The organism is Nostoc sp. PCC 9305, from assembly GCF_963920915.1.
GTDB lineage: Bacteria > Cyanobacteriota > Cyanobacteriia > Cyanobacteriales > Nostocaceae > Nostoc.
On record NZ_CAWUDN010000012.1, the window covers coordinates 1 to 110,742 of the forward strand.

The following is a 110,742-nucleotide window of genomic DNA, read 5'->3' on the forward strand; positions in this document are numbered from 1 at the left end:
CAATACACTTGCTGTATAATCGCTTTCAAACTATAATATTTTCAAGGTTCGGTGTCCTTCAAGCGTCGCTCTTTCGCGCTCCGCTTCAAGCACTTATTCAATATAGCGAACCTAACTCTTTGTGTCAACTATTTTTCCAAAAATAACTTTGGATCGCTTTTCTGTCTCCTGAAACTAACTACAGTGTTGGGTTGTAAGCAACAATGGTTTACGGACTGTGTTGACTAAGGATGGAACAAGCGTGAATTTTCAGTCGATAATAAGTTTACTGCATCATTTCTGGGGCGATCGCGGTTGTCTTATTGCCCAGCCCTACGATATTGAAAAGGGGGCTGGTACTAAGAATCCCCAGACTTTTTTAAGAGCATTGGGACCGGAACCTTGGGCTGTTGCTTATGTTGAACCCTGTCGTCGACCTACTGATGGACGCTACGGTGAAAACCCTAACCGCTTCCAACATTATTATCAGTACCAAGTTTTAATCAAGCCGTCACCAGATAATATCCAGGAAATTTATCTTGACTCGTTAAGGGCTTTAGGTATCCGTCCTGAAGACCACGATATTCGGTTTGTAGAAGATAACTGGGAAGATGCAACAGTGGGAGCTTGGGGTACTGGGTGGGAAGTATGGTTAGATGGGATGGAAGTTACTCAATTTACCTACTTTCAACAGTGTGGAGGAATTGATTGCCGTCCGGTGTCGATTGAGATTACATACGGGTTAGAGCGGTTGACAATGTATCTTCAGCAAGTAGAAGCATTTACTAAGATCCAGTGGACAGACAACATTACTTATGGCGATGTTTTCCTGCAAAGTGAGATTGAGCAGTGCATATACAACTTTGAAGCGTCAAATCCTGAGTTGCTACTGACATTATTTAATTTGTATGAGCAGGAAGCTACTCAATTGACGGAGCGAGGGTTGGTATTGCCTAGCTTAGATTATGTAATGAAGTGTTCGCACACATTCAATCTGCTGGATGCTAGAGGTGTGATTTCGGTCACGGAGAGAACTCGCTATATTGCCAGAATTCGGCATTTGGCTAGGAAAGTAGCTCATTTATATGTTGAGCAAAGGGAGAAGTTGGGTTTTCCGTTGCTCAAAGATACTGTAAGTTCAACAGGAAGCCCTATATCCTAAAGGGTGCGGCTACACGAACTAAGTACAGTTTTGTGTAAAATAAGAGCGTTTTTGAAGGCAGAGGAACGCAAAGTAAAGGCAAAGGCACACAGAATCGTACCAAATTTAATTCACTACGATTTTGTGTTCTGTTTATCCTTGTGGCGCTGAGGTTTAAGCTAGGTATATTTTTTTGATCTGGTTTTTGCTAAAGGATAGAAATACGGTTAAATATTGTATCTAGAACATTAAAGCTACAAGAAGGATAAGGCCCGCCTGTGCGGGCTTTGTTTATATAAACTTGATGGATTATACTCACCACAAGCATAAAAACTTTTCGCTGTTGCTAATTAGAGAGATAAAAAGCTCACGCAGAGGTGCTCCAAGCACAGATAATAAGAGTTTGGAATATTTTATTTTTGAATTTCATAACCAAATTCAGCAACGCCGATTTTTCTTTATTGCTGCCCTATCTATATTTAAACCATCTGCAAATTCGGGTTGCCAGGTGCTTTTACAAAAATCTTATGATTCAAACTAGTGGTGTAATTATTTGTCTTGGCTATATTTTTGGGTTGCTGCTTACAGCAGTTCCTTGGGGTGGTGTGGGGATTTTGGTTGTGGGGATTGTGGGAGCAATTGTTTTTAGAAGACGCACCACACTACAGCAATTTGCTCAGAAACCGGAAAATGCTGGAAGCAAAAATAAGGCAGTGCCTAATATTTGGCACAGTACTGCCCATCCTCGAATATGGCTAGCTGCTGGCTTGGTGGGATTATTGGCAACTCTATACTTTCAATGGCGAATGCCACAACCAGGAGCTAAAGATATTAGTCAGTTTGTCCCGCCTGGAAATAGCAGCAATCAAGAACAACTTGTGATTGTACGCGGCGAAGTGGTGAGTAATCCTCGCTTAACTCGCAGTCAGCGTGGACAATTTTGGCTGGAAACGACTCAGTTAGATGAAGTCAAAAATGATAAAGGTTCAGCAGGTGTCCCACAAGGGGTTACAGGGAAATTGTATGTGACAGTCCCTATACTTCAGGCTACTGGGTTATACCCTAGTCAACAAATTGCCGTGACTGGGATTTTGTACAAACCAAAGGCGGCTTCCAACCCTGGTGGTTTCGATTTTCAGAAGTTTCTCAAGCAGGAAGGAACGTTTGCTGGTTTGATTGGACGACAAATAAATGTTTTGGATCGGGAACGGAAATGGGGATGGTGGCAAATTCGGGAACGAATTGTGCGATCGCAAGTTCGTTGGTTGGGTGTTCCTGAAGGGCCTCTTGTAAGCGCAATGGTTTTAGGTAGTAAAGCTGTTGATTTACCCTACGATATCCGAGACTTATTTGTACAAGCCGGATTAGCTCATGCTTTAGCAGCTTCTGGGTTCCAAACTTCTTTGATTCTGAGTGTGATCTTACAGTTAACGAGACGGGCAAGAAAAGGAACACAATTTACCCTTGGGTTTTTGGGTTTAATCATTTTTCTGAGTTTAACAGGGTTTCAACCTGCGGTTCTCAGAGCCGTAATTATGGGTTTTGCGGCATTAGTTGGTCTGCTATTAAAAAGAAAGGTAAAACAGTTTGGCTCGTTACTATTAGCAGCAACTCTGCTATTAGTGTTTAATCCTTTATGGATTTGGGATTTAGGTTTTCAATTGAGTTTTTTAGCAACATTAGGATTGGTTGTAACAGTACCCGCATTAGTCAATCGCTTAGCATGGCTACCGCCTGCGATCGCTGCTTTGATTGCTGTTCCTCTAGCTGCAACTATTTGGACTTTACCTGTGCAACTTTTTGTCTTTGGGGTTGTACCATCTTATAGTCTGTTGCTGAATGTGGTTAGTACTCCATTAATTTCAATCATTAGTATAGGTGGAATTATCAGTGCGTTAGTAGGTTTAGTTTGGACTGAAGCAGGAAGCTTCCTAGCCGGGGTGTTACATTATCCTACTGATTGGCTAATTAAACTAGTGGAATTTTTTAGCAAGTTACCTGGAAATTCTGTTGCTGTAGGCAGCATATCTACTTGGCAGCTTTTGGCGATTTATATACTAATTATATTGGTCTGGTTAGTGCGTTGGTGGCAAAGACGGTGGTGGTTTGCTAATATGATTGCGATTGGTTTAGTATTCATCCCACTTTGGCATTCTAAAAATACATTGTTTAGGATAACAGTCTTAGAATCGGGGACAGAACCAATTGTAGTCGTTCAAGATCGAGGTACTGTAACTGTCATTAACAGTGGTGATGAAGGTACAGGACGTTTTACGATTCTACCGTTTTTACAACAGCAAGGTGTAAATCAAATAAATTGGGCGATCGCAACTGATTTTCAAGGTGATCAAAGTAATGCTTGGTTTGAATTAATGCAACGTTTACCAATCAATAATTTTTATGAATATTCACCCCAGACAGATAATTCTATTACAACTCAGGCAATTCAACAGGAACTACAAAAACATCAAGGAATTTATCAATCATTGGCAGTTGGTCAATCTGTGAAAGCTGGTTCGATAGTAGCACAATTAATCAACGACCAATTACCTATTTTACAATTGCAAATTTTAGGTCAAAATTGGTTATTAGTAGGTAATGTTAAGTCTAAAGAGGTGCAAAAACTAGTTAAAAATGGAAGTTTGTCTCGCCCGCAAGTGCTTTGGTGTGCCCCTGAGTCATTGAAAGATTTAGTTATTGCTCTGCAACCACAAGTAGCGATCGCTTCTTCTGCAAACTTTGATCCAAAAATTTTATTTGAACTGAATCAAAGCCAAACTAAACTATTCTTTACAGGAAGAGATGGGGCTATTCAATGGACTCCTAATGGTCAGTTTGAGGCGTTTATTGAATCAACAGAAAATAAATCATCTGTTTTGTAAAAAACTCACAATTTTAGTAAATTCAAGTTTTATTAAATCTATGACAATCTACTTTTATAGCACTCGTGAAGAATATGGTTGTTTCTCTAACTTTTCATCCCATGGCTTTGAATTAGATGGATTATATTGGTCAACTAGCGAACACTACTTTCAAGCGCAAAAGTTTGTGGGTACATTTCATGTAGAACAAATCCGCCTGGTTAAAACACCTAAAGATGCGGCAAGAATGGGGCGTGAGAGAACCCGTCCTCTACGTCAAGATTGGGAACAAGTTAAAGACGATATTATGCGGCAAGCTGTACTATGTAAATTTCAAACTCATAGAGATATTAGAGATATTTTACTTTCCACAGAAAATGCAGAAATTGTTGAAAATTCGCCTATCGATTTTTACTGGGGTTGCGGAGCCGATGGCAGTGGCAAAAACATGCTAGGAAATATTTTAATGGAGGTACGAAATATCCTGCACGATAGACACAGTACAGATATTGATAATAAAACTCCTAAATCATCTTGTTGCTATAAATGCTTGCCCTAGTATTGACTTCTAAAAAATTTTAAAATTCTTAACTTTAAATTTATATTTTTGATCTTTAGCTAGAGTCAATAAAAAAATCTTAATAATTTATTTTAAATTCACCGCAGAACTTGAATAGTATTATGTTTCGTTAAAATGGAATTGCTGCTATAAATAGAACAATGTATCTACATAAAGTCTAATAAATTACTGTAAAAATCCAGCAGCATTTACTTACTGGTAATTTTAGAACCGTGCAAATTCATCCTCACTCCAAATTTAACCAAAACCGCGATCGCCGCGAGCAGGGTTTGCAAAAATTGCTCGATCGCCTTGTCATATCAATAGAGCAAAATGAGTTAGTTCGGCAAACAACCAATCAACTCAGAGAATCGCTTCAGGTTGATCGTGTGGTGTTGTATTATTTTTACGGGCAGTGGGAAGGACAGGTGACTTTTGAATCTTTAAGTTCTAAAGAATTCTCAATACTAGGTTCCACTGGCCCAGATGATTGTTTTAACAACGAGTATGCTGCTTTATACTTAGCAGGAAGGGTAAAGGTGATCGCTGATATTGAATTAGAGCCAATCGAGGTTTGTCACCGAGACTTTCTCCGCAGTATGCAGGTTCGCGCCAACTTGGTTGCACCAATTGTCATCCCTAGAGGATTATGGGGATTACTAGTAGCACACCACTGTCAAGGGCCTCATGATTGGTTGCCATCAGATATAGAAATGATGCAAACAGGGGCACAAACCCTAGCAACAGATCGAAATATTCTGGAGAGTTAAAATAATTCGTAATTCGTAATTCGTAGTTAAAAGGGCGGTTAGAAACCGCGTCTACACAAGGCTTTACCCCACCTGTGTGGGTTTCAAACCCTCAATTTTTTCTTAGTCTGCGGAGACGGACTTTGCTTGTATAGCCGCGAATTTTATTCGCCCTGGCTCTTACCGGCACTAATTTTTCTAAATAGGGAGAAAGAATTATGAAATTTGGTTACACGGTCATCTGGGTAGACGATGTAGTTAAAACAGTTGAGTTTTACGAAAAAGCCTTTGGTCTAGTTCGTCGTACTCTCCAGGATAAAGGGCAATCTATCTGGGCAGAAATCGAAACCGGAAATACCACACTAGCTTTCTCTTCTAGTAGCGAAGCACAGAAATTATTTCCTAGTGGCTTTCATGCCAACGATCCCACACAACCACCGCCATTAATTCAGATATCATTTATCACCCCTGATGTTGGCAGCGCTTACATGAGAGCGATCGGGGCTGGTGCAAAAACACTAGATGCTCCTAAATCTCAGCCTGGGGGAAAAACTATTGCTCGTGTCCGCGATCCCAATGGTGTGCTGGTGTCCTTGGTGAGTGGCTAGTACTGCTTCTCTGCAAGACGCTACCCTTAATTCATAATTCGTAATTGTAATTACCAGTAGCCTAAGAGTTTTACTAATTCGGTCTTCAAACAAGCAAAGCTATAATTAGCATAGCCTCTAGCGGTGTTCCATGCTGCTATGACTCTCCTTTTAACACTGGAACTGAACGATCGCATTTTCGCCGCGATTCAGCAACAGGCTGAGGCAATTGGCGTTCCTTGTGAACGACTAGCTGCAACGTTGCTAGAACAACAGTTTGGGTAAGTTTTTAAATTGTTGTGAGGTTGATACCTACCTTCTAGAGCTTCAAAGACTTGCCACGAAAGTTCAGCAGGAAGTTGAAAAGCGTTTTAACCCGTATTGGAGTGCGCGATCGCCTTTTAGCAAGACGAAACCCACAAAGGTAAATTACGAGAGAGCATTCCGTTTTGGCAGATTGCCCTACGCTAAGGCGCACGCTACGCGAAGAGAAGTTAAGTCTGGGGCTATACAAATCTTTCGTCCGCACAACGACCGGCTCAGTGATCACCTGCGCGGACTCTATAAAACCCGCGCAGGCTGGTTTAGTGTGTATAGCCACGATTTCCAATCGCCCGGTGTTTCTGACGTTGGCGTAGCCTGTCGTCGTTGGTAAGCATTTGTTTTTTGTGTTTTTTGTAGTCCCCAATCTAAAATCTGAAATTTTATGGATTCCAATGCTTTGCTGTGTGCAGCGATCGCAAATCATATTACCACCAGTCCTCAGCAACGAATTACTTTCGCCCAATTCATGGATCTAGCGCTGTACCACCCTGAATACGGCTACTATTCTAGCGATGCAATCAAAATTGGCTTTAAAGGTGGTGATTTTTTCACCTCTCCTAACCTCTGTGCTGACTTTGGTGAGTTATTGGCAGAACAATTTTTTCAGATGTGGGAGATTTTAGGAAAACCTGTACCCTTTTCTTTGGTAGAAATGGGAGCAGGTGAAGGATTGCTAGCTTTGCATATCCTTAAATATCATCAACAGCACTACCCAGATTTTTTTACGGCGCTAGAGTACATCATTGTTGAAAAATCTCCAAGTTTAAGACAAAAACAGCAGCAACGCTTGCAAGATTTCCCTGTGCGTTGGTGTAATTTAGAAGAGATACCACCAAATGCGATCGCTGGTTGCTTTTTCTCTAACGAGTTAGTAGATGCGTTCCCCGTGCATCAATTCATCCTAGAAACGGCAGAACTCCGAGAAATTTATGTAACCACAGATAGTAATGAGAAAGAAACCTGCTCATCATTTGTGGAAGTCACAGGGGAACCTTCAACGCCCCAACTAGCTGAATATTTAGACTTAGTGGAAATGAACTTTAACCAAAGTGCATATCCCGATGGCTACCGTAGTGAAATTAATTTAGCTGCTCTAGACTGGTTGAGTATAGTAGCAGACTGCTTGCAGCGCGGCTATGTGTTAACAATTGATTATGGCTACCCCGCCAGCCGTTACTACAATCCCAGGCGATCGCAAGGAACGTTACAGTGCTATTATCACCACCGCTTCCATGACAATCCTTATATTAATATTGGGCGACAAGATATAACTGCCCATGTTGACTTTACAGCTTTGGAACGCTGGGGCCAGAAGTGTAACTTAAAGAATGTTGGTTTTATCCAGCAGGGATTATTTTTGATGGCATTGGGATTAGGCGATCGTATTGCAGCCCTTTCCCAGCAAAAGCAACCTCTCTCGCAGTTACTACAGCATCGGGATGCACTACACCAACTTCTAGATCCCACAGGACTCGGCGGCTTTGGAATCTTAATTCAGAGCAAAGGTCTGGACAAGACAGAAATCTCTCAAGCATTAAAAGGATTGATCCTGCCAGAGTAAGCGTAAAGTTGAAAAGTTAAAACTCTATTTAAGAATGCAGTATCAGTCTTATTTGGACTAGCATAACAGTGATTACAGTAAAGTTAAACACACTACCAAAGTAATAATTATGTCCACTCATGACCTGTTAATGCTAGTAACACTACTTACCCCTGGTATATTACTTTCAGTGATAATTATGTTAACTTTTGCTGCCGGTGGTTGATTGCCAGAGTTAGGAAGTAAGAAAACTGGGATTTAGGACTGTATTTTAAATTTCAAATAACTACTTCCCAACTAAATTTGAATCAAACAATGCGCTGTTTGCGATAGGTTATAACGCTCAATGACTCGCTCTAAGCGTTGGCGTAACCTTTCGTAGAGAAGCTATGTAAAAAGCTTTACGCAACGCTTACGGTGACGCTGTACTAAAGGAACGTAAAAAATGAAGGTGGCATTTCTGGGAATTGGACTGATGGGACTACCAATGGCTCAAAGGTTATTAGCCGCAGATATACAGCTAGTTGTCTACAATCGTACCCCAGAAAAATTAGCACCACTACAAGCAGCTGGGGCTGAAATTGCTACACATCCCCGCCATGCCATTCGTGCTGCTGAGTGTGTAATTCTCATGCTGACTAATGCCCCAGCCATTTATAATGTGTTGCTTTCAGATACTGCTTGGCAAACTTTGAAAGGGCGCACAATCATCCAAATGGGAACAATTACACCGACAGAAAGCCAGGAAATTAGAGATGCAGTTGTTGGGGGTGGTGGTGAGTATTTAGAAGCGCCCGTATTAGGGGGTATCCCAGAAGCAAAAGCTGGCAAATTGAGTGTTATGGTAGGGGCCGAGCCAGAACAATACGAACATCACTTGAAGTTACTCCAAAATTTTGGGACAGAACCTTTACTTATCGGGCCAGTGGGATCTGCGGCGGCGCTTAAATTGGCACTAAATCAACTAATAGCTTCTCTAACAACTAGCTTTGCTCTGAGTCTAGCTTTTGTCCAGCGTCAAGGTGTAGATGTGGATGTGTTTATGCAAATCTTGCGCGACAGTCCTTTCTACGCACCTATCTTTGACAAAAAGCTACAACTGATGTTAGATGGCAATTATGCCGATCCCAATTTCCCTACAAAATATTTACTTAAAGATACGGAATTATTTATCTCGGAAGCAAAATCTCAAAGTTTGGATCTCAGCAGTATTAAAGGAGTGCGGCAAATCTTGCAAACAGCCGTAAAAATGTCATTTGCTGATGATGATTACTCATCACTATTTTCAGTCATTAAGGAATGGGGAGAAGCGATCGGGGAATAAAGGGTTTAAGCTCATCTCACGCCTGAAGTCAGTGGATTGTGGGGTGCATGTTAAAGGTATGAAATTTTCCCTTACCCGTTAACATGCACCCTAACATCTTGCAAAAGCTACTGTTGCAAGATGTCTAAGCAAGCTACGCCCACCGTCTTCCTTTCAAAGAAGCAAGTGTTGTTAGTTTCGTCAACTTATTCGCGTAGCGCATCTCTGACAGCAGTTTATTATCACGTCAAGTGGCGTTTGACGAGTAAAGGCCAACAAATACCTTGGTCATATTGGTCTTTGCTAATATGACAGTAAGTGCAATTTTTCTTAATCTAAGCGAATCGCCTTGTACGCTCCTCCAAAATTATAAATTAAAACTTTTTAAAATTAAAATGTGGACTATTTAGTTTAGATGGGATTCATCCATCTGCCATTGCTCAAGGGTTAATTGCTTACGAATTTCTCAAAAAGATGAAAGATGTTGGAGTTGTTAATAACACCCAACTAGATTGGAAGTCGATCTTTTCCAGCGATCAACTTTATTCGCAACCTATTACTTTGATGCATGAATTTTACGACAATAAAGAATTTGCCGAAACCATCATCAAGCTATTTGGCAGCAATCCACTTGCCAGAAACCCAGTTAAGAATTGAATACTTTAATTCTAGATTGTCTCTAGTCATAGCTCCGGGCTTATTTCAGTAAGAAAATTTAACGTCTGAAAGGATGTTTGAAAAGTATTTTTGTAACATCTAAGCCTCGAAAACCTAACCCTTCCTCGCGCCATTTTCTTTTAGGGAATGGAGTTTCAAACCCTATCGGTCTTTCGGGGAGAGGCTGGGAGAGAAGTTTTGAGTACATAGACTTTACAACTTTTCAAACAACCTCTTACTGAGGATAAAGATTAGTAATACTGCTCACTATCGGCGATCTTGAGATGGTTAGTGAGTAGCCACCCTATGGTCTATTGACTTGAAAATTGCTCTAATAAACGATCGCTGACCATTAATAGTAGTTTAGCGGGGAAATGGTAGAGATTCAGGCACAGATGAAGGCTGAGGTTGAGGTTCAGGTTGAGGATTGAGAAAATCCTGCCAAGCCTTAATTTGCTCTTGCGCTGCACTGTAAGCAGCACTACCGCGTGGAATCGATTTGGCAATGTCAATACCTCTAGCAATATCAGATTGACCTTGAGTCCGTGCAATTTCTAACAATTGCTGACTCCATTGGTCAATAGCCTGATTTGCATCCATACGTAAGATGCTATTGTTTGAAACTCGATCCGCCAGTCGTATTGCCTCAACCAATGCTTCTGGAGTGCCAGCCGCACCCACTTGCTGGGCTTTTTTCCAGTCTTCTCTAGTGCGGATTTGCCCTTCCCAGTCATCGATCGCAGTTTGTGCTTCTTGTGAAAGCGCCCTTCCCGATGAAGCAATTTGTTGAGCTGTGCTGATGGCGGCGGTGAGATTTCCACTCTGGGCCAGTTCTTGTGCTCGATCTAAGTAAGGTTGGTCTTGAATTCGCTCAATCTTTCCTACCCAAGTACGAATTTTTTTCCGTGCTTCTGGATATAATGCACGACCTCTACGAATTTCGCTGGCCTGGGCGATCGCAGCTTGCAAGGAGTTAATATCCTCGAATATTGCTATCTGTTCGGCACGGTCTAAGTAAGGTTGGTCTTCAATTGTCTCCACTTGGGCATTCCAGCGACCTATCTCTTGCCTAGCTTCTGCACCTCTAGGATTACTAGCAGGAATCAGCTGTACTTGGGCGATCGCTGCTGTTAAATTTGGGACTGTCCCTTGGCTAGCCAATATTCTCGCTTTTTCCAGATGGGCAACATCTTCAATTTCCAACTGCCAACGAGCAATTAATTGCTGTGCTTCGTTATACACTGGTCTGGAGGGATCGATTTGTTGTGCTTGAGCGATCGCTGCCTCTAAACCAGAAACATTACCGATCCAAGCACTTCTTTTGGCGTCAGCGATGGCAATAAAGTCATCTGTTTCACCTTGTAGTTTCGTACTTTCCGGTATTTGCCTAGCAATATTCAGCGCTTCATCCGCATCCTGCTTGTCTAGTTTCGCCTGTGCTAATTCCAGCATTTTGCGTCCAAATGCCGGAACCGCTTCCTGAGCTTTTTGGTAAAGGTAACTTTCCTGCCCAATGGACTCGGCTAAGTTGATCGCTTCTAGGATATTATCGACTACTTTGCTATTTGCTAAACTTTCGGCTTTTCCTAACTTATCGCCATCTTCCCGTGCTGTGGCAATTAGACGATTCAATTGGTCGTATTTAGTACCCGCCCAGTATTGATTGTCTACGCGCAGCATTTTAGCGGATAACATGAACGCTGATTGCCAGCGCCGTTCCTTTACTTCGGCGATTGCACCGTTGTATGTGGCTTCAGCCTTTGACCAAATTGACTGCCATTTGTCAACTTGTTCATTGACTAATTTATAAGCTGCTACATCTTCGGGTATCTTACGAGCAGTCGCGATCGCTTCCTCTAAATTACCAGTTTGGAAACTTTGATCGGCTAGCTTCAAAATATCCCGCGACCATTCTTCGATGAAACGATCGATTTCTCCATGCAACGGGTGATTTTGTGGTAGTTGCTTCACCAGAGCGATCGCTTGCAATAGGTCGTTCACTGTTTGCTTAGAAGCCGCTAACTGAGCGCAATGTAGCCGAACAGAAGCACTAGCCAGCGGCCAGAAAATCGATGGACAATTAGGGGCAGCTGGCAATTTTAGCAGCATTGCCATTGCCAAGAATCCGACACTGCTGGGAATCAACATTAGTAGTACTAGCCACAATGTCCAGCTTTTCAGCCAGCGTGGCCATTTCCCAGAAGTACTACTGAGTTGGGCAGTTTCTTCTGAATTACTATTCGTATGGTTTTTTTTTCGCCGCTTCACTGACTTGGAGGTAGAACCAGTAGCTGGGACATCAAATGGCTGAGTTTCACCGAATTGTTCTGTTCGGGATAATCTTTTATTTTGATCTGGCTCTCTTCCACTGGCTGAAGACCAACTGTCTGGAATATCCCGCTCTGTCATCTCTCACACCAAAATAATTGAATAGCGCTCTGTTTTAGATTGATAATTCCATTGTTGACATAGTAACTTTCTCATCATTAAAAAGCTACTTTTTTGATTATCTCTCTCCACAGAGTACCATTATCAATCTCAAAAATCAGTGCTATTTTATACTTTATCCTCAAACAGCAGATTCGGCTTGCAAATCGGAAATTAGTTGAGCTAACTGATCGCTACTTGCCTGGTAGACGTTGCCGCAAAAGTCGCAAGTTGCTTCAGCACCATCATCTTTAAGAATCATATCTTGCAGTTCAGCTTCTCCCAAAATCTTTAGTGCCCCCAAAACGCGATCGAAAGAGCAACCACAGTGGAAGCGCAACATTTGGCGTTCGGAAAAGATTTCTAACCCCATATCTCCCAATAAGTCATCAAAGATTTCAGGTAAGGTCTTCCCAGCTTGTAATAACGGCGTAAATCCTGCTAGACCAGCAACCCTTGATTCCAACGTTTCTACTAAGGCTTCGTCTCTGGCGGCTTTGGGTAATATTTGTATCAGTAATCCTCCCGCAGCAGTTACTCCGGCTGCTCCCACGAACACACCTAAAACTAAAGCCGAAGGTGTTTGCTCGGAATTCACGAGATAATGAGCGACATCATCACCAATTTCGCCAGAAACTAGTTCTACGGTACTAGAGTAAGGATAACCATAACCGATATCCCGCACAACGTAGAGGTAGCCGCCACCCACAGCACCACCAACATCTAATTTACCTTTGGCGTTGGGAGGCAATTCTACAGATGGATTTCCGACATATCCACGTACCGTACCATCTAAGCCTGCATCTACCAATATGCCACCCAAAGGCCCATCGCCCTTAACGCGGACATTCACCCTCGATCCAGTTCGCTTCATACTAGAAACCATTAACAAACCCGCCACCATAGTCCGACCCAGTGCTGCCGTTGCCACATAAGAAAGCTTGTGACGCTGCCGTGCTTCTTCTGTTAAACGTGTGGCGATCGCACCTACGGCACGAATTCCACCTTCGGCTGCTGTTGCACGAATTAACTGATCCGCCATGAATAACCTTACATTTCTTAACAAGTTCACTTTTTCTATTCTAAGTTCTCTGCTGCGAGAAAAGTCACCTAGTCATAATCAGTGATTGTATTTGCAATATTAGAAATAGCGATGTCTTATCTTTAGGTAATCCGAGAAAAATGCTGGGTAATTTTCAACAAAGCCAACTGCGGATCGAAATCGAAGCATCAACAGATGTAATTCGTGACAGTCTGCTGCATCCCGTGCAACTAAAAAAATGGCTTTTAGGGCAACGTTTTGCCCCAGGAATGCCAGAAGAACTGCTTCCCGGATTCCAGTTTACAACCTGGACTGGGCCAGTCGCGATTCATCATCAAGTAAACGTTGTCAAATCCAATTGCCTCCGCTTAGTACTCAGTGGAGGCATTGATGGGTTCCACGAATGGTACTGGGGAGAAGGTTGGGTACAGTCCCGCTTGGAAGGAGTTTCAATTTTGCCTTTGAATTTGGGTCAAACACTCAGCTTGTTGAGCTTGCGTCAGTTTTTAGCAACTCAAGAACGTTGAATGGACTGAACGTAGAAAGGGGATTTTCCTTGTCTCTATGGTTAGCCCTTACAAGGTAACTCGAAAAATCTCTTTTTTCTCTGTGCCACGGACACTTTGCTCAAGTAGGGAAACCTGCTCATGCAAGTGTCCTCCTCTGTGACTCTGCGGTTTAAAAGTAATTTATCTAACGACTCTAGACGCAGAGAACACAGAATTGCATAGGTTAAAATTGTTAAACCCACATTCTGCACTATGTTGACCACTTTCTAGACTCATGGGAATTAATTCTCCCTTGACCAATTTATAGCGGATATCAGTGCGATCATATTTTAGGTATTCATCAAAGGTTAGTTTTGGGGTGGTTATAGCCATTGCTTCCCCTTGCAAATCTTTACCTTGGTTTTACGACTAACACTGAACAATTAGCCTCTTCTACAACTTGACTGCTAACAGAACCCTGGACAATTCGTTTCATCCCCATCAACCCCCGACTGCCAATTATAATTAAGTCAGTTTTATAAATATTGGCAAGACGAATAATCTCTTCAGCGGGATCGCCAGTTACTAACTCTAACTCACTTCTGACTGATAACTTTTCCTGATATAATTGCAGTTGCTTTTCAATATGAAAATAAGAAAATGTTGGGGACTCTGGCTGAGGGCGATCGGCAGGTAGTTCCATTTCTGACTCTGGTGTGAGAAACACATGACAGAGAATAACCTTGGCGTCTTTTGAAAACACCAAATTATCTAAAGCTTGAATTACTCGTTGTGAAATATCCGAACCGTCCAGAGCCACCAAAACACTATTTAGCACTGCTCTCGTCTCCTAAAGAGTAGACCCCTTACATACATAAGTATCTAGCAAAATTAGTCGGCAGTGACACGAAATTAATTTTTTATCTGACAACTTACAGCTATTTGCAGGTAAATAGCTGTAAGTTTATATATTTAAGGCTACGCCATAGGTCAGTGAGTTTTATGCCACTTTCATGTGAAGGGATTATAGCAAATTTTCTGGATAATGAAGCTTTTCACGAGTTTCTGGGAGAGGGTTTTCCTCTCCCAAAAACTACTGTCTGTTGGCAATACCCGACTTGTGGACGCTTAAAGGGTGACTCAAGGCAGTCCCGATGAAACGAGTTTCACAACCAACCATGCATGAAAATGTTCTAGGGACTGGGATTTTTACTCAGCACTGGCTTATCAAAAAAAAATTAAGCATTCCAAATCACTCTTCTTGCTGAATTCGGCGTCGGACTGAATCAGCATGGGAAGGTAAACCTTCTGCTGTTGCTAGCACATCAATAGCACCAGCCACATTTTGCAGTGCAGTTTGGGAGTATTGAATAATACTGGAGTGTTTAAGGAAAGTTTCAACACCCAATGCCGAAGCATAGCGGGCAGCACCAGAAGTGGGCAAGGTATGATTAGGACCTGCCAAATAGTCTCCTACAGCTTCTGGTGTTGAGTAACCCAAAAAGATTGCCCCAGCGTGACGAATCTGTGGTAATAGTGCCCAAGGGTCTTTGACTTCTAATTCTAGGTGTTCAGGGGCAAATTCATTTGAGAGTTCTGCTGCTGCTTGGAGCGATTCCACAACGATAATTAAGCCGTAGTGAGCGATCGCTTTTTCTGTGTCTATTCGCCGTGGATGATCCACTAGCTGTCTTTCCAAGGCTAATTGTACGTTTTTCGCCAAAGCAACATCTGTGGTCAGCAAAATCGCTGCCGCCATCGGATCGTGTTCGGCTTGGGCTAGCAAGTCAGCAGCTACATGCACTGGATTTGCGCTTTCATCGGCAATCACCAGCACTTCGCTGGGGCCTGCCAAGGAATCAATGCCAACAGTGCCATAGACAAGTTTTTTCGCTAGGGTGACATAAATGTTACCAGGGCCAGTAATCACATCCACTTTCGGAATTGTTTCTGTGCCATAGGCTAAAGCAGCGATCGCTTGTGCGCCCCCAATACGATAAATTTCTTGCACCCCTGCTTCTTGGGCAGCTACCAAGACTGCTGGGTTAATAGCACCCCCTGGGCCTGGTGGTGTTACCATCACCACGTGCGGTACAGCTGCAACATGAGCCGGAATTGCATTCATTAGCACTGTACTGGGATAGGCGGCACGGCCACCAGGCACATACAACCCAGCTCGGTCTACAGGGGTGTAGCGTTTGCCCAGTACTACTTCATCGTCACCAAAGTGTACCCAGCTTTTTGGTACTCGCTGACGATGAAACGCTTCAATTTGACGGCAAGCTAGCCGAACTGCACTCAACAACTCTTTTGATACCTGTTGATAGGCTGCATCCAGTTCCGAGCCTGTAACTCGGAGTTCTTCTGCTTTCAGGGTTTGCTTGTCAAATTCGTCCGTGTAATGCAATACAGCTTTGTCGCCTTGGCGCTTCACTGCTTGCAAAATTTCCCGCACCGTTGCTTCTTTATGAAGTACCTGTTCGTCATGGGTGCGATCGCAGATCCGTTGTAGTTCTGCTCTAACGTCTGCCTGCTGAGTAATAATTCGCAGCATGGAGTAAGGACAATGCCAAAATTATAATATTGCCACCTGAGATTTAGTATTGCTCTTGACCCACTGGGGTGTGCAAGCTGACTCTAATTCTCTTCTCTAGCTTAACCTGGATTTTTTTGATACTCTCAAGGCTACCAGCGTATAGTTTGCTTGAGAAGGCGACTTAATTGCTCAATCCGATAAGCCTTGACTGGCTAGCGGCAGGAAGCAGGTGTGCCATTTCCCGCTACCCTTACACCCTTTCCCTCAATTCTTATGGGGTGCAGATGGTGTGTTTACACATGCAATTCCCTGAATTTACATGGGCTAGGATCTGAGTATAATTTTTACTTATTTCCCTAACTTTTAGTAGTTAATGTCTGTACAGGCACGATATATCGGTTCTATACTTGAGAATCCCTGAAATTTAGCTCTTTACAGTTCCTGCCTCTAAATATACATCTGGTTTACGCACAAATTTTATTTATCGGCAATCACATTGCTTAATCAGGGTGTGATGAGTTAGGGTGACATTTCATTTATTTAGATGCATTTTATTTTAACGCATTTCCTCAATTGACGAAATACTGAATTTGCGAGTAGAGACTATGGAAATAATAATATTGATGATCTTCATTCATGCCCAATACCTAATCCCATAATTTTTTTAGGAAATTCTAACATTGGCAATTTGGATGCTATATTAGTAAGTCTAGTAGTGTGTGTACATAATTAATAATCGTATTTTTGGAATTGACTGTGGCGAATACAAAGTCTGCTCTTAAGCGTGCCCAAATCGCAGAACGTAACCGACTGCGTAATAAATCTTACAAATCAGCAGTCAAGACGCTGATGAAGAAATACCTCAATGCTGTAGCTGCTTATACAGCTAATCCTACCCCAGAATTAAAACAAGAAGCACAAGCTCGGTTATCCGAAGCTTACGGCAAAATTGATAAGGCGATCAAACGAGGTGTTCTTCACCCAAACAATGGGGCAAGGAAAAAATCAAGATTGGCTCACAGACTAAAACCCCTCACACAAACAGCTGAGTAGTCATTGCTAATTTGTCCTTAGTCATTAGTCATTGGTAACAAAACAAACGACAAATGACGAAGGACAAACAACAAAGGACAAAAGATGCAACTGATAGACACGCACGTACATCTCAACTTTGATAGTTTTCAGCCGGATTTAGCAATAGTGCGATCGCGGTGGCAAGAAGCAGGTGTAGTGCATTTAGTGCATTCCTGTGTTCACCCGGAGGAGTTTTCCAGTATTCAATCCATAGCCCAAGATTTTCCTGAAATTAGTTTTGCTGTAGGATTACATCCTTTAGATGCTGATAAATGGAATAGCGAAACAGCCGAGAAAATCAAAACTTTAGCGAGTTCTGACTCGAATGTGGTAGCAATTGGGGAAATGGGGCTGGATTTTTACAAAGCTGATAACTACGAGCAACAGTATATGGTGTTCGAGTCCCAGTTGGAGATCGCATCTGAACTAAACTTACCAGTGATTATCCACTGCCGTGATGCTGCGGTGGCAACCAAAGAAGTGTTGGAAAAGTGGCGGCAACTCAAAGGAGAAAGAGTGCGGGGTGTGATGCATTGCTGGGGAGGAACACCTGAAGAAACTCAATGGTTTCTCGATTTAGGCTTTTATATCAGCTTTAGCGGTACGGTAACGTTTAAAAATGCTAAAGCAATCCAATCCTCCGCTGCTATGGTAAGTGGCGATCGCCTCCTGATTGAAACAGATTGCCCATTTCTCGCTCCAGTTCCGAAACGGGGCGAGAGGCGCAATGAGCCTGCCTACGTACTTTATGTAGCCGAGCAAGTAGCTAAACTGCGTCAAGAAACGGTAGAGGCGATCGCCCATCAAACCACCCAAAATGCCTGTGAATTATTCGGGTTGTCAATATCAGATGCGTTCTAGTATCTTTTGTTAAGTTGTGTAAAAAAAATAAATCTATAGGGGGACAAAAATATGCTAATATTATTCCCTCAAAAACATTTTGCTTGCGCCATAATGATAAAAGAAGGAGCATAAAACTTCTGATCTTAAATCTTCCATGCTGTTATGGCTTGTCCATCCTCAAAATCTCTACAAGCGGATGCTCTTCACACATGACTAACTGTGCCAACCTGAATTGAGCTAGACTTTTGCACAACGTCGGTTTACTTTGTATTGAACCTATTCAAAATTGTTAAACAAAAATTGCCTTGTGAGTACAATCCAGCAAAATGAAGTGATTCTGATTCAAAACCGACAAGGTGCGGATCATTCCCTCAGTCTTAGGATATCTAAAATATCACTGAGAGTATAAACAGCGGGGTGGATTTAAAACACACTGTGTGGAGCTGCGTCAGCAAATTAACGCGCTTTTTGGAGGGGAAGTGAAGAAAGTAAATCAAATTCAGGAATATTTTAACTGGATATTCTATTTGAAATGGGCATTGGGGAGCCAAGGCTTTGGGCGACTCTGCCGACTTTTCTTACTGCTCTTAAGCAAGGTACGCACAGCATCTGCTGTCGGAGAAGTTAATGGCTCCATTGGGCATGAGATGCAAAGGGAAAGGACTTTCAGTAACTTTTCCCATACTTTCATAGTACCCATTACCCATTACTTAGTCCCTTATTAAGGGCAACTTCTTCCTTGTGAAAATTGCTCGTTCCAGCCAAACTTAATGGCTGCTTTTGCCCACAGATGTAAATCACAAGTGTGTAAAAAACAGTTCCCAAACAGCCAAGGGCACTGGCTAGCAGTGGGAAGCGTCAAACAGCAGTGTCCAAGGGAAAATTTAACCAGGTTGACAAAGGTAGAGGCATGACTAAAGAAACATATATGGAACCCGCCTTTCTGTTACCCGACTTGATTGAAATCCAGCGATCGAGCTTTCGCTGGTTTTTAGAAGAAGGGCTGATAGAAGAACTTAACTCCTTTAGTCCTATTACAGATTATACGGGTAAATTAGAACTGCACTTTTTGGGTCATAATTACAAACTCAAGGAGCCAAAGTACAGCGTCGAAGAAGCGAAGCGGCGGGATAGTACTTATGCTGTCCAAATGTATGTTCCTACACGTCTAATTAATAAAGAAACCGGGGAAATCAAAGAGCAAGAGGTATTCATTGGGGATTTGCCTTTGATGACCGATCGCGGCACGTTTATTATTAACGGAGCCGAGCGGGTAATTGTCAACCAAATAGTGCGATCGCCAGGGGTTTATTACAAATCAGAAATCGACAAAAACGGGCGACGTACTTATTCAGCTAGCTTAATTCCCAACCGGGGAGCATGGCTGAAATTTGAAACAGACCGTAACGATTTGGTGTGGGTACGCATCGACAAAACCCGCAAACTTTCAGCGCAGGTACTTCTAAAAGCTTTAGGGTTATCAGACAACGAAATCTTTGACGCTTTACGCCACCCCGAATATTTCCAAAAAACCATCGAAAAAGAAGGGCAATTCTCTGAAGAAGAAGCCCTGATGGAGTTATATCGGAAACTGCGTCCTGGTGAACCACCCACGGTCTTAGGTGGGCAACAACTGCTAGACTCTCGTTTCTTTGACCCGAAACGTTATGACCTTGGTCGCGTTGGACGGTACAAACTCAACAAGAAATTGCGCCTTTCAGTCCCAGACACCATGCGGGTGTTGACGGCTGGCGATATTTTGGCAGCCGTAGATTACCTAATTAATCTAGAATATGACATCGGTAACATCGATGACATTGACCACTTAGGCAACCGCCGAGTGAGAAGCGTTGGTGAATTGCTGCAAAACCAAGTAAGAGTAGGCTTAAACCGCCTAGAGAGAATCATTCGGGAACGGATGACCGTATCCGATGCTGAAGTGCTAACCCCCGCTTCCTTAGTGAACCCCAAACCACTGGTAGCAGCAATTAAAGAATTCTTTGGTTCTAGCCAATTAAGTCAGTTCATGGATCAAACCAATCCTCTCGCAGAACTGACCCACAAACGCCGTCTGAGCGCCCTTGGTCCTGGTGGTTTAACCCGCGAACGCGCTGGGTTTGCTGTGCGAGATATTCATCCTAGTCACTATGGACGCATTTGCCCCATTGAGACACCAGAAGGCCCCAACGCTGGATTGATTGGCTCTTTAGCAACCCATGCGCGGGTTAACCTGTACGGCTTCCTCGAAACACCATTTAGACCTGTAGAAAATGGGCGAGTTAGATTTGATCTACCTCCAGCCTACATGACAGCTGATGAAGAAGACGACCTACGGGTTGCTCCTGGAGATATTCCTGTAGATGAAACTGGGCACATTATTGGACCGCAAGTGCCAGTCCGGTATCGCCAAGAATTTTCCACCACAACACCAGAACAGGTGGATTACGTAGCAGTATCTCCTGTACAGATTGTATCGGTAGCTACTAGCATGATTCCATTCTTGGAGCATGATGACGCTAACCGAGCATTGATGGGATCGAACATGCAACGGCAAGCAGTCCCCCTGCTCAAACCAGAGCGTCCTTTAGTGGGTACTGGTTTGGAAGCGCAAGGAGCAAGAGACTCCGGGATGGTGATTGTATCGCGTACCGATGGTGATGTCACTTATGTGGACGCTACAGAAATTCGCGTTCGTCCTAAACCTAATACCCCAGAAATTAAGTACACCCTTTCCAAGTACCAACGCTCAAACCAAGACACTTGTTTAAATCAGAAACCTCTCGTCCGTATTGGTGAACGAGTTGTTGCTGGTCAGGTGCTGGCTGATGGCTCCTCCACCGAAGGCGGTGAATTGGCGCTAGGACAAAATATCGTTGTTGCCTACATGCCTTGGGAAGGCTACAACTACGAAGATGCGATTTTAATCTCTGAAAGATTAGTACAGGATGATGTCTACACCTCAATTCACATCGAAAAATATGAAATTGAAGCTAGACAAACAAAACTGGGGCCAGAAGAAATTACCAGAGAAATTCCCAACGTCGGGGAAGATGCCTTGCGTCAGTTGGATGAACAGGGAATCATTCGCATTGGGGCGTGGGTAGAAGCTGGTGACATCTTGGTAGGAAAAGTCACACCCAAAGGTGAATCTGACCAACCGCCAGAAGAAAAACTGTTGCGAGCTATATTCGGTGAAAAAGCGCGCGATGTGCGGGACAATTCCCTGCGAGTGCCAAATGGTGAAAAAGGTCGCGTAGTTGATGTACGCTTGTTTACTCGCGAACAAGGCGATGAACTGCCACCAGGAGCCAATATGGTAGTTCGGGTGTATGTTGCGCAAAAACGCAAAATCCAAGTTGGGGACAAAATGGCAGGACGCCACGGTAATAAAGGGATTATTTCTCGGATATTACCGGCGGAAGATATGCCTTATTTGCCCGATGGTTCACCAGTGGACATTGTGCTTAACCCCTTGGGTGTACCTAGTCGGATGAACGTCGGACAAGTATTTGAATGCCTCTTGGGTTGGGCTGGTCAGACCTTGGGAGTACGATTTAAGATTACTCCCTTTGATGAAATGTACGGTGAAGAGTCATCTCGCCGAATCGTGCATGGCAAATTGCAAGAAGCACGAGACGAAACAGGGAAAGATTGGGTATATAACCCCGATAATCCAGGCAAAATCATGGTATATGACGGTCGTACAGGCGAACCCTTTGACCGAGCAATTACCATCGGTGTAGCTTATATGCTGAAACTGGTGCATTTGGTGGATGATAAGATTCACGCCCGTTCTACAGGCCCATACTCACTGGTGACTCAGCAACCCTTGGGTGGTAAAGCGCAACAAGGTGGTCAGCGGTTTGGAGAAATGGAAGTGTGGGCATTGGAAGCCTTTGGTGCTGCTTACACTTTACAGGAATTGCTCACAGTTAAATCTGACGATATGCAAGGACGGAATGAAGCGTTAAATGCGATCGTTAAAGGTAAGGCAATTCCTAGACCTGGAACTCCAGAATCCTTTAAAGTGCTAATGCGCGAGTTGCAATCATTGGGATTAGATATTGCCGTACACAAGGTAGAAACCCAAGCAGACGGCAGTTCCCTAGATGTGGAAGTCGATTTGATGGCTGACCAATCAGCCCGTCGCACACCTCCTCGACCTACATACGAATCTCTCTCCCGCGAATCGCTGGATGATGACGAATAAGGAGTGCTGAGTGCTAAATGCTAAACACTGAGTCTTAAAAACTCAGTAATTGGCATTTAGCACTTATAAATCTCTTTATTCAAACCTTAAAACTAAAATATACTCAAAACTCGGAACTCAGCACTTAAGTATGAGACCTGCCCAAACTAATCAGTTTGACTACGTAAAAATCGGCTTGGCTTCTCCTGAACGCATTCGTCAGTGGGGCGAGAGAACATTGCCCAATGGTCAAGTAGTCGGTGAAGTTACCAAGCCAGAGACGATTAACTACCGAACTCTTAAGCCAGAGATGGATGGCTTATTTTGTGAGCGGATCTTTGGTCCCGCAAAAGATTGGGAATGCCATTGTGGCAAGTATAAAAGAGTCCGTCATAGAGGTATTGTCTGTGAGCGCTGTGGTGTAGAAGTCACCGAGTCACGGGTGCGTCGCCACCGTATGGGCTATATTAAACTCGCCGCACCAGTAGCTCACGTCTGGTATCTCAAAGGCATTCCTAGCTATATTTCCATCCTGTTGGATATGCCCTTACGGGATGTCGAGCAGATTGTCTATTTCAACTCTTATGTTGTCCTGAGTGCAGGTAATGCTGAAACTTTAACTTATAAACAGCTACTGAGTGAAGACCAGTGGTTGGAAATAGAAGACCAAATTTATAGCGAAGATTCTGTGCTGCAAGGCGTAGAGGTAGGGATTGGGGCTGAAGCGCTGTTGCGTTTGCTTGCCGATATCAATTTGGAACAAGAAGCCGAAAGCCTACGCGAAGAAATTGGCAACGCCAAGGGACAAAAGAGAGCCAAGCTGATTAAGCGACTACGGGTGATTGACAACTTCATCGCCACTGGTTCCAAACCAGAGTGGATGGTAATGGCAGTCATTCCCGTGATTCCGCCCGACTTGCGCCCAATGGTGCAACTAGATGGCGGACGGTTTGCCACTAGCGATTTAAATGATTTGTATCGGCGGGTAATTAACCGCAACAATCGTTTAGCACGCTTGCAAGAAATTTTGGCACCAGAGATTATTGTGCGGAACGAAAAGCGGATGCTGCAAGAAGCAGTGGATGCTTTGATTGACAATGGTCGTCGGGGACGCACTGTGGTAGGGGCAAATAACCGACCCCTAAAATCTTTGTCCGACATTATTGAAGGTAAGCAAGGACGTTTCCGACAAAACTTGTTAGGTAAACGGGTTGATTACTCTGGACGTTCGGTTATTGTGGTGGGGCCAAAGCTGAAAATTCACCAGTGTGGTTTGCCTAGAGAAATGGCAATTGAGCTATTTCAACCATTTGTAATTAACCGCCTGATTCGTAGCGGTATGGTAAATAACATCAAAGCTGCGAAAAAGCTGATATCCCGCAATGATCCCAGCGTTTGGGATGTGCTGGAAGAGGTGATTGAAGGACACCCTGTAATGCTAAATCGGGCACCAACGTTGCACCGCTTGGGTATTCAGTCTTTTGAACCGATTTTAGTAGAAGGTAGAGCGATTCAACTGCATCCTCTGGTGTGCCCAGCGTTTAACGCCGACTTTGATGGCGACCAAATGGCGGTACACGTCCCTCTGTCGTTAGAAAGTCAGGCTGAAGCGCGGTTGTTGATGTTGGCTTCTAACAATATTTTGTCACCAGCCACAGGTAAACCGATCATCACACCTAGCCAAGATATGGTTTTGGGAGCCTATTACTTAACAGCAGAAAATCCCGGTGCGACAAAAGGCGCAGGAAAGTACTTTTCTTCGCTAGAGGATGTAATTATGGCTTTCCAGCAAGAGCAAATTGACTTGCACGCCTATATTTACGTGCGATTTGACGGTGAAATAGAATCAGACCAACCGGATACGGAACCCGTGAAAGTGACGGAAAACGAGGATGGTACCCGCACATTACTCTATAAGTTCCGTCGAGTCAGACAAGACGCTAAAGGCAATGTACTTTCCCAGTATATATACACAACTCCTGGTCGCGTTATTTACAACAATGCTATTCAGGAAGCACTAGCAAGTTAATTCGTAATTTCTAATGACGCTCGCGGACTCGCTCTAAGCGAAGCCATGCCGTTGGCGCAGCCTATCGTAGAGAAGGCTTTACGCTGCGCTAACGTAATTTGTAATTATTGAATAATTAATTACGAATTACAAACTACGAATTACGACTTATTAATTATTGATGACTCAGGACTAATGACTAATGACTAACGAAAAAATGATTTTTCGCAATCGGGTAGTTGACAAAGGTCAACTGAGAAATTTAATTTCTTGGGCCTTTACCTATTATGGTACGGCGCGAACCGCAGTAATGGCGGACAAACTGAAAGATTTGGGATTTCGCTACGCTACCAAAGCAGGGGTTTCCATCAGTGTAGATGACTTGATGGTACCACCAACTAAGCGATTGCTCTTAGAAGCAGCCGAAGAAGAAATTCGGGCTACTGAAACCCGTTACCAACGAGGAGAAATCACGGAAGTAGAACGCTTCCAAAAGGTAATCGATACCTGGAACGGTACTAGTGAAGCTTTGAAAGATGAAGTAGTCGTTCACTTCAAAAAGACTAATCCCCTAAACTCCGTATATATGATGGCATTCTCCGGTGCACGGGGTAACATCTCTCAAGTGCGGCAATTGGTAGGGATGCGGGGACTGATGGCAGATCCTCAAGGGGAAATTATCGATTTGCCCATCAAAACCAATTTCCGTGAGGGATTAACTGTAACGGAATACATTATTTCGTCTTACGGTGCCAGAAAAGGATTGGTGGATACAGCCTTACGGACGGCTGACTCTGGTTATCTCACCCGCCGATTGGTGGATGTATCCCAGGATGTTATTATTCGGGAATTTGACTGCGGCACCACTAGAGGTCTTAGCATTCGACCAATGACAGAAGGGGCCAAAACCTTGATTCCTCTAGCAACTCGCTTGATGGGACGGGTGATTGGCGAAGATGTGCTGCATCCGGTAACAAAAGAAGTGATTGCAGCACGCAATTCCCCAATTCCTGAGGATTTGGCGAAGAAAATTGAAAAATCTGGGGTGGGAGAAGTTGTGGTGCGATCGCCACTAACTTGTGAAGCGGCACGCTCTGTCTGTCAGCACTGCTACGGCTGGAGTTTGGCACACGCCAAGATGGTAGATTTGGGTGAAGCTGTGGGGATTATTGCCGCCCAAAGTATCGGCGAACCTGGTACCCAGCTAACCATGCGGACATTCCACACAGGTGGGGTGTTTACTGGAGAAGTGGCGCAACAAGTGCGTTCCAAAATCGATGGTACTGTCAAGCTTCCTCGCAAACTGAAGACCAGAACATATCGTACTCGCCACGGGGAAGATGCCCTCTATGTTGAGGCTAATGGCATCATGCTTTTGGAGCCAACAAAAGTAGGTGATGTTACCCCAGAGAACCAAGAGGTTCATCTTACCCAAGGTTCAACACTATATGTATTTGATGGAAATAAGGTAAAACAAGGTCAGTTGTTAGCAGAGGTTGCCCTTGGTGGACGCACAACTCGGACTAATACAGAAAAAGCAGTTAAAGATGTTGCTTCTGACTTAGCAGGGGAAGTGCAATTTGCCGAAGTTGTTCCAGAACAAAAAACTGACCGTCAAGGCAACACTACAACCACAGCCGCACGCGGTGGCTTGATTTGGATTTTGTCTGGGGAAGTTTACAACTTGCCGCCAGGGGCCGAATTGGTGGTGAAAAATGGTGATGCGATCGCTGCTAATGGAGTTTTAGCAGAAACCAAATTAGCCAGTTTACATGGCGGTGTGGTGCGTTTGCCAGAAGCTACCCCAGGTAAGAGTACCAGGGAAATTGAGATTATCACCGCTTCTGTGGTCTTAGACCAGGCAACGGTGACAGTTCAAAGTTCTCAAGGACGTAATAACTACTTAGTTTCTACTGGCAACAACCAAGTATTTAACCTCCGAGCAACACCAGGCACAAAAGTGCAAAATGGTCAAGTAGTAGCTGAGTTAATTGATGACCGCTATCGCACAACCACTGGTGGATTCCTGAAATTTGCTGGTGTAGAAGTCCAGAAAAAAGGCAAAGCCAAGCTGGGTTATGAAGTCGTGCAGGGCGGTACCCTGTTGTGGATTCCTGAAGAAAGCCACGAAGTTAATAAAGATATCTCCTTACTGTTGGTGGAAGACGGTCAGTTTGTGGAAGCTGGCACCGAAGTGGTGAAGGATATCTTCTGCCAAAACAGTGGTGTGGTAGAAGTGACCCAGAAAAACGACATCCTGCGGGAAGTTGTAGTGAAGCCAGGGGAACTACTGATGGTGGACGATCCCGAATCAGTCATCGGGCGAGATAACACCTTCATCCAACCAGGTGAGGAATTCCAAGGTAATGTTGCCACGGAATTACGTTATATCCAGTATGTGGAGACACCAGAAGGCCCAGCCCTGTTGAGTCGTCCAGTGGTTGAGTTTGCTGTCCCTGATAATCCAGATGTGCCATCAACGACATCGGTAAGTCAACAAACCGGGCGATCGATTCAATTAAGAGCGGTGCAGCGACTACCTTATAAAGATTCAGAACGCGTCAAATCTGTTGAAGGTGTGGAACTGCTACGAACCCAGCTAGTACTGGAAATTGAGCAAGAAGGAGAACAAGACCATAATGCTTCACCTCTTGCAGCAGATATTGAATTAGTAGAGGATACCGAAGACCCAGAAGTTCAACGTTTACAACTGGTGATTTTGGAATCTTTGGTAATTCGTCGAGACATTACCGCCGATGCCACCCAAGGTAGTACCCAGACGACACTTGAGGTACACGATGGGCTAACCATCGCCCCAGGGTCTGTAGTCGCACGTACCCAAATCTTGTGTAAAGAAGGCGGGGAAGTACGGGGTGTTCAAAAAGGAACCGAAAACGTGCGTCGCTGTTTGGTGTTGCGTGATGTTGATAGGCTCACCATTAATACTAGTACCCAACCCAAGGTAAAAGTGGGTGACTTGTTAGTAGAAGGTACAGAAGTTGCTCCTGGAGTTTTTGCCCCAGAATCAGGGCAAGTAGTGGATGTTAAAAGTGTCGCTGCTGCATCTGGTGGGGAATCAGCTTTAAGTACTAAAAACTACGTTATTACTACCCGTATCGGTCGCCCTTATCGAGTCAGCCCTGGTGCTGTGTTGCAGATAGAAGACGGCGATTTGGTACAACGGGGTGATAACTTGGTGTTGCTGGTGTTTGAACGCGCCAAAACCGGAGATATCATTCAAGGTTTGCCCCGGATTGAGGAACTACTTGAAGCTCGTAAACCGAAAGAAGCGTGCATCTTATGTCGGCGGGGCGGAGAAGTTAAGGTAGTTTACGGTGATGGTGATGAAGCGATCGCCATCAAGGTCGTAGAATCAAATGGCGTGGTGACAGATTATCCTCTGGGGCCAGGACAAAACTTGATTGTGCCAGATGGCTCAATAGTATTAGCGGGACAACCGTTAACTGATGGCCCATCTAATCCCCACGAAATTTTGGAAATCTTCTTTAGCCTGGGTTCCGAAGATGGAATCTATGCTTGTGCTAGCCTTGCTTTACAAAAGGTACAGACTTTCTTGGTGAATGAAGTGCAAATGGTGTATCAGTCTCAAGGGATTGATATTTCCGATAAGCACATTGAAGTGATTGTTCGCCAGATGACCAACAAAGTCAGGATTGATGATGGTGGTGACACCACAATGCTTCCTGGCGAATTGGTGGAACTGCGCCAAGTCGAGCAGGTGAACGAAGCTATGGCAATTACAGGCGGTGCTAGGGCACAGTACACTCCAGTATTATTGGGGATCACTAAAGCATCGTTGAACACCGACAGCTTTATTTCCGCCGCGTCCTTCCAAGAGACAACACGGGTACTCACCGAAGCAGCTATCGAAGGCAAATCTGACTGGCTGCGCGGATTAAAGGAAAACGTGATTATCGGGCGATTGATTCCGGCTGGTACTGGATACAATACTTATGAAGAACCAGGAGCGATCGATGACTATGCTGCTGAAATTACCAGTAGTGTGTTAGATGAAGTTGATGATCCCCTAGATATGGTCTTAGACGATCGCACAGCTCGCACCTATAATTTAGATTCTCCTACTCTTGGGGAATCTGGCTTTGGTAGCAGACGTGCAGAAAGATCCATTCTAGATGAAGAAGATGAATTAATTGCTGACGAAGTAGTAGACGACGACGATTACGAGGAAGAAGAGGAAGACGACGAAGATGATTTCGACGACGAATAGAGACTTGAAATTTGGCGTCTAAAAGATAATATCGAGTCTGCCTAATTACCAGTAATCAAACTACCTCACCTGTTCTAGCGCACCCCTTGCCAAGGGGCGCGCTAGTTCCAGTTTTAACCCTAAACAGCAAGTCGTTATATTCAATTAAAATAAGCGATCGCAATCAATAGACTGAAATTTTCTTTTTCACAGAGTCTAGTTATTTACATCGCTTAAAATCTTGTATTTAGTACTCTTGAGAAGAATTTAGCTATTAGCTTGAGAATTTCTTTACAACCGGGATAGCAACGAAGTGATTAATTGAAAAGATGTTGGTAATCACAACCCTAGAAAAAGAGGGGATTAAGCATTAGCTGTTATTTTGAATTTCGTCTAACTTGGCACGCACTGCCTGGATATCCTGCCACATCAACCATTTCGGTGCACCTCTTTCCTTAGAAGGGTTACGTAGCAAGTAGGAAGGATGAAAAATTGGCATACATAAACGCCCTTCCCACTCCAGCCACTGCCCGCGGATTTTCGTAATCCCCCGTTTATCGCCAGTGATCCCTTTGACAGCAGTTGCACCGGTTAACAGAATTATTTTAGGGTCAACTAAGCGAATTTGTTCTAGTAGGTAGGGCAGACAAGCTGCCACTTCTATAGGAGTGGGAACTCTATTATCTGGTGGGCGACATTTATTGATATTCGCGATATATACATCATCCTCAGTAGTCAGATTCACCGATGCCAAAATTTTCTCCAGCAATTGTCCCGATCTGCCTACAAATGGTAAACCCGTTTCATCTTCATTTTGACCTGGCGCTTCTCCCACAACCATAATTGGTGCTTTGAGATTGCCACGTCCCACAACAGCATGAGTGCGAGTGTCTCCCAACGCACAACGGTGGCAGCGATCGCAATGCTGTGTCAACTCCGTTATGTCAGAATAAGTTCCGGGAGCGATCGAAATTTTCGCGTCTGTAGGAATCAGTTCTCGTTGATTAAAAGTTGAGTCGCCGAAGAGGCTGAGTTGGGTTTCGCTGCTCATGAAAATCAGGATTTTGGCATCAGCGCCAGCTGTTATATCTGATTTAAATAGCCGTCTGGCTGGATATCGATCAGAACAATAAACTTTTGCTGAATACTTAATTATTTATACAAATCTTATTGTATCAGTTAATTTGAGACAAAATTCAGTCATGATAAAAGCATTGCCGTCCTAAGATGCTGGGGGAAACCATGTCATATACCCCACTTTTCGCCGATCGTACCCATGCAGGTGAGTTATTGGCGCGAGTAATTCATGATGTTTTGACTCAGCAAACTATTGATTCTGGGGTAAAACCTGTACCAATTGTTTATGCTTTGCCAAGAGGGGGTATACCAGTAGCAGCACCAATAGCACGTCTTTTAGATTGTCCGTTGACAATTGTTGTCGCAAAAAAGATTAGCCATCCAGAAAATCCAGAGTTAGCAATTGGTGCAGTTACTACTTCTGGAAATGTTCTTTGGGTCGATCAAAAGCTATTTCGCTCTAAACATGATGTGCGGTGGCGAGAAATAGCTTTAAATAAAGCGATAAACCTTGCTAAGTCCCTTGAAGCTCAATTAATTCCTGCTTGCCCGCAAGTGAATTCAGAGAATGCTACGCTCATCTTAGTTGATGATGGCATTGCTACAGGTATGACAATAGCGGTAGCAGCAACTGCTATGAGAGCGCTTTCTCCAGCAGCAGTTTGGTTATGTACTCCATTAGCGCCACAAAAATTGCTACCCTGGTTAGAACAGTGGGGCGATCGCACAATAGTCTTGGAAACACCCGAACCCTTCTGGAGTGTGAGTAATTTTTACGCAGAATTTCCCCAAGTAGATACATTAGAAGTTCTCGTATATCTCCAACAAAAAAAAACAATTGGGGGAATTGATCTATGCGAGTAATTTTGAATTGTTTTCTGGTCTTGCTTTTTAACTATTTGAAGATGTTCCCTGCTGATATTGCATAGCTTTGGCATAATCACCCAAGGCGTAGCAAGCGACTTTCAGACTGGCAAGAGCTTGTTCTTCACTGCGACGATCTTTGATATTTCTAGCTAACAGCAAACGTTCTTCATAATACGTAATTGCTTTGTTATAGTCACCCAAAGCTTCACAAGCAACTCCTAAACTACTTAAAGACTGTTCTTCACTACGCTTGTCTTGAATTTCTTTGGCTAATTGCAACCGATCTTCATAATACTTAATGGCTTTGGTATAATCACCTAAAGCATAACAAGCATTGCCCAGATTCTTTAGCACCTGAGAAGCACTGCGAACATTTTTTAAAGAGCGTGCTAGTACTACACACTGCTCATAATAAGCGATCGCTTTTGGGTAATTGTTCAAAGCATACCAAGCATTACCTAAATTCTTGAGTACCTGTTCTTCGCCCCAATTATCTTTGAGTTCCCGCACAATCTCTAGACTTTGCTGTTGATACTCAATAGCCTGTGTAAAGTTACCTAAAGCTTTATACACTAATCCCAAATTATTGAGTGCCGCGACTTGGCTGCGTTTGTCTTGCAACTGTTGCGTTATTTTCAAACATTTTTCTAGAAACTCAATAGCCTTTTTATGATCGTTCAGATGACGGTATGCATTGCCTAAATGGGAAAATGCTTGCATCTGCAATGCTAAATCTGAGGTGTTATTGAGCAAAGACAGACACTGTTGGGAGTAAGATATAGCACCTTTGTAGTCTCCAGCGCTGTAAGTTACCAATCCTAAAAAAGAAAGTACCTGTGCCTGTTTTTCTAAATCGCCAACTGCCTGAAACAGCCCCAAGGATTGTTGTAAAGATTTCATAGCCGTTATTAATTCGCCGGCTTGCTGCTGTTGAATTCCTTGCCTTAGTAGCTTGGACGCTTCTGACAAATGGTCATCATTTTCTTGTAGAGGTATTATTTCTGCTTGTGAACCAGAGTCAAATTCATGGGTAATTGTATTACGCTTCACTGGTTTTAGGTATGTTATGGGTAATTGCAAGGGAACTGTATTTTTCGATCTGGTTATTCCATTCGCCTTTAGACATCAACTCCTTCCTGTGAAGTCTAGTGCTAAATTTAGTGTTCCCAAAACCAGGATACATCTTTCACCAGTCTGGTTTACCACAGCGTCAGTTTAGTAGAGGTGAGAGTTTATATAGCGATCGCTATATAATTTTAATCGAGGTTTTTAGATTACCACTCATGAAGAGTGATAACTCTATAGCAGTTTTAGATTATTTGCGATCGTCTGCATTTCTTATCTATTCATATTTTCTAAGTGTGGATTATTTAGATTAACAAACTATTTTTCCAACTCATATAGGATTTAGGGTAAGCGCATCTCAAACGCTATTGATATGTGGGTTGAGAGTATATCATCATGTCGGGATAAGCAAGCAGCAAGAATAGTCATGCATATAGTTATTATCCATAGCAGATCGAGAAAGATTTTTGGCGATTACTACGTTTGAAAGTTTGTGTACCCATCGTACCAATGGTAATAATACATCCTGCTATATCTAATAGTTAGAATAGTGCAGAAATTGCTGTAATTTCATTCGATTTATTTGCCACCTTAACTTGCCATAGGAGATTTTGAGGGTTTCTCGTAAAATCGGTAGCAATGATAAATCAATATTGTCAAAAATCCAGGGCATTATTTAAAACTCTATAAATATTTCGTACATCTGTTATATAAGTAAAAAACTTTTCCAGCCAGATAGGGGCAATTCATGAATTGCCCCTACCGTAAAATCAGCTATTGTTTGCGTCTGGAACAAAACAAGGCGGGGAAAGATTTGATGTTCAATCCCCAGACACAGGAAACGATGTAATGATCAAATTATTGCAATTGGTGAAGAGTGAGTAGAAATAGCGATCGCTAATATTCTCATAAAAATAACCCCTATAACAGGGGTTATTTTTAGATAATACTGTTGATAAGTAGACTAAACCACAGCAGATACTTGCTGTTTAAAGAAAGCTTGCAACACTTTCTCTGCTATTTGATGACTAGTTAAACCTAGTTCTGTCTTAGATTCATTGGGTTCAGCATGATCTACCAATACATCTGGTACACCAAATCGCTTGACAGGAACAAGAATATCTGCATCTAGTAAAGCTTCCGCGATCGCAGAACCAAAGCCACCCATTACACAGCCTTCTTCTAAGGTGACAACACGGCCGATTTTCTTCGCTAAAGGTAAAATCAACTCGGTATCCAAAGGCTTAACGAAACGGGCATTAATTACAGTTGCTTCAATGCCATGTTCGCTGAGAATTTCAGCAGCTTGCATTCCTGGATAAACCATTGTGCCATAAGCAACAATTAACACATCATCGCCTGTACGCAGAATCTCGCCTTTGCCGATTTCCAAAGGTTCCCAACCTTCCTCCATCAAGGGAACACCGTAACCATTACCACGAGGATAACGCATTGCAATCGGCCCACTGGTATGCTCAACACCAGTTACTACCATGCTTTGCAGTTCTGCCTCGTCTTTGGGGGCCATAATTACCATGTTAGGAATGCAACGCAGATAGGCAATATCATACATACCTTGGTGGGTGGGGCCATCAGATCCGACGATTCCCGCCCGATCCAAGCAGAAGAATACTGGCAGGTTTTGGATGCAGACATCATGAATTATCTGGTCGTAGGCGCGTTGCAGGAAGGTGGAATAAATAGCCGCAACGGGGCGCATCCCTTCAGTTGCAAGTCCTGCTGCTAGAGTAATTGCGTGTTGTTCCGCAATGCCGACATCTATATATTGATTCGGCAGTTTTGCTTGAAGTTTATCTAAACCTGTCCCTGTTGCCATAGCCGCAGTAATGCCGACGATTTTGGGGTTTTGTTCGGCAAGTTTTACCAGAGTGTGAGAAAAGACTTTGGCATAAGCCGGGGGTTTGGGTTTATTAGAAGGAATGGCTTTGCCAGTTGCGACGTTGAAGGGGCTTTGAGCGTGGTAGCCAACTTGATCTAGTTCGGCAATTTCATAACCTTTGCCTTTCACTGTTGCCACATGTACCAAAACTGGGCCTGGTATCTGATGTGCTTGTTGAAAGGTAGCAATCAATTCTTCAAGATTATGCCCATCCACTGGCCCAATGTAGGTAAAGCCGAGTTCTTCAAAAACTGCACCTACCTTCGGAACAGCCAAGCGCTTCATACCTTCTTTGATGCGTCCGAGTTCGGGTGACAGGGATTCACCCACGAAGGGAATTTGCTTAAACTGTTCCTCAAGATTATCTTTAATAAATTGCACCGGTTGGCTGAGGCGCATTTTGTTGAGATAGCGAGGAATCGCGCCGACGTTGCGAGATATGGACATGTCGTTGTCGTTGAGAACAACCAACAGGTTAGTCTTCGGCATGTGTCCCGCATGGTTGATCGCTTCTAAAGCCATACCGCCAGTCAGTGCCCCATCCCCAATCACAGCAACGGCTTTAAATTTTTCCCCTTTCAAGTCTCGTGCTAAAGCCATGCCCAATGCGGCTGAAATACTTGTAGAAGCGTGTCCAGCCCCAAAGTGGTCAAACTTGTTCTCACCCCGTTTCAAATAGCCCGCAACTCCGTCCTTTTGTCTGAGGGTGTGGAAGCGATCGTAACGTCCTGTAAGCAGTTTGTGGGGATAAGCCTGGTGTCCTACATCCCAAATCACTTTATCCCGATCTAAGTCCAGTGTTTGGTAAAGTCCTAGTGTTAATTCGACAACACCCAACCCTGGCCCCAAGTGTCCACCATTAACTGCTACTGTTTGAAGATGCTTATCTCGAATCTGACGGGCAATCTGTTGCAGTTGGCGAACAGATAAACCGTGCAACTGATTAGGATGGGTGATTTCGCTCAGATGCATATTATAAGGTTTTCCTCTCTAACTTCGAGTCTCGGTATTTTGATTTTCCCACGGTCGGGTTGTCCACAGAATCAAACTCTTACATTGTTACTAAGTTGTAGTGGAAAGTATAACTTCTTAATTGATAATGGGGAAAAATTTGTTAACCATTAACAATTCGTCAAATTAAATTGCAATCAGTTAATGTTATAACACATTTGGCAATAAGTAATGCTACTTAAAAATTGTTTTTCGTCCGTATAGAAAAACAATTTTCCTAGGAGTAGTTTGCGGTAGTTCCCTAAGCAGATTACTCAATTTTGCTATCTTAAGTTAGTACAAAAGAAAGTAAAATATTTTATTTATAACTATATATCTAGCATAATTGCTGGTAAATATTTAACAATAGTTTCTTCTCTTGTGCGGTGACAATAGCTAATTTTATCAGCGATCGCAAGTTCCTATAGCTAGGAAAATATGTATCTAAAGCTACTCGATTATTTTATTTAAATATCATGTCTGGGAATTAGTAAATTTTAATTATAATTCCCTATAGTGAAACAGAGCTAGCTGTGTTGCCATACCATAATGGTTAACTACCTGTAAATTGCTGTAATAATATTGATGTAACCTGAGACTTTTCAAAATTATTCGTAAACAACAATATTTCCGACTTCTTTAAGAAGTCGGAAATTTAAAGCTTTCGATTTTTACAAATCCAATAGGATTGCTATATCTATATCTCTATTTACTAAAAGCATCTTTGATGTTATCAACAGTACGTTCAACAACATTCTTGGTGTTGTCTACTGCTTCTTTAGTCCGAGATGCATCTTCATTTGCTCTTCTCTGAATTGTAGCAGCATCTTTCTTGGCTTTGCGTTCAATAAAGCTACCATTGTCTGTTGCTTGGTCAACTTTATTGGCATTGCTCTTGGCAGCTTGCTTAACTTTATCTGCCGCATTATCAATGAAATTTTTGGTTCGTCCAGCATCTCTACTAGCTTTTTCTTGAGCGCGATCGCCTGCGTCTGAGGATGCAATCAAGGTTGCAGCAGGATCGGCCATTGCTGAGGTGTTCGAGAAAAATGCACCTTGCCAAACGAAAGCGATCGCTAACATACAAAACAGCGCTGTGGCCATCCAACGTTTTACGGTGGAAAGCTGTTTTGCAACATAATTGGATTTCATACAATACAATCTCATGTGATTTAGTATACTATTTCTACTTCATTTAGCTTATTAGCCATATCGATCCCTAGATAGAAGTTCTGGCATCAATAGTTATGAAACGAATTCACTATTTTGATAGATTGAATTTTGAGTAAAGATTATTTTCTGATCGTCAAAGGTGGAATTAAACAGTTTACAGACTTTGGAAATGAGCGATGGAACCCAGGAAAAGTTAGCGATCGCCCTTCAGTTAATCAACTTGCGATCGCTTCCAGCAAGCGGTTACGCCATCGCGACTGACTTTTTACGATTGGGGCGTTTGCGTTCTGATTTTTTCTTCAGTCCAATATCTGATGAGTGCTACACCTACTACAAAGCCAATGCTGAGTTTCAATTAGAAATCCCTTGGAAGCGGGGTGCATAAATCATAGAAATAACATAACCCGCTACCTCGTCAACAACTTCCGGCGCAGATTATCCAACGCTGCATTCGCACTCACATGACGAATGAGAGCGCGTCCCCGCACAGTACCAAACTGATACTCAAAACTTGTCACTTCATCCTTTGGCCCGGCTAAACCAATGTAAACTAAACCCACTGGCTTTGTATCTGTCCCTCCAGTTGGGCCAGCAATTCCAGTAATACTCAGTCCCCAAGTTGTTGCAAGGTGGGTTTTGACTCCAACAGCCATTTGCTCTGCAACAGTAGCACTTACCGCCCCAAATTTATCTAAATCTTCCTGGTTAACCCCCAACAACCTAACCTTCACCGAATTGTCATAAGAAATTACTCCACCCCAAAAGTAATCAGAACTCCCAGAAATCTCAGTCAACATTTGCCCTAAACCGCCACCAGTGCAAGATTCTGCCACTGAAAGCGTTTCTTTTGATGCCCGCAACAACTGACCGACCACGGAAGCCAGGGTATCATTATTAACGCCGTAAAAATCCAGTCCGGCAATTTCTTTAAGTTGTTTTTCAATGGGCGCAATTAGGGCTTCTGCGGCTGCTTCTGAATTTGCTTTAGCAGAAACTCGCAATCTAACTTCCCCTTTACCTGCATAAGGGGCGACTGTAGGATTTGGCAACTTTAAATAGGAAGCAACCTTTTCCGCTAAAGCAGATTCACCAATACCCCAAAACTTTAAACTCCGGCTGTAAATAATTTCTTTACCCCAACCTTGACTTTTGAGAAATGGCACAGCTGTTTCTTCCCACATCGCGTGCATTTCACTGGGAACACCGGGAAAGGTAAAAATCGTGACTTCAGGACGGGGTTGCCAAATGATACCGGGTGCTGTTCCAGTGAGGTTGGGTAGAATTTCTGCACCTTGAGGAATCAAAGCCTGCTTGCGGTTACTTGGTGACATAACGCGATCGCGTTGGGCAAATTTCTGCGTTATGTCTTCGATAATGTCAGAACGTTCTACCAACGGGACTTTAAAAAAATCGGCGATGGTTTCACAGGTGAGATCGTCTGGTGTGGGGCCGAGTCCACCGGTGAAAATGAGAATTTGCGCTCTGGAAATAGCAATTTCTATAACTTGCTTCAACCGTTCTGGATTATCTCCAACCACTGTTTGATAGTAGTGGGGAATACCTAGTTGCGCTAATTGTTGCGCCAAAAATTGAGCATTGCCATTGAGGATATCTCCTAGCAATAGTTCAGTACCAACACAAATAATTTCTGCACTCATTGGAAGGAATAGTTAGGAGTTAAAAGTTAAAAGTTAGGAGTTAGGAGTTAGGAGTTAGGAGTTCAATATTTAAAACTCATCACTCCTAATTCTTAACTCCTAACTATCATGTCAGGCTAATGCTGGTACAGGAATTTCCAGATGAGGATATAAGGGGAAGCGATCGCACAATGCTGCTACCCGTTGCCGACAATCTTGGGTTACTACGTCGGAATCTGGAGAAAGTAGGCGATCGCTAATAATATTGGCAATCTCAGTAAATTCTGCTACTCCTAAGCCCCGTGTGGTCATTGCTGGCGAACCTAATCTCAGACCGCTGGTAACAAATGGCGACTGCGGATCGAAGGGAATAGTATTCTTGTTAGCAGTAATATTCACGGTACTGACTAGCCGATCTGCCTGCTTACCAGTTAGGCTTACAGAGCGTAAATCTACTAAGATTAAATGATTGTCAGTGCCGTTAGATACTAACTTTAAACCACGGTTTTGCAGTTGTTCGGCCAAAGTACGAGCATTTTCAATTACTTGGGCAGAATAAGTTTTAAACTCAGGCTTGAGGGCTTCTCCAAAAGCTACTGCCTTACCAGCAATAACGTGTTCCAATGGCCCGCCTTGGCTGCCAGGAAAAACAGACTTATCTAGCTTTTTACCTAGTTCTGCGTCGCCAGTCAAGATTAAACCGCCTCTAGGACCGCGTAGAGTCTTATGGGTAGTTGTTGTTACTACGTGACAGTGAGGAATGGGATCGGGATGAAGACCAGTGGCAACTAAACCAGCAATATGAGCAATATCGGCAAGTAAGTAAGCGCCGATTTCATCAGCAATACTACGGAACTTTTCAAAGTCAATTACACGGGGATAAGCGGAATAACCACAAATCAAGAGCTTAGGACGCTCCCTCAGCGCCAGCTCGCGAATTTGATCGTAGTCAAGTTGTTCTGTTTGTTGACTGACACCGTAATGACTAACTTGGAACCACTTACCTGAGAAATTTACAGGGGAACCGTGGGTAAGATGTCCCCCATGAGACAAATCCATCCCCATAATTTTGTCCCCTGGTTCTAGGAGTGTCAGGAACACAGCAAAATTGGCTTGTGCGCCAGAATGGGGTTGCACATTCGCATGAGCAGCACCAAATATCTGTTTAGCACGGTCGATCGCTAGTTGCTCAATTTTATCGATAAACTCACAACCGCCATAGTAGCGTTTACCAGGTAAACCCTCAGCATATTTATTTGTCAGTACCGAACCTTGAGCCGCCAGTACAGCAGCAGACGTAAAGTTTTCGCTAGCAATCAATTCCAAGTGATCTTGTTGACGCTGTAGTTCGTCGTTGATTAACCCTGCGATCGCCGGATCGCTGGAAGAAAGAAAGTCTGAATTAGTCCTAGTCACTTGAATTATCCTTATGGAAATTTGTACAACGGCTGATTTTGCTTGGACGCAGCACCTAAATATACAGTCAAGAGCAATGGTTTTTGACTGCTGTACAGAGGCAATTAATCGTCTCCGTACTCTGGAGGTTTATTTGTGCCAACTTATTTATTATTAGACCCAAGCTCGATTAATGCATTAATTATCATAACGTTGCTTTTTGAAATCCTCACCTTGCTGCGTGTTGTGAGGTCGTTAGACAGTATTCTTTATGAACCTATGTTAAATAATGCTTACTGCGTAGGCGTAGCCCGTCGGAGACATCGCTGCTCTGTGGAATGAACTTCAGAATGATTCGCGAACAACAAGAACCCCAACTTCTTGAATAAGTCGGGGTTCTGCGGGCTGCAATTCTCACAAATCAAAAAATCAAATAGGATTCATATAGCGATTTTGATAGTAAGCCAAAATCTGGTTAACTCGTTGCCGATTTTCTAAGCTAGAGTTTGGTGTCCACGAGAGGCTCAAGCCAGCAATTTGACTTTGATTGTAATCAAACTGTTGGGATGACTGGGGAATTAAATCCACTTCCACCCCTTCGACTTGACGTAAATGAGCTGCTATTTCTCTATAAACAGCTAAAGGCAAACCAGCGAACTCAACTTTTTCCTTAGTCTCCATCTTTATGAAGCTCCCACATTAAAGGTATTTTGGGGGGGCGTTGTCACTGAAATAGCATTGCCGGTAGCAGATGCAGCTGACGACGTTGATTTGACAGTCCCTTCCCCTACCATTTTGGCAACTTCAATACCATATTGTTCCAAAATCACGATGGGGTTGTAGCCCTGATTCATTTCAATACGTTTAATCAGCACGCCATTTGCTAATCGCTGTCCCGCCTGTACATACCTACTTGTCGGCTCATCCGGTACTTTGATAATTGCTTGTGGTTCTTTACTAATTAGAACTACACCAGTCACAATCACCGCCCTTGCTAACTCAGGCTGTGCTGGCGGTGGCAATACAGAGACTAAAGTGGGGTTGGGGACAACTTGAGGCAAAACTTTAGGCAACACTGAAGTCAAGGTAGGATTGAATTTTTTAGGATTGACTTTTTTTGGTAGAGAAGAAACGTTATTTTTGTTTGGATTTAAAGCGATGCTGCGTGTTGGAAGTTTTCGTACTGTTAGTGATGCAGTAGGTAGCTTAGGTAACACGGGAACTGGTCTTCCAGATGTTTTAGACATTCCGATAACAGTCTGCCCGAAAAGTTGTGCAAAAGGATCGCTTCGAGCTTTTGATACCACAAGTTCCCGTGTCCGCTCTGTAGCATTAGTAGATTGAATCAAGCTAACAGATGCAAGATTAACTTGTGAGACCTGTTTAGCCGGTATCACTGGATTCTTAAAGGATTGAGCCGCTGGTGGCGACTTTTTTGCTATTTTGGGAATTGGCACAGGATTGATGGCTTGTGGTGTATCTTCAGAAGCACATCCGGCGATAGCCAAAGTTAGAATAGCTGCAATTGTAATTTTTGAAGTTATGCCCATGAGCCTTTCTCAAAAGCCATTGGAAAATTGAAAAGTGGAAATAAACAATGCCTATAATTTAGATCAAAGGCAAAGTATGTTCCCTTTATAACCTAATTTTTTACATTTTAAGGGTTATTTTTAGCACTGTATACCCAGTATAACTGCGGTTTGTTTTTTGCAGTCAATCTTCTGCCACACCCATAAGCTCTTTCATCAAATCCAGTCCTTTCTTGACTCTACGGGAAACCGTTACTACACTGATGCCCAGATGTTCTGCAACTTGTTTTTGGGTCAAATCTTGCAAAAACACACATTCCAACACATCGCGGGTGCGTTTTTCTAGCTGAACCAACGCTTGTTGTAAGCGAAGTTGGTCTTCTTGTGCCAGTTGAAAGCTGCGATAGTGAGGATCTGGAACCAATTCTCCCAAGCAGGTAGAACCTTCTTCTCCATCTTGGATTGGCACATCAAGACTCAAGGGAGCGCGATTGACCCATGCTAATTTAATTTCTTGCCATTCGTTTGGAGAAATTTCCAGTGCTGCTGCTAATTCCGAATCGGTTGGTTGACGATTGTGTTTTTCACGCCAAGAACGTGATACTCCTATTGCTTGCTGTTGGAGTGCTAACCATCTCCGAGGAATTCGCACGGTGACACCTTTATCTCGGAGATAGTGTTGAATTTCACCCCGAATATAGGGAAGAGCGTAGGAACTGAAGGCATGTCCCTTGGAAATTTCAAATCTTTCAATAGCTCTGATTAAACCCAAACATCCAACTTGGAGCAAATCATCGTAGGTTTCATGACATTGATTTGTCCAATAGTGAGCTTCTTTTCTCACAAGTCCAAAATTGAGTTTTACCAGTTGATTGCGGGTATTTTCTGACGGAGATTGCTGATATTCTCGCAACAACTGCCAAATTTCGTGCTTTAGTTCATTGGTGACTGTGGTAGGCATAGCACCGGGTTTATTGAGCAAATAAAGAATCAATTATTCGCTTTTAAATTCAGCTGCGATCGCACGATATCAAATGAAATATTGCGCTATATTTCCTAGCAAATACTATGGTAGATAATAAAGACTTTTTATTAAAATTCCATAGCTTACTTGATAATCGAGCAAAATTTAAATGGGCGAAATCGTTATTTAGTTGGTTATTTATCTTTGGTATGACCTGTAGCTTTTTTAGAACCACATAGAAATAAAATATAAAATTAATCACTAAATATCAAACCGAGATTGTACTTAACTTGAATTAATTAATGATGAAGTTAATTTGGAGAAACGAAACAACAGTAGTTGAGCTTTTGTTTGACGAGCAAAAGTTAGATTTACAGTAAAATTACGTGCTCATCCCACTAAAATTTATCTAATAATTAAAAATTACTAATAATTTAAAAAAATCTTATGTATATTTACGCAGTCCAATAAAAAAAGGGCATCTCACCCTTTTTTGTACTTAAGTTTATAGTGTTTTAATGAAAGGGAAAAGGTTCAAGGGATGAATCAAGGATCCATAAGACTGAGGGATAAGAATTTTCCCAATTGTCAGAGCTATTTTGCCCCCAATTGTACTCAGATTTAACTTTTCCTCATTTTTGTAAAAAATCTATCTACCCTCTTTAAAGAAGAGGGTAGATAGGTTAACTTTTGCGATCAAGTCTGATATTTACAGAATTGTCGTTTTGATTGCTAGTCAGTTGCCTTACTTTCGAGGATTTAGCCACGAGTAGATTCAACCCGTCCATAAAATAGACCACGAATCTTGACTTCTTTAGGTTCGCCAGCACCTAAATCTGTATCAGATGGCTGTTCGCTCTCGAAAGTGCCAGCAATTTCACCGCTAGAACTGTCTATTTTGGCGATTTGCAAAGAAATCTTGCCATTAAGATTTTCAGCACGCTTGACGTTAGTGCGGGTAAGTTCTTCATCATCTGCTTGGGCGGGGAGAGCTACGGCATTATCGTAGCCACTGACGACACCACGACCTTTGGGATCTAGGAAGGCAGCACCACGATAGGAAGGAACTTTAAAGCTGCCTTCAAAGTCCGTAGAGGTGTTAATACTAGTCAAGCTAGGTTGGCTTTGAGCAACCAAATTTTTGATGGTGAAGAGGAAAGGTACTCGTTCACCACCAGGAAGTTGCACAGTGATAGCTTGGAAGTCAAGACCATCAGTTTCCGTAAAAGTCAGGCTATTATCTGCGTTGACTTTCAGATTACCTTGTACCTGGTCAATGGTGGAAGTGTATCTGGTCAACAATTTGCCAGCAACAAATTCTGCTTCTTGCCGTTTATTAGCAGGTTCTTCTTTAATGAAGAAGCTAGTTGGTTCCAAGCAAAGTTCTTTGATGGTATAAGACTGGCTAGAATCAATGGGAAGGGAACCACGGCTTGTTTCTGCTAGTTGGGGGCATTTGTTTGCCAAGCCAGTGCCGCGAATTTGATCGTAAGTGAGTACATCTCTACCACTACTGGTAGTAGGAGCATCACTACAAGCGGTTATTAGTCCCAGGCACAAAGCCAAGAATGCAACAATTAAAGCGCGATACCTCATGGTCAACCTCAATCTCAAAAATTAATATCTAAGTTGTAAAACTGCATCGAAGCTTTGATCTCTGATGAGAAGCCGCTACTCTGCGAAAAGCTACCTTTGTTCGGACACGGCTTTGCTCTGATTAAGAGAGTTGAAGCAAGTGTTCGGATGTCTAGTTGTCAGACGCGGCTCAAACTTTTCTCTGCTAAACGTAGTTAAACGTGTCGCTCTCTTGAGCTTGGGGTGTAGACCCCAGACTAGGTAGAACACTGCATCCATTTTGGATGTGTGTCATTCGGGGAGCAAAAAACCAGCAGTTTTACTGTTGGTGGCATTTGTTTAGAGTTGGGCAAGTGTATGAGTAAGCCTCACACAGAGAAGCATAAATGCTTGTACCTTGAAAAATGCGAACAGGGGTGTTTGCTTCGCACTTTGCTTTTGCTTATTGCAAAAGCGGCGTCGCCCAAGTCTTTTTGTATCATGTATGTGACGCCACTACATACAGTCCATTGTTAGATGGGTAAATCAGCCAGATCATACGATTTTTTTTAACTCAAAATCAAAGTTCTCAAAATCCAAGAAAGTCTCGTCCCGATCGCATCTAGCTTCTGTAAAGCCTATGCTAAAGGTTACTACGCTCTTTTTGGAGCGATCGCAATTGCTTTTGATAAAGATACAAATCTAGTTATATTCACCCCTAACTAGGGCAAGTGAGGAGATGCGATAACAGGGAGACAACTGACAAACTAGGGAAAATTAAAAATCTCCGGTAAATTTGAGTTGACCTCATTTATACGGAAAAGGTGGCATGAACGATCGCAAAAATATTGAATCAGAGAAGTTGTCTGGTAAACTGCAAGCGCTCGCAACTGTTGTGTATGATGCCGCTACAGGTTGTGAAGGCGATACTGTAGCTCTTTTAGCTTTGCTGCGGCAATTAGAGCAGTTACACCGAGAGATCCGGGATGGGGTTTTTCAAGAGAGTTTGCCTGTTAACCGCCGCCAACTTTACTCACTGCTGAAAGATATTGAGTCTGAAGGAGGCTGGCCCTACATTGAGCGCATGAGGCTACAAGCCTTTTTAGCGAATTTGCCACAAGAGGCTCCCGAAGAAAATAGCCATGAAGTTTTGGAGAGGGATCGCTCCTTTGGCTGATTAGCTCGAAATTTATTTCTAGCTCTGAATTAATAACTCCGATCGCCTCATCAACCGCTAAACCAAGAGCGGTTGCTCATTGAGGCTTCAACCTAATTTATAATTCGTAATTAAAAAGGGTTTGTACGGGTTATCCCATCACAAAGAAGGCGATCGCGCTCTTCAAGATTGTGGTTGTGCTTAAGGTAATCACCTAGCCAATCGCAACCACGAACAAGTAGATCGTCAAGATGTAAATTCCACAGAATTATCGTGTTGTCATCACTAGCTGATGCTAGTGTTTGACCATCTGGGCTAAAACTGACACTTAATACCGGAGCGCGATGCCCATTGAGACTTTTAATTAATTTGCCATCACGGCTCCAGAGTTTCACTGTACTGTCCCAACTGGCGGCGGCGAGTAATTCACCATTGGGGCTGAAAGTCACGGCATTGACGCTATCACTGTACCCCTTTAATAAAGTTTTTAACAACGTCCCATCCCGTCGCCACAGTTTCACGGTGTTATCCCAGCTAGCAGAAGCCAGCAACTCGTCAGTGGGACTAAAGCTGACACCCAATACCCAGCTATCATGGGGCGAGAAAGTTTTGAGCAAAGTACCATCCCGCCGCCAAAGTTTCACTGTTTGATCGTCACTGGCAGAGGCTAAAACCTGACCATCAGGGCTGAAATTGACGCTATTTACCCAACCCTGATGTCCCACTAAGGTTTTGAGCAACTTGCCCTCACGATTCCAAAGTTTCACTGTTTTATCTTTGCTAGCTGATGCTAAAAACTGACCATCAGGGCTGAAATTGACGCTCATGACACTATCGCTATGTCCGTGGAGAGTCATGATTAAAGTACCGTCAAGCCGCCAAAGTTTCACAGTTTTGTCATAACTTCCTGAAGCCAGCATTTGACCTTTTGGGTCAAAACTGACGCTAGGAACTTTATTTGTGTGTCCCACCAAAGTTTTGTAAAGTCGAGTTTTGACCTCGCCACTACTGGTGTATCGCTGCCAAAGTTTGACAGTGCGATCGCTACTACCGGAAGCTAGCATCTGACCATCGGGACTCCAAGCAACGCTCAAAACTCGATCTCGATGCCCTTGAAGAATAGACGGTCTTGGAGCATCTAAACTCCATAGTTTAACGCTTTTGTCGAAACTTCCTGAAGCTAGCAATTTGTTTTTTGGACTGAAAGCAATGCTAACGACGGCATCGCTGTGTCCTTTGAAGGTTTTGAGTAAGGTACCAGTGATACTCCAGAGGTTTATGGTATTGTCTTCGCCTGCGGAAGCTAATTTTTTACTATCGGAACTAAAGCTCAAACTCCACACTGTACCGCTATGCTGCCGTAAAGTTTTGTAAGGAAAAAAGTCAAAATCGTTTTTATTATTCTCCCGCCGCCAAAGTTTCACTGTCTTATCTCGACCTGCTGAGGCTAGGAATTTACTGTCTGGGCTGAAAATAGACACAATCACGCCTTGCTTATGTCCCTGCAAAGTTGTAACGAGGCTACCGTCTCGCCGCCAGATTTTCACTGTTTTGTCATCGCTAGCCGAGGCGATGAATTGACTATCAGGACTGAAGTTTACCCAGTTAACCCACCCCCGATGTCCTCTCAGTATTTTTACTAAGCTACCGTCTTTGCGCCAGAGTTTTACGGTTTTATCCTTACTACCAGTAGCTAACAACTCGCCATCAGGACTAAAGTTAACGCTGTAAACCCAATCTTTATGTCCTTTGAGAGTTTTATATGGTTTGGGGTCAAATTCACCTGTAACCGAGTTTTTGCGCCAGATTTTCACTGTTTTGTCGAGGCTGGCAGAGGCTAGGGTTTGACCATCAGGGCTGAAACTTACACAAGTAACAGCATCAGTGTGACCTTTGAGGGTTTGGAGTAAAGTACCGTCAGGATGCCAAAGTTTTACCGTCTGATCTCGGCTACCTGATGCTATCAACTGACCATCTGGGCTAAAAGTTACTCCCCAGACAATATCAGTGTGCCCTTCCAAACGGTTAACCTCCGTTACCCCATAAACTGCCTGTTGCAAGGCTGTTACCACCCGCATTCGGGTATCTGGTTCAACTCCATCTGCTTGTTTAAGTCCTCTCCAAGCCCGCAAACTTTCCAATAGGGCATCAAATTCTTTATTAGATGCAAACAGAGCTTCGCTAGCAGCAGTGATGACACCAATGTTCAAGTTGGTTTCACTGCGTTCAGCTCGTAGAGTTTGACGGACTGCTGCTCTTTTTTGTAAGTCGGCTTGCCACCATAATGCTGCTATTGTTCCCCCCATAATTGCTAGGATTGCACCTGCTATCCGCGCTTCCCGCAGTCGTCGTTGCAATACCAAATTTAGTTGCTTTTGACTCAGTTGTTGGGCTGCTTCCGCTCTAGTTTTTTCAAGTTTGATTTTTTCTAATTCGGCGAGCATACCATAGTTGTTCTTTTGGCGAATTGGTTCAACTAAATAATCGTGAACCAACTGGTAGCGATCGCCTAACTCTTCTCTAACTCGCAATACCAAGCCTGAACCCACCAATATTTCTAAAATCAGTTCTCCAACTTTGTCAAAGCTTGATATTGTATCTATATCATAATTATTAACTAATGCAGCCGCTAAATCAGCTTTATTTTTTAAAGGTCGCGTCCCCTTTTCGTCTGTTAACTCAAATAATAATTTCCAACTTAACTCTTCGTTCTCTTGACCGCAGTCTTTGATAACTTCCCCTAACCAGCGTTCCACCAATTTTGCCGAGCCACCACAAAGCTTATATTCCGCAAGTGTCGTAATGTTTTCTATTTGTAGTTGAGCCCCGACTATTTGTAATTCAATTGGATGTACTTCGTCTAGTTCCCCTGTCAAATCCTGGACTAATCGGTTAATTAATTCCTCACTTAGTTCATAATGTGAACGTTGAGTAAGACTGTGAATTATGGCTTTGGCATCTCGGCTAGAGAATTTTCCTAAATAGTAGCGAATGTCTTTATCAAGAATATTTTTATTAATTACTCCTAAATCATATAAGCCAGTACTATTTTTCTGGCTCAAACGTTCAAATTCTAATAAATGATGTAAATAATCTTCTCGTAATGAAAGAATAATTTTTACATAAGAAATATTTAAACATTCACTAAAAAATTTATAAAATTCTATTCTTTGTGTAGGAGGATTACTAACAAAGAAAAATTCTTCAAACTGGTCTAATATGATAACTATTGTATAATTACGCTCACATGCTAACCGAATTCTTTCTAGTATTATGGTGGGTGTAGAGTCAATATTAACCGATATTCCTGTGTATGCTAATGCTTGATTGATACTGTTACTCAAGATTGTTATCCAATCAGTATAAACAGACAAAACAATCGGTATAGGAATACGTTCACCGATAACTTTTCCTTTGAGTGCTGGGACTAAACCAGCTTTGAGAATTGAACTTTTACCTACACCTGATGGCCCATAAATAACTGTGAGTTTGTAGTCAGCGCGGGCAATTCTTTCAATTAAGCGATTGACATCTTGTTGCCGTCCAGAAGCAGATATTTCTTGAGCAATTTCTTCAGGAATAAACGGTATTTTGTGAGGTTCTAGTACTGGGTTGATTCTGGGGCGTTGTGGCTGTAATTGACTTGCTCCGATAAAGGCACGAAAGCCATACTGATGTTCTATTTTAATTTTTTCTTGCTTCAGCTTAAAGGCTTCTGTATAGTTATGACACTCAAAAAAGTAAAGCGATCGCAGTTCTTCTAAAATCTCTAAGTACAGTAATGGCTGATGTTGTAGCTCACAAACTACCCTCGCCCATTCTAAGTTATTAATAGCTTCCTCGCACTCACCCAAATGCCTTTGTGTGCGTGCTAGCAAGAGAAGATACCAACTTTCTTGTCGTCGTCTTCGCAAAGCATCTCGCAGAGAAACTTGTGTTACTTCTTCGGAGATAGAAAGTGCTGTATTTGCTAATTCATGAGCCAGTACCCAATTCGATTCTGAAGCCGCTACATTTGCCAAAAAACCATAATTTTGAGCAACTTGTGCGGGAGTTCCATAAGTTTTATGTAGGTTTAATGACTTTTGAGCTAATTCTTTTAAGTCATCCCAGGCTTGTAAACGTTGCAGCATTTCACAAGCAGGCAAAATGAATTTAGCAACTAAGTCTTCTCTTTGTACTTCCTCCAATAGCTCCAAGCATTGTTTAAACCACGACAGAGCATGTTCGCAATAGCTACTAGTATTCTGGTATAAGTCTGCCATTCGGTGATAACAAAGCCCCAGGTGGAATAGTACTATTGCTTGCTTGAGTAAAGATGAGGAGGGCATAGGTTGAGGACATGAGAGAGGCAAAGAAGAATTACTCTCCCACTCTGCTATTCTCCTCGCTTCCTGCTGCCATAATGCTAGGCTTCTTTGATAATTGGCTAAAGCACCATTAATTTGATCGTTGGCGTATTTATCGCGCCCCAATACAAACTCTAAACTAGCTTCTAATCCTGGTGTTAATTTAACGCCATACAGGCGTAGTAAATCATTACGGGCTGATTCTATTTCGTGGCGGTGTTGCGACTTAGGATCTAAATCTAGGAATGCATTAGATAAAAACGTTTCAGCACCTGCTTCTAAAACTTTGGCAAATAAAGATTCTTCCTCTTGAGAGATCAAAGCAATTAAATCTGCTTTGGCCATTTCAAATTTAATCGTGGTTGCAGCCCAGCTTTTGAAATCAGGTGCTAATTTTGAAAGCAATGATGCCACTTCATCCTGTAGCCACAACACCACTGGAAATGGAAAAGTTGCAGCATAGATATCTCGTGCTTGGTTGATACCTGTAAGTAAGTTTTCTAGGTCGGTAGTTGACTCAATACCGAAAACCATCACAGCAGATGGCAAAGTGTCTGTAAGGACAGCAGGATTATCTAAAGATAATTCTGAGATTATTGTACTGTGTAAAGAAGTAGTCGATGGATTAAGAACGATTTCTCTGATATTAATTTCTTTAGCAAGCAAGCGAATATTCTCTAACATTTGCTCACGTAATCGCCTATAGTTACATCGAACTAAAATCAGAGCAAATTGACCTTCTGAAAGTGCGATCGCTCTAATCAGTCTTTGCAAAGTATGCTGATTTTCTTTAGTGTAGACACGTAGCTGTTTATCATTAGTCATTGGATATGGGGCTGGGCATTGGATATGGGGTATTAGGCATTGGATATGGGGCATTAATCATTAGTTCACTAACAAATGACCAATGACAAATTACAATTGACTGTTACTTGTTTTGTTGCCAAGCCAAAACTTTTTCTGTTTCTGCCAAGGCTGGACTGATGCCAAACCAGCGCCCCACAGGATCGCGATATTCAAACAGATACATGCTTCTTAGTAAGCTCTGATAGTCAGACTCACCTTTAACTCTCTGCTGCTGTACTACTTCAAACAATAATTCCCACTGGGACTCATCAATAGCTAATAGCAGATCGTCACGGTAATCCTTAATCACGGCTTCTAAGCAGTCTCTAGAAAAAGGCGGATCTTGTCGTTGCAGGCAGCTATAAAGTAAGCCTAATAAGTTACGAATGTGACCACCACTAACGCGACATAGACGATCCAAGGTTTGGGAGTGATCGAATAATTCTGTAATTAATAAAAGTCTGCTATTCAAAGGAACTTCTGGAAAGGCTCTAGCTAGAACTAACTGGCGTACTAGTGACATTCCTGGTTCGTAGTCACTGCCATCTCTTTGCCGCACTAATACCATCGGCAGTACTTTTGGTGCAATTCCTCCCCCCAGACGATTTTTCAGTGTCTCATATTCATTGGAGAAAATTAATGTTAGGGGAATTGTGTAAACTAGGTGGCATTTAAGTCGGCGTAACTGTTCGCCTCGGTCAATGAAGAGATATTCTGGTTGCGATCGCCCGGATGCTAAGGGACGCATATCCACTCGATCCAAATTATCTACAATCACTACCAGTCCTTTTTGACCCCTTAGCTTTAACTGTTCAACAGCCTTTTCTAAAATCTCTTCGTTAATCGCTTGCAAAATACTATTGGTACGTGGTTCCAGATATTGTCTTAGTTGATTCCGCATCTGGGTGCTATCTTTGGTTTTGGCGGTAATTTTGGCAATACCCAAGGACAACTCTGCTTGTCCAGAAAGCTCTATGGGGCTTTGCAAAAAATCGCCTACTTCTTTAAACAAATTAGTAAAGTAACCAGGTTTGAGTTTGATGCTAATACTTTCTAAACTGACACTGACTTGACGGGCTACACTCAGCAAAATATCGCTGATATCAATATCCGCCATGTCTAAGTCTTGGCTGGACTCAAAATAAACCACATGAAATCCTGCCAATTCTAATTCTGTCTTGAGGCGCTGCAATTCCGTTGACTTACCGCAGCCAATATGACCCGTAAATAACTGACACGTTGGCTCATCAGGAGAAATTCGAATTATGGTTCGTTGCAATTCTTCGACAATCTTGCAACCACGTACATCAGCAAAATCTATGTAATACTGCTGATCTAGTACGTTACTTATATTTAGCGTGTAGCTAGGGTTACATGCTTTATAAAAACGTGACAAATTTAATGTCGTTTTCATGTATGTAGAGGTTTATGTAGATGCAGTTTAGTTTGAATTTTTTATACAATTAATCCCTATCTAGGATATAGATACAGGATTGACTCGTAAGGTGGTAGTGTCTTGCAAAAGACAGCACTTGTCGCCAGATTACTGTCAGTAGTATGGTAGAGATTTAATTGATCCTAATAGCGAATGGCACTAAGATAATGCAAACCCATTATCTACAAAGCTTTTGGGTGTGGGGTGTAGGGTGTGGGGTATAGTGACGAATAACTTTATTTATGTTCGCACTTATTTTTAATTTTCTTGATTTTTTCCGAACCTACACCCTATCCCCTATATCCATACCTGGCAAGGGTTTCATCTTTTATTCGTGCCATTCTACCTTTCAGGTCTTAAGCATATCTGTCCTTTTTACACCTGCTATTGAGGTTTTGACAATCTCTCCCTTCTATTTGACCTGCCACAAAATTATATAGCTGAGGGAGTAAGTAAAAAAAACTACAATTTTTCATTGTTCTCAGTTTAGATAGCTGATGAGTCTTATTGGTATGAATTATAGCAAGGTATACAGAGATCCAGGAATACTTGTGTATCATTTCACATTCTATTTGTCAAGAAAGCAAAATCCCACACATCTCAATTAATATTTTGTAATCTTTAAGGAAAAATCTTCAAAAATAACTTGTCAAAAAGACTACAGTCAGTTAAAAATGGACACCGGAAACTTTAACAGGAATAATGACTAGCGTCATAATCATTGTGTAGTTACTGTAAAGTGTTACTAAAAATAAAAAAAGTCTTGAGGAGAGCGGCTCAAAGATGCCAACAGTGTTTACTGAAATTAATAATGATACGAGCTTGTCAAGGAATTTAGATTGCAATCAAAAAGGGGTGTGAATGGCTGGCATAATATCAGTTTCCCGCACGCATCTAGCCCAGCGTCGTCAGAAATTGCGTCGGCAGCGGCAGATGAGAATTATTCAAGCTATTTGGCGAACCTTTGCCATTACTGGTTTGGCGGGTGGATTGTTGTGGGTGGCAGTCCAACCGGTGTGGATGCTAAAGGCTCCCAAACAAATAGTGATGAAATCAGGTAATAAATTGCTGTCTGATCAAACAACTCAGTCATTGTTGGTGCTGTCTTACCCTCAGTCTTTGTGGCGGATTGAACCGTCAGCGATCGCTAACTCTTTGAAGAAACAACCAACTATTGCCCAAGCGATCGTCAGACGCCGCCTATTTCCTCCTGGATTAACCATTGAAATCCAAGAACGAGTACCTGTCGCGGTAACTCAAGCACGTGGCAATAAAAAAGTAACAATCGGTTTACTAGATGCAAGTGGGGCCTGGATGCCTTTAGAAAAATATACATCACTGAATCCTACTAGAAAATTACCCAACCTCAGAGTCATTGGTTCGCCAAATCAATACTGCCTTTACTGGACTCAACTCCATGAAGCTGTGAGTCAAAGTCCTGTGAAAGTGATGGAAATTGATTGCCAAAATCCAACAAATTTAATTTTGAAAACAGAATTAGGAAATGTGCATCTTGGTGTTCCAGGTCCCCAGTTATCTGAACAAATTAAGGTACTCGCCCAAATGCGTCATTTAGCAACAAAATTTAATTCTGGTCAAATAGAGTATATCGATCTGAAAAATCCCGAATTTCCATTAGTACAGATGAACCAAAAAAAACCAAAAATTAACTCCCAAAATCCCTAAAAACATTTAGTATGTTTATTATTTTGATAGCTCTTAGTAAATTAAGAAGCTTTATGCTGATAAATATATTTATTATTTTCAGTTTTCCAGCGAATGGCCCGAAAATCGGCATTAACTTCTAATTAAAATGAGAAGATCAATCATAAAATCTCTATTGCGAGTAACAGACTCTCAATTGTTACCCTAACATCTAATAGTAGGGTGCAAGTTGTCAGACAGTCTAATGATGGTCTATAGCGTACAAAACGCCTTCTGCCCATAGATTCTTTGACTAAACCTAGTGCAAAAAAGAGAAAGTTACTTGAGCTTTTCATTCAGATTCAGACTCGCGAACAGAGGTCACTGATGAGAACGGTTTATGCCGCCATCCAAGTGCAGAGGCAATAAGGCTCTGGCTTTGGTCTGTTGAGGACACTTCCAAAGACAGTTTACCGAAGTTTCAATCTGTAATGAAAAATGCCAGCCAAAGTTGTGTAAGCATTGCTTCTGGGCAAGAAGTTTGGACTGTTCTGTGCTGTAATTCCTATTAGGTAACGAAATCTCTTAGGAAATCTTGATTTGTTGGCCGCACTAGTGAAGGTTTTTGTAGGATAGACTATTGCTCCAACAAAGTGTCCATTGAGACCACCCAAACAACAAATTAATCATGTATAGTCTGACAAGTAAATTCTTGCTTAGTTTAACTTAAGCATAAGTAAGTAGAAGGTAAATTTTGTGTCTAAAGTTGCAATCATCCCCAATGGTGAAACCTATTAACAATATTATTATTGAGGCAGAGAAGATACGCTGTAGTGTGTCTTTACAATTTATGCCCGCTGCTGAGAATAATGAAGAGATCAATGTCTGTTTGAAGTTATACAGGTCAGTTTTAGATAAATATAGGTATACTTCTCTAGAATTGGCTGTGCGATCGGCTGTGTTAAAAGCTTATCCCATAGCAAATTTTCGCACTGCCAATTCTGTTAGGCTTGGCAGTAGTGAAAACAATAAAGAACAACGCCATAGTATTGTGGCATTGTCAAACTAAAGTTGACTCTTAGGTGAATAACACCTGAAAAAGTCGTTTATCTACCCTTTCACAAATCCAATGACACTTGATAATAACCAAGGACTTAACTATAAAAATTCCCAATCTACGGGACAGCCGGGGTTCTCTCTGGCAGTTAACTCAACCAATCCCTTTAATAATTCTGGGCTGAACTTCGGGCAAAATCACGATAATAAAAAAATTTCTCCGGAAAATAGCCGAATTGGCGAGATTGTTCCTGGTCGGGTCGCCAACATCAAAGTGATTGGTGTCGGTGGTGGTGGTGGCAATGCTGTTAACCGCATGATCGAGTCTGATGTCTCCGGGGTAGAGTTTTGGTCAATTAACACCGATGCCCAAGCTCTTACCTTAGCTGGCGCTCCAAGTCGATTGCAAATTGGGCAGAAGCTAACACGGGGTTTAGGAGCAGGTGGTAATCCTGCTATCGGTCAAAAGGCAGCTGAGGAATCACGGGACGAAATTGCTACGGCTTTAGAGGGTGCAGATTTAGTATTTATCACTGCTGGTATGGGGGGTGGTACTGGGACGGGTGCAGCACCAATCGTGGCAGAAGTGGCCAAAGAAATGGGCGCTCTCACTGTTGGTGTCGTCACACGTCCATTTGTTTTTGAGGGACGCCGCCGCACCAGTCAAGCGGAACAAGGTATTGAAGGACTAAAAAGTAGAGTAGATACACTGATCATTATCCCCAACAACAAACTGCTGGAAGTAATCCCCGAACAAACGCCTGTGCAAGAAGCTTTTCGTTATGCAGATGATGTGCTGCGTCAGGGGGTACAAGGTATTTCTGATATCATCACGATCCCCGGTTTGGTAAACGTTGACTTTGCTGATGTCCGAGCAGTTATGGCAGATGCAGGATCGGCATTGATGGGAATTGGCGTTAGTTCTGGAAAATCCAGAGCTAGAGAAGCTGCGATCGCAGCTATTTCTTCACCATTACTAGAGTGTTCTATTGAAGGTGCTAGAGGAGTTGTATTTAATATCACAGGTGGTACAGACCTGACTTTGCATGAGGTGAATGCAGCCGCAGAAGCAATCTATGAAGTAGTCGATCCCAATGCCAATATTATTTTTGGGGCTGTAATTGATGACAGGCTTCAAGGAGAGGTAAGAATTACTGTAATTGCCACCGGATTTACAGGTGAAGTGCAAGCTGCGGTACAACAAAGCGTTGCTAATGTTCGAGTAGCACCTAATACCTCGAAGCGTCCAACAACACAGCAACCCGCAGTTAATCCCCCAACCTCAACTCCAAGTTCAACTCCAACCCCAACTCCAATTCCAGAACCAAAGGAAAAACCTGGATTAGATATCCCTGATTTTCTGAGAAACCGACGTACACCAAGGAATTAAAAGATTTGGGATTTGGAATTTTAGATTAACTTAGCAGTCTTAGGTCAGGCTGAACGCTGTATAAAATCTGCTACTTCCACCAGGGTTTTACCAAGGGCAGGGATAAGCAATCTTTTGCTGTACCCAATTTTGTCAATTGGTAAAAAAACTTGTCAACGCTACTTTATAGAATGAATTTGGGCAGGAGTCTATTGGCTTGCATGTCCAGCTATGCTTTCAGAACAAAACAATAAGAATACCTGCCCAACTATGGATGCATCACCGATACCGCAGGGTTAACGAGTCTTCTCCCAGAAGGAGACACCAAGGGCAATAGCGCAGCGTTAGCGAGTTATCGAGCGTCACAGCCGATCGCAGAAATAATACATCTACCCTTCGCGATCCACTAAACTCATATTCCCGTACAAGTAAATATATTTACTTAGGAAAGTAGCTTAGGGAACCAGCCTACGCAAGTGTCCGAAAGAAGTCTATTTGCTGGGGAATAGGACATCAAACAAAAAATAAATGTAAATTATTTTTGAATTTTTAGTGTCTGCTCAATCCATTGAATAACCTGATGACCAAGGCGAGTACCATCTAGGCGGTCAATCTCACGAATGCCGGTAGGACTAGTGACGTTAACTTCAGTTAGGTAGCCACCGATAACGTCAATACCCACAAAAATTAAGCCGTCTTGGCGTAAGCGTTCGGCTACTTGGCTACAAATTTCATACTCTCTTGGGGTAATTTCAGTTTGAGCGACTGTACCACCAGTTGCCATATTATTGCGAAAATCAGTTCCACTAGAGAGGCGATTGAGCGCACCAATTGGTTCACCATTGAGCAAGATAATTCGCTTATCTCCCTCTTTTGCCTCCGGTAAATAGGTTTGTACCATTACTGGTACTTTACCTTGGAGGGTACTGAGTTCAACAATGGAGTTAAAATTGCGATCGCCTGATTGCAAAAACAAAATTCCTTCGCCAGCTTTATTACCCAGTGGTTTGAGAACCCCTGCCCCCTTTGCTTCCACAAATTGCCGGATAAATTGCTTGTCAGCACTGACAATCGTTTCTGGAATCGCTTTGGTAAACTGGAGGGCATACATTTTTTCATTTGCCCCTCGGATGCCACTGGGACTGTTAATCACCAGGGTTTTATTTTGGTCAATGTAATCCAGAATGTAGGTGGCATATAAATAGGAATCATTGACAGGTGGATCTGTCCGCATAAATACGGCGTCCATTGTCTCTAAAGAAGTTAAGAAGGAATCGCTCAACTTATACCAAGGATTCGCTGCTACCCAACGTCCCTCCACCAACTGCACTGGTACAAGTTCGACTCGCTGTAAGACAGCCCAAGCTTTGCCCTCCACCACACTCAGCAGATTTGCCTGAGTCACCCAAACTTCATGTCCCAGAATTTGCGCTGCTTCAATTAGGGCAACACTGGTATCATGACATGGGTCAAGTAGATGGATGGAATCAATGATAAAAGCCAGTTTCACCCTTTATACCTCAATCACCAAGAAATTAAATGGTTATTCAATTATTATCCCTTGATGATCTTAGCAATTGACGTACATCTGTACTACTGAGTAGAACTGGAGGGTAAAGTCTTGTGGACAGATATCGGTTTTGTCGGGAAAAAGCCCGTAGACAAGGCAGCACGTTGTTTTTCTATAGTTGTAGCGACTGCCGTGTAATTTGCAGCGGCTTGTCGCTAGTGCAATACCTTCTGAATCTATACGCTATTGCTAGAAGTTAGTAACTCATCCAGCTTGCCTTGACTGTCTAAAGCGTGAATATCATCACAACCACCTACATGATGATCGTTGATGAAAATTTGCGGTAAAGAGCGCCGTCCATTTGCCCTTTGAGCCATTTTATTTCTGGCTGCTTCATCTCCATCAATACTGTATTCGATAAATTCAACACCCTTGTTTTTCAGCAAACTTTTGGCACGGATACAAAACGGGCAAGTCCTCCAGGTGTAAATTTCTACTTTTGCAGCCATGATGTCCTCAACTTGATTTAATACTTTTTAATTTTAGAGCTTTGCCACTGACTGTGGCTGCTTTATCCCTTCATAACCTAATCTACAGAAGCAGTGAATATGGGCTGCAAAGTTAATGCTAGCCAAATATGTGAGAGTTGTTATTTTTTATCTGACTTAAAAAACTAATAATATTTCAGTTTAAATGCTGGGAATACCAGTAATTGTATTGAGATTGTTTCTATAACTCAACTTTTTTTGAGTACTAAGCGCTAGTTAAAAAGCAGAAATTTTCTAGGCGAGTTTTAATTTTGCATTTCTTACCTATAACTTACCTATAACAAATATGGGTTTAGAAGTGCTTATGCTCCTCTAAACCCATGTATTTAAGACCCTTCCTACTAAAACTTAGCTGTGCGGTTTAAGTTTAGGAAAGATTTTTTTTGTTTTTCTTCTGGAGTCCGAAAACACCCAAGCCTAATAATCCTAATGCTGCGGTTGTACTAGGTTCAGGTACTTTTTTCGGTTGAGGTGCAGGGGGTTGATAGTAAGGCGGTACTGAGGGTGCAGGTGCGGGTGCTGGCGCAGGAGCAGGTGCTGGCGCGGGTGCTGGTGCAGGAGCAGGTGCTGGTGCAGGTGCTGGCGCAGGTGCTGGTGCTGGTGCTGGTGCTGGTGCTGGTGCTGGTGCTGGTGCAGGTGCTGGTGCTGGTGCAGGAGCAGGTGCTGGTGCAGGAGCAGGTGCTGGCGCAGGTGCTGGCGCAGGTGCTGGCGCAGGTGCAGGTGCTGGCGCAGGCGCAGGTGCAGGTGCTGACGCAGGTTTTATACTAGTTTCGCTTAGTGATGTACCGTACTGAAAACGGATGTTGCCAATCTTAGTGATGTCAAAGTCGGAGGTTAGCCCTGATAGCAGGAAAGTAGCTGAACTTTGAACAAAAGTCCCCGAACTCACAGCTGGATTTGCATCATTAGCGTAACCACTAATAATGCCGTAATTAAATTGCTGTCCACCACCACCTTGGAAAATGCCTAAGCCAGCAGTACCCAGACCGTAGTGTTGGTCAATGCCAGGAAGTCCTCCAGTATTACTAGTGTTTGGCAATTTCCATTCTTTTAGAGCTAGAAGATCAACATTATTTGTAGTGGTGGAACCTGCGCTTGAAGTCACTGTCGGAGCTAAAGCCGAAACCAGCGATAAATTGTTTAGGGCAGAACCAGCATAGTCCCAGAAGACTGATGTCAGAACATCAGAAGGGTTTGAGATTCCTACAGAAGAATTGTTAGTCAGGGTCAGTGACAATAAACCATTGTCTAGGTAATTAAAGAGGACTGACGCTGCCAGAGGATCATTAGATTTGTCGTAGGTATTGGTTCCTGTAGCTGAAAAACTTATAGACCCTAAACTCTTAGGTGCAGGTGCTGGTACAGGCGCTGGAGCAGGCGCTGGTACAGGCGCTGGAGCAGGCGCTGGTACAGGCGCTGGTACAGGCGCTGGAGCAGGCGCTGGAGCAGGCGCTGGAGCAGGCGCTGGTACAGGCGCTGGAGCAGGTGCTGGAGCAGGCGCTGGTACAGGCGCTGGAGCAGGTGCTGGAGCAGGCGCTGGAGCAGGCGCTGGAGCAGGCGCTGGAGCAGGTGCTGGTGTATTTTTGTTGCCGTTGCCGTTGCCGTTACCGTTACCGTTACCGGCCTGTGCTTGAGGTATTTGTGACCCTAAAGCTAAGGTGAATGATAATAGACCACAACTTATATAACCAATTACTTTTTTTGAATATGCTTGAGACATGTAAATCAAACCTCTTCGTTTTAAACAAGATATGAAAAAGCTTCCTAATAATGATGTTTATACGAGCATTATTGACATCATTTGCTAATCTAAATTGACACAAAAAAAAGAGATGTAGTACTGTTTTATTTAAGCTTTATCAAAAATTTAATAGAGCATAAATAAATGACGTTCACACGATCAAATTACGAGTGCTAAGTATTTTTACTATGAAAATTATTTTTATTTAATTAGGTAATATTTCTAGTTTTAATTGGCGAACTAAATCTTTATTTCAAACTTATAAATAAATTGCTTAAGTAATATTGATAGACTATTGATAATGCAATGAAAGATATTACTCAGAAAGTCGATGGGCTATGAGTTTGCAATAAATTAGGTAAGGCGATCGCCTTACCTAAAGTTAAATATTCATGGTGATAGTATACAGTAATTATACTTAATTTGCTTATCGACGCACCCAGCCATTGATAGTAAATCGACTATCTCCGAAAGCTTGAGAGGGACAATTCACAGGAAGTACTTCGTGCATATAACGGCTCAGGAAAAATACAATGCTGTTGTTGCGAGGTTCGACTGTTTTGAATGTCTCAGCATTTACATATACGTTATTTTCAATTTTGCTGTCGTATATCAACAACTCACCACCAGAAAATGATTTTGGTTCTTGATAAAAATAATAAACGTATGTTAATTCTCTAGTAGCAGTATCTGCACTGCCATTGTCATTATGAAGTTTGTAATAGTTACCATCATTATGTGCAGTTAGTTGGCTTTCAACTTGTGATACAGAAAATAATGGTAAGTTTAATTTGCTCATGATATCAGGAATCATTACTTGAATTCTCTTTAATATCAGTTCAGAAAATTCAGGGAATGAGTAGATAACCATTGATTGGCGATAGTTAATATCCTTTGTAGAAGTATTGCTTGGCAAGAAGTCCAACTCTTTATCTAGGACATATTTGAGTAAGTGTTTGTGTTCTTCTGGTTGAAGAAAATTATCTATTTGTATATAATCAGAATCCAAAATATAATCATTTTGCAATTGTATTTTCTCTGATTGCTGTACAAAGATTGGGGGTTCTGTAACCACGCCTATAAGATGTTCGCCAGGAAAACACAAAACCGAGCGACCTTCATTGATGGGAATTTGGAATAAATTCTGTAACTCAGATTCTTGTTTGTAAGCACGAGCCACAACTGTTGTTAAAAGGCTATGCAGTAAAGGTGCATCCGATTTTAAATAAACAGTATATTGATGTCCTCCAGTTAAAAGAAGCTGTACTTTGACATCTTTCGACTCAAATGGCTGTGAAGCTAATTGCATATACCTTTCTTTACATAATGTTGATAAATGAGATAATTCTAAAAGTCATTCTGAAAGTTTAATACAGTACTTACAGCAGACTTAAAGTTATAAGGTACATAAGCTAAGTCTGTTATCCAGATATAAAGTGTGTTTTACTCCTGTTAGCGCAGCGGGGCGCAGCCCAATCTGAATTCTGCTGTAGAAAATTAATTAAGAACAAGTTCAATGCTTAAATCTTTATACGTAATTAGAATTTATTTTGTGAATAAATTCAATTACTGTATCAGTCATAAACAGAAAAATACCATTAATCAATTGTTCTAGCACGTCTTTTATAATATTGTCATTCAGCAAATTCCACATAACCCGATAAAGCTTTAGTAAAGTAGAAATATCTATTATTTTCAATAAAAAATGCCATAGTTACTATTAACTACGGCATTTTTAACTAGAAATTAAAAATTTATTTCAGTATTTACTGAGAATCAACAGCGTATTCAATCAGCTTGGCAAGGCGCTGACGTAGAGTTTCTAATCCCAAGCGCTGACTCGCAGAAATAAATACCGCGAGAGGGAATTCTTCTCTAGCTAGAGCTAGTGTCTCACTATTGGCTTGATCGATCTTGTTAAAAATCACTAGCGCCGGGCCAGGAGTTATTGGCATTTGTGCCAAAATTTCTCTGACTGAGCGAATATGACGCAACCAAGCAGGATGAGACAAATCTACTAAATGTAGTAGGGCATCGGCTTCTGTGACTTCCTCCAAGGTGGCGCGGAAGGCATCCATTAACGATGCAGGCAGTTCGTGTATAAACCCTACTGTATCTGTAATCAGAATCTCCTGATGTTCATTGGTTTCGCCATAAGGAATCACTAGGCGGCGGGTAGTAGGATCGAGAGTGGCAAATAACTGGTCGGCTGTATAAACTTCTGCATTCGTGAGAGCATTCAGCAAAGTGGACTTACCAGCGTTGGTATATCCAACCAAAGCGACCGAAGGAACTTCCCGATGCTGCCGTCGCTGCCGTAACCGCGAACGATGCGCTTGCAACTGAGTTACTTCTTTTTGTAGTCGAGAAATTCGTTGCCCAATGGCACGGCGTTCAGTTTCTAGTTTGGTTTCACCAGGGCCACGAGTCCCAATACCACCACCTAATCGGGACATGGTGCGACCTCTACCAGCCAGTCGCGGTTGCATGTATTCTAACTGTGCTAGTTCTACTTGCAACTTACCGGCACGAGACTGAGCGCGTTGGGCAAAGATATCCAAAATTACTTCAGTGCGGTCAACTACCCGGATACCAATTTGCATTTCTAAGTTGCGGACTTGGGAGGGTGAGAGGTCGCGGTCAAAGACGACGAGATTGACTCCTAGTGTTTGGGCCGTTAGGGCAATTTCTTGCACCTTACCTTCGCCAACTACGGTTTGGGGATGAACGCGCGATCGCTTTTGTTGTATTGTCTGTAATACATCTCCCCCAGCGGTATCAACTAACCGTGCCAATTCTAATAGGGTATCTTGGAATTGTAGGGGAGTCATCTCACTGGTCATCAGCCCCACAATCAGCACGCGATCGTGGTCAGCATCTACTTTCTGGGCGACAAATTCGCGCTGGAATTCCGCTTCCAGATTTTCTACCAAGTCTACTAAATCCTGGTCTGCCAGATCGTCCAAGTCCAAAGGTGGCGATATATTCCAACTTGGGGATTGGATTTGTTTAGAGTGAGCGAAGCCGAATTGGCTTTCCTCTACTTTGACAGCAGCAGGACTAGGAATCAGAGTGCGAGAGTCTTGGGGTGTCAGATGAGCTAGATAAGCTTCTTTCACATACCCAGTTGCACCGCCTCCCCGCCGTGTAAATCCTGTTCCGGTAATATTTAGGACAACTAGGGCATCTAAACGTTGCAGGGCCATAGCCGTGAGTGCCGCTTCGTTGGGCGGTTCTGGCTTGAGATGGGTGGCAATACAACGAATACCACTGAGTCGTTCTGCACCGTAACGGGGCAATTCCATCGGTGGTATTTGCGTTTGACGCGGTGTGCCTACCCCGACACGAATCACTTGTCCGCGACGGTTGATGTAGGCGCACACAGGCTGATTGACTTCTGTGCTAATTGCTGCCAAACGCTGGGAAAACTCAGGCGTGGTGATGCGATCGCCTGGTATGCGCTGGTGATACAGCCGCTGTAGTTGCTTCAGCTGGCTGGACTTCAGACCTTGGAGATTTCCAAAAATAGTTTCTATAGGCGTTTATGACCAGTTAAATGGCCCCCCGAATCCTTATATGTCTATTTTACAACAGGGTTTAGGCTCCTATCTCTCTCGTTTGAGGGATGCGTTGTGAATTAGTTCACGGTGGGTATTTATTTGAAGTGATTTTGGTGGTGTAACTCACAAATTGAGCAATGGTAACAACACGCGCCGTTTCAGAACAAAATTTAAGGATCTATTTCACCAGTTTGTTGAAGTGCAAAATTGATAATAGTTTCACTTAGCCTAATTCCACGAGCAATCATTCGGTCAATTGCTTGTTTAATATCAATAGGGTATCCTTCTCGGTGTGAGCGCAACAAAATACCGATAGTACCTGTAACAGAAAGACCGCTTAACCTGGCAACTCGTCTACCAGCAGATTCATCAATGCAAACAGTCTGGATATTTTCGTTGAGCGCAAGTTGGATAACAGAAGCTTCTCCTAAATCTAAAGAATTAAGTAAGAACGGAGAAATATTAGTTAAGGGTATTTGCGATTTTTGTAGCCAATCGGCATCCTCAAATTCACTTACTGCAAATCCGCTTGCACCTCCAGCAAGTATTTCTTGACAAACTTCAAAGGGAACTAAAACTTGAGTATACAAAGATTGAAGTATTCTTAAATCGCCTATTGCCGCTATTATAGAAATAAGTGGTGCTGTGTTGATAACAATTATATTAGTTTCAAGCATTCGCTAAATCAGATATAAGTTCCTCTTCTGTTAAATCAATCATTGCTACACCATAACGGTGTAAATTAAGTAAAAAACTTACCCTATCTATACCTGCTAATTGTGCAGCTAAACCAGAAGAAATCCGTTTCATTTCAAATAGTTTAACTGCCATCGCCATTTTTGCTTCTTGTTCAAACTGTTCTCGCGTTTGCTGTAAGGCATCTGGTAAAGTTTCTGGATAGTCAATTTTAAGTTGGGACATAATTTTTATCAGAATATTCACTTTTAATTTCAGTTAGTATTTTCAGTGGAAATGAGATTGCGATCGCTACATTAAAATAAGTTAAAATCATCTAAACCATAAACTTTAATAGCAAGGTCGCTCAATCAACGCCTCAATCTAATCAGCCTCAAGAAACTTATCAAAATCAGAACTAATTTTTGTAATCCCAATTTTTGCTTAAACCAACTGATAATGTGTTTCTTCTGCATATTAAGCAGAGCGTTTATAAAATCTGGATTAATTTCAATAGCCTTGCTAATACTGTTATTTCCTTCTCTCCAGCGACCTAATTTAATTAATGCAGCACCCTGATAATACCAAGCTTCGTGGTAATCTGGTTTAATCTTCAGTGCTTGATTGTAGGATGCGATCGCTTCTTCAAAGCGTCCTAAATTAAATAGGGCATTACCTTTACCGTTCCAAGCTTCGTAGTCATCAGATTTAATTTTCAATGCTTGGTCATAGGATGCGATCGCTTCTTCATTACGTCCTAATTTGCGTAGCGCAATGCCCTTGTTATACCAAGCATGAGGATGGTTGTAATTAAGGGCAATGGCTTGGTCATAACAGATTACTGCTTCTTCAGATTGCCCTAGATTATCTAAAGCATTTCCTTGCCAGTTCAAACTTCCGGCATTTGGTTTAATTTCTATCGCTTTTTCCCAGCTAGCGAGAGCTTCTTTCCATTTACCTAAGTCCTTAAGCGCGATACCTCGGTGATGCCAGACTAAGTGATAATCTGGTTTAATTTCTATTGCTTTGTCGTAAGACGCTATTTCCTCCTCGTAACGTTCTAAACTGCCAAACCCAAGACCTCGCCTATGCCAAACTTGGTGGTTATCTAGTTGAAGTTTTAGTGCTTGGTCATAGAATGCGATAGCTGCTTCAGATTCTTTAGCAGTAGTTAGTAAATCTCCTAGTTCAAGCAGTAAATTTGCTTTACGACTCTCCGACTGATGTTTTTCTGCCAGTAAATCTTGAATTTCTAGGATTTTCTCAATTTTTTGTTCAGGGCTAAGTTTTAAATATTTTTCATAGTCTGCTTCATCTAGTAGACGAGTTGATTCTTGTTCTACCACTTCTGGCGTTGTCGGTAATTCAAACACACCAGAACGCCAATCAAAAAAATCTGGGGCACGATGAATAAAATAATTTATCGAAAATGAACGCAAAAGAAAAACAAAGCTAATAGGAAAATCATCTCTAAAGCGTTCTCGCTGTTGGTTTAAGTGATTTAAAATATGTGGAACACTAGTTAAATTGCTAAATTGTCCTTCGGTAATTTCCCCAAAACTTCTTTTTTCATATTTATATAAAGAATATTCCAGACCTTTAATCAATAAAATATCAATTTGCTTCTCTTTAACAAACTCTGCCACTGGTTGATATAAATTATCAATCGCCTCAACCAAGCGCAAAACTTCAATCTTCTTCTGCGGAATCTCTTGAGGAAGTTTGACAATAAACTTGTCTGCTTCCACAGGTGTACATTGGACAAAAAACAAACCAAATCCTGATTTACGCTTCAATGTGCGAAGCAAGTCTTGATAAACTTCTTCTGGTTCTGGAGGTAAATCATCATCCCAATCGCTTAAATTTGGGTTCATGAAAGTTTCGCTAAGGCTTCTTTAAATTCTGGAATTCCTTGAATCAATGGATGAATATCATACCAACGCTGCATCTCTCCATCATCATCCATATAGCGATATTCTAAAAGACAGCGATTATACATCAAACTCCGATACAAGTCATCATTAATAATCCGCTTAGAACAAGACACTTCCGCCAACAGACACCATTGATGATTTTCCACAGTGCGGCGATAAGTATCTCTGGCTTGAGTAATTGCTCGTCGCGCCGCCTTTTCTGAAACAGGTAACTCTTCGGTGCGCCCAATAGCATTTTGAGTTAACAATAGCAAATTCCTCACATGACCTCCACTCATTAAACAAAGTCTGTCTAAGGTTTGGGGACTGTCGAAAATTTCTGTTTCTAGTGATAGTTCTGGTGCAATTTGCCGGACTCGCTTCTTAATTACTTCCTTAACTTTCTTGAGTCCTGGCTGATAAACTTCCCCCTTGAGAGTGTTTACCATAATCATCGGCAAAATTTGGGGGTCGCCGTAGATATCTCTGAGGTCTGTTGCCCTGCTAGAATAGACCATTGAAATGGGGACAGTGTAAATCAAATGGCAATCTAAAGCTTGGAGTTGTTCGCTGCGGTCTAAAAAGACTTCCTCATAGTTTGTGCGTCCGTCGCCATCTTTAACTAACACCATCCGGTCTAAATTATCGACAATTACCGCCAGTTTATTGTAGCCATTAGGTAAGTGCTGTTTTGCATCCACCAGAAACTCATTTAACACCTGAATTAAAGTGACGGTGTGAGGATCAATTTTTTGGCGAATCTTCTGGCGTAATTCAGGAACAGCTCTTAAATTTGCGGTTAACTTGGCGAATTGAGCAAGCTGCACTTCTACAGCCATCTTCTCAAATTCTATGGGAGTCAGCGCCAAATCTTTTAAATCTACCCAACGATCTTTCAACCAGTCGAGTATCGGACGAGGACTAGCAATTCCTTTTAAATCTTTGAGCAAACGGCGGGTACAGGCGAGGAGTATATCTGTATATTGGGCATCTTCAGAATCGATATCCTCTTCATCAGCCGCAAAATAGACTACATAAAATTTCCGATTTTCTAAATATTTCTTTAACCTGAGTAATTCTGTAGACTTCCCCGCACCTCGATGACCAGAATACAATTGGCAAGTATTTGTATTTGCCAGTTGCATCCTATTTCCCAACTCTTGCAAAATATCGGCATCTCCCCGCACATCCTGACAATCTACATATTTTGGATCACCTGCGAGTAAGGGTTCAAAGGGGTTAAAGGCATTGTAGAGGTTTGCGAGTAAGTCAGTACTATTAGGCATAGGTAAAAAATATAGCAATGATGCTCATAATAATCGAGATCATACAGAGTTGAGGTGGATGCATCCAGTTCAAAGACTCGTTAACGGAGTTCAGAGGTGGATGAATCCAGTTCAAACACTCGTTAACGGAGTTCAGAGGTGGATTAATCCAGTTCAAACACTCGTTAACGGAGTTCAGAGGTGGATTAATCCAGTTCAAACACTCATTAACGGAGTTCAAAGGTGGATGAACGCACCTCAAATACTCGTCAGCAATAAAACTACTACGAGATAGGAAAATCTCTACTTCCCTGTTCTTACAAAAGAGAAGCTGGGGTTAGAGTCTTGCGCCAGTGCTTCACTGCTGTTTGTAATTCTCCCGACAACCAACTATCAAATTGCGGATAAACTGGCGATCGCGGCATCAATTCCCACCCCGCAGGTTGTAAAATTTCTCTTAATCCCTGTTCTTGAACATGAGGATAATCGGGATTCACCTCATCTTTTGGCCCAATTCCACCTAAATCTCGCGCACCAGCTTCGATACAAGCGAGTAACCATCGGTCATCTTTAACTAAATTCGGCGGAATTTGAATAGTAATATCTGGCGGTAAAATCTGACGTGCTTTAGCAATTACTTTTGGTAACTGATGAGGGTCAAAAGGTGGTGCATCAAAGGTTTGCTGATATCCTGGACTATGAGGTTGTAAGATAACTTCTTGAATATGGTGATAACGTTGATGCAGTTCAGATATAGCTGTCAATGTTTCCCAGCAATCATCTACAGTTTCCCCAATTCCCAACAGCAACCCCGTTGTAAAAGGAATCTGCAACTCTCCCGCCCATTGCAATTGCTGTAAACGAACTTCTGGCAATTTACTCGGTGCGTGCCGATGTACACTATTTAACAATGTTGGCGTTAACTGTTCCAACATCAGCCCCATCGAAACATTCACACGCTTGAGCTTTTGCATTTCCTCAAAACTCAGCGGGCCTGCATTTGTGTGAGGTAAAAACCCCATTGAAAGCGCTAATTCACACAAATCATAAATTCGCTCAAACCACGCCTGACGCTTTGGCGAATGGGGATGTACTTCACCGCTAAGTATGAGGATTTCACAGACTTTTTCGTTTTGAAGTGGTTTTAAAATACTGTCTGCATCTGAAAGACTCATCCAGGGACTTTTACCCGGTTCGCTGCGAAAGTTGCAGTAACTACACCGATTAAAGCACTCGTAAGTGGGAACGATTGTATAAGCAGGGCTATAGGTTACAAAACGAGAATTATTAATTGGCATAAGCAGAATAAATTGTCTCTTAGTAAGCAGCCCCAGATTTATTTTAAGGTCTGGAGACACTGACTACAAACCTTTAATTATTCACGCCTACTTATTTATTAGAAGAACAATAACTATTTTGCTTTGTAAATTTCTGGTAATTGCCACCAAGGAATATGGGGATATTCGTGGTGTTCTTCGTGATAGCCGAAATGATAGCACGTAATAAATGACCACCAAATTGGACGGTTAATCGTTTGGGCGCAATGAGGCTGAATATAGCCTGTGATTGGTTCACTATGTGGGAGGAAAGTACCAAAATAAAATAATTGGAATGAACTTAAAAGTGAAGGAAGTACCCAAAAATAATTTAGATTGTCACTCGGTATATGGAGTATATATTTTGCAAAGTTATAAATAATTGTTAGAGCAATTATTTGTCCCCAACTCCAGTAACCTTTCATAAAATGTAAATACCAAGCAAAGAAGTTTTTGTATTTACCATTATGAAAATCTGGGTCTATCTGAGTTGCTGGATTGTGGTGGTGTAGCCAATGCTTTTTCAATAATTTTTTATATGGTAAAAGACCATAAAGAGATAGGGTTAATGTCCCAATAAGATGATTAATTTTGCTGTTCTGAGGAAACACCACCCCATGCATAGCATCATGAGATGTAATAAATAATCCTGTATATAAAAATGTTTGCCAAAGTATGCTGGGAAATAGCATCCAAAATTGTAATTTGGAGATGTCAAGGGAGAGTAATAAACTTAGACTAATTACCCATACGCTAACAATGGCAATAGCAATCAAAAGCCCTTTAAACTGAGATTTACTTTTCACCACTGGGGTCAGCTTTGATTGATGACTGGGTGGTTGTTCTAATTGAATCACGCTTCTACTCTGCCTCGTATTCCAGTGAAAATTCCTAAAATAAGCCACAACAAAAAGCACTAACCACCAGCCAGAAAACTCTATTAGTGGTCAGTGTTTTGCATTGGATAGTGCCAACACTTAATACATTTAGAAATATTAAGATACTTTAACTATTATTACACATACAACTGCCATACCAACAACTGTTTTTGTTATGGCGGTTGGATTATGTAAGTTATAGCACTGATAGCTTTAGTGATTATAAAAACTAGTGTTTTTAATATGGGGCTTTTAAACAGCCGAAGTCTGGAAAAAAGGCGGTAACATAATTAGCGGCAAGAGTAGGGAATGAAGTGGAGTAATTCGTGCATGAGGCTGTAGCCGTTGAGATCCCAAACTAATGTAGGCTAGAAAGCGATCTTTGCCAAGCGATCGCACCAAAGTTCAGACTGAGGATTAAACCTAGGACTTACGCATTGACAAGAAATGCTAAATATACATAAGGTTAAAAACCACATATTTCGTAGGGGCACAGCAATGCTCATTGGTGTCTACTTTTGCCAAAAATAGCGTACTGATTGGGTGTTGTTCACCCGCCAGGGATTGTAAATCCCTGACTAATTACTCAAGTCTACTGAAGTAGACTGAAAATTTTCGCGCTATCTTAGTCCTCTGAAGAGGACTTTAGCTATGAGACAGGGATTTACAATCCCTGGCGGACGTGCGGTTTCGCGTCTTTGTTGACACGTATGACCCTACAACATGGTCTATTTACGAGCGCAGGATAATTAAGGAAAGCCTTCAACAACCTCAAGATCGTTAATTCACATCACGATGCATTTGTACAGCGCGTAAGTCCTAAAACCTTAACTCTAAGGATGAGATTTCCAAGCTTTTCAGCAAATACTTTGAAATTAGCAAAATAGTATCTATAATGTCAAAAAAATCTAATGTCAATTAGAAAAATTACTGATTTTTATTATCCAAACTAACAAAGATAAAATAATAAGTATGGCTCCTAGTAAGCTCAAAATCTGGAGCCACTTACTACAAGAGAATGCTCATAATTACTCGCATTCTCGTTTAGTCACATAGTGGCGGTAGCGAAACATTGCTTCTAATTGCGCTTGCACTAGCCAACCACTGACAAATTCAACAGTTCCTCCACCAGGCATAGAGAAGGAAATAGCGTCAGTTAATCTGGTTTTGCCATTTTCTGATTCAAATTCATGTCGATGTACCCAAGATTCAAAGGGGCCAGATATCTGTTCGTCGGTAAACAGACGATATTTTTCACATTCAGTATGACGCGCTAACCAAGTTAAGGGTAATGGGCCGAGAAACAGGCGAAATTCGGTGATAGCGCCCACGTTTAGCCCTCCTTCACGACGAACCACTTGGACTGGCTGCCAAGGTGGATTCAACAGTTGCAAAATATCTGGCCTTTCGTGAAATTTCCAAACTACTTCTGGTGAGGCGTTAATGATTGAGGAATGTTTAAAGTGCAGCATGGAAAGAAAAACCTAAAATTCAACTTTCGGATTCGGTATCAATCTCGATATCTAGGGTATCTTCATCAACCCGCACATACAAAATATTTGGGTTACAACAAACTTGACAATCTTCAACGTAAGATTGCTGTCCTCCAGCACTCAAATCAATAAAAGTTAAGTTCGGTTCGCCGCAATAGGCGCAGTAATACTCGGCTGTGTTTTGCATCAAGTTTTCAGCTATGAATTCAATGGCTGTAATTCCTTTGGAGATGGGTTGATATAACTCTTAGCATCAGCCAAATGCTTTAGTAGTGTAGACTGTGGCAGAGGCCCTTGCAAGTGGCTCCAGGGTAATACTTGTTCTGTTGACCATTCGGCGTGGACGTAGAAATCTAAGTCGGGGATTTGTCCTTTGAGTTGCTTGAAAGCACGTTTGTAGCTACCCAAGGAATCGCCAAAGTCACGAGTAAGTTCAAGAAGTTGGGAGAGTCTGCGATCGCCTCTCGATAATAAAGCCTGTATAATCGACCAATTATAGCTTTCTGGGCGAAATTCTATCCCCTGTGGTTTTAGCTGTTTTTGCAAAAACTGCAACCGTTTTTCTGCTTGGCGATTTACCCCAAACCATTGAAACGGCGTATGTGCTTTGGGCACAAAGGTGCTGCATCCGTATGTTAAGCGCAATCCCGGCGCAGCTTTTTTGATATTACGCATCATCGCCACGGTTTGTTCTAAATCTTCTGCTTCTTCACCAGGAATTCCGGCCATTCCGTAGAGTTTCAAGCTTTTTAATCCGCCAGCTTTGGCATTTATGGCTGCTTGGATAATTTCATCGTTATGCAGCTTTTTGTTGACGATTTGCCGGATTTTCTCAGAACCACTCTCTACTGCAATGGTAAGCGATCGCGTGTCTCGTTTCGTCAAAGTTTCGGCTAACTGGACTGTAACAGTATTGGTTCGTACTGAGGCAATACTGAGGCGGACATCATCATACTTTGGCTGACTAATATAATCTAGCAAAGTCTCAAATTCTGGATGCTGAGTGACTGAAGCCCCTAATAATCCTAGCCGATTTGTGACTTCTAAACCTTTTGCGATCGCTGGAATTAATGAATCTTCCAGACTGGCTGTTCTAAAAGGCAGTGTGAGATAACTCGCCAAACAAAAGCGGCACATTTCTGGACAACTTCTCACCACTTCCACCATGTAGATATTTTCCCATGCCGCTTTTTCGGTGACTACAGTTGATGCCGATAGAGTATTTCCCCGGTAAGTTTGCTTTTGCACCACTGCGGGAATTTCGGGAGAAATTGGTTTAATTGACTTTAATTCACCATTTTTTGTGTGATATTCCACCTCATACAAACTGGGTACATAAATTCCTGGTATTTGTGCAAGTCTTTTTAGTTGAGTTTGTCTTGAGGCATTTCTGACTTCTTTGTAAGCCTCAATAAAATTCCCTAGCAGGGTTTCGCCATCCCCTAGTAAAATGACATCGAAAAAATCTGCAAAAGGTTCGGGGTTAGCTGTGAGAACGGGGCCACCACCAAAAATTATCGGATGAGAATCATCACGAGAGGTTCCTCGAATGGGAATTTCTAAAGATTCCAGCAAATTTAGAATATTCACATAATCCAGTTCCCAAGAAATCGAAAATCCCACAATTTCCGGTGTTCTGGGGAGTTGTTCGTGAGTGTCGATAAACAGGCGACTCACCTGCACATCATCACGCATTGCAAAAGTTGCCCACACCACTTGATAGCCAAGGCTAGTGATACCTACGCTGTACTCGTTGGGAAAGGCAAAGATTATGGGGATAGCGTTGGTGTCTGGGGGGGTGGGTGTAAATAGAAGGCGTTCAGATTCAAATACAGATGATGTCACAGGTGTTTGTTAGAGGCAAGTTTATCTATATTTAATTTTAAGCCATAGAATAATTAAGTTAAAAATCAATGTTATGGCGTTAGCAAGAATAATTGGCAAGGATTGTAAATAAATTCCATAGATTAGCCACAAAAAAATACCACTTATGAATGTAACTAACGTAACAAAAGAAACATCTTTTGCTGATTTTGTTTGCCAAGTTTTAAACATCTGCGGTAAAAAAGAAATTGTAGTTATTGTGGCGGCAGCTAATCCTAGAACTGTCAGAAAATCCATGTTTAATTATTTATATTAAGTTGCAATATTATACATCAGCGATCTACCTTGCCTGCTTAATACAACGCTATATGAAACATTTTACACTCTTGAGCGATCGCTACAACAGCTTAACAACAAGATTAGCGACTTATTCAATAAGTCGCTAATCTAAAAATGTATCACGGTCTTAGCAATAATAATCGGTGAAAATTGTCATTTATGTTTTGAAATTTTCCCCTACCGATGATTCTCAGCCATAAGGTTTCTGAGATACATGGCAACTGATGAATTGTTACTATCTGTCTAACTTCTCCTGCGACTCGTCTAGCTGCTTGGACTTCGCCGTAAGGAGTGAGTAATTGTTCGAGGTAGTCTTTGGCAAATTGGTCATGGATGAATCTGGTCATGTTGGTAGTTTGGTGATGCAAACCAGTTTATTTACCATTGTCTGACGATTTTTTGAGATAAGACTTAGCCCAAGCATATCGTTGTGAATCTTTTTTCAGCAAGTATTCTATTACTTCCCGACGCTTATTTTCATCCTTAGCATTTTTCACTACTCGCTTGATTTCAGAATCCATATCTCTAGGATTAGCACCACGTTTGATTGCTTCTTGAAACCAATATTCACCATCTGAATATTGATGTCGTTCAAAAGAAATAGCACCCATCAATGTGTAAGGATGATGGCTTTTTGGTTGATATTCAATAGCTTGACGGGCACAATTTTCCGCTTTATCTAATTTATCAATATCTCGAAAAGCTCCACCTCTGCTAGTTAGCAAAGCTGACTTGAGTTTATTTTCTTTTATTTTGTCGAGTTCCAAATTATTCGTCAGTTGCAATGCCTGTTCTGGTTTATCTGCTTTGCGCCAATGGCTACTAGCGTTTGCTAAGTTCCATTTATTCCCAGTGCGTTGAAACTCCTGCTCATAGAAATTTGCTTCAATTGTGTGATAAGCAATCCAAATTTTACCAGAGAATAATTTAGTCCCTTGATACTGAGGCTCTTTTTGCCACCTATAATGACTATATGTTGATTTAAGCACTTCAATTTTAGTCTCTTGAAGCCAAGCAATCTCCGTTAGTTCAAGTCGCTCTTTTAACTCAAGCTTTTGCAAAATTGTGTATAAAAGACTGGTGTGTGATTTATCTTGATAACCTAAAACATCATATTTTAATTTCAATGCCGCAAAGTGCTTTTGTTTAGCAACAATAATGATATCTTCACGTCTATTATTTTTCAACCACTCAATTTCTGACTCATTAAGTAGTTCTCCTAAATCGATCTTAGATTTTAGGGTAGAGGCGTATTTTTCATTTGCAATTTCTATAATCTCAGTCAGCTTGCGTTTTTTGAGAAAGTTAATATCCTGTTCGCCTAACTGATTAGAAAACTCAAGCCTTTTGAGAATTTTATATAGGTGACTTTTAGGCGATGAATCCTCATAACGAGTTACCTTATATTTATATCTCAAAGCAGCAAATTTTCGTGTTTGTTCCAATTCTTGAGCAATGATAATTGTTTCGTTAAGTCCTTGCTGTTCTAGCCAGTTAATTTCTGACTCACTCAAATTATCTTTTGCGTCAATATTTTGCAGTATTGGATATAGTGGACTGGATAATGATAAATCCAGGTGTTTATTAGCTTGGTATTTATCTCGTAATTGAGCAAAGTGAGTTTCTTTTACTGACTCTTGTTGTTGAAAAATCTCTGCTGTTTCAAATAGTTCGTTATTGATCAGCCAATTATATTCAGAATTACTTAAACTTTCTGTTAACTCTAATTTTTTGAGTATTTGATAAAGTGGGTTGTCAGGATATGAGTCTTGATATTGAGTAGCTTTATATTTAGATTTAAGTTGACTAAATAGTTTTACCTCTTGAGCAATTTTATTGGTTTCATATAAACCATTTGCTCTTAGCCATTTAACCTCTAAATCAGTAAGGAAATTTCCTGATTCCAGTTTCAAAAGAATGAAATAGAGATGACTAGATTGCCAGGAACCGTTATAACTTGTAGCTTTGTACTTAGATTTCAATTTGGAGAATTCAAATTCTAAATTTCCGAATTCTTGTACTTTATATTTCTGCTTTTGCTTGATAGCTTCTAAAGTCTCCTCAAGCCGAGACTCTCCCAACCAATTAGATTCTAAGTCAAGGAGTTCAATTCCTAAGTCAAGTTTTCGTAGTATCAGATACAGCAAACTAGCGGGCAATGAATCTACATATTGAGTTACTTGGTATTTGGACTTTAAAGCAGCAAAGTGTTCTAAGCGATTTTGAGACTCTTTACTCATATTGCTAACAGATGCGATCGCACGTAGTTAAATGTGTTATCCGCTACTATAGCAATGCCAGTAAAAAAGGGCGAGTCAGACACTCACCCCCGAAGCATAAATATTTTATGAAAGTCAAAGTATAATCCCTACAACACCTTACACTGTCCATGATGCCGTAACAAATGGTCACACAACACCAGCGCCACCATTGCCTCAACCATTGGAACTGCACGCGGTAACACACAAGGATCGTGTCGTCCTTTTGCAGCTAATAGGGTTTCTTCACCTTCACGAGTTACTGTCTTTTGCTCTTTTCTAATTGTCGCCGTTGGCTTAAATGCAACTCGTAAAATGATATTTTCCCCGTTGGAAATTCCCCCCTGAATACCACCAGAACGGTTAGTTACAGTGCGAATTTCACCATTTTCATCAATATAATATTCGTCATTATGCTCAATTCCGGTTAACAGCGTTCCGCCAAAACCGGAACCAATTTCAAAGCCTTTGCTAGCAGGGAGAGACATCACACCCTTAGCAATATCAGCTTCTAATTTATCAAATACTGGTTCCCCCAAACCTTTCGGCACGTTACGCGCCACACATTCTACGACACCGCCGATAGAATCACCTTGTCTACCAACTTGCTCAATTAATTCAATCATGCGATCGCTACATTCAGCATCGGGACAGCGAACGATATTACTTTCCACTTGTTCTAAGGTGACAGTATTTGGATCGACTACACCTTCCAAGTCCTTGATGCGCTTGACGTAAGCAATAACTTCAACATTGGCAACTTGACGGAGAATTTTTTTAGCGATCGCACCTGCTGCTACTCTGCCAATTGTCTCACGCGCTGACGATCTACCCCCACCTTGCCAATTGCGAATGCCATATTTTGCATCATAAGTTGCATCCGCATGAGAAGGGCGATACTTCTCGGCCATCTCGTCGTAGTCTTGCGAACGAGCATCTTTGTTGCGTACCAAAATTGATATAGGAGTTCCCAAAGTTTTGCCTTCAAATACACCTGATAAAATCTCGCAGGTATCGGCTTCTTTGCGAGGGGTCGTAATTTTACTTTGTCCCGGACGCCTTCTATCTAATTCTACTTGAATTTCTTCCGCCGAAATTTCTAGTTGTGGAGGACAACCATCAATCACAACCCCCACACCGCCGCCGTGAGATTCGCCAAAAGTAGTGATGCGAAATAGATGACCAAAAGTGTTGCCCATGATCTTAAAGAAAAAGGATTAGGCTTATGTATTTTACCTAGAGTTCGTGCAAAAGTTAATTTTTATGCTTTGGCACTGGGAATGTTTGACGTATAGCATTCCTAAATTATTTGTTAAAACCTCTATTTCTTATCTCTCCGTGTTCTCTGCGCCTCTGTGGTTCGATTAGAAAACTATTTTTCACAACTCATTTAGGATTGCTATCTAACCTTATCTTTTACCTGTACAAATGAGAAAGCGCCCTCCGTTACCAGAGGGCGCTCTCTTATTTAGCTAAACTTCAGAATTAACCGTTGATAGCAGGAGCAGTTAAAGCTACAGGAGCAGAATCACCAGCAGCCAAATCAAGAGGGAAGTTGTGAGCGTTACGCTCGTGCATTACTTCCATACCCAGGTTAGCGCGGTTGATTACATCCGCCCAAGTTGCAATCACACGACCTTCAGAGTCAATGATTGATTGGTTGAAGTTGAAACCATTCAAGTTGAACGCCATTGTGCTTACACCCAAGGCGGTGAACCAGATTCCGATTACAGGCCATGCTGCTAAGAAGAAGTGCAGTGAACGGCTGTTGTTGAAAGAAGCATATTGGAAGATTAACCGACCGAAGTAGCCGTGGGCTGCAACGATGTTGTAGGTTTCTTCTTCTTGACCGAATTTGTAACCGTAGTTAAGGGACTCGGTTTCGGTTGTTTCACGAACCAAGGAAGATGTAACCAAAGAACCGTGCATTGCAGAGAACAAACTTCCGCCGAATACACCAGCTACACCGAGTTGGTGGAAGGGGTGCATTAAGATGTTGTGTTCTGCTTGGAACACGATCATGAAGTTGAAGGTTCCAGAAATACCCAAGGGCATACCATCAGAGAAAGAACCTTGTCCGATGGGGTATACCAAGAATACTGCACTTGCTGCTGCAACAGGTGCTGAATATGCGATCGCAATCCAAGGACGCATACCTAAGCGGTAGGATAATTCCCATTCACGACCCATGTAGCAGAATATGCCAATCAGGAAGTGGAAAATTACCAATTGGTAAGGGCCGCCGTTGTATAACCACTCATCTAAGGAAGCTGCTTCCCAAATTGGGTAGAAGTGCAAGCCGATAGCGTTGGAGGAAGGAACAACTGCACCAGAGATGATGTTGTTTCCGTAAATCAAAGAACCTGCTACTGGTTCGCGGATACCATCAATGTCTACTGGAGGAGCAGCGATGAAAGCGATTACGAAGCAAGCGGTAGCCGCTAGCAAGGTTGGAATCATTACTACGCCGAACCAACCGATGTAGATCCGGTTGTTGGTGCTGGTGATCCATTCGCAGAATCGATCCCATACGTTGGCGCTTTCGCGACGTTGTAAGGTTGTTGTCATTGTTTTATAAATGCGATTATTTGCAGATGAATTTAGGTAGGTTTGACTACCTGTTACACATCTTAAATAATTTATTGCGTTTTGTAAAGTACTTTCAGAAAAAACTTTCTCTTGGATTTACACACCCACAGAAAATCCCCAAACCTATGAAAAGCGGGGACTTTGGATGATATCACTTTGGATTTTAGACTTTCCTGCGGAACGCTACGCTCAGTCCTTCGACTTCGCTCAGGAACCATCGAACGATTTTGGATTGTGAAAAATGTACTTTATTCTTCAATTCGTTGCTGGCTGCTTGGATATGGACTCTATACCCACCTCTTGTAAAGATGGACGCACAGATAAATAAACCAATGGGCCGAATAGTGGTATCAACGCTATTAACCAGAACAACTGGGGACTTTTCCAACCGCGACGCACCATATCATCCCCAAGTAATGTGGGAAATAATAGGGAGAGTAAGCAAAAATCTAAACTCATCACATGGATGAAGCGGTTAGTTTGCCACTCTTGCACAAAACTGCCCCAATCTCCTTCTCTTATACCGTAGGTGACTAGAACAACTGTGGCTACCGTTAATACAAAACCAGTCACACGAGAATCTAGTACCTTGAGTAAGATATTCTTTTGACCGACAAACTGATTATTTGGTTCTCTAAAGGCTAAGTACGGCAACAAGGCAAAAGCACCAACTCCGAAAGAGGCAGTAGCAAACAGCCAAGCAGGTATTTTTTGTCCTCTACCATCAATAAATACTACTGCGCTGTAAATAAGAGGCCAGATGCCCATGAGGTTGAATAGTGCTATGACTAACGGGTTAACGCCTTGCCACTGCCCAATAGAAAGGTTTTTAATTAACTCGAATGTACCGGGTTGATCGGGAGGCGCGAGGAAAAAAGCATAGACAACAAATCCTAGCCACAGCAAGCCAAAGGCAATTTTTCTAACCATGAAAGATTTTGGTAGTATTAATTATTGATTTTGCCGCTATAAATTGGGCTATCTGCCTGCTATTATATTGTCTATTCGCCTACACCCTTAGTAGTTTATCCCTAAATATCACCTGATACGATTTAAGGATTGAAATAACTGAAAGCTTCTGAGAGGTAATCAGCAGCAGATGCTACTACTGCGATCGCACTTTCATAATCTAGGCGCGTTGGCCCCAAAACTCCCACACTTCCTACGGGTATCGAACCTCGGCGATAGTTAGAAGAAATCAAGGTGCAGGTGCGTATCGGTTCTAATGGATTTTCTGCGCCAATGCGAACTGTTACCTTTGGTTTTCCACCATCGTCTGGTTCTGGTTCCTCAAATATTAATCGCCACAGTTGGTCTTGTTCTTCTTCCAGCAGGTGGATAATTGTTTGTACTTGCTGTAACTGGGAAAATTCTGGCTGGCGCAAAACTTCTGACACACCCCGAACCATAATTTGGGTTGCAGTCGGCGCGAGAGTGCGACGAGTCAATTCGGCAACTGAGTTTTTCAAAAATTCCCCGTAGCGTTGGAATTCTTGATCTAGTTCGCTCCAGTTGAGGTAGGCTAATTCCAACAGACTTCGCCCCCGCAGGTGACTATTCAAAAAGTTAGAAACAATCTGCAACTCGCGATCTATTACCTCTGAATCCCGCTGGGTTTCTTCTGGTGTTGGCGACAAATCCATCAATTTAGAATGTGTCTCATAACCATCCGTTACGACAATCAGCATGATCCGCCCAGCTTCAATTTGTACTAATTGCAGATGTCGCAATAGTGCTGTAGTCGTTTGCGGCATAGTGATCAAGCTAATGCAACCACTCAAGGTTGCTAAAATCTGCGCGGCTCCTTGCAGCAAGGTTTCTAAACTCCGATCTTCCCACTGGAGATGCTTTTGCAGTGCTACCTCTACTTCTCGCCCTAAAGTTTCAGCACCACTTCCCTGCGACACGCTGCGCGAACGCAGAGAAGGTGTAATTAGCTGGTCAACATAAATGCGATAGCCTGAATCTGAAGGTACACGTCCAGCAGAAGCGTGTGGTTGGTAGAGCAATCCAGACTTTTCTAAAACACCCATTACATTGCGAATTGTCGCCGAGCTTACACCCAGATCGTACTCCTCAACCAAAGCCTTTGAACCAACTGGCTCTGCCGTAGCAATGTAGTGACGTACCGTTGCCCAAAGTATATGCTGTTGTCGATTTGTTAACTGAACTTCCATTATGGTATGTTTTGCTGAAGGCAAATTTTAATCAAACTCTCAAGAAATTTGTGGATTTAATCGAAAACAGAAAATATTAATAATTTATTAAGGTATCAAATTATATAACTATATTATGATAAGTATCTTTAAAGTTTATGTACAAAGCATTTTTTAAGATTAGGGTTGAAATAGTAGCTCAATTTTTTTGCAAAAGCTGCTAGTTATAATGTACCCTTCCGATGCTTTTTTCTAACCGTACTTTTGCATAAATTTCTGCTTGCAACAGTATTATTAGATACGTATTATCTTCAGGGGCTACTACCGAACTGTAATTTAGAGCAATCCAACATTTTTGTGCAGATGTACTTGATGCCCTAATTTCAAACTTTCCGGCAAGCCTCTAAATTGATGTACTTCTATCTTTAGCATAGCAAAAGTCAGATGGAAGAGTAAGTTCCATCTGAATGATGTATCCGAGCAGAAGTTAATACTGGGGAATTGAAGGGTCTACTAATTGGGAATAGGCATCAATACCACCCGAAATATTTTGCACATTTGTAAAACCTTGAGCAATTAACCACTGGCACATTTGGGCAGAGCGGATGCCGTGGTGGCATAAAACTAAGGTTTCGGCTTCGGGATTGAAGAGGGTAGGTACTTGATCTCCCCATTCGGTAAATTGACTTAAAGGTAGGTTGACAAAGCCTTCAATGCTAGCGATCGCCAATTCTCCTGGTTCACGCACATCTACTAGCTGAATACTTGCATCACTAGAAGAAAGACGTTGCGCCAGTTCTTCTACACTAATTTGATTCATGAGTTCCCTGTCATGAGGTTTTCGTAAACAGTCCTAATACTATTTATGGTGACAGAAAATTTCTGCCTTGACATCAGCATCCATAATCAAGGGGGTTGATTAATTCTGCTAGGCTTTCTGCTTAAATGGCTGTAAACCGTCTTTTTTAATAGGTTTAATGTGAATAGGCAACGTTCATTTATCGGTTTTATCGTGGCTGGGGCGATCGCCCTGCTAGTAATTGCGATCGCAGGCTTTTACTGGTTTTTCGCTAAAAGTCCGGCTAACCTCATTGCTTCTAGCTCTGGGCCTGGTGCAGCCATATTCGTGTCAAAGCTTTCCCCTGCAATGGTTTCATTATTGACGAATCCTGACCGTTTGCAGGCGTTGGAGCGCGAAGAGGAACTATCTAAACTCAAAACCAGTTTATTCGCCAAGAGTGGCATAGATTACAAACAAGACATTCAACCCTGGTTAGGGGATGAAATTACATTAGCGATCGCTACCTTAGATATCGATCGCGATCCAGAAAACGGACAACAGCCAGGGTATTTGTTGGCATTAGCAACCAAGCAACCGGAGAAAAGCCGCGAGTTTGTCGAATTGTTGTTTTCTAAACGAGCGTTAGCCGGAGCAACCTTAGCTGTTGAACAATATAAAGCTGTAAAACTGATTTCTGACAATTCTCAACCAAAACAAGACTTGCTTGCTGGTGCTGTTGTCGGTGAAGGCTTCGTCTTATTTGCCAACGATCCGAAAGTACTACGAGATGCTATCAATAACGTCCAAGCGCCCGATTTGAATTTAACTAGCTCACCCGAATACCAAAAAGCTACCAAAGAACGGCTCAAAGGGGGATTAGCTGTAGCTTTCTTGAATCTTCCCATCGTGGCAAAATGGCAAGGCTTAGAGTTACCAGAACAACTTTATAACAGCCAAATTATATCCTTGGTGTTAAATCCTAAAGGATTACTGGCAGAAACCACCTTTTTGACTTCATCGGAAATTGTCCCTCCATCTGCACCACTATCTAAACCTGTGGGAGCATTGCAATATGTTCCAGCATCCGCAGGTTTAGCAATTTCCGGCTCAAATTTGAGTAATTTGGGTGACAGTGATTTAGCCAAACTCTGGAAACAAGCCACCGCTACCATATATGGTTCTGGGGAAGATGTGGTTTCTCGGTTAGCAAAACCTTTGGCAGATGTTCAAAAACGCTGGGGTATAAACTTACCAGAGGATATTTTTAGCTGGGTACAAGGAGAATATGCCATAGCATTGTTACCTGCGAAAGAGCAAACAACCCCTCATTGGATTTTTGTGGTAGAAAAATCCGAGGGTGTAGAAAAAGGCGTTGCTCGATTAGATGCGATCGCCTCATCCAATGGACTCAGTATTAATCCCTTAACTATAGACAAGCAAAAAATCTCCGCTTGGACAGAGTTAACCACAGCGACAAAAAAAAGTGATGTCAAAGAAGGATCATCTTTCAGCATTGAAACAAAAGTACAGGGATTGCATACAACTTTAGGAAATTACGAAATTTTCACCTCTGACTTAGAGACTATGGATGAAATTCTTACAATCAAGGATAATTCCATAATTGACAATCCTAATTTCAAAGATAGTATCGCGGCAATTCCCTTACCAAACCAAGGTTATGTATATCTTGACTGGACAAAGAGCCAGAATTTGTTAGAGCGTCAAGTACCGATTCTCAAATTAGTGGAAGTCTTAGGTAAACCATTTTTTAACAACCTGCGATCGCTCACAGTTAGTAATTATGGAACTGACACGCGATCGCTTAAAGGAGGCGTTTTCTTTAAACTCCATAATTCGTGAGATTAAAGGTAAAGGTAAAAGAATTTTTTACCTTTACCTTCTATACTTTCTTGCCTCATCACATTTACGTAGATTTTATGTAATATTTACTAGTTAATCGTTTGATTACCAAAATTCCTCACTCGGATGCGATTGTATGCTGCTGTCGAGATCCAGAAAGAACCTAGCAATTAGCTGTCTACTTTCTAAAACATCAACTGTGGCACATTTTAATGTGGCACAACCAACTGAAATTTCACTGGAATTTTTTCACTAGAATATGTATATATCATCACTAATTTAAAAGCCTGTTGGAGGGCTACTATGAAATACTGTTGCCCCCGACTTCAGTTTCGCGGCGGTTGGCTGTTAGCTATACTTACCGCCATCACTGCTACCCCTGCAATCGCACAGACGGCAAACTTTGGCACTTTCAATTTATCAACAAACTTTAATCCAGCACAAGGAACAGTGCAGGGATTTACAGGTGGTTCTTACTCATTGTCTGCCATAAGTAACCGCGATCGCGATCAAAAAGCCTGTATTGGCTTTGCCGATCCCCAACCAGATCACATTATGGTTTTGGAAAAAGACTTTTCCCAGCTAACAATACAAGTTGATAGCAACAACAACGACACCACTTTAATCATCCAAGGCCCAGATAAAACAACAATTCGTTGCGGCGATGATACTGGCAAAAGTAAAGATGCTAGTGTTAGCGATCGCGACTGGAAAAGGGGCACTTATCGGATTTGGGTAGGTACATTTAATCCTGGAGTCAAGCGGGATTATACTCTCAAAGTAGAGCAGCAGTAAATTGGGGAGTGTGGAACGGGAAGTAAGAATTTTAGATTTTAGATTTTGGATTTTAGATTGAAATTTAATCCAAAGTCTGAAATCAAAAATCCAAAATTGAATTGCCCAATCCCCCATTCCTAATTTTTAGGTGTAACACCTGAGAGGATAATATGGGAGTGTAGCTTGTTGTGCTTTCCGAGGGTGCTATCTCGTGCTATCTATACTGCGTGCTGACTTTCGTATCATATTTGAACGTGACCCAGCTGCCCGTAACTGGTTGGAAGTTTTATTTTGTTACCCTGGTTTGCAAGCCCTGTTATTCCATAGGCTGGCTCACTGGCTGTATAGTGTTGGTCTTCCCTTTATTCCGCGCCTGATTTCTCACTTGGCTCGGTTTTTGACTGGAATTGAAATCCACCCTGGTGCAACGATTGGGCAAAGTGTGTTTATTGACCACGGGATGGGTGTAGTAATTGGTGAAACTGCGATCGTGGGAGACTATGCTCTAATTTATCAAGGTGTCACCCTTGGGGGTACTGGTAAAGAATGTGGTAAGCGCCATCCTACTGTGGGTGAAAACGTCGTAGTCGGAGCTGGAGCAAAGGTACTGGGCAATATCCAAATTGGCAATAATGTCCGTATTGGTGCTGGTTCTGTTGTTTTAAGAGATGTGCCTTCAGACTGTACTGTGGTAGGTGTGCCTGGGCGCATTATGTATCGTTCTGGAGTTCGGGTTTCACCTCTTGAACACAATAACTTACCAGATTCAGAAGCTCAAGTAATTCGTGCGTTAGTAGACCGGATTGAGGCGTTGGAAGAACAAATACAAACTCTTCAGCGCACTAATTCTTTAGAAAAAACTCCTGTTTTAGTGGGTTGTTTAGCCACCAAAGAGGATGAGCTAACCCACGATCCTCGCTGGTGTAACCTCAAAGATAAGACCATCCAGCAATTTCTAGATGGTGCTGGCATTTAAAAAGTGAGAAGTTAAGAGTGAGGAGTGAGGAATAAAAATCATAAATGCAGGTTTGCAGTTTCCAACTCCTAACTCCTGTAGAGACGCAATTAATCGCGTCTCTATTCCAATATATTTAAGGATTAATCGCTTGGCTAGCCCACTCTTGCCGATCGTTACGGTGGTAAAGACATCGATTTTGTGGTTCGCCACGTAATTCTAAGTGATCTACCTGCACTGGATCGAGTAGCAGTAAACAAAAATTAGGCACTGGCTGCACGGGTTCGGGTGCTGGTGGTGCAAAAGCTTCTGGGTTTTCAACTCTGAGTTTTCCAGGATGCGGCCAAGCAAACTGTAAACGCGCCGCATCACTTAATTCTTGCCACATTGCAATCCTTGCTGGCTGTAGATCCCGATCGGAATCATCACCGCTTACTAGGGTTAAACAGCCAGTTATGCGAAATTGTTCTCGTGTATTGGGGAAGTACCAGCAAATTTCTGCCCAAGGTTGTTGCTGTATCTGATCGGCTTTGGCGCTACGGTTATCGGTGATAAATTTTAGCTGGTTTGTATCTTCTAGAAAGCCGCGAAAGACTAGGGTACGATTAGCGGGGCGACCGTTTGCCTGTACTGTTGCCAATTGCAGGTAACGGGCATAAACAAGGCTGCGGTTGCGATGGAGCGCATGAGCGATCGCACCTCGCCAAGGAGCAAGAGACATATTAATTCGTAATTCGTAATTCGTAATTCGTAATTTTTGAAAGTCAGATTTAATCTGGGTTTCTAGGTTTGGGTCTGTTGTCTTATTTTAGACAATTGGTACAACACTAAGTAAATAATTTTGCTGTCTCTGTGTCTTTGGGTGAGTATTATCCTTATTTCAACGCAGAATATACAGTATGTTGTATAAGTTTGCAGATGAGCTATGGCAGAAATTCAAGTTGGAATTGAAGGGGAAGGCGCACCAGCAGCAGCCGAGGCTTTGCTAGAAATTCCTGGAATATCGGGAAGGTATGAAGTTCCGACGCAAAGGGAGGGAACTTTGGCGGCGATCGCCACTATTATTGGCATTGTGGGTGGTGTTGCGGCTTTAGCTGAACAAATCCGCAAATGGTATCAAGAATGGCATAAATCTCATCCTGGGAAGCAATTTGATGTGGTAATTCTTGACCCTGATACTGGAAACAGGATTTTACTTGAAGAAGCTACTATAGAGGAAATCACGGAAATCCTCAAATCTATCAGCAAATAAGTGCAAACTATCCGCATTCAACTTCGGGAATGTACGCAGGAAACAGTTGAACTCAGGTATTGGCTACCTCAAATAAAGCACTATGAATCACGTCGCCTGAAATTAGCAGAAATCGCTGATTTCCTCAAGCAAGGCGATCGCGATTACTATAAACTGCTGCCCAATTTATCAGGAATCGGGCAGCAGTTATTTTTTTGGTTGGATGGCGATGGACGGTGGTTGAGTCGGGGAATTGCTAACTGTCGCGGTGAGGGGTTGGTAATTGCCATTGATACCGATCAAAAACTGGCACATCTACCTTGGGAAGTGCTGCATGATGGTGAGGATTTTTTGGTGAAGCGGGTTAATCCTGTGGTGTTACCTCTGCGCTGGATTGAGAAAGAAACGGAAGCGTTTTCTGTGGAAGCACGACAATTGCGAGTATTGTTTATGGCAACCGACCCGGAAGATGTGCAACCAAAGTTAGAGTTTGAACAGGAAGAGGCGAGAATTCTGGCAGATACGCGAGATTTTGCTGTAGATTTGCGGGTGGAAGAAAGCGGTTGCGTTAGCGAGTTGGGTAAGGTGTGGAGTCGCTATTTTAATGACTTTGATGTGTTTCACCTCACAGGACACGCCTCTATTAAAGATGAAGCACCTTACACGCCTTACTTTATCACTGAGACGGAAATTGGCGATCGCCACGAAACCACAGCCGCAGAACTGGCCGAAGTCTTCCGGTTTCGCTTTCCTAAGTTGGTGTTTTTGTCTGGGTGTCGGACTGGACAAGCCGCAGATAAAGGCGCTGTCCCTTCAATGGCTGAGGCACTAATTGCACAAGGGGCTAGGGCGGTTTTAAGTTGGGGGCGGCCTGTGGAAGATCGGACAGCTACAGCCGCCGCCGCGCACCTCTACGGGAAATTGGCTGCGGGATATCAATTAGCTGAAGCACTCGCTAGCACTTACCAGCAGTTGTTTAAACAGAATGTGCGTGACTGGCATTTGTTGCGGTTATATGTCCAGGGAGAATGTCCGGGTGCGTTGGTGGAAGTGTTGGGAGATGTGCCACCCTCAGCGCCGGAACCTGCTTATCAACAGTTTTTAGATCCCGATACCCAACTGGTGCGGGTGGCGAAACCCTCTGAGTTTGTTGGCAGACGGCGGACTTTGCAACGTTGTCTCAAAGCTATTCGCACTTCATTAGGGGTACTAATTCACGGACTGGGGGGTGTGGGTAAGAGTACTGTGACGGCGCGACTTCTGGAAAGGATGGTTGGCTATGACAGGCTGGTGAACTTTCGGCAACTGGATGAAGATAAACTGCTCAAAACCCTTGCTGAACAATGTACCTCGGAACGGGGGCATGAAATTCTCAATGGCAAGTTACCCTTGATGCAGCGCCTCACCAAGTTTTTCACTGAAGGACTGAATACCAAAGAACAGCGCTTTGCCTTTGTGCTGGATGACTTTGAGGCTAATTTGGATTTACGAAATGGGGTTTATGTCTTGCAACCACAAGTTGTGGATGTTCTGCTGGCGTTGCTGAAGGCGATGCAAAATTCCCAACTTCCCCACAAGGTAATTATTACCTGTCGCTACAATTTCACTTTGTCGGAACTGAATCATCGTCTGTACCGCGAACCTCTGGGTGCTTTGGGTGGGGCAGATTTAATTAAAAAGTATAATCGTCTGGATTCGTTTAATGGCAGTTGGCAATTTCAGCCAGATTTGCCCGAACGTGCCAAACAAGCAGCAGATGGAAATCCTCGGCTGTTGGAATGGTTAGATCAGATTTTGCAAAATTCCCCGAAGTCGCCGGAAGCGGAGAGGGGAGTTGAAATGATTCTGCAAAAGATGGCAGATAAGGAAAAGGAATTTCGTGAGGATATTTTGGCAGAGGAATTGCTGAAGCAGCAAACTCCAGCTTTGCGTCTTATGCTGGGGAAGTTGTTGGTGTATGAGTTACCTGTTCCTCTAGCTGCGATTTCCCCGATTTGTGAGGATATCTCAAGTTGGGAAAGTCATATTCAACGCGCTGAAATTTTGGGTTTGTTGGAAGTTACCCTCACCAACAACACAGAGAGGTTGTATCGTGTTCCCCGGATTTTGTCACCGTTGCTAGAGTTTCCAGAAAACCCCAAGGGTGAAGAGTTGTATAAACAAGCTGCACAAATTTTGTATCGTCTGTGGTGGGAAGAGGAAACTGCTACGGAAGCACAAAAGTTAGAAATTCATCGCTTGGCGTTGTTGGGGAAGGATGAAGAAATTGCGGGGAAAATAGCTAGTTCATTGGCGGAACACTTGCGGAATCAAAGTCGATTTCGGGAAGCAATACATTTGTGCAAATCAACCTTAGAAATTACTAAAAATCATAGTGTTCTTAAAGAAATTGCTTATTGTGAACACCAAATGGGTAATATTGCTCAAGCATTAAACTATTACGAACAAGCTTTAAATCTTTGTCCCGCAGAAGACGAAGGAGGATTAGCATCAATTTATAATTATTTAGGGAGGCTGAAAGCCGACAAAGGGGAAGTGGATGAAGCGATCGCACTCTACAATCAGTCTTTGGAAATATTTGAACGCATTGGAGATGTCCAAGGCAAAGCGACGACGTTGCACAATCTGGGATATATCTACGCCAACAAAGGGGAAGTAGATCAAGCGATCGCACTCTACAATCAGTCTTTGGAAATAAAAGAACTCATTGGTAATGTCCAAGGCAAAGCGGCGACGTTGCACAATTTAGCAGGTATCTACGCCAACAAGGGGGATGTGGATGAAGCGATCGCACTCTACAATCAAGTCCTTGAAATTGATGAACGCATTGGTAATGTCCAAGGCAAAGCGGCTACGTTGCACCAACTGGGAAATACCTACGCCAACAAAGGGGATGTGGATGAAGCGATCGCACTTTTCAATCAGTCTTTGGAAATAAAAGAACGCATTGGAAATGTCCAAGGCAAAGCGGCGACGTTGCACGAACTGGGAAGTATCTACGCCGACAAAGGGGAAGTGGAGCAAGCTATCACACTTTTCAATCAATCTTTGGAAATAGAAGAACGCATTGGTAATGTCCAAGGCAAAGCGGCGACGTTGAACCAATTAGGACTTATCTACGCCAACAAAGGGGAAGTGGAGCAAGCGATCGCACTCTACAATCAGTCTTTGGAAATAAGTGAACGCATTGGAGATGTGAAAACTAAAGCAGCGACGTTGCACAAACTGGGAATTATCTACGCCAACAAAGGGGAAGTGGATGAAGCGATCGCACTCTACAATCAGTCTTTGGAAATAAGTGAACGCATTGGGGATGTCCAAGGCAAAGCGGCGACGTTGCACCAACTGGGAATTATCTACGCCAACAAAGGGGAAGTGGAGCAAGCGATCGCACTCTACAATCAGTCTTTGGAAATAAGTGAACGCATTGGAGATGTGAAAACTAAAGCAGCGACGTTGCACAAACTGGGAATTATCTACGCCAACAAAGGGGAAGTGGATGAAGCGATCGCACTCTATAATCAGTCTTTGGAAATAAACGAACGCATTGGTAATGTCCAAGGCAAAGCGGCGACGTTGCAAAAACTGGGATATATCTACGCCAACAAAGGGGAAGTGGATAAAGCGATCGCACTCTACAATCAGTCTTTGGAAATAAATGAACGTATTGGTAATGTCCAAGGCAAAGCAGCGACGTTGCGCCAACTGGGAATTCTCTACGCCAACAAAGGCAAAGTGGATTAAGCGATCGCACTTTTCAATCAATCTTTGAAAATAACTGAACGCGCTGGGAATGTCCAAGGCAAAGCGGCAACGTTGCACGAACTGGCAGGTATCTACGCTAACAAAGGGGAAGTGGAACAAGCGATCGCACTTTTAAATCAGTCTTTGGAAATAAAAGAACGCATTGGTGATGTCCCAGGTAAAGCCGCGACGTTGCACAATCTGGGGCATATCTACGCTAATAAAGGGAATGTAGATGAAGCGATCAGACTCTACAATCAGTCTTTGGAAATAAGTCAACGCATTGGTGCTGTCCGAACTCAAGCAATGACTCTGCGGAAGTTAGGACATTTGGCAGAACAACAGGGTGAATACACTAAAGCGATATCCTATTTGCAACCAGCTTTAGAGATTTTGCAGCGATTGAAGTCACCGGATGCTGAAAGTGTGAGTGCAAGTCTTGATAGGGTAATGCGTAATTCGTAATTCGTAATTCGTAATTACAGCACCAAAAGAATTTTTATCTCACGCAAAGGCGCAAAGACGCAAAGAAGAACGCGAGAGTGTTTTCTAAATAAATGAAAATTGCTGTAATGAGTCTTTAATACTCATGGACGAGTCTTTTATACTCGTGAATGAGTCTTTGAACTCCGTTAATGAACCTCAGAGCTTCGTTCGTGAACCTCGGAGCTTCGTTCGTGAACCTCGGAGCTTCGTTCGTGAACCTCGGAGCTTCGTTGATGAACCTCGGAGCTTCGTTAATGAACCTCAGAGCTTCGTTGATGAACCTCGGAGCTTCGTTCGTGAACCTCGGAGCTTCATTCGTGAACCTCAGAGCTTCGTTGATGAACCTCAGAGCTTCGTTGATGAACCTCAGAGCTTCGTTGTGGACTTTATTAATGTAGCAGAATGTTTTTAGAGGATGTTTTAAAAGTGTTCGGCTGTAATTTTAGGCACTTCTAGATCCCCCCTAGCCCCCCTTAAAAAGGGGGGAACAGGAATCAATCAAAGTCCCCCTTTTTAAGGGGGATTTAGGGGGATCTAAAACGTTTTGATACCGAGCAGAGGACTTTTACAACATTCTCGTAGATTAAATCAGGATTTACACCAAGCGATGTCTAACGACAAGCCGCTCCGCGTCTACGCAATTGTTATGCTTTATTTCATTAATGAATTTTGATAGCAATTCAGGTAAGAGAATCAGGATCTATGCCGAGCGATCGCAACCGTTCTGCTAGGAGATTGGCACGTTCTTCTGATGTTAAAAAGCGTTTTCCTTCTGCCTTATACCAATACAACCACTCGCGCGTAATTCCTAAATACGTTCCTCGTTCGATGCCAATTCCTAAACCTATTTCTGGCAACCAAACTGGATTACCATCATGTAATTCATAAACATTGTTAACTAATTTGTAAACTTCTAAACGTGGCTTACGGCGACGAAATGGGTTGTAAACTACATAATACAAAAATCCCAATCTTGCATACTCTGCTTTCTTAGTCGAGTACTCACCGCGATATGTCTTAGATACCACTTCCAGCGCTAATATCGGTAGTTTCTTCTCTTCCCAAAGCACATAACTAGGGCGGAGGTTTTCATCATAAAATCGCTCTACGCCCAAACTCAAAAACCCATCTGGGACTATTGGCGGTAAGTCTGGGTCATAATAAATACCCATATCTACGCCAAAAAACCAATCCATACGTTCTGGCCAAGCCATTGCCAGAAGCGCTTTAAGTAAACCAGGAATCAAATCTTGTAATTCGTTATCCACTGGGGTATCGTCAGAGTCTGGCAGTTCCTCAGATGAGGGTAAACAAGCTAATGGATCGTACTTTAGCATGATGGATTTACCATTCCTCAGTTATTAGTACATCTTTATTTTATTAATGAATTTTGATAGCAATTCAGCACATCCTAATTTTATTTACAAATATCGAGAAACTCAGAACCCCGACTTCATAAAGAAGTCGGGGTTCTTTTGCTCATTGGATATTAGTTTTCTACTTGTTTGAGTTTTTGAAAAATTTCATCAAGTGGTGACTCAGATTCATCAGGACAAAATTCTAAAGCAAGTCTAACTTTTCCTTTTTTCCATCCCAAAGTACTAAATTGTAAAACTTCACAATTTAATCCTTGGGTATACAAATTTACTTCATCTGTTTCTTCTGCTCCAACATATTCCTTAATTGCTGTAATCAAATCACGGACTTTAAAGGTTTTAGCAATATTTAACTTATTAAAAGTGTCAGGTTGTATAGACACAACTTCATCATGGTTTAGTATCTCGAATCCATCTTCCATAAAAATCTCCTGTCAATAAATCTATATTTTCCAGAGATATAACAGTTCATCCGAAATAAAATGATAATTTAGTCATTAGTTATTAGCGTAATAATTTATGTATTGCACAAAGGGGCGAAGAAAAACTCTTCACCCCTCTGCGTTTCAACTTAAACACTTAACTCACCATCGTTTTACGCGAGATATTACTAAGTGCTGAGTTATGAGTAAAACTAAAATACTCAACACTCAGTACTGTCTTAGTGAGGCTCTTAGAAAAACCAACCGTAAGAATGCAAACCTTTACCCAAAAGATTTACACCGAGATAGCAAACCCAAACCACAAGCAAACCAGTGGAGGCTAAAATTGCGGGACTGCGCCCTTGCCAACCGCGAGTAATTCTGGCGTGGAGGTAGGCGGCGAACACTAACCAGGTGATTAATGCCCAAGTTTCTTTCGGATCCCAACTCCAGTAGGAACCCCAGGCTTCGTTAGCCCAAACGCCACCGGCTATGATGCCAATTGTCAGCAGGGGAAATCCTAGTCCGATGATGCGATAGCTGATGTTGTCGAGGGTTTCAGCAAGGCTAAGGCGCTGGGGTGAAAGAGGTTCAGCAGATGCAACTGCTGGAGATTCAGGGGTAGTTACTAAATTCAAAACAGCAGTGTTACCGTTACCGTTGCCGTTGCTACTAGTTTCAAAACGGGCAAAGCCGTTATTTTCAACAGCAGGGGTTGGTGGTTGAGAAATTAGTTCAGTGGCTTTGTGCAAGCGGTAGCCGTTGCTGCGATAGCCACCAGTACCAACAGAACTACCTTGTAGTTGAATATTTTGACCGCGAGTGACAATTAAGAAAGCGATCGCTAATAACGAACCCACCATCAAAGCAGAATAACTCAACATCATGACGCTGACGTGCATCATCAGCCAATTTGACTTCAAGGCAGGTACTAGCGGTTCTGACGCTTGCATTTGAGATGGTAGTGTCATCGTAGCAAAAGCAGTAATAGCCATTGCCACCGGAGCTGTCGCAACTCCTACTAAGCGGCTACGGCTACTATTTTCGGCAATTAGATGGACGGCGGTAATTCCCCAAGTTAAGAAAAACAGAGATTCATAGAGATTACTTAAGGGAAAGTAACCAGCTTCGATCCATCGTGCCCCTAATAGAGTCGCAATGCCCAAATTTGCGATCGCCATTCCAGCTGTCCCCAAAGCGGCTAGATAAGGCAGATTCGGAAAAGCCGCTCCTCCCCAATACACCAGCATTGTCAGGAATAATATGGCAAAGGACGCATTGTCCAGCCAGTTCTGGAGTACAACCAAATTCATAAAGTCTTCTCTCCGTGGATGATTTAAAATATCGATTCTGACTTTGATCCTATATGTTTAAAGGGGAATCGGGAATGGGGCATTGGGGATTGGGCACAAGAGGCAGAGGTGCAGAGGGGAAAAACTTACTGTAACTTCTCCTCTGCTCCCCTGCTCCCCTGCCCACTCCCTATCTAACAGAGTTACTCTTACTCCCTTCTGGACTAGGCAATGTAGTCGCGTTAGTAACTTTTTTAAGTTCGATAAAAATATCGTAACGGTTACTGCGATTGTCGCTGACGGCAGATGTCATGCCAATTGAGCGCGTTGCATCTAGCAAAGTTTGTTGATTGGGAATTAGAGTTGGTAAAGGGAAATTTTTCACAGTTCGTTCCACATCCAGGAAAAATTGACCATTCGTCGGATTGGGTTCTGTAGGAACTGTTTGTTGGAAGGGAAGAGTGCCAGCTAGTGTGTAGTTAGGTTTGGGAACAATTTTATCCGCGATCGGAGCGCCCACTACCAAGAAGGCGACATCTCCATCTAACCAACCGTGGGTGGCAGTTAATGTACCATAAGGTGATACCCAGTTAACAACGGATTGACCTGCGACTTTCCCCGGTTGCACTTGGAACTGGTATTGATTTTTCATCACTTCATCCAGCTTACTGATGGATGTTTCGGCTGATTTGCGTAGGCTTTGCCCGCCGTAGGCATCGCTTGTCTGTACCATGAACAGCAAACCCGCACGAAAATCATTTGGTGAACCTTCTTTTGGAGTAGCAGGAATTACTGATAAGGAAAACTCCCCTTTCATCCAACTAAGCAAATCCTTCTCCAAATCGAGATCGGTAAGAGATTTTACACCACCTCTAATCTGTTCTGGTGCGATCGGTGATAGAGGATTTCCCTGAGATGTTAAAACATAGTCTCTCCACAACCTCTGTAAGTTACCACCAGTCAGCATCATTAAGGTTTCGGCTGGTATGCGGCTTTGCATTTTCCCAGCTTTGTTTTCCACCACCAGTACACGTTGACTATTAGGATTTAACCAAGAAACGCCCTTGAAGCGGATTCCTTCTGACTCTAAGTTTATTGTCCCTGCTAAACCTTGGTTATTTTGCAGTTGAGCCAAAACTTGAGCAGGTAAAGGGCGGTTTGGAGAAGCTGCGGCTATTTTCGCTGCTGTTGGCACATTTACATAAAACTGGGCAAAGGGTTGATAATTGGCAATTTTCGGGAAATTCTCAGCAAAGCCCCCTGTTGTAGCTAGAGATGTTTTATTTTTGTAAGCATCGATTGCTCGTTCTGTGGCTTTGGGACTATCAGTGATGACTACAAAACGCCCATCTAGTAATGCAGCCGAGAAGTTTTGCCCTGCTTGTCCCTCACTTTGTTTGATGGCGATCCCTTGATAAGTACGATCACTCCATTTGCCTTGTTTAAGGGTTTTGGGTTGTGCCAAAATGCTTTTGGCGATTTCTGAATTTTTTACTGGCAATACCATTACCATCGACTGCTGATCGCTAGCAGCATCTTCATTAGTGGTAACTGGTTTGGGTGCAGGTTTATTCCCTGTAGTTGGGGCAAGAATTGCGATCGTCATGTCATCGCCTACCCAAGGAGCGATATCTTTTTGGAAGTCGTAACCATTATTAGTCAGAAAGCGATCGCGTAACTGGACTAAATTTTTGTCCAGTTCTGTTTGGGTTTCTTTTGTCCCAAACTGCCGCAATTTCTGCCACTGCTGGGGATCTGTTGTTAAGGAAACCGCAAACAGGGCATCACCAGGAATAATATTTGCACCTACTAGCAAATCGCTAGAAGATATTTGTCTCTGGGCTAACAACCAGTAGGCCACACTCCCCGCACCAATCAATAACCCAGCAGCCGAGAGCGTCAGCACCAGAGACGGTTTCTTATTTTTCTTCATCTGAACAGACACAAGAGGCGGTGCCATTGAAACCTGTACCTTATACTTGCAAACTTATTACTTGCTTGATTAGTCAAGTACACCAACAGTATTACCCATTCTTTAGAGCAGTTAATTATATTAAATTTTTCTACCCTAGATGCTGATGGTACTTCGATAATCAACTTTCCGTAGTCTTTTAAAAGCTATGTTTTTGGCTCAGTTACCATTTTTAACACGCTTTGTTGAATTTCGTAGGATGTTTCCCTGAGATTAATTCCTCTGTCGGAAAGTTTCCACAAGTAAATCTGTTATTTCAAGCAATTCAGGGAATATAACATTTTTTTCGGAGTTACAGAAATTATATACAATCAGAAAACTCTAGGTATTGTAATTGTTTTAGCGATTTCTCTCAATTCTCCTTAAGAGGATGTTTGAAAAGTCCTCTTGTCGGTATCAAAAATTTTAGATCCCCCTAAATCCACGCCAGTTGCTCATGGGGGAAACCCCCAAGACCGCACTGGCTCCCCTTAAAAAGGGGGACCTGGACAAAGCTGCAAGCCAATTTGAGCTACTTGTCTTTGCTCAGTAGCGATCGCCCACCTATACTTGCAACTCAAACCCAGGTAATATATCCTCTCCAGAAACAATCGCTGGCATTTGTACAACTTCTACAGCTTTTAAAAGTCGGTAAATTTCAACTTGGCGATCTTGAGGATTAATCAGCCAACCCAAGCGCAGACCATTTTGAATGTATTCCTGCATTTTTTCTTGAATTGGTGCAAGGCGATCTGTGTCCGAACGCAGTTCAATCACAAAGTCGGGTACAAGTGGCGGAAATTTTTTTCGTTGTTCTGGTGTTAAAGCTTCCCACCGCTCCAATTTTACCCAAGCAGCATCAGGAGAACGTTTTGCACCGTTGGGAAGTATAAAGATAGTTGAAGAACTAAAAACTTTCCCTAATTTAGCTTGACGATTCCAATTATTTAAGTCTGTAATTAAATCTGCTTCTTGATTTCCGCTTTCTCCTCCTACTGGTGGCACAATTATTAATTCTCCAGATGCGTTCATTTCCAGGCTGACATCACGATTGGCAATACACAATTGATAAAATTGCTCATCGGTTAAATGAGCAATCGGTTCTAGATTTAGCACAACAGTATTCATTAAACCTTTCCTCGCGTCTTTCTTGCTAACATCAGTAGGAAATTATTGCTTGTTGGAAGATTTATTGAGGTGTAATTTGTAGCCCTTCAAATAATGAATCTTCTAAACTATCAGTATCGCGTTTGATTTGGTGATATCACCTTCGGGAAATGCGAGAAATTCTTTGAGGGTGAGTTGGGTTTTGAGTTGAATCATAGTTTATCTTGGGGAATGACTCTATTTTAAAGAGGATGCGATCGCTAAACAACGGCAAGCCATCACCGAAAACTCATTAGTTTAACGGCACTACTACCAGAAGCGATCGCTGCAACAATAATTCAACGTTCCTTTGATAATTTCATTGCATGATTTCAGCTACTTAGTTTTACTCGATAGCGATCGGTCTACATCATGGCTTCTTACTGATTTTTGGAATTTAATTGCATAGGGCCCAAATATTTGGTTAAATAAGGTGAAAAAACTTCATAAATTAATGTCAGTGGCTGTCCATGATGCCAAAACAAGTAGTGGCGACCCCAAAAAGGCCCAGCTACACCAAAACCGGACTCTAGTGCCAATGAGTCACCGTAGTAAATTCCTCGAACATCCCGATACAATTCTGTGCGAAGACGAGCTAAACTTGCCCAAATTGGCAATGAACGGTTTTGTAAGTACTCATCGACATGACTGGCTTCCCACCACGAAGTAGCATAGGCTAATCTTTGACCAGAAGCGGTACGCAGCCATACTTGTCGTCGTAATCGCGGTTCTGGGACAGCTTGGATTAACTCAGGAGCAGCATCCAAGTCGATGCCAATCAATGACATATCAATAACATCTACTTCTACAGCCTCGCCTGTGAGCAATTCTAAGTGACGTGTTGGAGAGCCGTCACCCAAAAGCATTAGCTGCCATGCAGGTGCTAGCTGAGTGTGAGGTAAACTTTGTTGAATTATTTCCTCCCCTCCTTGCCAAATCGGAGTGAGGCGATGCCAAGCTGGTGGCAGTGTTAAGTTGTTTGTTGGCGGAAAAGAAATAGTCAATGCTTTTTACAAAACTTCACCTATTTCTATAAAAGCATAAAAAACTAGTACTTTGACAAGGCAATGCTTAATATGTAGTAAGCACTGAGTGGTTCCCAAAAGGACTAAAGTCTTCACTACAAACTTAAATATTTAAGGGTCAATAGTCTAAGGTTTTTTGACCTATGACTATTGACCCTATGCTTAAACAAGCAAAAATGCGGATGGGGAGACTCGAACTCCCAAGGCAAAGCCACACGCACCTCAAGCGTGCGCGTATACCAATTCCGCCACATCCGCATGGTTTCTCTAAGAATAGACTATAGCATAAGAAAATAATTATAGTAAGTTGATATCTAAATTCAGCTGCTCAAAAATATAAATTTTCTCCAGGCGGTATCAGACTGACAGAAATTTAGCAGTTGTACAAGTGATATTGAAAAGGGTTAGAGCTACTAGAGCGACTGTGTTCGGCGGGGTGCGATGCCTGCGGCGGGCGTAGCCATCGCGTATCCGTCTGCGGTAGGCGATGTCTACGACGGGCTACGCCTATGCAAAAGTCCAGCTTGGTAGTCTAGCCAAGACTTACAGCAGCAATGTTGTTAGTGTAGTAAGACCCGTAGAGGCAGCAAGCCTGCAATATGCAAGTTTGCTTAGGATCAGGGTGGCGAATCTCCTGCAATAATTTGAAATAATGCGGAAGCGTTGTTTCAAGTTGGATCGGGGAAAATGTCAATCTACTGGTAATGATATCGAAACTAAAAAATGAAGTTTGACAAAATATTAATTGCCAATCGGGGAGAAATCGCCCTTCGCATTCTCCGCGCCTGTGAAGAAATGGGAATTGCCACAGTTGCGGTTCACTCCACCGTTGACCGTAATGCTCTGCACGTCCAACTTGCTGATGAAGCAGTTTGCATTGGCGAACCTGCTAGCAGTAAAAGTTATTTGAATATTCCCAATATTATTGCTGCTGCACTGACGCGCAATGCTACAGCCATTCATCCAGGCTATGGTTTTTTGGCAGAAAATGCCCGGTTTGCGGAAATCTGTGCCGACCATCATATTGCTTTTATCGGCCCAACTCCAGAAGCTATGAGACGGATGGGCGATAAATCCACTGCCAAAGAAACCATGCAAAAAGCTGGCGTACCGACGGTACCAGGTACTGAGGGATTGGTAGAATCCGAGCAAGAAGGATTAGGATTCGCCAAGGATATCGGCTATCCAGTGATGATCAAAGCTACAGCAGGTGGCGGTGGACGGGGTATGCGCTTAGTTCGTTCTGAAGACGAATTTGTGAAACTTTTTCTCGCAGCCCAAGGCGAAGCAGGAGCAGCTTTCGGGAATTCTGGCGTTTACATAGAAAAATTTATTGAACGTCCCCGCCACATCGAATTTCAAATTTTGGCGGATAACTACGGTAATGTCATCCACTTGGGTGAACGGGATTGTTCAATTCAGCGCCGGAATCAAAAGCTGTTAGAAGAAGCTCCTAGTCCGGCTCTCGACCAAGACCTACGTGAGAAAATGGGACAAGCTGCTGTCAAAGCTGCCCAATTTATTAACTACAGTGGGGCGGGTACTATTGAGTTTCTCTTGGATAGATCCGGTAAATTCTACTTTATGGAAATGAACACCCGGATTCAAGTAGAACATCCTGTAACAGAGATGATTACTGGGATTGACTTAGTTGCCGAACAAATTCGCATTGCTCAAGGTGAAAGACTCAAGTTGACCCAAGACCAAGTAGTATTACGAGGTCATGCGATCGAATGCCGAATCAACGCTGAAGATCCCGACCATGACTTTCGCCCTTCTCCTGGACGGATCAGTAGCTATCTGCCCCCTGGAGGGCCTGGTGTGCGGATTGATTCCCACGTTTACACAGATTACCAAATCCCGCCCTACTACGATTCCTTGATCGGCAAGTTAATTGTTTGGGCACCAGACCGACCCACTGCGATTAACCGGATGAAACGTGCACTGAGAGAATGTGCCATTACTGGATTACCTACCACCATCGGGTTTCATCAAAAAATTATGGAAACTCCACAGTTTTTACAGGGTAACGTCTATACAAATTTTGTGCAGGAAATGAACGGTTAAGGGAGTGAGAAGGTTACAGGGTATAGGTTACAGGGTAAGGGTTATAACCTATAACCTGTCCCCTGTAACCTGTACCCTAATTAATACGAGATAGCATAGTCAGCAATCCTTGTTGACCTAGTAGAATTTCTCGCAGGAGACTAAAGATACCAACCCAAATAATAGGTGTAATGTCTACCCCACCTATAGGTTGCACCAGCTTTCGCAACGGGATTAAAAATGGCTCAGTGGGCCAAGCTATTAAATTAAAGGGCAAACGATTCAGATCCACTTGCGGATACCAAGTGAGAATGATACGAAATATAAATAAGAATGTCATCACCCCTAACAGAGGGCCAAGAATCCAAGCAGTCAGGTTAACACCAATCATCGGTTTCAGGTACTATCTATCTGTAAAGAAAGAAAAAACTTAGGGAACGGCTATGTGCATTTTGCGACGCCGATTAGCCCATCGTAGACATCGCTAACAAGTTTTAAGCTTTGTAAAGCACTCCGATCGTTATTTTAACCAAATGCTGTCACTTCCTTCTGAAATAGAAAAGTGAACTCGCCTACGTGGTTAACTCAACAAATGCTGAAAGCAGTTACCAAGTTTAGCAGTTCAGAGTTAGAGGCTTCTCAAGAAAGTAATACACTATTAAAATTAGGATGAACTGTGTAAAAAAAGGTTGAGAAGTATGACGCCTTCTTTAGCAAATTTTCTTTGGAGTCTGCTATGGGGTACAGCAATTGTTGTAATACCCGTTACAGTTGGTCTAGTTTTCATTAGCCAAAAAGATAAAATACAGCGTTCATAATGCTTATGAGAGTTAATTTAACTCTCGTAATCGATTGTCTGTCAGCTATCTACTTAATTGCACCAAAAGCAGCATAAACTGCGGCTGGTGGCAGTTATAGATGACAGACATAGGTGTTTTTACTTTTCGGTGAATAGCTTCAGAGCTTCTTTGCCAGAGGCTTTGAAGCTTCAATATATCGTGACTAATTAGAGTAGTGATTTTAATTGTGACTCGCTAACATAGATTTGATATTGGGAAAACAGCAATGATAAATTTTGGGCTGAACTCAGCCAGTTTTCTGGCTCAGGTAAATTTTGGGGCAAATTCAGCCAGTATTCTAGGAATTTTCCTGGCTGTGGCTGGGGCAGCACTGTATTTTCTCCGCACTGTGCGCCCAGAATTGTCACGAGATCAAGATATCTTTTTTGCAGCAGTCGGCTTGCTTTGCGGCTTCATTCTTGTCTTTCAAGGATGGCGGCTTGACCCGATTTTACAATTTGGTCAATTGCTTTTAGTTGGTACAACTGTGTTTTTTGCAGTTGAAAGTATTCGCTTGCGGAGTATAGCTACCCAGCAAGCAAAGCGTAATACTCCGATTGTGGACGATGAGCGAGAGGTAAGCGGAAATTATTCAATGAACCGCAACCGCAAGAGGTATGGGGCTGAGATGGAGGCAGACTTAGATCCATTGCCTTATGAAGACGAGGAAGAACGCCCAGTGCGTGCCCGCATTCGCGGTAGCAGAGATGAGATTTCAACTCGTGATGACTACTACGAGGAACAACCCCCCCGTCGCACAGAACGCCGCAACAACAGTAGTAGTGAAAGACAGGCTCCATCTGATAGAACGCGTCGGCGGACTTCTGGTCGTCCCGTGAATCGCCCTTCTGAAAGCTCTGAAGATGAAAATTGGGGTTCTTCATCTAGGCAAGTTGATGATTGGGAAAGTTCGGGTGGGGAAGTTAGAAAACCTTCTCGCCGTAGTAATAACGGGTCACAGCGTCCCGAAAGTCGTGAAGATGATGTTTCTCCCAGACCGAGAAGGCGTCGTCCGCCGGCTGACTCAACTCCTCGAAGACCGCGCGAAGATGATGATGCGATCCCAACTGATTATGTGCCATACAGCCCAATGGAAAAACCAAATGAGGGGCCAGATAATTTGACCGATTTTGATGATGATATTTAAAACAGTTGGCGTGCAAGTAAGTTTAGAGGCGACGGAAAACAGTTGAGGTGGAAAAATTTACGCCTACATTTTGGCTCCAAAGACCAATTCATTGGAGCCTGGTTTTTGGTTTAACAAGTTTGCTTGTATCTTGTGGTACTAACGATATTCCCATAGGGCCTACTTCTCTTAACAGTCGCTACACCGAAGAGCAACCTGCTTTGAGTGGAAATGGGCGCTTTTTAGCGTTTGTATCTAATCGCAATGGTAATCAGCAGCTACTAGTGTACGATTTGGAGAGGCAAGTGTTTATTGGCACTCCGGGGATAAACCGACAGGAGACAATTGCCGAAAGTCCAAGTTTGAGCTACACCGGGCGTTATATTTCTTATCTTACTAGCGATCAAGGTAGACCTGTAGTGGCACTTTACGATCGCGCTACGCAACAGTCGCAAATTGTCACACCAATTTATCGCGGCTGGGTTAGAAAACCAAATATCAGTCCAGATGGACGTTATGTTGTCTTTGAAACCGCCACTCGTGGTCAGTGGGATATTGAAGTCCTAGACCGGGGGCCAAATATTGAGTTAGATATTCCCAACGGTGCAACTGTGGGTTCACCTCCGTAGAAGTTAGGAGTTAGGAGTTAGGAGTTAGGAGTTAGGAGTTAGGAGTTAGGAGTTAGGAGTTGTGAGACTATTGACTAATTACTAATGACTAATTATATGAAACGTGTTTTTTTTATACCTGTATTTTTCTGTTTAAGTTTATTGACTGGGTGTTTTGGCTACCCTCGCCTTTTGAGTTATCCCTTTGATCCAGGGGGTCGGAGTCTCAATAGTTTAGCGTCGGAATTAAACCCCCAAATTTCTGGGAGATACATTGTTTTTATTACTGACCGACGCGGTAGCCAAGATGTTTATATGTTTGATACGGTAACTCGTGATTTGGTTGATTTGCCAGGTTTAAATTCCTTTGATGCGATCGCAAATCATCCGAGCGTTTCACAAGATGGTCGTTATATTGTGTTTGCTGCTAGCCGTCAGGGGCGATCGGCTATTTTTCTCTACGACAGAGAAACACGCCAATCGCGGAATTTGACCAACAACCTGCAAGCCGAAGTCCGCAACCCTACAATTAGCGCTGATGGTAGCAGAATCGCTTTTGAGTCTAGTAATAATGGTCAGTGGGATGTTTTAGTATATGACCGTTACGGACAACCGTTGAATATACCTCAAGAACCGCGTTGAACTAAAGTTAGGAGTTAGAAGTGAGGAGTTATGAGTTAAAAATTCCTAACTCCTAACTCATAACTCCTAACTTTTACTTCTAACTCTCACCTCTAACTTTTGTTTTCTACTTGTTGCACAGATTCAATAAGCGATCGCACTTGTTCTGTACCCTCTGAAGCTTCAAATGATAGAGGAAACTTACCCCGAAGAATCATCCGCAAACCGAGGGGTGCAAGACTGAGTAATCCTTTCAAATCCCGAAAATAATTACCGACTACTTGTACACCAAATTGACGTTCATCAATCCAACCACCTTCTTTAACTAAATCTACCAATACTTTCCGGTGACGAATTGAGCGACTATCGCTGGCTTGTTTTTGGGTGAGAATTTCTTGTTTAACTTTGGTGATTTGTTCTAATGGTGCAACTTCCATTGGACAAACTGAATCGCAGTACAAACAACGGGTGCAACCCCATACGCCTTTAGTACCTTCGTTGTAGCTTGCTAAACGATTTTCGGTATCGCTATCGCGGGAGTCTGCTACCATTCGGTAAGCTTTGGCAAGGGCATGGGGGCCTACAAAGTCTGGATTAACTTCACGAGCGTTGCATTCAGAGTAACAAGCACCGCACATAATACAGTTACCAGTTTGATCGAGACGCGATCGCTCTTGTGGTGTTTGCAAAAATTCTCTTTCTGGTACTTGTCGTGCTGCCGTACTCACATAAGGGGCAACTGCCTCTAGATTATTCCAAAAGCTGCTCATATCTACAACCAAATCTTTAATCACGGGCATATTGCCAAGAGGCGCGATCGTGATTTCAGCAATAGCATTTACTTTACTTGGGGATGATGGTATTTGTTGTAATCTGGCAAGTTCACTCCCAACATTTTCTTTACAAGCTAAAGCCGAACGCCCATTAATTCGCATAGCACAGCTACCACAAATAGTATTGCGGCAATTTTTGCGAAATGCCAAAGTTCCATCTTGCTCCCACTTAATATGATTGAGGCAATCCAAGATTGTATTACCTGGTTCGGCTTCCACAAGGTAGGTTTGCACAACAGGGGAGGAATTTTGTTGCTGTCGAATGACCTTAAAAATAACTTCCATAACTACTAACCAAAATTTTAAAATTACTTCACCAGCCTCAACAATCATGAGTCAAAGCAGGTAGTTGCGAAAAGTGAGTTATGCTTTTTCGCCCCTAATTCAAAACCTAGTGTTAATAGGCTGACGATTCAAGGGCTACTGATTCTAGTTTAAGGATAACCATTAAAATTTTACTTGTAGTAGCGTTGTAGGCAAGATTTCCGTCAAATTCTGAGTTAAAACGCCAAAAATGTAATCGCAGCTTTGCATTAAATTTCCCTGTTTGGGAATGTAAAGGAAAGAGGGTTTGCTTAAAAAGTAACTTAACTTGATCTTTGACCTAGCGATCGTATCCAAATGAAATGTATGTGAAGTTAGCAACATGTCTTGATGTCAACTTGAGTCAAGCAGTCCTGACAGTAAAATTTCGTCAATTGGTAGCGAAGGTGGAATTTTTTGATTATATAGAAGTGTGAAAGCCCATGTTTAATATATAGTAGTGGCAATCAAGCACTAGGCAGATGTTAAGAGATTTGTTCTTCCCATAGACAGACGTGCAAAATCCTCTGACTGCTTTTGACCTGAAGATAATAAACCGAAGAAAAATCCCCACCACTTGCAAAGAAAAGTTAGAGCACCGCGAAACCCGGAGGTGAGAGACTTTTCGCTTTTTGGCTTGCTCTCAATCAATAAAATATGGGATTGAACTCATTGGTCAAAACTGCTCGTCTAAATTATATAAATTTTTATAAAAGCCAGATAGCAATGCTCACGCTTGCAATAAAGGGTTAAGAAAATCGTCACTGCTTTTTTCTTCTTTTAGTCCAGGAATTTAAATAAAAATTTACCAGCAACTTTAATTCAAAATTAAACAACTATTTTGCTATTATTAGTCCATGCTAGTATTTAATATAAAATTACGAAGTAGCAAAACCAGAATCAATAGCCGTATCAGCGCGGTTACTACTGCTTTGTTGATTCGTAATGTAGAGACAAAAAAATTCGCGTCTCTACTGGTAGGACAAAAGGGTGTATGCCCGTAGGACTCTATTGAAATACTATGCTGTCCTAAGCTTGAAAGGACGAGTGGAGAAAACTCTACTTGCTCATTGCCAAGAAAGGCAAGCACTGAAAGTGAAAAACCTGCAATTTTTTGGGTCTACGACTTATTTGCAGTAGAACCTAACCCCATTTGTAAAGGTGGCTGAAAGTTACACCGCTACAGTAGCGCCAAAGAAGAAAATAGTTTTCTTTCTGATGGCGAATAATGGTTAAAAGTGCCGTAACATCACCAAAATTAATGTCTGTGGCAACTATGGCCTCTAGTTGGTTGTGGACAACCATATATAGAAGTGCTTTTGGCTCCTATCGGCAGCAATTCACCCGTTACATTAGGGTCTTCAGTAGCTCTATGCAAATGCTAAAAAATTAAATGCTGGCATAAGACTACATAGTTTATCAGTTTGGAGAGAGTAAGGAAAATTTGAGCATAATGACTGAAACTGCAACCGCGCCATTAACTGGAAAAGCACTACTTGCTAAAGTAAAAGAACTTTCCACATTACCACGCCGAGAAAGAGCTAAACAGTGCGGCTATTACACTGTTACTAAGAATAACCAAGTTCGTGTCAATCTCACCGATTTTTATGACGCTTTGCTATCTGCTAGGGGAATTCCTCTAAGTCCAGAAGCACCTAAAGATGGTCGTGGTCGCGAACCGACATATCGGGTTAGTGTCCATCAAAATGGTCAGATTGTAATTGGTGCTACATATACCAAAGCAATGGGCTTGAAGGCTGGAGATGAGTTTGAAATTAGGTTGGGATACAAACATATTCACCTGATTCAACTAGGTGAAAGCGATAAAAAACTAACCTCACAAGATATAGATTCTGACGAATCAGACGAAGATTTGGAAGACGAAGAGTAAATTTGCTGATGGTAGGGATAAGTTTCAGTTGATGATCACTTGTCCTTACCCCGACAGCCAATTGGTAGCCAAGTAAAAAATACGATTAGACCCCTTGCAGAATTCACCAAATTTAGTAGAGTCTTGATTAATCAGCAAGAAATCTATAATGCAAGAAGTCTATCGTGTTTTTTTTGTTTATTTTGATAACTTTCTTTGAGTCTTCAGTCAACGCCTTACTGGCGTTTATAGAAAATGCACCGCCACTAGTTATAGTGACGGCATTTTTTGTTTTCTGGATAGTTTGCTGGTTGCCAGTAGCAACAGTATCAGCAATATTGCTTAATTGGCAACCTCCTAAACCTTTACAGCCAGAGCAAAAAATGCCGTTATTGGTGTCACTTTACCTATTAGCTCCCCCGATCCTCTGGGGAGTTGCTTGGTTGACTAATAAATCTTTTTCAGATTACGGCTTTGTTGGCAATTTTTCAACTCTTGGTTTTTTAGCACTAGGTTTTAGTTTAGGAGTGCTAAGTCTAGCTATTGTATTTAGTGGGCAATTCTGGTTAGGTTGGTGTTCTTTTGAAAAGTCGAATTTCAAGTTACTACTACCCATCTTGCTACCGATTTTCTTGATAGCGTTATTAGTCGGTGGGATAGAAGAGTTAGTTTTTCGCGGTTTCCTGTTCACAGAATTAGCGCAGGATTACCCAGTTTGGGTAGCAGCAGCAATTTCTAGCTTGATTTTTGCCTTTTTACACCTGATTTGGGAGCAACGCGAAACTGCACCCCAACTTCTTGGATTATGGCTGATGGGAATGGTACTGGTGTTAGCACGCTTTGCTACAAGTGGTAATTTGGGTTTAGCTTGGGGATTGCACGCGGGATGGGTATGGGCGATCGCTACCATAGATACAGCAGAACTAATTAATTACACTGGTATTGTCTCTGACTGGTTCACAGGTAAAAATAAAAAACCCCTGGCTGGCTTGGCGGGAATTATTTGTGTATTGGGAACTGGAGTAATTATCTGGTTCTTTCCTAAGTATTTTAATTTCCCATAGAGAGATGTACTTAACGCAGATCCCCGGCTTCTTGAAGAAGTCGGGGATCTAAATCCAACGATTTAGTAGGCACTATTCCACCCTACTAATCTTTATTTAGTACTCAAAACTACTCAGACCTTCGGATTCTGTCGATTTCTCGTTGTAATTCTTCAATTTGGCGGCGTAAAATTTCTGTTTGATTTTCGGAAGATTCTGCTGAAACATTTACCGAGCCAGAAGCAGGCGATCGCTGATAATTTCCTCGGCGAATTTGCTGGTATTCTTCAGATACTGCCCATGACCGTAAGTAATGCAAGCGTTCAACAGGGAAAGGATGGCTCAACATCATACCCTGAGCGCCATTGTAGATCAAGAATTTATATATCTGATTCAGTCCATCCTCATCCAATGCCTGATAATTTTCTGACTGCTTGATAAACTCTTGTAAACTACATTCATTGGCATATTTGTTACTACCGCCAGAGAGTTTCATCATGGTTGACATCACAGGATTCAAGTCATCCATTACTAGTAGTGCCGCGCGATCTGACGATAACTCGGCTTTGCGCCGCCACTCAAAAAAGGCGTAAATCAAGCCTTGGGTGACAATATTACCGATGCCAAAGGTCAATTCTCCCAAGGCCGAAGCAGCACTCATCGCCCACATCGCCATTTGAATTAAAATGGTATGACCACATTTAATATGCCCCAGCTCATGGGCTAGCACCGTCCTCATCTCGGCTTCGTCTAGTAAGTCTAGTATCCCTGTATTTATGACTATGTAAGGATTCTCTTGCCCCAATGCATAGCTATTTGCTTGGGGATTTTGCGAGACAAACAGTGTTGGTTCTGGGTAAATGTCCAAATCTCGGACGCATTCCCGAAACATCTGGTAAATAGTGGAATATTGACGCGGCCCGACTTGGATGCTGTTACCCATTAGATAGACTAATTGAGGGCGTTCGTAGATAAATTCCACAAATTTACGAGCGATTAAATCAAATCCTGGTAAATTTCGTAAAGCTTGCTCGGCTTGGCGATCTAGTGGATGCCTGAAGGCTTCGCTGGAAATTCCTGTGTAAGTTGGCATAATTTAGGGTATTGGGTAATTGGTCATTGGTCATTAGTCATTGGTCATTAGCAAAGGACAACTGACAAATGACAAATGACAAATAACAAGATAATAGAAATGGGGCAATTGGAAGTAAAAGTCACTTTGTATGGAATTGAAAGCGTGTGATTGAGGCAGAAGTTCATTTGTCACTACATAACTTTTTGCGATCGCAAGCGGGGTTCCCTTCCTGGCCCCATCATTTGACGATGGCACGGTTGGTAGCACGCGCCTTGCGCCTGGGACGTAGCGCCCTAATTCAAGTAGGGGCAGTGAGTGGCTATCAAGGGCGGTATCGTACTAGTTTCGTAGCATCAGCCCTGATGTGGCATGGCCCTGTAATTATTGTTGCTCAAGAAACAGTGCAGCAACTTCTACTGCGGGTGGAAATTCCCCGGCTACAGCAGTGGCTACCAACCAATAAATCGATTAGGACAGGTGATGCTTGGCCTGATGCTGAGTTCCAAGGGCTACTATTGACTTCCCCAGAAGCTTGGTTAAAAGGACAATTGGCTGGTGGCTCACGCTTTCCCCAAGGCATCCCCACAATTATTGATGGGGTAGACGATCTCGAAGACTGGGTGCGTCATCAACTTACCCAAGATATTCAACCCGATGATTGGGATCAACTCATGCTAGCTTGTCCCAACCAAGCTGAGGCAATTCGCGAAGCACGGATACAACTAACACACGAACTTTTTCAGCATCCTGCTAATCCATATCAGTGCTATCTAATTTCCCAGCCAGAAATAGAAATTTTGAGTCGCCTGTATTTGGCTTTAGAGTCAGTACAAGCACTGCCAGAACCTTGGAAACACTTCTGGCAACAATTTCAAACTCTCAACGAAAATCTTTTCTCCCCTGCTCCCTCATCTCCCCCTGCCTCCCCTACTCCCTTATCTCCCCCTCCTCTCTTCTGGGCGACTATTGCCCATCGACAAGGTTTATTTTCTTTGCACTACGCCCCAATGGAATTAGGGGAAATACTCTCGCCGATTTGGCAGCGACAACCAGTAGTTTTAATTGGTAGCGCTATCGAACCGGAAACTGAGGCTCCCCTTTTTCACCAGCGCCTGGGTTTGGACGATTTAACTTGCCTGAAGTTCTCTTCGGAGAGTCAAGCGGAAGCAATTCAACTGTATGTACCCTATAAGTTGCCTCTACCTAACACACCAGAATTTCAAGCGGCCTTTATTCACAAAGTCCGCACACTAGTTTGTCTAAGTGCGACAGCGCCAGGATTAACGGTTGTTTTGGTGGGAGATGTACCACTAAAGGCTCAAGTGGCGACAATTCTAGCCTCAGAGTTTGGTTCGCGGGTGCAAGTAGAAAAAACTTGTTTAGATGAAAATGGTATTTTGATTAGCGGTTGGGAATTTTGGCGAGAACATCAACGAGTCTTGCCAGCACCCCATCTGTTAATCATTGCTACGTTACCCCTACCATCTTTAGAAAATCCTCTGGTAGCTGGTAGGGTAGCTCTTTATAAGCGATCGCATCAAGATTGGTTCCGTTTATACTTGTTGCCAGCAGCTTTAAATGAATTACAACGGGCGATCGCTCCAGTACGAGAAAGTCAAGGGATTGTAGCTTTGCTTGATAGTCGTGTAGTTAACCGCAGCTACGGCGCTCAAATTCTCGCAGCTTTAAGTCCTCTGGCACGCATTAACTATCTCGATCCCAGCCTGTTTTCCAATACCGAGGAAGAAAATTCTGCCTAAAGTTCAGTTACCAGTTGCCCAATTTAAATTTTGTCAACCAAAGCGCGATCGTCTAAAAGCAAGCACTATTATCAGCTTATAGAAGGTGATGCGATTCATTGCCTTTCTGTAGGCATGATTCCTGGCAAAATAAATTTAGAACCTAAGTAGAATTTGAGTTGCTGATTATGGGTGAAGCAAAGCGTCGTAAAACCACACTAGGGGAAACATACGGTCAAGAGACTCGGATCTTGTCTTGGGTTCCAATCACAAAAACTCAAGGCGAACAATTTGTCGCTTGGACGACTCGTGGTGCTTGGATAGGCATTGGTCTCATGGTTGTAGGATGGGCAACAATCCGTTTTATCGGCCCAGCTTTCGGTTGGTGGCAAGTAGTCTATTAATTCTGAATTCATAATTGAATTAGTTGGATATCTCGACTCCAACTAATTCAATCCCACAAAGAAAGACAATTACGCGCCACTGTTTCGCCAATCATTACGAATTACGTTAGCGCAAGGGTAGCGAGTTTGTGTACCCCTATGGGAAGCAAGCTAGGCGCAGCCTCTCGTATAGAGCGTTATGACTAATTACGAATTAGTTAACTGAGTTATTAATAAAAAATAATTACTCTCTTGGGATAGATAATCGAAATATATTATATATTCATGAAATTTGGCAAAACCAAACTAAGATAAGAATCCTTCTAAATTATCGTGTTTTGGTTCGTACAGCTTTTTAAAAATAATCCGAAAATACCTGGAAATATTGCCTAAATGGCAACATTGTTCTGCTGAGTTTAGGTATCGTCAGTATTAAGTTTTTCCATTGTCGATTCTACACTCAAATTTCTCTACTAATTACGTCGGATTTGTATAAAGTATTGCATTTCTTCTCTGGCAAATACTTAATCTATAATTTGCACTGTCATCTTCTTAACTTTACATATATAGGAGGAACGAATTTGGTATAACTAATCATTTGTCTATACCAAAATCTACGTTAGAAAGAGAACAGATTAAAAATTTAAGCAAGAGACACTATAACGATGTAAAACTACATTCTGACCTCTAATAACAGTGTATTTGACTGCACATAGCCAATATAAACCAAATATGTAGCTTTTCTGTAGTTGACTAGTGCTAAATTTAAGTTACCCTTAAAGCGGATCGCTTACTCTAAGAATCTACTCTGACAGAGGTGTATAAAGATATGGTTAAATTTAGCAATTCTGTCCGAAATTTTGAATTTGCAAACTGAATAGTTTGATACGGCTCTCAAAACCCCGATCCACTACCCTAAACAAGGTAGTCAATTAACGACTCAATATCATCTGTCTGGTAATTGTAATGAATAGTTTACAATACCAATGGGTGAGAAAATCTAAAGAAAATATAAAAGAAACTCAAATTACTGTGGTGTCTGGAGGACAAAAGTGTTTCTGAGACTAGCACATCAACATCGACAATTCGTCCAAGACTTAGTAATGAACCTGCAAGCCTTGGCGATTGTATTAGAGCGGCGTGGTTATCCTGCGTCTTGCTATACCTGTGGCGACCAAATGAATAGTGCATCGTTTATGGTTAGCTTGGGTGATAACCATCTGATTCGATTTTTAGTGTCCGATTACGGCATCACTTGGACGGAAATGCGGGATGACCGCGAATTAATGAAGCTAGAGGGTGCGGAGGCAATTAGCCAATTAGATGAACTGGCCGATCTTGTCAAGCAATCTATGCAAAGTGATACAGGCTCTAAAACTCTTGCCAAGAAGTATTAAGGTTTCAGAGATCGATAGCAAATTAGAAATTGATTAACGGTAACTGTTAATCAGTAATAGTGGTTTAGTTAGCGATCGCGCTTACCTATTTCTCCATTATCATGAAGTGATTGGCTATGGCTGGCCCATTGCATATTTTTTTGTATCTGCCAAAATCTCATGAGCCAAATTTTCAGCCTCTAGCTAGAAGGTGTTAAAACACAGCAAAGTCAGAGGTTAATTAGTTGAGCGCTCTTCTTTTGCCATAATTTCATCAAAACGCGATAACTTCTCTACTAGACACTGCGCGAATATCTAAAGTCCATTGCCAATTAAAATAAAGGGTGCCCAATAGTACGGATGACTAAAGTCATTAACTGCTGCTACGGGTGCATTATGACTTATTTCCTTCCAGTTTCCAGTAATTAATGAGATTTGAGCTTGGCGTAAAGCTTCAGTTTTGGTCAGCTTCTCAGTGGAGAGAATGCCATAAAATGCACTCATGAGTGCTTGCGTACCACCATCATCTACAGACCACAAAGAGGCGATCGCGGCTCTAGCGCCGGTTTCTTGCATCTGATAGCCAAAGCCCAAAATTTCCTCACCGTTACCTAACTTGCCTCCCAAGCCGGTTTCACAGGCGCTCAACACTACCAAATCGACATTGGGGAGTGACCAAGTGGCGACATTTCTAAAATTAACGCGATCGCCATTCCCGAATAAAATAAACGAATCTTCTGGTTTACCCACCACAAAAGCTGCATGAGTCGCTAAATGGACAATTGTATAATCATCCATTTGGGGTACAGCGACTCTAGGGGTAAAGGCATCGTCTAAAAGCTTCGTAGTTTCAGGAACCGCAGCTGCTAGACTTTCCACCTCCAGCGTTGCAAAGGGTAAGCCAGCAAAAGCAACCTGTCGATTACCAACTTTAATTTGATAATTACCTTTAGTAAAAGCACCCGCTAAAACCCGCAAAGTAGATTGTTTTGGGGTGTTTAAGTTAGTCAGACTAGCAGATGTAATGTGATTTACATTGAAACGCTGCACTAGCCATTGTTTGCCATCATATAAAGCAGTTAAAGGAATGTAGCGTAACCGATCGTCTGGAGCGTAAATCAGAGTTTGCGTACCAGATAGCTTCAAGTCTTTCTCTATCGGTTTAATTAGGGGTTGCTGAAAAAGTCATAAAAAAGCAATTTTAAGGGTTGACTAGTTATTCAGATCC

86 protein-coding genes, 1 tRNA gene and 2 pseudogenes are annotated in these 110,742 nt (G+C 42.4%); 38 read left to right on the forward strand and 51 right to left on the reverse strand.

Annotated features, from left to right (window positions below; translation table 11 throughout):
• Positions 1-241: 241 nt before the first annotated feature.
• From glyQ to ACM0OX_RS06690, 9 genes are all read left to right on the forward strand, one after another.
• A complete protein-coding gene (gene glyQ, locus ACM0OX_RS06650) occupies positions 242-1,141 on the forward strand; it encodes a glycine--tRNA ligase subunit alpha (RefSeq protein ID WP_414514095.1) in 900 nt (299 codons plus the stop codon).
• A 506-nt stretch (positions 1,142-1,647) separates the two neighbouring features.
• Positions 1,648-4,002 (forward strand): ComEC/Rec2 family competence protein, encoded by a 2,355-nt coding sequence (locus tag ACM0OX_RS06655; protein ID WP_414514097.1) that lies wholly within the window; start codon positions 1,648-1,650, stop codon positions 4,000-4,002.
• 40 nt (positions 4,003-4,042) lie between these two features.
• Positions 4,043-4,540 carry an NADAR family protein gene (locus tag ACM0OX_RS06660; RefSeq protein ID WP_414514099.1) on the forward strand — a complete coding sequence of 166 codons (498 nt, stop codon included), beginning with the start codon at positions 4,043-4,045 and terminating at the stop codon, positions 4,538-4,540.
• Positions 4,541-4,773: 233 nt separating this feature from the next.
• Entirely contained in the window at positions 4,774-5,310 is a 537-nt protein-coding gene (locus ACM0OX_RS06665) for a GAF domain-containing protein (protein WP_414514101.1), read from the forward strand.
• Between the two features lie 197 nt (positions 5,311-5,507).
• A complete protein-coding gene (locus ACM0OX_RS06670; RefSeq protein ID WP_414514103.1) occupies positions 5,508-5,897 on the forward strand; it encodes a VOC family protein in 390 nt (129 codons plus the stop codon).
• Between the two features lie 138 nt (positions 5,898-6,035).
• Entirely contained in the window at positions 6,036-6,161 is a 126-nt protein-coding gene (locus ACM0OX_RS06675) for a hypothetical protein (RefSeq protein WP_414514105.1), read from the forward strand.
• Between the two features lie 421 nt (positions 6,162-6,582).
• On the forward strand, positions 6,583-7,761 hold the full coding sequence (locus ACM0OX_RS06680) for a class I SAM-dependent methyltransferase (protein ID WP_414514107.1): 1,179 nt from the start codon (positions 6,583-6,585) through the stop codon (positions 7,759-7,761).
• 424 nt (positions 7,762-8,185) lie between these two features.
• A complete protein-coding gene (locus tag ACM0OX_RS06685) occupies positions 8,186-9,064 on the forward strand; it encodes an NAD(P)-dependent oxidoreductase (protein WP_094350041.1) in 879 nt (292 codons plus the stop codon).
• A 453-nt stretch (positions 9,065-9,517) separates the two neighbouring features.
• Complete coding sequence (locus ACM0OX_RS06690) at positions 9,518-9,700, forward strand: hypothetical protein (protein ID WP_414514109.1); 183 nt, start codon at positions 9,518-9,520, stop codon at positions 9,698-9,700.
• A gap of 363 nt (positions 9,701-10,063) precedes the next feature.
• Here the strand turns inward: ACM0OX_RS06690 and ACM0OX_RS06695 are convergent, their stop codons facing one another.
• Both ACM0OX_RS06695 and hslO read right to left on the reverse strand, forming a co-directional pair.
• A complete protein-coding gene (locus tag ACM0OX_RS06695) occupies positions 10,064-12,109 on the reverse strand; it encodes a chromosome segregation ATPase (protein WP_414514111.1) in 2,046 nt (681 codons plus the stop codon).
• Positions 12,110-12,269: 160 nt separating this feature from the next.
• Positions 12,270-13,169 carry an Hsp33 family molecular chaperone HslO gene (hslO, locus tag ACM0OX_RS06700; RefSeq protein ID WP_414514112.1) on the reverse strand — a complete coding sequence of 300 codons (900 nt, stop codon included), beginning with the start codon at positions 13,167-13,169 and terminating at the stop codon, positions 12,270-12,272.
• A gap of 140 nt (positions 13,170-13,309) precedes the next feature.
• Here hslO and ACM0OX_RS06705 point away from each other — a divergent pair, with 140 nt between their 5' ends.
• On the forward strand, positions 13,310-13,696 hold the full coding sequence (locus ACM0OX_RS06705; protein WP_181928795.1) for a hypothetical protein: 387 nt from the start codon (positions 13,310-13,312) through the stop codon (positions 13,694-13,696).
• A gap of 373 nt (positions 13,697-14,069) precedes the next feature.
• Here ACM0OX_RS06705 and ACM0OX_RS06710 read toward each other — a convergent pair whose 3' ends face one another.
• Positions 14,070-14,495 (reverse strand): universal stress protein, encoded by a 426-nt coding sequence (locus ACM0OX_RS06710; protein ID WP_414514114.1) that lies wholly within the window; start codon positions 14,493-14,495, stop codon positions 14,070-14,072.
• A gap of 414 nt (positions 14,496-14,909) precedes the next feature.
• A complete protein-coding gene (hisD, locus tag ACM0OX_RS06715; protein WP_414514116.1) occupies positions 14,910-16,211 on the reverse strand; it encodes a histidinol dehydrogenase in 1,302 nt (433 codons plus the stop codon).
• A 738-nt stretch (positions 16,212-16,949) separates the two neighbouring features.
• Here hisD and rpsT point away from each other — a divergent pair.
• The 5 genes from rpsT to ACM0OX_RS06740 all read left to right on the forward strand — a co-directional run bounded on the left by rpsT (position 16,950) and on the right by ACM0OX_RS06740 (position 28,556).
• Positions 16,950-17,246 carry a 30S ribosomal protein S20 gene (rpsT, locus tag ACM0OX_RS06720; RefSeq protein WP_322666272.1) on the forward strand — a complete coding sequence of 99 codons (297 nt, stop codon included), beginning with the start codon at positions 16,950-16,952 and terminating at the stop codon, positions 17,244-17,246.
• An 84-nt stretch (positions 17,247-17,330) separates the two neighbouring features.
• The gene (locus tag ACM0OX_RS06725) at positions 17,331-18,128 is read left to right on the forward strand and encodes a TatD family hydrolase (protein ID WP_414514118.1); all 798 of its coding nucleotides are present in this window, start codon (positions 17,331-17,333) and stop codon (positions 18,126-18,128) included.
• An 892-nt stretch (positions 18,129-19,020) separates the two neighbouring features.
• Positions 19,021-22,320, forward strand: coding sequence for a DNA-directed RNA polymerase subunit beta (rpoB, locus tag ACM0OX_RS06730; protein ID WP_414514120.1), 3,300 nt, complete (start codon positions 19,021-19,023; stop codon positions 22,318-22,320).
• 130 nt (positions 22,321-22,450) lie between these two features.
• Positions 22,451-24,328 (forward strand): DNA-directed RNA polymerase subunit gamma, encoded by a 1,878-nt coding sequence (locus tag ACM0OX_RS06735; protein WP_334769386.1) that lies wholly within the window; start codon positions 22,451-22,453, stop codon positions 24,326-24,328.
• Between the two features lie 181 nt (positions 24,329-24,509).
• Positions 24,510-28,556 carry a DNA-directed RNA polymerase subunit beta'' gene (locus ACM0OX_RS06740; RefSeq protein ID WP_414514122.1) on the forward strand — a complete coding sequence of 1,349 codons (4,047 nt, stop codon included), beginning with the start codon at positions 24,510-24,512 and terminating at the stop codon, positions 28,554-28,556.
• 349 nt (positions 28,557-28,905) lie between these two features.
• On the opposite strand, the gene ACM0OX_RS06745 is transcribed toward ACM0OX_RS06740, so the two are convergent.
• Positions 28,906-29,586 carry a uracil-DNA glycosylase gene (locus ACM0OX_RS06745; protein WP_414514124.1) on the reverse strand — a complete coding sequence of 227 codons (681 nt, stop codon included), beginning with the start codon at positions 29,584-29,586 and terminating at the stop codon, positions 28,906-28,908.
• A gap of 191 nt (positions 29,587-29,777) precedes the next feature.
• Here ACM0OX_RS06745 and ACM0OX_RS06750 point away from each other — a divergent pair, with 191 nt between their 5' ends.
• The gene (locus ACM0OX_RS06750) at positions 29,778-30,476 is read left to right on the forward strand and encodes a phosphoribosyltransferase (RefSeq protein ID WP_414514126.1); all 699 of its coding nucleotides are present in this window, start codon (positions 29,778-29,780) and stop codon (positions 30,474-30,476) included.
• A 27-nt stretch (positions 30,477-30,503) separates the two neighbouring features.
• Here the strand turns inward: ACM0OX_RS06750 and ACM0OX_RS06755 are convergent.
• From ACM0OX_RS06755 to ACM0OX_RS06765, 3 genes and pseudogenes are all read right to left on the reverse strand, one after another.
• Positions 30,504-31,605: pseudogene (locus tag ACM0OX_RS06755) on the reverse strand (tetratricopeptide repeat protein).
• Between the two features lie 903 nt (positions 31,606-32,508).
• Positions 32,509-34,416: a 1-deoxy-D-xylulose-5-phosphate synthase gene (gene dxs / locus ACM0OX_RS06760; protein WP_414514127.1), complete on the reverse strand. Its 1,908-nt coding sequence runs from the start codon at positions 34,414-34,416 to the stop codon at positions 32,509-32,511.
• 723 nt (positions 34,417-35,139) lie between these two features.
• Complete coding sequence (locus ACM0OX_RS06765; protein WP_414514129.1) at positions 35,140-35,586, reverse strand: hypothetical protein; 447 nt, start codon at positions 35,584-35,586, stop codon at positions 35,140-35,142.
• Between the two features lie 190 nt (positions 35,587-35,776).
• On the opposite strand from ACM0OX_RS06765, the gene ACM0OX_RS06770 reads away from it, so the two are divergent.
• Positions 35,777-35,992, forward strand: coding sequence for a hypothetical protein (locus tag ACM0OX_RS06770; RefSeq protein ID WP_414514130.1), 216 nt, complete (start codon positions 35,777-35,779; stop codon positions 35,990-35,992).
• 22 nt (positions 35,993-36,014) lie between these two features.
• Here the strand turns inward: ACM0OX_RS06770 and ACM0OX_RS06775 are convergent, their stop codons facing one another.
• The 6 genes from ACM0OX_RS06775 to ACM0OX_RS06800 form a co-directional block, all read right to left on the reverse strand.
• Entirely contained in the window at positions 36,015-37,265 is a 1,251-nt protein-coding gene (locus ACM0OX_RS06775) for a competence/damage-inducible protein A (protein ID WP_414514132.1), read from the reverse strand.
• Between the two features lie 111 nt (positions 37,266-37,376).
• Positions 37,377-38,660 (reverse strand): serine hydroxymethyltransferase, encoded by a 1,284-nt coding sequence (glyA, locus tag ACM0OX_RS06780; protein ID WP_414514134.1) that lies wholly within the window; start codon positions 38,658-38,660, stop codon positions 37,377-37,379.
• Between the two features lie 408 nt (positions 38,661-39,068).
• A complete protein-coding gene (locus ACM0OX_RS06785; protein WP_322666300.1) occupies positions 39,069-39,320 on the reverse strand; it encodes a hypothetical protein in 252 nt (83 codons plus the stop codon).
• A 2-nt stretch (positions 39,321-39,322) separates the two neighbouring features.
• A complete protein-coding gene (locus tag ACM0OX_RS06790) occupies positions 39,323-40,189 on the reverse strand; it encodes a hypothetical protein (protein ID WP_414514135.1) in 867 nt (288 codons plus the stop codon).
• A gap of 163 nt (positions 40,190-40,352) precedes the next feature.
• The gene (locus tag ACM0OX_RS06795) at positions 40,353-41,129 is read right to left on the reverse strand and encodes an RNA polymerase sigma factor SigF (RefSeq protein WP_094350059.1); all 777 of its coding nucleotides are present in this window, start codon (positions 41,127-41,129) and stop codon (positions 40,353-40,355) included.
• A 762-nt stretch (positions 41,130-41,891) separates the two neighbouring features.
• Positions 41,892-42,728 carry a photosystem II manganese-stabilizing polypeptide gene (locus ACM0OX_RS06800; RefSeq protein ID WP_289796673.1) on the reverse strand — a complete coding sequence of 279 codons (837 nt, stop codon included), beginning with the start codon at positions 42,726-42,728 and terminating at the stop codon, positions 41,892-41,894.
• Between the two features lie 787 nt (positions 42,729-43,515).
• Between ACM0OX_RS06800 and ACM0OX_RS06805 the strand changes: the two genes are divergently transcribed.
• Positions 43,516-43,863 (forward strand): hypothetical protein, encoded by a 348-nt coding sequence (locus ACM0OX_RS06805; RefSeq protein WP_414514137.1) that lies wholly within the window; start codon positions 43,516-43,518, stop codon positions 43,861-43,863.
• Positions 43,864-43,973: 110 nt separating this feature from the next.
• Here ACM0OX_RS06805 and ACM0OX_RS06810 read toward each other — a convergent pair whose 3' ends face one another.
• Positions 43,974-49,016 (reverse strand): hypothetical protein, encoded by a 5,043-nt coding sequence (locus tag ACM0OX_RS06810; protein WP_414514138.1) that lies wholly within the window; start codon positions 49,014-49,016, stop codon positions 43,974-43,976.
• Between the two features lie 103 nt (positions 49,017-49,119).
• Positions 49,120-50,451, reverse strand: coding sequence for a P-loop NTPase fold protein (locus ACM0OX_RS06815; RefSeq protein WP_414514140.1), 1,332 nt, complete (start codon positions 50,449-50,451; stop codon positions 49,120-49,122).
• An 882-nt stretch (positions 50,452-51,333) separates the two neighbouring features.
• On the opposite strand from ACM0OX_RS06815, the gene ACM0OX_RS06820 reads away from it, so the two are divergent.
• The 3 genes from ACM0OX_RS06820 to ftsZ all read left to right on the forward strand — a co-directional run bounded on the left by ACM0OX_RS06820 (position 51,334) and on the right by ftsZ (position 54,562).
• Complete coding sequence (locus ACM0OX_RS06820; RefSeq protein WP_414514141.1) at positions 51,334-52,158, forward strand: cell division protein FtsQ/DivIB; 825 nt, start codon at positions 51,334-51,336, stop codon at positions 52,156-52,158.
• Positions 52,159-52,897: 739 nt separating this feature from the next.
• Complete coding sequence (locus ACM0OX_RS06825) at positions 52,898-53,185, forward strand: hypothetical protein (protein WP_414514143.1); 288 nt, start codon at positions 52,898-52,900, stop codon at positions 53,183-53,185.
• 60 nt (positions 53,186-53,245) lie between these two features.
• Complete coding sequence (gene ftsZ / locus ACM0OX_RS06830; protein WP_099101867.1) at positions 53,246-54,562, forward strand: cell division protein FtsZ; 1,317 nt, start codon at positions 53,246-53,248, stop codon at positions 54,560-54,562.
• A gap of 514 nt (positions 54,563-55,076) precedes the next feature.
• Here ftsZ and gshB read toward each other — a convergent pair.
• From gshB to ACM0OX_RS06845, 3 genes are all read right to left on the reverse strand, one after another.
• Positions 55,077-56,051, reverse strand: a complete 975-nt coding sequence (gshB, locus tag ACM0OX_RS06835; RefSeq protein ID WP_414514144.1) for a glutathione synthase — start codon at positions 56,049-56,051, stop codon at positions 55,077-55,079.
• A 236-nt stretch (positions 56,052-56,287) separates the two neighbouring features.
• Complete coding sequence (grxC, locus tag ACM0OX_RS06840; protein ID WP_289796680.1) at positions 56,288-56,560, reverse strand: glutaredoxin 3; 273 nt, start codon at positions 56,558-56,560, stop codon at positions 56,288-56,290.
• Positions 56,561-56,966: 406 nt separating this feature from the next.
• Positions 56,967-57,929, reverse strand: coding sequence for an XDD4 family exosortase-dependent surface protein (locus ACM0OX_RS06845; RefSeq protein WP_414514205.1), 963 nt, complete (start codon positions 57,927-57,929; stop codon positions 56,967-56,969).
• On the opposite strand from ACM0OX_RS06845, the gene ACM0OX_RS06850 reads away from it, so the two are divergent.
• On the forward strand, positions 57,904-58,233 hold the full coding sequence (locus ACM0OX_RS06850; protein ID WP_414514214.1) for a hypothetical protein: 330 nt from the start codon (positions 57,904-57,906) through the stop codon (positions 58,231-58,233). The genes ACM0OX_RS06845 and ACM0OX_RS06850 overlap by 26 nt on opposite strands.
• Before the next feature lie 534 nt (positions 58,234-58,767).
• On the opposite strand, the gene ACM0OX_RS06855 is transcribed toward ACM0OX_RS06850, so the two are convergent.
• From ACM0OX_RS06855 to ACM0OX_RS06945, 19 genes are all read right to left on the reverse strand, one after another.
• Positions 58,768-59,649, reverse strand: coding sequence for a 2OG-Fe(II) oxygenase (locus tag ACM0OX_RS06855; protein WP_414514146.1), 882 nt, complete (start codon positions 59,647-59,649; stop codon positions 58,768-58,770).
• Between the two features lie 457 nt (positions 59,650-60,106).
• Entirely contained in the window at positions 60,107-61,876 is a 1,770-nt protein-coding gene (gene hflX / locus ACM0OX_RS06860) for a GTPase HflX (RefSeq protein WP_414514207.1), read from the reverse strand.
• Positions 61,877-62,070: 194 nt separating this feature from the next.
• The gene (locus tag ACM0OX_RS06865; RefSeq protein WP_414514147.1) at positions 62,071-62,577 is read right to left on the reverse strand and encodes a DUF3368 domain-containing protein; all 507 of its coding nucleotides are present in this window, start codon (positions 62,575-62,577) and stop codon (positions 62,071-62,073) included.
• Entirely contained in the window at positions 62,570-62,824 is a 255-nt protein-coding gene (locus tag ACM0OX_RS06870) for a UPF0175 family protein (protein ID WP_334764797.1), read from the reverse strand. Before ACM0OX_RS06870 ends, ACM0OX_RS06865 begins: the two co-directional genes overlap by 8 nt.
• A 122-nt stretch (positions 62,825-62,946) precedes the next feature.
• Positions 62,947-64,449 (reverse strand): tetratricopeptide repeat protein, encoded by a 1,503-nt coding sequence (locus ACM0OX_RS06875; protein ID WP_414514149.1) that lies wholly within the window; start codon positions 64,447-64,449, stop codon positions 62,947-62,949.
• Entirely contained in the window at positions 64,446-65,774 is a 1,329-nt protein-coding gene (locus ACM0OX_RS06880) for an ATP-binding protein (RefSeq protein ID WP_414514153.1), read from the reverse strand. Before ACM0OX_RS06880 ends, ACM0OX_RS06875 begins: the two co-directional genes overlap by 4 nt.
• Before the next feature lie 296 nt (positions 65,775-66,070).
• Entirely contained in the window at positions 66,071-67,051 is a 981-nt protein-coding gene (gene cofG / locus ACM0OX_RS06885; protein ID WP_414514162.1) for a 7,8-didemethyl-8-hydroxy-5-deazariboflavin synthase subunit CofG, read from the reverse strand.
• A gap of 113 nt (positions 67,052-67,164) precedes the next feature.
• A complete protein-coding gene (gene crtW, locus ACM0OX_RS06890; RefSeq protein WP_414514164.1) occupies positions 67,165-67,926 on the reverse strand; it encodes a beta-carotene ketolase CrtW in 762 nt (253 codons plus the stop codon).
• Positions 67,927-68,975: 1,049 nt separating this feature from the next.
• On the reverse strand, positions 68,976-69,419 hold the full coding sequence (locus ACM0OX_RS06895; protein ID WP_335054672.1) for an SRPBCC family protein: 444 nt from the start codon (positions 69,417-69,419) through the stop codon (positions 68,976-68,978).
• Positions 69,420-69,438: 19 nt separating this feature from the next.
• On the reverse strand, positions 69,439-69,627 hold the full coding sequence (locus ACM0OX_RS06900; protein ID WP_012411100.1) for a CPXCG motif-containing cysteine-rich protein: 189 nt from the start codon (positions 69,625-69,627) through the stop codon (positions 69,439-69,441).
• Positions 69,628-69,638: 11 nt separating this feature from the next.
• On the reverse strand, positions 69,639-71,285 hold the full coding sequence (locus ACM0OX_RS06905) for a B12-binding domain-containing radical SAM protein (RefSeq protein WP_414514166.1): 1,647 nt from the start codon (positions 71,283-71,285) through the stop codon (positions 69,639-69,641).
• 21 nt (positions 71,286-71,306) lie between these two features.
• Complete coding sequence (locus ACM0OX_RS06910) at positions 71,307-71,561, reverse strand: SemiSWEET transporter (RefSeq protein ID WP_414514168.1); 255 nt, start codon at positions 71,559-71,561, stop codon at positions 71,307-71,309.
• Positions 71,562-71,722: 161 nt separating this feature from the next.
• Positions 71,723-71,950, reverse strand: coding sequence for a hypothetical protein (locus ACM0OX_RS06915; protein ID WP_414514215.1), 228 nt, complete (start codon positions 71,948-71,950; stop codon positions 71,723-71,725).
• Between the two features lie 27 nt (positions 71,951-71,977).
• Positions 71,978-73,585 (reverse strand): tetratricopeptide repeat protein, encoded by a 1,608-nt coding sequence (locus tag ACM0OX_RS06920; RefSeq protein WP_414514170.1) that lies wholly within the window; start codon positions 73,583-73,585, stop codon positions 71,978-71,980.
• 386 nt (positions 73,586-73,971) lie between these two features.
• Positions 73,972-75,060 carry a chorismate synthase gene (aroC, locus tag ACM0OX_RS06925; RefSeq protein ID WP_414514171.1) on the reverse strand — a complete coding sequence of 363 codons (1,089 nt, stop codon included), beginning with the start codon at positions 75,058-75,060 and terminating at the stop codon, positions 73,972-73,974.
• A gap of 286 nt (positions 75,061-75,346) precedes the next feature.
• Entirely contained in the window at positions 75,347-76,429 is a 1,083-nt protein-coding gene (gene psbA / locus ACM0OX_RS06930; protein WP_094350084.1) for a photosystem II q(b) protein, read from the reverse strand.
• A 276-nt stretch (positions 76,430-76,705) separates the two neighbouring features.
• Positions 76,706-77,380, reverse strand: coding sequence for a DUF2834 domain-containing protein (locus tag ACM0OX_RS06935; RefSeq protein WP_414514173.1), 675 nt, complete (start codon positions 77,378-77,380; stop codon positions 76,706-76,708).
• A gap of 122 nt (positions 77,381-77,502) precedes the next feature.
• The gene (hrcA, locus tag ACM0OX_RS06940) at positions 77,503-78,627 is read right to left on the reverse strand and encodes a heat-inducible transcriptional repressor HrcA (protein ID WP_414514175.1); all 1,125 of its coding nucleotides are present in this window, start codon (positions 78,625-78,627) and stop codon (positions 77,503-77,505) included.
• A gap of 466 nt (positions 78,628-79,093) precedes the next feature.
• Positions 79,094-79,426: a rhodanese-like domain-containing protein gene (locus tag ACM0OX_RS06945; RefSeq protein ID WP_289796471.1), complete on the reverse strand. Its 333-nt coding sequence runs from the start codon at positions 79,424-79,426 to the stop codon at positions 79,094-79,096.
• A gap of 159 nt (positions 79,427-79,585) precedes the next feature.
• Here ACM0OX_RS06945 and ACM0OX_RS06950 point away from each other — a divergent pair, with 159 nt between their 5' ends.
• From ACM0OX_RS06950 to cysE, 3 genes are all read left to right on the forward strand, one after another.
• A complete protein-coding gene (locus tag ACM0OX_RS06950; protein ID WP_414514178.1) occupies positions 79,586-81,247 on the forward strand; it encodes a DUF3352 domain-containing protein in 1,662 nt (553 codons plus the stop codon).
• Positions 81,248-81,550: 303 nt separating this feature from the next.
• A complete protein-coding gene (locus ACM0OX_RS06955) occupies positions 81,551-82,042 on the forward strand; it encodes a hypothetical protein (protein ID WP_414514180.1) in 492 nt (163 codons plus the stop codon).
• Positions 82,043-82,235: 193 nt separating this feature from the next.
• Positions 82,236-83,000, forward strand: coding sequence for a serine O-acetyltransferase (gene cysE / locus ACM0OX_RS06960; RefSeq protein ID WP_414514182.1), 765 nt, complete (start codon positions 82,236-82,238; stop codon positions 82,998-83,000).
• Between the two features lie 115 nt (positions 83,001-83,115).
• Here cysE and ACM0OX_RS06965 read toward each other — a convergent pair whose 3' ends face one another.
• Complete coding sequence (locus tag ACM0OX_RS06965; RefSeq protein ID WP_414514184.1) at positions 83,116-83,700, reverse strand: Npun_F5749 family FMN-dependent PPOX-type flavoprotein; 585 nt, start codon at positions 83,698-83,700, stop codon at positions 83,116-83,118.
• A 204-nt stretch (positions 83,701-83,904) separates the two neighbouring features.
• Here ACM0OX_RS06965 and ACM0OX_RS06970 point away from each other — a divergent pair, with 204 nt between their 5' ends.
• From ACM0OX_RS06970 to ACM0OX_RS06980, 3 genes are read left to right on the forward strand one after another with little or no spacing between them, the layout of a single operon-like run.
• Positions 83,905-84,231, forward strand: a complete 327-nt coding sequence (locus ACM0OX_RS06970) for a hypothetical protein (RefSeq protein WP_414514186.1) — start codon at positions 83,905-83,907, stop codon at positions 84,229-84,231.
• Positions 84,232-87,954, forward strand: coding sequence for a tetratricopeptide repeat protein (locus ACM0OX_RS06975; protein ID WP_414514188.1), 3,723 nt, complete (start codon positions 84,232-84,234; stop codon positions 87,952-87,954). It begins immediately after the preceding gene.
• Positions 87,955-87,957: 3 nt separating this feature from the next.
• Positions 87,958-88,419, forward strand: a complete 462-nt coding sequence (locus tag ACM0OX_RS06980) for a tetratricopeptide repeat protein (RefSeq protein ID WP_414514210.1) — start codon at positions 87,958-87,960, stop codon at positions 88,417-88,419.
• A 701-nt stretch (positions 88,420-89,120) separates the two neighbouring features.
• Here the strand turns inward: ACM0OX_RS06980 and ACM0OX_RS06985 are convergent.
• From ACM0OX_RS06985 to ACM0OX_RS07015, 7 genes are all read right to left on the reverse strand, one after another.
• Positions 89,121-89,777: a Uma2 family endonuclease gene (locus ACM0OX_RS06985; protein ID WP_414514189.1), complete on the reverse strand. Its 657-nt coding sequence runs from the start codon at positions 89,775-89,777 to the stop codon at positions 89,121-89,123.
• A 152-nt stretch (positions 89,778-89,929) separates the two neighbouring features.
• Entirely contained in the window at positions 89,930-90,238 is a 309-nt protein-coding gene (locus ACM0OX_RS06990; protein ID WP_322673975.1) for a KGK domain-containing protein, read from the reverse strand.
• Positions 90,239-90,489: 251 nt separating this feature from the next.
• A complete protein-coding gene (gene ccsB, locus ACM0OX_RS06995) occupies positions 90,490-91,551 on the reverse strand; it encodes a c-type cytochrome biogenesis protein CcsB (protein WP_414514192.1) in 1,062 nt (353 codons plus the stop codon).
• A gap of 169 nt (positions 91,552-91,720) precedes the next feature.
• The gene (locus ACM0OX_RS07000) at positions 91,721-93,490 is read right to left on the reverse strand and encodes a DUF3352 domain-containing protein (protein WP_414514194.1); all 1,770 of its coding nucleotides are present in this window, start codon (positions 93,488-93,490) and stop codon (positions 91,721-91,723) included.
• 555 nt (positions 93,491-94,045) lie between these two features.
• The gene (locus tag ACM0OX_RS07005; RefSeq protein ID WP_334836443.1) at positions 94,046-94,609 is read right to left on the reverse strand and encodes a Uma2 family endonuclease; all 564 of its coding nucleotides are present in this window, start codon (positions 94,607-94,609) and stop codon (positions 94,046-94,048) included.
• A 398-nt stretch (positions 94,610-95,007) separates the two neighbouring features.
• Positions 95,008-95,631: a chorismate lyase gene (locus tag ACM0OX_RS07010; RefSeq protein WP_414514196.1), complete on the reverse strand. Its 624-nt coding sequence runs from the start codon at positions 95,629-95,631 to the stop codon at positions 95,008-95,010.
• 198 nt (positions 95,632-95,829) lie between these two features.
• Positions 95,830-95,910, reverse strand: a tRNA-Leu gene (locus ACM0OX_RS07015).
• A 465-nt stretch (positions 95,911-96,375) separates the two neighbouring features.
• Between ACM0OX_RS07015 and accC the strand changes: the two genes are divergently transcribed.
• Positions 96,376-97,719, forward strand: coding sequence for an acetyl-CoA carboxylase biotin carboxylase subunit (accC, locus tag ACM0OX_RS07020; RefSeq protein ID WP_335157530.1), 1,344 nt, complete (start codon positions 96,376-96,378; stop codon positions 97,717-97,719).
• A 76-nt stretch (positions 97,720-97,795) separates the two neighbouring features.
• Here the strand turns inward: accC and ACM0OX_RS07025 are convergent, their stop codons facing one another.
• A complete protein-coding gene (locus ACM0OX_RS07025) occupies positions 97,796-98,089 on the reverse strand; it encodes a YggT family protein (RefSeq protein ID WP_414514198.1) in 294 nt (97 codons plus the stop codon).
• Positions 98,090-98,396: 307 nt separating this feature from the next.
• Here ACM0OX_RS07025 and psbX point away from each other — a divergent pair, with 307 nt between their 5' ends.
• From psbX to ACM0OX_RS07045, 4 genes are all read left to right on the forward strand, one after another.
• Entirely contained in the window at positions 98,397-98,516 is a 120-nt protein-coding gene (gene psbX / locus ACM0OX_RS07030) for a photosystem II reaction center X protein (RefSeq protein WP_099100805.1), read from the forward strand.
• Positions 98,517-98,763: 247 nt separating this feature from the next.
• Positions 98,764-99,684 (forward strand): Ycf66 family protein, encoded by a 921-nt coding sequence (locus ACM0OX_RS07035; protein ID WP_334897736.1) that lies wholly within the window; start codon positions 98,764-98,766, stop codon positions 99,682-99,684.
• A 47-nt stretch (positions 99,685-99,731) separates the two neighbouring features.
• On the forward strand, positions 99,732-100,292 hold the full coding sequence (locus ACM0OX_RS07040; RefSeq protein ID WP_094350103.1) for a TolB family protein: 561 nt from the start codon (positions 99,732-99,734) through the stop codon (positions 100,290-100,292).
• A gap of 96 nt (positions 100,293-100,388) precedes the next feature.
• Positions 100,389-100,913, forward strand: a complete 525-nt coding sequence (locus ACM0OX_RS07045; RefSeq protein WP_335131343.1) for a Tol biopolymer transporter periplasmic protein — start codon at positions 100,389-100,391, stop codon at positions 100,911-100,913.
• Between the two features lie 92 nt (positions 100,914-101,005).
• Here the strand turns inward: ACM0OX_RS07045 and ACM0OX_RS07050 are convergent, their stop codons facing one another.
• A complete protein-coding gene (locus ACM0OX_RS07050; protein ID WP_414514212.1) occupies positions 101,006-102,010 on the reverse strand; it encodes a succinate dehydrogenase/fumarate reductase iron-sulfur subunit in 1,005 nt (334 codons plus the stop codon).
• Between the two features lie 1,161 nt (positions 102,011-103,171).
• Positions 103,172-103,333, reverse strand: a complete 162-nt coding sequence (locus tag ACM0OX_RS07055) for a hypothetical protein (protein ID WP_292738549.1) — start codon at positions 103,331-103,333, stop codon at positions 103,172-103,174.
• A 148-nt stretch (positions 103,334-103,481) separates the two neighbouring features.
• Here ACM0OX_RS07055 and ACM0OX_RS07060 point away from each other — a divergent pair, with 148 nt between their 5' ends.
• Positions 103,482-103,919 carry an AbrB family transcriptional regulator gene (locus ACM0OX_RS07060; protein ID WP_094350106.1) on the forward strand — a complete coding sequence of 146 codons (438 nt, stop codon included), beginning with the start codon at positions 103,482-103,484 and terminating at the stop codon, positions 103,917-103,919.
• Between the two features lie 164 nt (positions 103,920-104,083).
• The gene (locus tag ACM0OX_RS07065) at positions 104,084-104,962 is read left to right on the forward strand and encodes a lysostaphin resistance A-like protein (RefSeq protein WP_414514201.1); all 879 of its coding nucleotides are present in this window, start codon (positions 104,084-104,086) and stop codon (positions 104,960-104,962) included.
• Positions 104,963-105,071: 109 nt separating this feature from the next.
• Here ACM0OX_RS07065 and ACM0OX_RS07070 read toward each other — a convergent pair whose 3' ends face one another.
• Positions 105,072-106,034 carry a M48 family metallopeptidase gene (locus ACM0OX_RS07070; protein ID WP_322711212.1) on the reverse strand — a complete coding sequence of 321 codons (963 nt, stop codon included), beginning with the start codon at positions 106,032-106,034 and terminating at the stop codon, positions 105,072-105,074.
• Positions 106,035-106,180: 146 nt separating this feature from the next.
• Between ACM0OX_RS07070 and ACM0OX_RS07075 the strand changes: the two genes are divergently transcribed.
• The 3 genes from ACM0OX_RS07075 to ACM0OX_RS07085 all read left to right on the forward strand — a co-directional run bounded on the left by ACM0OX_RS07075 (position 106,181) and on the right by ACM0OX_RS07085 (position 109,535).
• On the forward strand, positions 106,181-107,776 hold the full coding sequence (locus ACM0OX_RS07075; RefSeq protein ID WP_414514203.1) for a helicase C-terminal domain-containing protein: 1,596 nt from the start codon (positions 106,181-106,183) through the stop codon (positions 107,774-107,776).
• Positions 107,777-107,943: 167 nt separating this feature from the next.
• Complete coding sequence (locus ACM0OX_RS07080) at positions 107,944-108,159, forward strand: DUF2839 domain-containing protein (protein ID WP_289796446.1); 216 nt, start codon at positions 107,944-107,946, stop codon at positions 108,157-108,159.
• A gap of 1,031 nt (positions 108,160-109,190) precedes the next feature.
• Entirely contained in the window at positions 109,191-109,535 is a 345-nt protein-coding gene (locus tag ACM0OX_RS07085) for a DUF1815 family protein (protein ID WP_094350113.1), read from the forward strand.
• 294 nt (positions 109,536-109,829) lie between these two features.
• Here the strand turns inward: ACM0OX_RS07085 and ACM0OX_RS07090 are convergent.
• Positions 109,830-110,684: pseudogene (locus ACM0OX_RS07090) on the reverse strand (CHAT domain-containing protein); the annotation flags it as partial.
• Between the last annotated feature and the right edge of the window lie 58 nt (positions 110,685-110,742).

Bases quoted from the DNA above. Each gene is read 5' to 3' on its own strand.
- ACM0OX_RS06655 (WP_414514097.1), top strand. From the start codon at position 1,648: ATGATTCAAACTAGTGGTGTAATTATTTGTCTTGGCTATATTTTTGGG.
- ACM0OX_RS06660 (WP_414514099.1), top strand. From the start codon at position 4,043: ATGACAATCTACTTTTATAGCACTCGTGAAGAATATGGTTGTTTCTCT.
- ACM0OX_RS06670 (WP_414514103.1), top strand. From the start codon at position 5,508: ATGAAATTTGGTTACACGGTCATCTGGGTAGACGATGTAGTTAAAACA.
- ACM0OX_RS06675 (WP_414514105.1), top strand. From the start codon at position 6,036: ATGACTCTCCTTTTAACACTGGAACTGAACGATCGCATTTTCGCCGCG.
- ACM0OX_RS06680 (WP_414514107.1), top strand. From the start codon at position 6,583: ATGGATTCCAATGCTTTGCTGTGTGCAGCGATCGCAAATCATATTACC.
- ACM0OX_RS06685 (WP_094350041.1), top strand. From the start codon at position 8,186: ATGAAGGTGGCATTTCTGGGAATTGGACTGATGGGACTACCAATGGCT.
- ACM0OX_RS06690 (WP_414514109.1), top strand. From the start codon at position 9,518: ATGAAAGATGTTGGAGTTGTTAATAACACCCAACTAGATTGGAAGTCG.
- ACM0OX_RS06695 (WP_414514111.1), bottom strand. From the start codon at position 12,109: ATGACAGAGCGGGATATTCCAGACAGTTGGTCTTCAGCCAGTGGAAGA.
- hslO (WP_414514112.1), bottom strand. From the start codon at position 13,169: ATGGCGGATCAGTTAATTCGTGCAACAGCAGCCGAAGGTGGAATTCGT.
- ACM0OX_RS06705 (WP_181928795.1), top strand. From the start codon at position 13,310: ATGCTGGGTAATTTTCAACAAAGCCAACTGCGGATCGAAATCGAAGCA.
- hisD (WP_414514116.1), bottom strand. From the start codon at position 16,211: ATGCTGCGAATTATTACTCAGCAGGCAGACGTTAGAGCAGAACTACAA.
- ACM0OX_RS06725 (WP_414514118.1), top strand. From the start codon at position 17,331: ATGCAACTGATAGACACGCACGTACATCTCAACTTTGATAGTTTTCAG.
- rpoB (WP_414514120.1), top strand. From the start codon at position 19,021: ATGACTAAAGAAACATATATGGAACCCGCCTTTCTGTTACCCGACTTG.
- ACM0OX_RS06735 (WP_334769386.1), top strand. From the start codon at position 22,451: ATGAGACCTGCCCAAACTAATCAGTTTGACTACGTAAAAATCGGCTTG.
- ACM0OX_RS06740 (WP_414514122.1), top strand. From the start codon at position 24,510: ATGACTAACGAAAAAATGATTTTTCGCAATCGGGTAGTTGACAAAGGT.
- ACM0OX_RS06745 (WP_414514124.1), bottom strand. From the start codon at position 29,586: ATGAGCAGCGAAACCCAACTCAGCCTCTTCGGCGACTCAACTTTTAAT.
- ACM0OX_RS06750 (WP_414514126.1), top strand. From the start codon at position 29,778: ATGTCATATACCCCACTTTTCGCCGATCGTACCCATGCAGGTGAGTTA.
- dxs (WP_414514127.1), bottom strand. From the start codon at position 34,416: ATGCATCTGAGCGAAATCACCCATCCTAATCAGTTGCACGGTTTATCT.
- ACM0OX_RS06765 (WP_414514129.1), bottom strand. From the start codon at position 35,586: ATGAAATCCAATTATGTTGCAAAACAGCTTTCCACCGTAAAACGTTGG.
- ACM0OX_RS06770 (WP_414514130.1), top strand. From the start codon at position 35,777: ATGAGCGATGGAACCCAGGAAAAGTTAGCGATCGCCCTTCAGTTAATC.
- ACM0OX_RS06775 (WP_414514132.1), bottom strand. From the start codon at position 37,265: ATGAGTGCAGAAATTATTTGTGTTGGTACTGAACTATTGCTAGGAGAT.
- ACM0OX_RS06785 (WP_322666300.1), bottom strand. From the start codon at position 39,320: ATGGAGACTAAGGAAAAAGTTGAGTTCGCTGGTTTGCCTTTAGCTGTT.
- ACM0OX_RS06790 (WP_414514135.1), bottom strand. From the start codon at position 40,189: ATGGGCATAACTTCAAAAATTACAATTGCAGCTATTCTAACTTTGGCT.
- ACM0OX_RS06795 (WP_094350059.1), bottom strand. From the start codon at position 41,129: ATGCCTACCACAGTCACCAATGAACTAAAGCACGAAATTTGGCAGTTG.
- ACM0OX_RS06800 (WP_289796673.1), bottom strand. From the start codon at position 42,728: ATGAGGTATCGCGCTTTAATTGTTGCATTCTTGGCTTTGTGCCTGGGA.
- ACM0OX_RS06805 (WP_414514137.1), top strand. From the start codon at position 43,516: ATGAACGATCGCAAAAATATTGAATCAGAGAAGTTGTCTGGTAAACTG.
- ACM0OX_RS06810 (WP_414514138.1), bottom strand. From the start codon at position 49,016: ATGACTAATGATAAACAGCTACGTGTCTACACTAAAGAAAATCAGCAT.
- ACM0OX_RS06815 (WP_414514140.1), bottom strand. From the start codon at position 50,451: ATGAAAACGACATTAAATTTGTCACGTTTTTATAAAGCATGTAACCCT.
- ACM0OX_RS06820 (WP_414514141.1), top strand. From the start codon at position 51,334: ATGGCTGGCATAATATCAGTTTCCCGCACGCATCTAGCCCAGCGTCGT.
- ACM0OX_RS06825 (WP_414514143.1), top strand. From the start codon at position 52,898: ATGGTGAAACCTATTAACAATATTATTATTGAGGCAGAGAAGATACGC.
- ftsZ (WP_099101867.1), top strand. From the start codon at position 53,246: ATGACACTTGATAATAACCAAGGACTTAACTATAAAAATTCCCAATCT.
- grxC (WP_289796680.1), bottom strand. From the start codon at position 56,560: ATGGCTGCAAAAGTAGAAATTTACACCTGGAGGACTTGCCCGTTTTGT.
- ACM0OX_RS06855 (WP_414514146.1), bottom strand. From the start codon at position 59,649: ATGCAATTAGCTTCACAGCCATTTGAGTCGAAAGATGTCAAAGTACAG.
- ACM0OX_RS06865 (WP_414514147.1), bottom strand. From the start codon at position 62,577: ATGCTTGAAACTAATATAATTGTTATCAACACAGCACCACTTATTTCT.
- ACM0OX_RS06875 (WP_414514149.1), bottom strand. From the start codon at position 64,449: ATGAACCCAAATTTAAGCGATTGGGATGATGATTTACCTCCAGAACCA.
- ACM0OX_RS06880 (WP_414514153.1), bottom strand. From the start codon at position 65,774: ATGCCTAATAGTACTGACTTACTCGCAAACCTCTACAATGCCTTTAAC.
- cofG (WP_414514162.1), bottom strand. From the start codon at position 67,051: ATGCCAATTAATAATTCTCGTTTTGTAACCTATAGCCCTGCTTATACA.
- ACM0OX_RS06895 (WP_335054672.1), bottom strand. From the start codon at position 69,419: ATGCTGCACTTTAAACATTCCTCAATCATTAACGCCTCACCAGAAGTA.
- ACM0OX_RS06900 (WP_012411100.1), bottom strand. From the start codon at position 69,627: ATGCAAAACACAGCCGAGTATTACTGCGCCTATTGCGGCGAACCGAAC.
- ACM0OX_RS06910 (WP_414514168.1), bottom strand. From the start codon at position 71,561: ATGGATTTTCTGACAGTTCTAGGATTAGCTGCCGCCACAATAACTACA.
- ACM0OX_RS06915 (WP_414514215.1), bottom strand. From the start codon at position 71,950: ATGACCAGATTCATCCATGACCAATTTGCCAAAGACTACCTCGAACAA.
- aroC (WP_414514171.1), bottom strand. From the start codon at position 75,060: ATGGGCAACACTTTTGGTCATCTATTTCGCATCACTACTTTTGGCGAA.
- psbA (WP_094350084.1), bottom strand. From the start codon at position 76,429: ATGACAACAACCTTACAACGTCGCGAAAGCGCCAACGTATGGGATCGA.
- ACM0OX_RS06935 (WP_414514173.1), bottom strand. From the start codon at position 77,380: ATGGTTAGAAAAATTGCCTTTGGCTTGCTGTGGCTAGGATTTGTTGTC.
- hrcA (WP_414514175.1), bottom strand. From the start codon at position 78,627: ATGGAAGTTCAGTTAACAAATCGACAACAGCATATACTTTGGGCAACG.
- ACM0OX_RS06945 (WP_289796471.1), bottom strand. From the start codon at position 79,426: ATGAATCAAATTAGTGTAGAAGAACTGGCGCAACGTCTTTCTTCTAGT.
- ACM0OX_RS06955 (WP_414514180.1), top strand. From the start codon at position 81,551: ATGAAATACTGTTGCCCCCGACTTCAGTTTCGCGGCGGTTGGCTGTTA.
- ACM0OX_RS06965 (WP_414514184.1), bottom strand. From the start codon at position 83,700: ATGTCTCTTGCTCCTTGGCGAGGTGCGATCGCTCATGCGCTCCATCGC.
- ACM0OX_RS06970 (WP_414514186.1), top strand. From the start codon at position 83,905: ATGGCAGAAATTCAAGTTGGAATTGAAGGGGAAGGCGCACCAGCAGCA.
- ACM0OX_RS06985 (WP_414514189.1), bottom strand. From the start codon at position 89,777: ATGCTAAAGTACGATCCATTAGCTTGTTTACCCTCATCTGAGGAACTG.
- ACM0OX_RS06990 (WP_322673975.1), bottom strand. From the start codon at position 90,238: ATGGAAGATGGATTCGAGATACTAAACCATGATGAAGTTGTGTCTATA.
- ccsB (WP_414514192.1), bottom strand. From the start codon at position 91,551: ATGAATTTGGTTGTACTCCAGAACTGGCTGGACAATGCGTCCTTTGCC.
- ACM0OX_RS07000 (WP_414514194.1), bottom strand. From the start codon at position 93,490: ATGGCACCGCCTCTTGTGTCTGTTCAGATGAAGAAAAATAAGAAACCG.
- ACM0OX_RS07005 (WP_334836443.1), bottom strand. From the start codon at position 94,609: ATGAATACTGTTGTGCTAAATCTAGAACCGATTGCTCATTTAACCGAT.
- accC (WP_335157530.1), top strand. From the start codon at position 96,376: ATGAAGTTTGACAAAATATTAATTGCCAATCGGGGAGAAATCGCCCTT.
- ACM0OX_RS07025 (WP_414514198.1), bottom strand. From the start codon at position 98,089: ATGATTGGTGTTAACCTGACTGCTTGGATTCTTGGCCCTCTGTTAGGG.
- psbX (WP_099100805.1), top strand. From the start codon at position 98,397: ATGACGCCTTCTTTAGCAAATTTTCTTTGGAGTCTGCTATGGGGTACA.
- ACM0OX_RS07035 (WP_334897736.1), top strand. From the start codon at position 98,764: ATGATAAATTTTGGGCTGAACTCAGCCAGTTTTCTGGCTCAGGTAAAT.
- ACM0OX_RS07045 (WP_335131343.1), top strand. From the start codon at position 100,389: ATGAAACGTGTTTTTTTTATACCTGTATTTTTCTGTTTAAGTTTATTG.
- ACM0OX_RS07050 (WP_414514212.1), bottom strand. From the start codon at position 102,010: ATGGAAGTTATTTTTAAGGTCATTCGACAGCAACAAAATTCCTCCCCT.
- ACM0OX_RS07055 (WP_292738549.1), bottom strand. From the start codon at position 103,333: ATGGTTGTCCACAACCAACTAGAGGCCATAGTTGCCACAGACATTAAT.
- ACM0OX_RS07060 (WP_094350106.1), top strand. From the start codon at position 103,482: ATGACTGAAACTGCAACCGCGCCATTAACTGGAAAAGCACTACTTGCT.
- ACM0OX_RS07070 (WP_322711212.1), bottom strand. From the start codon at position 106,034: ATGCCAACTTACACAGGAATTTCCAGCGAAGCCTTCAGGCATCCACTA.
- ACM0OX_RS07080 (WP_289796446.1), top strand. From the start codon at position 107,944: ATGGGTGAAGCAAAGCGTCGTAAAACCACACTAGGGGAAACATACGGT.